Genomic DNA, 115343 nt, shown 5'->3' with positions numbered 1-115343 from the left:
GCTATATTATCCATTTATCTTTTTTTCTTTAAATTAAAATTTAACTACTACCAACGCTTTTTTAATCTCAGAGTACAAAATTTCTTTTTCCTCTTCCACATCTACTTTACCTTTCCCAATATCTTTCGGTTTTCGGTAACGAAGAATCAGTGTGATTTTTTCGTCGTTTACTTTAGCCAGCTCTCCTTCTATTGTTGTAGAATCTGCCAGCATCACTTCGATTTCTCTTCCTAAGTTTTTATTAAACTGTCTTGGCGTTGCCAAAGGCTCGCTTAGTCCTGCTGACATTACCTGAAGGCTGAAATCATGCTCATCACGATCTGCATTAAACTCTATGGCGCGGCTTGCATCAAGACAATCTTGTAAAGTCACCCCATTATCACCGTCTAAAATCACAGTGACATCATCTGCTGCAGAAATCTTTAAATCAATAAGAAATAAATCCTCTCTAGTCTCGAGGAAAGTATTTAATAATGTTTCAATATTTTTTCTAAACTCCATATCTATATAATCATGGTCTATCTGTACGAAAAAAGGCTTTCTTGCGAAGCCTTCCCATTTTTCCCGTAAATCTTATGCAAATATAATACATTTTTATAAAATAAACAAATACTGTTCATAATCAATTAAATAAGAATTTAAAATTCAAGCAATTAAAAGATTAAAATTGATATAAAAACAGCTGTATTATTTACGAATCTATCAATCATCAGCGATAACTTATTACTAAATTAAAAAACCATGAAAGTATTTTTAGTATTTTTGTCGAGAATTTTTTAAAAACATATATTTTGAATATAACGATAGTAGGAACAGGCTATGTAGGATTGGTGACAGGAACTACCCTTGCAGAACTTGGAAATTCTGTATACTGTGTTGATATCGATGAAAAGAAAGTAACGGACATGAAAAACGGCATTGTGCCTATTTATGAGCCGAATCTTGAAGAAATGTTCCTCAGAAACATACAGGCGGAAAGACTTTTTTTTACAACTAATTTAAAAGAAGCTTTAGATAAAAGTGAAGTGATCTATCTTGCATTGCCGACGCCTCCTGGAGAAGACGGTTCTGCAGATCTCTCTTACGTTTTGAAAGTTGCCAATGACATTGGTGAAATGATGACTGAATATAAAGTTATCGTTAATAAAAGTACCGTACCTGTAGGAACCGCAGACCGAGTATCTGAGGTCATTGCTTCAAAAACCCAAATTTCTTTCGACGTAGTTTCAAATCCTGAATTTCTGCGTGAAGGCTTTGCTGTGGAAGATTCTATGAATCCTGCGAGAGTGGTTGTAGGATCTAGCTCAGACAAAGCGAAAGACATAATGGCTCAAATTTACCAGCCATTTACCAATACAGGAATTCCTATTATATTTATGGATGAGAAATCATCTGAATTGACTAAATATGCTTCCAACTCATTTTTAGCGGTTAAAATTACTTTTATGAATGAAATTGCCAACTATTGCGAAAAAGTAGGTGCTGACGTTGATAAAGTAAGACTTGGGATGGGAAGCGATGACAGAATCGGGAACAGATTTTTATTCCCCGGAATCGGATATGGCGGAAGCTGTTTTCCGAAAGACGTGAAAGCTTTGATCAGATCCGGAAAAGATGAAGATTTTAATTTCCAGATTTTAGAAGCGACAGAAAATGTCAATATTTCTCAAAAAGTAATTCTGGTTTCAGAAATTGAAAAATACTTTAACGGAAATCTTGAAGGAAAAACAATTGCAGTTTGGGGACTTGCTTTTAAAGCGAATACAGACGACATCAGAGAAGCCTCTTCTTTAGATAATATTGATTTATTACTAAAAAAAGGAGCAAAAGTTGTAGCTTACGATACCATTGCTGAGAAAAATGTACAAAAAATTCTTGGTGACAAAATACAGTATGCAAAAACCATGTATGAAGCCTTGGAAAACGCAGATGCTTTATTTATTGCTACAGAATGGCCGGAATTTAAAAATCCAAACTTTAAACTGATGGCAGAAAAAATGAATAATAAAGTTATTTTTGACGGAAGAAATATGTATCCGTTAGAAACTCCTCAACAGAACGGGTTTTACTACAAATCGATAGGGAGAAAAACTGTTCAGCAAGAGCCAAGTAATAAGTAAAAGGAACCAAGGTGAAATCTTAAGTATTCTAGAGGATTTCCTAAGATAAAGGGTAGAACTTTAGGAACTTTGAAGTGGTTCAACAAAAATAATCACAGTTGAAATCTGTGGAAACCAATAGTAAAAAAGCCAAAAGCCAAAAGCCTGAGGCCAAAAGCATAAAATATGAAAAACATTATCATCACAGGCGGAGCAGGATTTATAGGCTCGCACGTTGTAAGAGAATTTGTTAAAAATAATCCTGATTCAACAATCATCAATCTTGATGCTTTGACGTACGCCGGAAACCTTGAGAATTTAAAAGATATCGAAAACGAACCTAATTACGTTTTCGAAAAAGCAGACATTACAAAACCTGAAGAATTAAGAAAGGTTTTTGAAAAATACAACCCAGACGCTATTGTTCATTTGGCAGCAGAAAGTCATGTTGACAGAAGCATCACAGATCCCAATGCTTTCATTAACACGAATGTAAACGGAACTGCAAATCTTTTGAATCTTTGTATCGAATTCTGGACATTAAATCCAGATCACACTCACGGAAGATTTCCAAATGAGCCAAGACAAAACTTATTTTACCATGTTTCAACCGATGAAGTTTACGGAAGTTTAGGCGAAACAGGTTTTTTTCTTGAAACAACTCCTTACGACCCGCAATCTCCGTATTCTGCAAGTAAAGCAGCTTCTGACCACTTGGTAAGAGCTTACGGAAATACATATGGAATGCCATTCATTCTGTCAAATTGCTCTAACAATTACGGCCCGAATCACTTCCCTGAGAAATTGATCCCGCTTTGTATTTCTAACATCATCAATGAAAAACCATTGCCAATTTATGGTGACGGAAAATATACAAGAGATTGGTTATTTGTCATAGATCATGCAAAAGCGATTCATCAGATTTTTAATGAATCAAAAACCGGAGAAACATATAACATCGGAGGCTTCAATGAGTGGCAGAATATTGATTTAGTGAAAGAGTTAATTAAGCAGATGGATGAAAAGCTTGGTAATCCGGCAGGACATTCAGAAAAATTAATTACTTATGTAAAAGACAGACCGGGTCACGATAAGCGTTACGCAATTGATGCTACAAAACTGAATAAAGATCTTGGCTGGAAACCGTCTGTTACTTTTGAGCAAGGTTTAGGAAAAACTATTGATTGGTTTTTAGAAAATAAAGAATGGCTGGAGAATGTAACGAGCGGAGATTATCAGAAATATTATGCTTCGCAGTATACGAATGACTCGAATTAAAAATGAATTTCACTAATTGACAAGATTGAAAATTTATAAAAAATATTGAAATTACCTAATGAAAAAAAAAATATTTCTTTTACTTACATTCCTAACAATTAATTTAAACGCTCAGGTAACAGATGTGTTAACTACTGGTTTGACTGACCCTGCGGGTCTTGCAATTTCCGGAAATACATTATTTATTGCAGAATCTTTTGGGGCAGATAAAATTTCCAAAATAGATATTTCTTCTGCTTCCCCCACAAAAATTGATGTTGTTTCTGGGCTATCAGGTCCAGATGGTTTGGCTATTAACGGAAATACTTTATATATTGCAGAAACGAATGCTGATAGAATTTCAAAGATCGACATTTCTTCTGCAACACCTATTGTAGAAACTGTCATCACAAACGTACTAGAACCCACAGGCATTGTAATTGATGGTAACTATTTATACATTGCTGAATACAATGCTAATAAGATTTCTAAATTAAACCTAACAACTTTAGTAAAGACAGATTATTTAACAGGTATATCTGGACCAACAGGATTAGTAATCAGCAATAATATTCTTTATTTTTCTGATTTTGACACAAACGTTATTTCAAAAGTTGACTTAACTGCAGCCATGCCTGTAATTACTCAATTGAGTAGCGGATTTGATGAACCCGCATCTTTGAATTTAGTAGGTTCAGAATTATACATTGCTAATTATGGATCCGGAAAATTGTCTAAAATGAATATTACAAATCAAGTAGTGAGTGATGTCGCTCCTAATTTAGGTGGTGTTTATGGTTTAGTGAACAACGGAGCATTTCTTTTTCTATCACAGCGAGACACAAATAAAATATCAAAAATAAGCCTTCCAAATTTATCAACTGTAAATTTTGACATTGAAAATCAAGCTTCAGTTTATCCCAATCCTGTTTCAAATTATTTAACTCTGAAAAATGTTTTGGTAAATAGCAATATCACAATTTCAGATTTTAATGGTAGAATTATTAAACAATTTATATATCAAAAACCTACGATTGACTTACAAAGTCTAGAAAAAGGAATTTACTTTTTGACCATAAATAAAAATAAAACGATAAAATTTATAAAGAACTAAATCTACTTTTGCCAATAAAGTTTTGGCAAAATATTGGATAAAACACAAAAGAGAATTAATTTATAACCAAACGAAAATTCGTATAATTTGTAACCATATGAAAGGAATAATATTAGCCGGAGGATCTGGAACAAGACTCTACCCTCTTACAATTGCAGTAAGCAAGCAGCTAATGCCGGTTTACGACAAGCCAATGATTTATTATCCGCTATCAACTCTATTGCTTGCAGGGATTAAAGATATTTTGATCATCACCACACCACATGATCAAGCTGGCTTTATCAAGCTTTTGGGTGACGGTTCTCAAATTGGGTGTAACATCGAGTATATAGTTCAACCAAGTCCGGATGGCCTTGCTCAGGCTTTTATTCTGGGAGATCAATTCATCGGTAACGATTCTGCAGCATTGGTTTTAGGAGATAATATTTTCTATGGTTCGGAAATGGGGACTTTACTGAAAAACAAAACCAATCCTGATGGAGGTGTTGTTTTTGCCTACCACGTTGCCGATCCTGAGAGATATGGTGTTGTGGAATTTGATAAAAATCTGAAGGCCGTTTCTATTGAAGAAAAACCTATTCATCCAAAATCAAATTATGCTGTCCCGGGACTGTATTTTTACGATAATGAAGTGGTAGAAATCGCTAAAAACATTCAGCCGTCCCCAAGAGGCGAACTGGAAATCACCGACATCAACAATGTCTATTTACAGAAAGGCAAACTGGAAGTTGGAGTTCTTGACAGAGGAACTGCCTGGTTAGACACAGGAACATTCGATTCTCTGAACGACGCTTCAGAATTCGTAAGGGTCATTGAAAAAAGACAGGATTTCAAAATAGGATGTATTGAGGAAATTGCTTTCAGAAACGGGTTCATCAATGAAGAAAAACTGCTTGAAACTGCTCTAAAATATGGCAAAAGCGGATACGGTGAATATTTGAAAAAACTGGTTTTGTAAAACATAAGCAAAAGCACACTGCTATATTATAACGATTCATCGCTAACAAATGATTATCAATAATTTATTTTAAATTTGTAAAAAATTCCCACAAATGAACGAACCACAACAAAAGTGGACAGAAACTATTGAAGACAGTCATTCATTATTTGATCTAAAACTCAAAGAAGTATGGCGATACAAAGACCTTGTTTACATGTTTGTAAAAAGAGATTTTGTAGCAGGTTTCAAGCAAACCATTCTAGGACCGCTTTGGTTTTTTATCAACCCAATTCTTACAACAATTGTATTCCTTATTGTTTTCAGTAAAATAGCCAATCTTTCTACCGACGGGGCACCGCCACTGCTCTTTTATCTTGCAGGTGTCACGCTGTGGAACTATTTTTCAAGTTCGCTTACCGGAACCTCTTATACCTTTTCAGGAAATGCCGGGATCTTTGGAAAAGTGTACTTCCCGAGGCTGGTCACTCCCATTTCCATTGTAATTTCAAATCTGATGCGTTTTGGTGTCCAGATGCTTTTATTTATCATCATCTGGGCTTATTATCTGGCAAAAGGAGAAGTAAATCCTAACTGGTGGATTCTAGCAACACCTTTTCTTATTGTTCTGATGGCACTGTTTGCCCTAGGTGTAGGAATGATTTTCTCGGCATTGACCACCAAGTATAAAGATCTCAATATGCTTTTAGGATTTGGGGTAAGTTTGTATATGTACGCTACACCTGTTATTTATCCGTCGTCATCACTTACAGGGATATTCAAAACACTGTCTTATTATAACCCGCTGACCGGAGTTTTTGAATGTTTTAAATATGCCTGGATGGGCGTGGGAAGCTTTTCAGCAACGATGCTTGGGATAAGCACTGTCATTATCTTAACTCTCTTAGCCATCGGCACTGTGATCTTCAACAAGGTGGAGAAAACATTTATGGACACAGTTTAATAAGGGTAATGAGTAATAGGCAATTGCTCTGAATTATTATCATATTAAATGGTTAATCATCAGTTACCCTGAATTTTAAATTTTAAATTAAAAACACATGCTTGCATTAAAGGCAGAAAATATATCAAAACAATACAGGCTCGGGCAGGTGGGAACGGGAACAATCTCCCATGACCTCAACCGTTTCTGGCATAAGGTACGTGGCAAAGAAGATCCTTATTTACAAATAGGTGAGGCCAATGACAGAGCTACAAAAGGTGATTCTGAATACGTATGGTCACTCCGTGACATCAATTTTGAAATTGAGCAGGGTGATGCCGTAGGTATTATCGGCAGAAACGGAGCCGGAAAATCTACCCTTCTGAAGCTCCTCAGTAAAGTAACCAAACCTACTACAGGAAAAATCTATACCAATGGCCGTATCGCTTCTCTCTTGGAAGTAGGAACAGGATTTCACCCTGAAATGACAGGCCGTGAAAACGTCTTTCTTAATGGTGCTATTCTTGGCATGACCCGAAAAGAAATTAAAAGAAAATTTGATGAGATTGTTGATTTTTCAGGGGTAGAAAGGTATATAGACACTCCAGTAAAAAGATACTCTTCGGGAATGTATGTACGTTTAGCATTTGCTGTTGCCGCTCACTTAGAATCCGAAATTCTTATCGTGGATGAAGTTCTGGCAGTAGGTGATGCTGAGTTTCAGAAGAAATGTCTTGGGAAAATGGGCGATGTTACTAAAGGAGAGGGAAGAACGATTTTGTTTGTAAGTCATAATTTGGCGGCCGTAAATACTCTTTGTAATAAAGGGATGGTATTAGAGCAAGGTAAACTTATCTACAACGGAATGATAAAAGGCGCTATGGATTCTTATGTTTCATCTGGAAATAGCTCCACCAACATTTATATTTCAGATTCTCAGGATGAAAATGATATAAAAGAAATAAAAATTGTAAACGAACAGAACCAACTTTCCAGCAATTTTTATTTCAATGAAACTATTACTGTACGTATATTATTTCTAATTGATGATGAATATGTAGATGATACCGAGATCGGAATAAGAGTCACAGACCAGAAAGAAAGAGTTGTCTTTACTACTCAAAAGAAAGTTTCATTATTTGAAAAAAAAGATGATGGATTGTATGATGTAGAATGTATCATTCCTAAAAGTATATTAGTACCAAATTCTTATAAACTCCTAGTAGCTCTTCATGTTCCAAATAAAAAACTATTGTCCATTAAGGAAGATATTGTTACTTTTTCTATCGAGGAAACAGGTACAGATTTTCATTTATATAATGGTGCGGATTATGGTTGCGTATTTGTAAATTGTTCGTGGAAATAAATCAAAAAAATATGTTTAATATATTTAAAAAAAAAACAGAAGTGGTTCCTAGTCAAAAAACTACGGACGAGAAAATAGCGCAATATTTAAAATCAGGTAAAAATGCTTGGTCTGAAGGTTATGTAGAGTATAAAGAAAAATCGATCATTAGTGCTTTAGATAATATTACATTAAAAACCGAATTGATATCACTCAAACTATCTGACAATTTTGGAGAAGGTTTAGACGAAAGAATAATTGAATACCCATGGATTTTTGCGAATCTTAAGCAATTGGAAGGTAAAGAAATTCTTGATGCAGGATCAACATTTAATTTTGATTTTATTTTGAAGCAGGAAATTTTAATGAAGAATAAAATTACAATAGCAACATATGCTCCTGAATCTCCAAATTATAATCACTTAGGAATTTCTTATGTATACACTGATTTGAGAGAAACTCCATTTAAGGATATGTTTTTTGACACTGTTGTTTCTCATTCTACAATAGAACATATTGATATGGACAATTCAATTTATGGTTATGACATTACACATATTGAAGAAGAAAAAAAATCTTACGAATATTTATTAGCAATCAAAGAGTATTTACGAATACTCAAATCAGGCGGTCAGTTACTTCTCACATTTCCATTTGGAAAATTTGAAAACCATGGTTTTTTTCAACAATTTGATTCGGAGATGTTGGAAAGAATTATTGAAATTTTAAATCCATACGGTGAAATAGATTCTACTTTTTTTCAATACAAAAATAAAGGCTGGAAATTTACAACGGAAAATGATTGTGCAAATGTCGTTTCGTTCAATCCTCATACTGGAAAAGGTAAGGGAGATGATGGTGCAGCTCACTGCAGAAGTGTTTGTTGTATAAATTTTATTAAGAAATAAATATTGCAAACAATTTACCTAATCATGACACGATGAAAGATAAAATGACTTGGGAAGAAACTATACGATATATCAGAACTCAGCCGGAATTTCAATTCTTGGTGGAGAAAGCTTATTTTGAAGAAGATCTTCCAATCAATGTAGTGCGTTATAGACAAGAAGCCGAATACAAGGAGACCTTAAATAAAATTAGGAAATATGCTCCCAATGCAAAAAAAATATTAGACATCGGTAGCGGAAATGGTATCACATGTGTTTCTTTTGCATTAGAAGGATATGAAGTCACTACTGTAGAACCCGATCCTAGCGACACTGTTGGTGCAGGTGCCATAAGAAAACTTAAGCTACATTATGGTCTAGAAAACCTTACTGTGCATGAAGCATTTGCAGAAGAAATTAAATTTAATGATGAAGAATTTGATATCGTATTTGCTAGACAATGTATGCATCACGCTTATGATTTGCAAAAATTTGTAGGTGAAATGAGCAGAGTTGTAAAGAAAGGAGGAATGTTTTTCACAGTAAGAGACCATGTTATCTTTAATGAAAATGATAAGCAATGGTTTTTAGAAAATCATCCATTACAAAAATATTATGGCGGTGAAAATGCATTTACTCCAGAAGAATACAAAAATGCAATTAAGAAATCTAACTTAGAAATTATAGAAGAATTGAACTTTTTTGATTCGGAGATAAATTTTTTTCCGCAAACTCAAGAAGAGATAGATAGAAAAAAACAGCTGATAGTAAAGTCGATAAAAGGATATCGATTTTTAAAATTTTTTCCTGAAATCATCAGGGAGAGAGTCAAGAAAAAATTATCTGAATTTGAAACTCAAATTCCGGGAAGAATGTATTCTTATATCGCAATTAAAAAATGAAAATATTAATAATTGGTTCTAAAGGCTTTATAGGAAGCCATGCATATCACTATTTTTCTCGGAAACACCCAGAAACTTTTGGTGCAGATGTTTCTGTGGATTATGCAGATAATAATTATTTTAATATTGACAGTACCAATAGTGATTATAATGATATTTTCGAAAACCACCAATTTGATGTCTGCATCAATTGTAGTGGCGCAGCAAGTGTTCCAGATTCTTTAGTTCATCGTCTAAGAGATTTTACACTAAATGCACAGAATGTTTTTAAAATTTTAGATGCTATAAAAAAAAACAATCCACTGTGCAAATTTATTAATCTTTCTAGTGCTGCGGTTTATGGCAACCCAACAAACCTTCCTATTAAAGAATGTGATGCCATTTCACCAGTTTCACCTTATGGCTTTCACAAAAAAATAGCAGAAGAAATTTTAGAAGAATTTCATCAGTTATTTCAGATAAGCTGTTGCTCCCTAAGAATATTTTCTGCTTATGGTGTTGGCTTACAAAAACAACTTTTATGGGATATTTCGCAAAAGGTAAAATTTCAGAAAGATATAGAACTCTATGGAACAGGCAGAGAAACTCGAGACTTTATCAATGTAGAAGACATTTTACAATCTATTGAATTGGTAATACACAATGGAGATTTTAATGCTGATGTTTATAATATTGCGAATGGTGTACAAGTAAAAATAAAGGATATTGCAGAACTTATCCTCAAAGAATTAGACTTTAAAGGAAACCTCTCGTTTTCTGGTCATGAAAGAGAAGGCGATCCCTTGTATTGGGTCGCTGATATTACTAAGTTAAAAACTTTAGGATATACTCAACAGATAAGTATTAAAGAAGGTATTACAAAATATGTACAATGGGCAAAAGATATAATGTAGTTCTAAATTATCAGTATGATGAAAATTGGATTGGAGGAACTTACTACATACAAAATCTAATTCATGCGCTTCAAACTTTAAAAGATGAAGACAAACCCTTTTTGCATATAAAATCTACACCCCACGCTGTTGAAAATCTTCAAGAATTAACCTCTTATCCTTATTTAAAAGCATTTAACCCCTATTCAAATATTGGTAAAATAAAACGTGCCATTAATATTATTTCAAAAAAAATAGCTAAAAAAAATATCTATAGTCTTTACAAGAATTTTGATGCCGTATTTCCTGCAGGTTTTTCAGAAAGCAATAATATTAAAAGTAAAATCTTTTGGATTCCCGATTTTCAGGAAAAATATTTACCTCATTTTTTTTCTGAAGAAGAAATAAAAAACAGAGAGAATGCTTGTCAATTGATTCGACAAACAGATGAATACTTGATATTCAGCAGTGAAGATGCAAAAAAAGATTTCAACACTTTTTATCCTCAAGGAAAGCCTGAACAATTTGTTCTAAATTTTGCGACTTATCATCGTAATGTAAATCTACCATCAAAAGAATTTGTTTTAGAAAAATTTGACATAACAACAGAGTATTTTCTTTGTAGTAACCAATTTTGGGTTCATAAAAACCATCTTATAATTCTTAAAGCCATCGCTTTATTAAAAAACGAAGGATTAAACATCAATGTAATATTTACTGGTAAAGAAAATGATTACAGAAATCCTGACTACTTTTCAGATTTGAAAAGGCAGATAAGCACTCTTGAAATTGAAGAGAATGTAAAGTTTTTAGGTTTTATTGATAGGGATGAGCAAATCGTTTTACTGAAAAACTGTAAAGCAATCATTCAGCCTTCATTATTTGAAGGATGGAGTACTGTAAATGAAGATGCAAAGGCAGAAAATGTTTTTATACTTGCATCAAGTCTTAATGTAAATATTGAGCAAACTAAAAACTATCCTAACTACAGAATTTTTGACCCTTATGATGAGAATAGCCTAGCGAATGAAATTAAAAAAGATAATTTTGTAAATGTTAATATTGATTATACAAAAGACATTACAAAATTCGGTGAGAAATTTATAGAAATTTTAAAAACCGTTATTTCAAAAAAATGAATCTAACCTCCAAAATATACATTGTAGACCATTGTAAAATGGTAGAAAGTGCCATTTCTACAAAGCTCTCAAAGAAAGGTTCTGGCAATTTGGTTTCCAAATCCTCATATGAATATATCAGTATGATGATTCAAATCTTTGTGATTCACAGCAGGACAATCTCCGTTCAATACTAAAAGAAATCTAAAACTTTCATAATATGCATCCAAAAATTTCCGTTATCACGATAAGCTATAATAATAAAGAGGGTTTAGAAAAAACTTTAAAAAGCGTCATCTCTCAAGATTATAAAGATTTTGAGTACATCGTTATTGATGGTGGTTCTAATGACGGAAGTAAAGAAGTATTGGAGAAGTATTCAGGAGAACTTTCTCATTGGGTAAGTGAACCCGACAAAGGAGTTTATCATGCGATGAACAAAGGTATAAAAGCTTCAAAAGGAGAATATATCGTTTTTGTAAATAGTGGTGATACTTATACTGCCTCTCATATTCTTAATGAGACTGCAAAACATATTGATTTTACATCTGAAATCATTTATTTTGAACTCAACTATATATTTCCCGATAATGAGTGTAAGATAGTTTCATATCCTGAAAAATTAGATTTCTTATTCTTTGTTCATCAATCTTTACCACATCCTGGTACACTTATTCGTAAAAAATTATTTGACCAATTTGGATATTATAATGAAAATATGAAGATTTGTTCAGATTGGGCTTTTTTCGCTAAAACAATATGTAAGTTTGAGGTATCTTATAAATTTGTAAAAATTCCAGTTGTAAACTATTCCTATGATGGCCTGAGCTCAAATCCTCAAAGCTTACCCATAATACTATCCGAAAAGAAGACATTTCTACGCAGTGAGTTTCCGCAATATATTTCTATATTAGAAAAAATTAACTTAGCTGAAGAAAAAATTAAAAAAATTAATAATTCTCGTACTCTTAAAATATTAAGAAAATTGGGTTTAACAAAATTGTAAATACTATGTTTTCTAACTTCAAAAATCTTATTGCCGAAAAAATCATTTCGTTAGTAGAAAATTCTCATAAAAAAAATAAAAACAAACTTTGGGAAAATTTCATAAGTAATCCTAATATTAAAATTCACGAATCTTTCATTAAAAAAGAAACAAATATATTTAAGGGAAACGGAGTCTTATATGGGGACATTTCAATCGGTGAAGGATTTTCGTTACGAGACTATTGTAATATTTTGGTTTATCCAAAAGCAAAACTTACAATAGGTAAAAGAGTTTTTTTTAATAATTTCTGTTCGGTTAATTGTTTAGAAAATATAGAAATAGGTGATGATACCCTTTTTGGAGAAGGCGTGAAATTGTATGACCACAATCACTTAATCATTAAAGACACCAACATTAATGTCTCTAAAGATCAATTTTCTACTGCACCCATTATTATTGGCAAAAACTGCTGGCTAGGAAGCAATGTTGTTGTGCTAAAAGGTGTTACGATTGGTAATAATTGTATTGTTGGTGCGAACTGTATTATTCACAAATCTATTCCTGATAATACTATTGTTAAAAATAATCAGAATCTTATATTAGAGACTTTAGTATGAGAAAAAAAATACTCTTTGTACTGCATGAAGCCACAAGATCTGGCGCACCAATCCTACTTTTAGAATTACTAAAAGAAATTCAGAGTGCGCAGAAGTATGAGGTAGATTTACTTATTCTGTTAAATGGAACAATGGCAAAAGATTTCACAGATCTTGTACCAACTGCTGTAAATATAAAACATTTTCAACCTCGCCCTAATATTATAACAAGAATACTAAGACGTTTCATTGTTTTAAAAAATGACGTATTGAGTCAGGAAGATTTGTATAATGCTGCCGTCGAGAAATTATCTTCAAAAAACTATGACTGCGTTTTTGGGATGACTGTTGCTACATTAAGTATTTTAGAAAAATTTAAAGCAAAAGGTCTAAAAACAATATTGTACACTCACGAACTTCAGTTTGCATTAGAAAGTTTCTACGACGCCCATGATCTGTCTCGCAAAATATCTTCGTTAGACTCTATCTTAGCAGGTTCTCAATCTGTAAAGGATTTTCTTACTCAAAGATATAAAATCTCTGCAAGCAAAATCTCAGTTGCATATTCTTTCATATCAAAAGACAACGAGATAAAGACAAAAGCACCTGAACTAAAACAACAGTATAATATTTCAGATAATACATTTATCTTAGGAACCTTAAGCACTCAAGAATTAAGAAAAGGTAGCGAGCTAATACCTTTGTTAGCAAAAAAAATAAAGCAAAAAACTCCAAATCTTAAATTTAAGATTTTTAATATCGGTGGAAATGATCAAAATCCTTTTGTGAGATTTGCAAAAATAGATACACAAAAATTAGGTGTTGAAGAACAAGTTATTTTTGTCGAAAACACTAAAAATCCGAATGATTACATTAACATTTTCGACTGTTTTTTACTCCCTTCAAGAGAAGATCCTTTTCCATTAGTAATGCATTTAGCTGCAGAGTTTAACAAGCCAATTGTTGGTTTTAAAGACTCTGGGGGTGTAGAAGAATTTTTGAATGGCACTAACTTGCTTGCAGATTATTTAGATATTGATCAATTTGCAGATATAATAATAAAAACCCACGATGATAAAATATTTCGTGAAAAATCGTTATTAAAAATTAAAGACAATGTTCATAAATTTTCAAAGGAAAATTCTATGACAATAATCTATAAAGCAATTGACAATATATAATGCTCTCCATCATCATCTCATCATACCAGCCCCACTATTACACTGCACTTGAACAAAACATTGCAGCCACCTGTGGCGTGGAATATGAGCTGATCAAAATAGACAATCCCGGTTTGATGGGGCTCTGCCAAGCTTATAATAAAGGTGCAGAGAAAGCAAAATATGAGTATCTATTGTTTTTGCATGAAGATGTGAATCTACTTACAGTGAATTGGGGAAAATTAATTATCTCACAACTTTCTGAATCTGATGACATAGGCCTGATAGGTGTTGCCGGAGGAACTTACGTTCCTGCTGTACCATATGGCTGGTTTACTACTCTTAAAAATGCAAGAATCAATATTCTTCAACATAAAAAAGACGGAACCAAAACGTTAGAAAAAACTTTTGATGCTTCAAAAGAAAAAGTAATTCCTGTAGATGGTGTTTTTTTAGGTATGAGGAAATCAATATTCAATAAATTCAAATTTGATGAAAATCTTAAAGGATACCATGGCTACGACACAGAAATAAGCCTTCGTGTCTCAACACAATATCAAAACTATGTGACATCAGAAATTCTTTTAGAACATTATTCTAAAGGAAACCCTGACCAAAAATGGCTAGAAAGCAACATTTACATTAGAAAGAAGCTTGGCAGTAGTTTTAATGTTAAAATAAATAGAGATCTCGAATATCAGATGTACGAAAGATTCGTTCGTGATTATTTCAAATCCTATCCTAAAAATTTTTTAACGGTCATTAAAGTTTTAAAGTTTTTTCCATTTTTTAAAATAGGCCGCAGAAAATATTTACCACTTCTTAAATTTACTATTTCACAATAATGAATCGTCTCGCCATTGTCATCCCCTACTACAAAATAGATTTCTTTGAAGAAACACTACAATCTGTTGCCGCACAAAGCAACAGAGATTTTGTGCTGTATATTGGCAATGATGCAAGCCCCGACAATCCGTTACCTCTTATCGAAAAATATTTGAGTGATTTTTCTTATTTATATTTTGATTACAATGATAATTTAGGTGGGAAAAACCTTGCTTTGCAGTGGGAAAGAATCTTAGCTCATGTAAAGGAAGACTGGTTTCAAATATTAGGTGATGATGATATTATTTCTGAAAACTTTGTTGAAGAATTTTACAAGAATTTACCCGAAATACAGGCTGCTAAAATCTCTGCCATTAAGTTTTCGCACGATATTGTAGATGAAAATAAAACTATTTTACATGCCATTACAACTGATGAAACTATAATTCCTGCACCAGAATTATTTAAAAGAAAATATAAAGGTTTAATGCCAAGCAGCCTGTCTGAAAACATTTTTGCACTTTCGGCTTATAAAAAACATCATTTTCTAAAAATCCCTTTTGCATGGGGAGCGGATGATTATGCTATTCTGACTTTTTCAGGATTAAATAGAGTCTTTTATATCTCAAGTGCAAAAGTTACAGTAAGGATGTCAACATCAAGCATATCAGGTGATTTATCATTACAAAGTAAAAAAGATTTAGGTTACCATATTATGCGTGAAACAGTGCTGAATAAGTACTCACAACATTTCGACAAAAGCTTCCTGATCAGAATGCTGAATGACCACCTTAGATTCTGTGAGAAAAATCTGGTAAAACCTCATCTTAGACTGTTCGGCATCCTTCTGAAAAGAGGTTATCCGAAAAGATTTTTAGATATGACCAAAGTTGTTTGGTCAATCAACAAGAAAATAAAACATTCCAAAGGATGATTACAAAACGTAGACTCATGCTGCATTTAGATACGCTTTATCTCAGATTTCTGATGAGGTTTGATGGTACAGTCCGTCACCAGATGCAGGATCACAAAAGCATTCCGGTTATCATCATCAATTTTAATCAGCTCTTCTATCTAAGACAACTTATTGATTTTCTGATTAAAAGAGAATTCAAAAACATCGTTATTATTGATAACGCATCTACCTATCAACCACTACTAAAGTATTATACAGAAATTCAGGAAGCAGTAACCGTTGAAAAACTGAATACTAACTTTGGGCATGATGTGTTTTTTAAAAACAAAGACCTCCAACGCAAATACGGAAAAGGATTTTATTTTCTTACCGACTCAGATATTGTTCCCAATGAGAATTTGCCGCAAGATTTCGAGACTATTATGCTCAATTATCTGTTTAAATATTATAAGAAAATCAATAAGATAGGATTTGCGATTGATACTCAGGATATTCCTGATTATTATCCGTTAAAGGAAAAAGTGCAGGCTTGGGAAAAACGTTTTTGGCAGGACGAACTTGAAAAAAACATTTATTTTGCATTCATAGACACTACTTTCGCGCTGTATAAACCCAAATATCCTAAAACCATTTTTAATTTATTTAAATTTATGACGGCAATCAGAATGGCGGGAGATTTCACCTGTAAGCATGGAGGCTGGTATCTCAATCCTAATGCACTTACAGATGAAAATCTGTTTTATATAAAAACAGCCAATCAATCTTCTTCATGGAAAATTGATGAGAAAGGCAACCACGCATCTGACGAATATGATCACTTGCTAAAATAACCGTATGCTCTCAATCATTATTTCATCATATCAACCCCTTTATTATCATCAGCTGGTAAAAAACATCAGCGAGACTATTGGTGATGGCTTTTCATATGAGATTATCCAGATATGGAATCCTAATTTGATGAGCATCACAAAAGCATATAATGACGGAGCAGAAAAATCACAGTACAATCACCTCTTATTTTTGCATGAAGATTTAATTTTTCATACACAAAATTGGGGAAACGTTTTAGCACAACATCTTTCTGACGATAAAACAGGAATCATCGGTGTGGCAGGATCATCGTATGTACCTCACGCACCGAGCAGCTGGACGGTATCTGAAAAATATAATTTCTTCCATCTTTTGCAGGGCAACAAAAACAATAATGAATATGTAAGTCAGTTGAAAACTCCACAAAAAAGAAATCCTGTCTTTGCAGTCGACGGAGTTTTTTTGGCCATTAAAAAAGAAAATTATACCCCATTTAAATTTAATCAAAATCTCACAGGTTTTCATGGCTATGATTTAGATTTCAGCTTGAGAGTCTCAGAGAAATTTCAAAATTTTGTCGTTGATGATATTCTTATTCAACACTTCTCAAAAGGAAATCAAGATCAAAATTGGCTCGATGCTACCACTAAAGTAAGAGAAAACCTGAATATCAAATTTAATCAGACAATCGATTCTGAAACAGAAACCAGTGTATTTGACGGGTTTTTATATCAATATTTTAAATTTTATCCGGTTAATTTAAAGAATATTTTATTTTCACTTCAATTTTATCCTTTTAAACATCTTAAATTTGCACAACACTTATTTTTGATGAAAAAATATTATCAACTGATAAGGTATTCAAAAGACATTAATAAAAAACACAGATGATCATAGGAAACGGACTTATCGCCAAAGCTCTCAAAAGCATAGATTCGGAAGGCATTTTGTTTTTCGCATCAGGTGTTTCTAATTCTTTGGAGACAAGAGATTCAGAATTTGAGAGGGAACATAATCTCTTAAAAAACACGATTGATGATAATCCGGAAAAAACCTTTGTTTATTTTTCTACATGCAGTATTTACGATTCCTCAAAAAATAACAGTCAGTATGTTCTCCACAAGCTTAAAATGGAACAGATCATCGCAGACTCGTGTGATCAATATTATATTTTAAGGGTGAGTAATGCCGTGGGAAAAGGTGGAAACCCCAACCTTCTTGTGAACTATCTTGTACGGGCTATAGAAAGTGAAACAAAAATTACGGTTCACACTAAAGCGACAAGGAATCTGATCGATGTAAGAGATGTATGTAAGATTACACAAGAAATCATAGAGAATTTCAAATCAAATCACATCATCAATTTGGCTTATCTTCAAAACTTCTCTATTATTGAAATTACTGAAACCATTTCTAATGTTTTGCAGACCGAACCACTTTTGCATTTGCAGAATGAGGGTTCAGGATATGAAATTGAAGTATCAAAAATTGAAGATTACTTTAAGAAAAATAATCTTACCGATAAAGAGCAGTATCTCAGAAACTTAATATCAGAATATTACCAAAAATAAAATGCCGAAAATCACTGTCATTATTGTCACTTACAATGCCATGAAATGGGCTGAAAGATGTTTCAACAGCTTGAGACAGTCTTCTGTTCCGCTTGATTGTATAGTGATTGACAATGGCTCTACAGATGGCAGTCAGGAATTTATTAAAAACAGGTTTCCCGAAGTTGATTTTATACAGTCAACGGAAAATTTAGGTTTTGGAAGAGCCAACAATATCGGAATTGAAAAAGCCTATAAAAACGGAGCTGATTTTTTTTATCTGATGAATCAGGATGCATGGTTGTACGAAGATAGTATTCAGAAACTTTTAGAGGTATTTGAGAACCATTCAAAACAAGAAGAAATTGGCATTCTCAGCCCGATGCATTTGGACGGAAGCGAAAAACTGCTTGATATTTTTCTCGACAAATATATCGCCACTAACTTTGAGAAGACCCGCTTGATTTCTGATCTTTATTTTCAAAATATGAAGCCATATTACGAATTAAGCTTCATCAATGCAGCACATTGGCTTTTGCCAAGAAATACCATAGAAACCATTGGCGGATTCAACCCTTATTTTTTCCATTACGGTGAAGATGTAGAGTATGCCAACCGAGTACATTTCCATAAGAAAAAAGTATTGCTGGTGCCAGAAAGCAGGGTTGTACATGATGGTAAACAAATATTAAGCAAAGTAGATCCTGCAAAATATCCAGATCTTGGTATAGAAACCAAAATGATGAACCCCAATCTTCCAAATGCCATACTTCTTGAGAAAAAGTCTCTGCGACAAAGCATGCTAAAAAATATGTTTACAGGAAACCGGAGCCGATACAAGATACTTCAGGAAAAATACCGTAAGATTGTGAAAGATGAAAAAAAACTAACTGAATTGCGAAACCAAGTAAAAGAAGTTGGATTAACCTTTCTGAATGTGTAAATTTGGATCTTCAAAAAGTCCCTGAAAAAAAATAAAAACTCAATATGTCACTGATGAAAAATCGAAATAGCACAATGCGACAGTCCCAGGCTGGAACTCAGCATCCTTATACTTCTGGAAGATGATATTCAGAAAGTCCAAAAAAAGACAATTTCTTTTGTGAAAAGGCATCTCTTTAATATTTTTCAATTATTAAAAATTAAACTCCAATGATTAGTATTGTAAGTCCTGTATATAGAGCTGAAAAAATTCTTCCCAATCTGGTAGAAGAGATAGAGGCTGTTATGAAAAAGATGCATCAGGATTATGAAATTATTTTAGTTGATGACAGAAGCCCTGATCATTCTTGGGAAATGATGAGATCTTTAGCCAAAAGCCATAACAATCTAAAAATATACAGATTAAGCAGGAATTTTGGACAGCACGCAACAATCATGGCAGGTTTGGCTAAAAGTAAAGGAGATTGGATAGTTGTCATGGACTGTGACCTCCAAGATCAGCCCAAAGAAATTGAAAAACTGTATACTAAAACACTTGAAGGATATGATATCGTTCAGGCTAGCAGAGTTGAAAGAAAAGATGGCCGATTAAAAAAACTAAGTTCAAAAACATTTTATAAAGTTTTCAATTATTTAGCCGGAATTAAAATTAACAACGAGGTTGCTAATTTTGGAATTTATAATCGAAAGGTCATAAATAATGTGCTACAAGTTGGCGATTACATAAAATTTTTTCCGCTTTTTATCAATTGGGTGGGCTATAGAGCAACCACAGTTGCTGTGGAGCATCAGGAAAGAGATGAAGGAGAATCGTCTTATTCCTTAGGAAAGCTTATATCTCTGGCTTTTAATGTAATTGTTTCCTTTTCAGACAAACCATTAAAGTTATTTATCGGTTTCGGGGCAATAATTTCTCTATCTTCTTTTGTTGGAGGTTTATGGGTATTAATAAAAACTTTTCTGGGGCAAATAAAAGAACCCGGCTATAGCTCACTTATTTTGTCTATATGGTTTTTGTTTGGAGTAACCTTCATGTGTCTTGGGGTTATAGGCATTTATCTTGGGAAAACATTTAATCAGACTAAAAACAGACCTGTCTATATTATTGATGAAGAATAATCTAACTAAACTAAAATGGGACAGCAATTTTTTTTCTAAAAATATTGCAGAATTACATATCACAAATGGTGATGAGTTGGAAAATCCTGAGTTCCAAAGCAATCATTATGATTTAATTGTAACTAAACAACATCAGGATTTACACATCGAAACACAAGGTTTTGAGGAAACATTCAAGGAGACTAAAGTTATTTTCTCAAAATATTTAAATGAAATAGCCCACGAAATTTCTCATGAAATTTTTGACACTGATTGTTTCCCGAAGGAAGATAAATATTTTTTTCAGCTCGCCTATGAAAGTGGAAAATACAGCAGATTTTTGCTTGATCCGGGCTTTGGTGAAACGAAATTTAAAGAACTATATAACCTTTGGGTGATTAACAGCCTCAATAAAACATTTGCGGTTAAAACTTTTTTCACAATGGATGAGAATTTGGGAGCAACAGGTTTTGTAACGGTTCAGAAAAGTGGAAAAACAGCAAAGATAGGTCTCATCGCAACACACCCTTTGCTGCAGGGAAAAGGAATCGGCACATGTTTGCTACAGAGAGCTGAAAATTACTGTATAGAAAATGGAATAGGCACAATGGATATTCCAACACAGGAACAAAATGTGGGTGCGTGTAATTTTTATCAAAAAATGGGGTATGCTGTGCAGGAGCGTATCATCTTAAAACATTTCTGGAAAAAATAACATGAGAAACAAGCTGATTATCGGAAGTGGACTGGCACTCATTCTTCTTCTATACATTCCTTTTTTTATTTTCGGTGAGAATTCGTACTTAGGTTCTCCGGCAGACTACTTGGATTCTAATGCTGTCTGGTTAAAAATTCTTTCAGAAAGCGGATTATCATTTTCAGCCAACGAAACATTACTACCCAACATCGAAAATCAATATAGAGTCAGCTACGGAAATGAATTGGATTTCATTTATGTTTTATACAAAATTTTCACTCCTTTTTATGCTCTTGTAATAAACAGTTTGCTAATTTCTATTACCGCATATCTTTCTCTTATTTTATTGGGAAAATATATAAGTCCAAAAATCAACAACGTTCTTTTAATAATTGTATCTATAACTTTTGCGCTTCTTAATTTTTGGCAGTTTGGTGGTATCAGTACCGCTGCCGCACCGATAATTATACTAATCTTCCTAAAAACTCTAAAAGGCGAACGTATTCATTTTCTCTATTATCTGTTTGCAGCTTTTTACATTTTCTATTCAAGCTTTATCGTTTACGGGATGTTTCTCATTTTTCTTTTATTGATCTGTACTTTATGTAACAGTATTAGCACTAAGAAAATACAATTTTCGGCTTTTATTTTTGTTTTGCTTTTGGGCGTAGGCTATCTGGTAACCAATTATCGCTTTATCCTTGAAACCCTCCATCCAACTTTCGTTTCCAATAGAAATATCGGTATTACTGGTGAATTGATTTGGAAAACAGGCCTGAAAACAGTTTTCGAAAGATTCTGGACAGAAAACGCCTCTCATGCTCCGGCAAGACATCAGTTTATGATCATTGCATTTGTTATCTATTGTATAATTGCTTTTTTTATACCTTTAAAAAATATCAGGAAAGCCATTACCCTTTTTTGTTTAATTGTATTTACCTGTTTCTTTTCCTACTTCAATATCAATATGTTTCCTGAAATTGTAAAAGCTTTAAAACTTGATTTTTTATTTGGTCTTACGCTATATAGATTTTATTTTTTTAACGGTCTGCTTTGGTATATAATATTGATTTTTATTCTTGAAGATTTTAGCAAAATGAATAAAAAAACAATTAACATTGCGCTAATATTTTTTCTTCTTGTCAATCTTTATACTGTGCTAAGAATTAATATACCTTATCAAAATATAAGACATTCTTTCAGACAGTACTATTTTTCATTTAAAGACTATTATATGAATGAAGAATTTGAAAAAATTTCTAAGTTATTACCAAAGGACAAATCGAAATATCGAGTCATCAGTTACGGATTTGATCCTGCGGCAGCTCAATACCATGGCTACTACACCGCAGATGGTTATTTTCCTTATTACGAAAAATCCTATAAACAGAAATTCAGAAAACTTATTACACCCATATTAAACAAAAACACAGATCTTCAAATTAAGTATGACGCTTATATGAGTCAGAATTTTGTTTTTACAGATGGTTTCAGAATTGGTGAACAGGTTTTACAAAAATATTCAAAAAAGCCGAAAGAATTAGAAATTGATAAAGCGGCAGCCGATGATTTGGAAATAAAATATATTCTTTCAACAATCCCTCTGACCAACTCCTACCTCGAATTGCATAATGAAATATCTTCCAAATATTGGGGAAAAATATACATTTACAACTTTAAATAAAAACATCCTTCTGAATATTTAAACCACTTTAGAAACTCATAACTATATGATTCCATTTAATAAACCATTTTTAACAGGAAAAGAAACCCAATATATAGAAGAAGCCGTACAATCCGGAAAGATCTCAGGTAATGGAATTTTCACGCAGAAATGCCAGCATTTTTTTGAGGATCAATATAAATTTGGAAAAGTACTATTAACAACCTCCTGTACAGATGCACTTGAGATGGCAGCTATACTTGCCAATATTGAAGCTGGTGACGAAGTTATTATTCCCAGTTATACTTTTGTTTCCACTGCTTTGGCTTTTGTGAGACAAGGAGCCAAAATAATATTTGCAGATTCATACAATGATAATCCCAATATTGATGCTGATCAAATTGAGAGCTTAATAACATTAAAAACTAAGGCTATTGTGGTTGTTCATTATGCAGGAATAGCCTGTGACATGGAAAAAATAATGCATATAGCTGAGCGTCATCAACTGATTGTGATCGAAGATGCTGCACAAGCTATCGACAGCTTTTACACTTTTTCTGACGGCACAAAAAAAGCACTAGGCAGCATCGGACATCTTGGAGCATTTTCTTTTCATGAAACCAAAAATATAATTTCAGGCGAAGGAGGTATGCTAACCATAAATGACGAACAATATATTGACCGTGCAGAAGTCATTTGGGAGAAAGGAACAAACAGAAGTCAGTTTTTCAGAGGGGAAATCAATAAATACGGATGGGTAGATACCGGCTCATCTTTTTTACCTAGTGAAATAATTTCAGCATTTCTCTGGGCGCAGCTAGAAAATTTAAAAAAAATTCAGCAAAAAAGATTGCAAATATGGAATCAGTACTATAAAAATTTGAAAGATGTTTCTTTTGTACAATTACCTCACATCCCTGAATATGCGACTAATAATGCGCACATGTTTTATTTAATTTTTGAGAACATTGAACAGAGGTCTAAAATGATTAAATATCTTAAAGATAACAATGTTTTATCTGTTTTCCATTATCTATCGCTTCATAAGAGCGATTATTATACTGATAAACATGATGGAAGAAGTTTGCAAAATTCAGACAATTTTGAAAATACTCTATTGAGACTTCCATTATATTATGATCTATCAGAACCAGAAATCAACAAGGTGGTAAGTTTGATTAAAAACTTTTTTAAATAACAAATTATGTGCGGAATAGCAGGAATCATATCAGCAAATGCTAAAAACTACAGTCATGAACTGCGGAATATGACCGATGCCATTGCGCACCGCGGTCCTGATTCTGGGCATCATGAATATTATGAAAATGCTGCATTAGGCCATCGCCGTCTTTCCATCATTGATCTTTCAGAAAACGGAAAACAACCCATGTTTTCGAATACCAATAACGAATGTATTGTTCTCAATGGGGAGATTTATGGTTATCAAACTATAAAAACCCTCCATTCAGACTATCCTTACCGTGGTGGCTCAGATACAGAAGTGATTCTTGCCATGTATCAAAAAAAGAAAGAAAAACTGATTCATGACCTTCCCGGAATGTTTGCATTTGCCATCTGGGATGAAGAAAAACAACAACTTTTCTGCGCCAGAGATCGTTTCGGAGAGAAACCTTTTTATTATGCTATTGGTACCAATAATGAATTTATCTTTGCATCTGAAATTAATGCAATTCTTGCATCCGGATTATTACAGCCTAAAGTTAATCAGGAAGCTCTTTCCCATTATCTGCAGTATGGCTATGTGAATACCTACCAATGTATCTATGAGAATATTCAAACCTTACCACCTGCTCATCAGCTGGTTTATAAAGATGGCAAAATATCTGTAACAAGATATTACAGTTTACCATCAAAAGACAGAGAAATAAGCTTATCTGAAGCAAGAGAAGAATTTGTTTATCTTCTGAAGAATGCTGTTCAAAAACAATTGATTGCCGATGTAGAAGTAGGAAGCTTTTTAAGTGGCGGGCTAGATTCTTCCTCAATTGTGGCATTAGTTCATGAATTTCTACCTCATCAGACAACCATTAGTTTTGGTTACGATCATGAAGACAGCGAACTGAAGTATGCCAAAGAAATCGCAGAAAGGTATCAAACCAAACATATTGAAATTCACGAAAAAAAGAAAGACCTCGCCACTTCATTGTTAAACATCACCCCTTATTTTGACGAACCATTTGCAGACCGTTCCTTTCTTGCGCATTTTGAAATCTGTAAAAATGCCAGACAAAACTTAACTGTAGTATTATCAGGAGACGCAGGAGACGAATTATTTGGTGGCTATAATTTTTACAGAACAGAAAATGAATTAAAAAACCACTTCAGTTACAATAATATCGCCGCCAAATTCGGGATGAAATTGTATCAAAATCTGAGACAGATATCTTATGTCTCTCAAAAAAACTTAGAACACAAAAACATCTTAGATTTTCATCAAAATTCTGTAAGAAACTCTTTTGATCAATCAGAAAGAAGCTCATTGGGTATAACGGCTAACTATCATCAGGATTATAGTTTTGAAGCTAATCCCAATTCTTTAAACGACATCATGAGGGTTGATCTTGAAAAATATGTCCCTGGAAATATGATGGTGAAATCTGATAGAATGGCTATGGCAAATTCTTTAGAAGTGAGAACACCATTTTTGGATATTGACTTTGCAGAATTCTGTATTCAGCTTCCCGAACAACTCAAACTAAATACTGAGCATGATAAAATTATCCTTCGTGAATCAATGAATTCTTATTGGACGGAAACCATAAAAACCAGAAAAAAACAAGGCTTTGGAATGCACGTGGAAGACTGGTTTAAAGAAGAAAACCTAATCAACCTTTCCAATGATTTGCTTAAAAATAAAAATCAAAAAGTGTTTGATTTTATAAATTTTGATGCTACACAGAAGTTTCTAGACAAAGGGCAAAAGCATTGGAATCTTTTACAACTGGCATTGTGGGCAAACAATAATAAATCTTTCTTATGAAATTAAATATTTCTGTCATCATTCCAGTTTACAATGCCTCTTTATATCTGCGTAAAGCGGTGAATTCTGCATTACAACTAGATGACGTAAAGGAAGTCATCTTAGCAGAAGATCATTCTACGGATGATTCTTTATCACTTTGTGAACAATTAGTTTCCGAAAACTCAAAAATAAAGCTTTACCAACATCCTGACAAGGGAAATCATGGAGCAGGAGCAACAAGAAATCTGGGGATAGAAAATGCAAGCTCAGAATATATTGCATTTCTAGATGCAGATGATTATTATCTTCCCAACCGTTTTGATACAGAAAAAGAAATTTTCAAAGATTCTAAAGTTGAAGGAGTTTTTGGTGCACTTGGGGTAGAGTATTTATCCGAAAAAGGGAAAGCCGAATTTCAGGAAAAATTTAAAAACAATGATTTAACGACGGTACAATATCAGGCAGAAGGAAACGATATTTTTGATGGACTTCTCGGACTTTCAACTAAGATTTTCGGTTCTTTTTTTCATTTGAATACACTTACAGTAAGACGGTCTTCGCTTATCAAATACAATTTATTTTTCAATAAAGATCTTCGGGTACATCAGGATTCTGATTTTATTATAAAACTCGCTTACCATTGTCATCTGAAAACCGGAATTATTGATAAAGCAATTGCTATTCGTGGCGTACATGACGACAATCGCATTACAAAAATTAAGCTGTATTCTAAAAAATATAATGAAAGACAGTTTCTCCTTTGGAAATCACTGTTTGAATGGTCTAAAACTCAAAAACTGGATTCTGATGCGAAGGAAAGAATCTATCTTCAACATAAAGCATTTGATCTCTCACAGAGAGATAATTTTAATAAAATATTGGCATTATTGATTACAGTTTTCAAAAACCCCGCTATTTTAAAAACAAAATATCGTTTTACCTATTTGAATAAGTATGAAGCTTCATAATCTCCAGATTTTACGTGGAATTTCCGCACTATTTGTTTGCTGCTTTCACTTACGTGAAGGACTTATTTTGGGTGATGTTAAACTTGGCGAAATTCTTTTCGGAAGAGGAAGTATCGGAGTACCTATATTCTTTGTCATAAGTGGATTCATCATGGTTTTCACGACTAAAAAAATCAAATTTGCAGAAAATACAACCAAAGAAATAATTTCATTTTTCAAAAAAAGAATCATCAGAATTATTCCATTATATTACCTGCTCACATTTGCGTGGATTATCTTGGGAGGAAGTATTTTATACTATTCTGAAGGAGTCGGGTTAAAAAGACTGATGTATTCTTTACTTTTTTTGCCGCTTGAAGATCAATTACCAGTACTGTATTTGGGGTGGTCTCTCAACCACGAAATTTTTTTCTATCTGATTTTCGGCCTTTCATTTTTCTTTAAAACTGAAAGATATTTTTTCATCATTAGTTTTTTTGTAACCTCTTACGTTTTAGGAGTGATTTTTAAATTTGAGACAGCCTATCTTAAGATGATTACAAGCGAACTCAACCTCTATTTCATCTCAGGAATTCTTTTAGGGCTTTATTTTAATAAATTTTCAGTTTCTAAACAAGTTGCTCTCCCTATTTCTCTTTTTGGCATTTTTTTATTTATTTTAATGTTTTTTAATATTATTCAAATAAAGAATGAGATGATTTTGCTCGTGATTGTTTCACTATTTGTTTTAGCTTTTTTACTGTTCGATTATACTTTTAAAAGTAAGGGAAATAAATTTCTGATTTTTTTGGGAGACATTTCTTACTCATTATATCTATCCCACTCATTTGTTGAAATTTTTTCAAGAAGAATTATCCCAAATGAAACCTTTATCATCCCTTATTTTATTTTAAAGATTATACTTGTTATTGTTTTATCATCAGTTCTTTATCTTTTTATAGAAAAGAAGCTAACAGAGTACTTAAAATTAAAAATCAAAGTTTAAAATCATCATCATGAAAATCTCCGTTATCACTCCTGTTTACAATGCCGAAAAATATATCAGGCAAGCTGTAGAATCTGCTCTTCAGTTTGAGGAAGTGTACGAAATAATTTTGGTTGAAGACCAATCCCCGGACAATGCTCTCGAAGCTTGTGAAAAATTGGCAGAGCAATATGAAAGAGTAAAATTGTATCAGCATCCCGACAAAAAAAACCACGGTGCCGGAGCAAGCCGAAACTTAGGAATCGAAAAATCTACGGGAGATTTCATTGCTTTTCTGGATGCAGATGACTACTATCTTCCGAACCGTTTTGATGCTGAAAGAGAATTGTTCAAAAATGATGAAGTTGATGCTGTTTACGGTGCTTTGGGTGTGCATTATTATTCAGAAAAAGCAAAGGATCAATATTATTCATTGTTTGGCGACCGTTTAACAACCGTTTATAAAAAACATGCACCTGAAGATGTTTTCCCGGGTCAGCTAAATATGCTCGGAAGTTTTGGCCTTTTCAGTATCGATGCTTTAACAATCAGAAAAAAACCTTTGCTTGAAAAGGTACAGCCGTTATTTAAAACACATTTAAGGTTACATCAGGATACTGAGCTCCTATTTCGAAGTTCATATTACCTCAACTTTTATCCCGGAATCCTGGACAATGCCGTTGCCATGAGAGGTGTGCATGAGAGCAACAGAATTACACAAGTTGATGCAAAAAAAGTAAAACCTTCAAACACCAGAGTACTATTGTGGAGGGCTGTAAATGAATGGGCTCAAAGCGAGAAAATGATGTCTGAAGACATACAGCTTCACATCAAAAGAACCCACAGAAGCTGGGAAATTGCACAGGCTCCTCTTTTAAAAAAATGGGGAATGATTGCGAAATATTTACTTACAGATTTCCAGAGTATAAAATCAGGATTATATAATATTAATTTCAGGAATGAGCTATTTTGAATTCTTGAAACTTATTCTAAGAATTTATAGTCTTTAAATTTTTTATCAAAACAAAGTTCAAATTCTTTTTTTCTGAAATCTGAAGTGAAAAAATCTAAAAATCGAGGATTCAGACTATCCAGATTATCATTAAACTGAACTAAAGACGGGTGAAGCATCACTTCAATTGTTTTTCCTTCCTGTGCTTGCAAATAAGTGAAAAGGTTTTGAGAGTTGATCTCACAAGTATTTAAAATTGTGTAAAACTCAATTTCATTTTTATTAGAATTAAAACTATTCAAAAACTTTAGGAGGAAGAGTTTGATAACATTAGAAAAACTCGCTGTTCTAAGATTGTACTTAAAAGTCGTTGAAAATCTTTCATTAATCTCTCTCACTCTTTCAATATTATATTTTTTTGCCAGCCTCCGCACAATTTTGTTGATGGAAGGAATAATATGAACATGTTCATTACCGTCAATATGAGAAATATGGATGTTATATTCTATTAATTTTTTTATCTGTAGCTCAATTTCATTTTCTATCTTTTCAAGAGCATTTTTCGATTTTCGCAGAAAGAATAATTTTAAAAAAGTATTGTTTAGAAAACCTTCTTTATCTGTGATTAAACTCTTTCCGGATAGTGCTTTACTGCAAGTTAAATTTACATGCAATCCAACTTTGAGCTTAGGAGCATTAGGAATGACCTCATTTATAGCATGAGTAAAATCTTCTGTATTTGCCATGAGGCTTGCATGTGAAAGATATCCTTCATTGCTTGCAAGAAGAATTGCCTGATTCACACCTTTTGACCATCCAAAATCGTCTGCATTTGTTATTAGCTTGTTGGTATTCAATCTTTGAAAGGTTTTTAATTTAAAATAAAAAATGTTTTCTTAATATTCATTCTACTTCCTTATCTATAAATTCTATAAATTTTAAAGAGGTCTGTGAAAATACCAAAATAATGTTTCGGTTTAATGCTAGATACACCAATATCAGTCCAAACTTCAAGAGGTATTTCTTTTGCATAAATATTGATATCACTTCCTTTCTTAAACTGTAAAATTCTAAAAAATATTTCTACATCAAATACCCAGTTTGTATCAAATTTTCGAACAAATACTTCTTCAGAAAGTTCTTTAGATATAATTTTCGCACCGCATTGAGTATCATAAACCGGAATACGCAATAATAAACTGTTAATAGTTGCAAAAAAACGTCCTATCAGGTGACGATACAGCTTTCTTTTAATATTACTTCCTATTCTGTTGACTCTCGACCCAAATACAAACTCTACCTGATTATCGAGGTAATCTGACATTCTGATGATTTCTTCTATTGGCGTAGCTAAATCTGCATCTAAGTATGCAAAATGAGTAAAATCATGATTTTTTACAGACTGATATCCATATTGTAAAGCATTTGACTTTCCTAAATTTATTTTGCTGTCAACAACAATCACTTTATCAGGAAATTTGGTTTTAAGTTGAGTTAAAACATCAATGGTTCTGTCTGTACTACCATCATTTATAAAGCAAAATACTTGTTCGTTATTGCATATATAATCAACAAAATCTTGTAATGGTAAACGTTTTTCTTCGTTAAAGCAGGGAACGGCTATTAAAATATTTTTATTTTTCATCATTTACTTTTCAGACTTTATCGTATTAATTTTAAAAAAATAAATAATGTTTTTCTCTACAGGAGTATTGCTTTTATTGTCTGTATCGATATAGCTTTCGCCGGTATCAAGTAAAACTTTTCTATTCAATTTACCAAAAATACTCATTTGATAATCAAACGATTTTTCAATAATGACATTCTTTGAAGATTTTGCTTTGTTTTCAATCTCGGTCATTACTTTACAGTAATTTTCATTAGCATTCTTAGAAATCATAAAAGCTGAAATAAAATATGTTCCTACAAATAACCCAACTAATATAGTTGCTAAATTAGTTTTTGTTGAACTCGTAAAAAACGAATGATTATTTCTAAACAGAATAATAAATCCTGACAATATAAATAAAACATTGCTAAAAAAAAGTAATCGCGTACCGATAATAGGAGAATAAGCTGTTATAAAAATACATACTAAAGCTAAGAATATGTAAGAAAGCAATTCAAAAATTAAGCTTTTCTCAATTTTTCTTCGAACAAATAAAAGAATTACGACAGTGGATATTATGCCTAGAAAAATCAACAATTCGAAGTTATAATAATAATAAATTTTTGAAATTAGCTTTAAATTTCCAAAGTAATCTGCGATATTAAACCCAAACTCTTGTTTCCCTTCTTTTTTGAATCTCACTCTATTTGCAGGCGCAAAAAACAAAATAAAATATCCAATTATAACACTTATGAAAGCAAAACTTATCTTTTTCGAAGGGAGCAAAATCTTTTTGTTTTTAATAATAAAACTTAAAAATAACAATCCTGTAAGTAACAGTAAAGCGGGAGGCACATGCTCATTTCCCATTCCTGTAAAAATTCCGAATACGATAATTAGCCACACGGGAATTTTATATAAACTAAAAAGGTCTCTATTGTAAATAAAATATTCTATTATGACAAAAATATACAATAAGTAAAAAACATTTGTTAAAGTATAATTGGTACTATAAGGCACATAAAAGAACATTTCACCGAAGTAGTTTATTAAAAAAATAAACAATCCGGATATTATTATGCTTTTTTTTAGATTAAGGCTATTTGCTGTGGGGAAAGTTCTGAAAACTGTCAAAAAACTTAAATAAAAAAAATTCACAAACATAAGTCCACTTGTAATAAGGTTTGCTAGCATACTTCTTCCCGACAAATTAGAAAAAAACTGTCCTATTCTTGCATTCACATTAAAGTAAGAGTTCGAAAATTCAGCTATTACTGTAGAGTGATCGTTTACAAGATAGTAGAATTCATCTCTTGTTTTGGGATAAAAGTAAATACATAAAAGATATAAGACGAATATCAGAATGCAGAACAGAATCAAGAATTTTTTCTGTAAATTTATTTTCATACTTTATATGTGTTTCTTTCTGATATTTTACTTTTAAATCTTTAAAAATTTACTTCACAAAAACTCCTACAAATTTCCCTTCAAATTCCACCACGGTAGGAGCGATTTTTTCCTGCTCACAAAAATCTTGGAAAGCCGAGTTGTCATTAATGTCATCAGAAATGAAGACACCTCCTTTTCTTAATCGTGGATAAAGCGTGTCGTAAGCCCATCTCATTCCTTCATAAGATTTGTCAGAATCATAATGCACAACATCTATTTCGCCGCTTTCTTTTAAAATTTTCGGTAAAGATTCGCGGTCGGCATGACGGAAGAGTTTCCAGTTTATTCTTAAGTTTTCCGGCACTACACAACCTACATATTGGTCACCATTTTGACCTAAATACGGCATATCTGAACTGTACAGAGTTCCGTTTCTTTTTTGCAGAGATGTAAGTGTAGCAAAAGAACTCCATCCATAAGCAACACCGGTTTCTATCACGGTTTTTGCCTGAGTGAATTCGCAAGCACTGTATAAAAGTTCTAAAGCACCTGCACCTCCCATTTTTATCGGACAGGCATTTTGTATGTCTAAAGCTTTTTTAAATTCCTGAGGATATTTTTCTGAAAAAGGCTGAAATTCAACGTCAAACAGTTTATTAATAGCATCTTTTTGGGTGATCGCAATTTGTGAAGCCCAAAGGTTAGTTTTTTCTTTTCCTTTGAAGGCGCTGTTTCTGTTAAAAGTATTTTTGATAATTTTTCTACCCAGCTCAGGATAAAGATCCGGACGTTTCAGATAGCCTATAAAAGTTTTGAGAACTCTAGTTATTTCGCTCACAGTGTTTGTTTTAATGTTGCAAAAATAAAGATTTTTATCTTATTAATAATTTTTAAGAATAATTATCTTTGTGAAAATTTATTAATACAAAATCCTCTCACACTGATGAAGTTCTCGATACTCATTGCCAACTACAATAATGGAAAGTTTTTCAGGAACTGCTACGATTCTATTATTGCTCAAAGTAATGACAATTGGGAGGCTGTAATCCTTGACGATTCTTCTACAGACGATTCTTTAGAAGTCATCAAGTCAATTATTGGGGATGATCACCGTTTTAAAATTTTTAAAAACGAAAACAACAGCGGCGTAGGCATTACCAAAAGTAAACTGATAGAATTGGCGACAGGAGAAATTTGTGGTTTCGTAGATCCTGATGATGCTATTACCCCCAATGCCTTAAAGTCGAGTATCGAAATTTTTAAAAACCAGAAAGAGGTTGTACTCACCTATTCCAAATATGTAAGATGTGATGAAAATCTTAAGCAGATTGACATTCCAAAGAATCCAATGCCGGTTCCCAATAATGATCCTTATTTTTTCAACTGCCCGGTTCATATTGTCCATTTTGTGTGTTTCAGAAAAGACATTTATGAAACGACAGATAAGATAAATACCGAAATGAAGATTGCCGAAGATCAGGATTTATACTTAAAAATGTACGAAAAGGGAAAAGTGAAATTCATTGACGAAGCCAATTATTTGTACAGAACACATCCCGGAGGCATTTCACAGAACGACAACAGACCCAAGTCACGGGAATATTTTTCTAAAGTCATTTTTACTGCAATGCAAAGGAGAAATTTAAAAATAATTAACGGAAAAACAGTTCCTTCCCAATTCAATGATCCCAAACAGATTTACGATCTGCTTGAATATCAAAATTCTATCCCGTACAGAATTCAAAAAAAGTTGAGAATATTAGTTCAACAATTATTTAGCTAATGATGAAAAAAGATAAAATAAAAGTTCTTTTCAGACACCGTTCTATGGAAATGGGTGGTGTTGAAAAAGTAATTCTAAGCATGCTCAATCATCTTGATAAAGAAAAATTTGAGATGACAGTCTGTTTAAATATCAATCAGGGCGAGCTTAGAGATGAATTCCCGAAACATGTAAGAAAAGTTTTTATCGCAAACGGAAAAGAAGATTTTTCTAAAAATTCTGTCATTCAAAAATTACAGCTGGCTAAAAGAAAACTGAAACTTCAAAAAGCTCAGAAGAACCCCAAAATTGCCGGAAAATTACTCAATGAAAATTTTGAAGTTGAGATAGCGCCTACTTATGCTGCATTTTCATCGGTTTTAAATTCCACTAATAAAAATTCAAAAAAAATAGGCTGGTTTCATTCAGACATCACACTTCCGAAATTACAGCCGTTGGTTCCTGCCATTTTAAAGCAGATTCCACAGTTTGATTATTTCATTTTTGGATCTCAGCAGACTAAAGATATTTTAATTGAAACATATCCCAATTTAAACATTCCTGAAAATCAGGTTATTTTAAATGCAATTCCGATTGAAGAATTAAAAACTAAGGCTACAGCTTTTCAACCTGAATTTCCAGACAAGCCAATATTCGTTTCTGTAGCAAGACTTCATAGTCGCAAAGGTTTTCACAAATTGATGGAAGCACATGCTCAATTGCTGAAAGACGGCTTTGATCATCACATTACCGTCATCGGTGATGGTGATGAGAAGGAAAATTTAAAAAAACAGGCAGAAAGTTTAGGTGTAACTCAAAGTTTTGAGTTTTTAGGATCATTGCTGAATCCTTATCCTTACGTGAAAAATGCAGATTTCTTCATTCTCCCTTCTGAGTCTGAAAGCTGGCCGCTGATCATTGCTGATTCTTTGATTCTTCAGAAACCGATTATCTCAACCAATGTAGGTGGAATTCCGGAAATGATCAGTCATGAAAAAACAGGCTACCTCATCAATTACGAAACCAGCGAAATGTACGATGCGATGAAGAAATTTATTTCTGAACCTGAATTTGTTTCGAAAATTAAAGAAAATCTCACGGATATTGAAAAACAGTTTGATAATCAGAAAATTTTTGATGCCGTTGAAAATATCATCACTAAATTAGTTGAAAAATAATTCCCGTTTCAATTTAAAACATTAATTGATGAATTTATTTTACAGAATCATACTAAAAATCCATGCCATCTGGCAAAATATACATGACACCGCTTATATAGAAATATGTAAAGCACGAGGCATGAAGGTGGGCAAAGATGTCATTTTTATAGAAGCTCCGGCCTTCGGTTCAGAACCCTACCTCATCGAAATCGGTGACCGTACCAAAATTACTGCAGGCTGCACTTTCATCAATCATGACGGCGCAATGTACGTCATCCGAACCATGGAAAAATATGAAGATGCAAGAAATTTTGGAAGAATAAAACTCGGAAGCAATTGTTTCGTGGGCAACAACTGTACATTTTTACCAGGCTCTCAGATGGGAAACAATTGTATTTTGGGAGCAGGTTCTGTCTTAAATTCTTCCATGCCCGACAACTCGGTGTATGCAGGAGTTCCGGCAAAATTCATTTGTACAATCGAAGAATATGGCGATAAGGCTTTAGCAAACAATGTAATGTACCCGAGAGAACTCGAGCCCTTCCGACCAAAATTAGATGCTTACATCAGGGAGCATCTTCCCTACACCTATAAACACATAAAAAAATAAATGACCGAAAAGAAAAAAATCCTTATTCGTATTGGCTCTCTGCGACATGGCGGAGCTGAAAAAGTACTGGTGACCTTCCTCAAAAATCTTCCGGAAGACAAGTACGAAATTGATTTATTGCTAAATTTATATTCCGGTAAATACCTACCCGAAGTTCCGAAATGGATTAATGTCATCTACCTAAACAAAGGTGAAATGATTACCACCAACCGTCTTCAGGATATTCCTGAGAAAGCGGCGAGGGTTATCTTCCAAAGGGTTCTGAAAGAATTTCCAGACCTTTTGTATACCTTAATCTTAAAAGATAAAAAATACGATATCGAGTTTGCAGCAATTCACGGTATGCGTGATGAAATTCTTCACTCAAGCCACCATTCTTCAAAAAAAATCATTTGGATTCATAATGACCTTTCGCAGGTGAAAGAATACACCAATGAGGAAATCAGAAAGTTTTTCGGGTTTGATTCGATTATGGTGATTTCAAAAAAAATCGAGCAATTATTCCATGATTTAGCCAAAAACGAAGCAGAAAAACAGAAAATTGTCAAGATTTACAATCCATTAGATACCAAAGAAATTTTAACGAAAGCTGAACAACCGGTTATCAATTATCAATTTGATGAAAATATTCCGACATTTATTTCCGTAGGAACAGTTTTTCCTCAAAAAGGGTTTGACAGACTGTTGAAAGTTCATAAAAGACTTCTGGACGAAGGCTTAAAACACAAAGTTTTAATTGTTGGCGACGGCTATGATTTTGAAAACATCAAAAATTTAAAAACCGAATTGGGAGTTGATGAAACCGCAACGATGCTGGGTTTCACAGACAATCCTTATCCTTATTTTAAACATTCTGATTTTTATATTTTAAGTTCGAGGTATGAAGGTTTTCCGACGGTTTTGTTTGAAGCCATCACTTTAAATAAGAAAATTATCGCAACAGAAGTTTCGGGAGTAAACGAAATGCTGAATAACGGTGAATTGGGCTTAATTGTAGAAAACTCAGAAGAGGGAATTTATCAGGGAATGAAAAAAGCATTGACCGAGCCCGAATCTTTCTCAGAATTTACCGAAAAACTTCAGAATTATACGATGCCCTTCAATCTTGATCATTCTGTTGCGAGAATCGTTTCGGTTTTAGATGAGCTTTAATTTCGTTGTTGGCATTTTGCTATTGGTTTTCATATTGTCATTATTTACAAATCCGTATCTAAAAGAAATAAGTATATGTACTAAACAAGGAAGTTAATTTTACATAAAATTGAAATCGGCTTTAAATAAAAACAAAAGAGAATCCTTAAATTTGCTGCATGCCCAAGAATTATTCAATTATACAAAAAGATTTTTACCGAGAAAGCGGAGAGTGGCTTTCGCCCATTCAGATTTTGATGAAATGCATCAATCCAAATCTTCACTTCATCTATCTTCTGAGAAAGGCACAAAAATTTGACAAAACTCCTGTTTTAGGATTGTATTGGAAGATTGTTTTGAGACATTTTCAGATTAAATATGGTTTTCAAATCTACCCTGAAACACAGATCGGCGAAGGTTTGTATCTTGGACATTGGGGAAGTCTGGTGGTGAATCCAAAAGCCGTAATCGGTAAAAACTGCAATATTGCACAAGGCGTAACCATAGGACAGCAAAACAGAGGTAAAAACGAAGGCTTTCCCGTTATCGGAAACGATGTCTGGATTGGGCCGAACGCTGTAATTGTGGGAAGCATCACCATTGGAAACAATGTTTTGATTGCACCCAATTCTTATGTTAACACCGATGTACCAGATAACTCCATCGTTGCTGGGAATAAGGCAAAAATATATCCTAAAAGTGACGCTACTGAAGGATATATCAACAATAGGGTTGAATAATCATTTTATTATAATTTAATCTATATTAAATTGTGTTAAAATTGATTGTAAATTCATCAAAAATTATATTTTTGTATAATTATTGATTTAGTCTATTGAATTTGGAAATAATTTAAACGAAATAAATAACTATCAATTAAATCTTATTTATGTCACAATCGTACAAAGTTATTTTTGAAAACAACAGAAAATGGGTAGAGTCTAAAATCTCAAAAAACCCATCGTTCTTTGAAAATTTAGCTAAAACTCAGAATCCTGATTATTTATACATCGGATGTTCAGACAGCAGGGTAACTGCAGAAGAATTGATGGGCACAGAGCCGGGTGAAGTTTTTGTAACGAGAAACATCGCCAATGTTGTCAATACTTTAGATATGAGTTCCACAGCTGTTATTCAATATGCGGTAGAACATTTAAAGGTAAAACACATTATCGTATGCGGGCACTACAATTGCGGTGGCGTAAAAGCTGCGATGACGCCTCAGGATTTAGGATTATTAAATCCCTGGTTGAGAAATATTCGTGATGTTTACAGATTACACCAAGCTGAGCTGGATTCTATAGATGATGAAGGAAAACGCTATGACAGATTGGTAGAACTAAACGTTCAGGAGCAATGCATCAACGTTATCAAAATGGCTTGCGTGCAGGAAAGATATATCATTGATGAGTTTCCAGTAGTACATGGCTGGGTATTTGACCTTAGAACGGGAAAAATTATTGATCTGGAAATTGACTTTGAGAAAATCTTAAAAGACATTCAAAAAATATACAATCTTACCAGTTCAGACTGGGTGATGAGCCGAAAAAAATAATCTTTCAAAAAAATAAAAAGAGTAAATGAAATTCTGGAGTATTATTACATTAATGATCGTCCTCAACTTCACAGCATTGCCCAGCATTGCTGCGGTTGCTGATTGGGATATCATGACAACCAATGTAATAGTGAACGAAGAAGAAACTCATTCTCATTACTCATCTCTGTTTTCTGTTTACGAAAAAACACTTCCAAAAACTTTAGATGTTTACGATTATCTTAAGTTTTTTGAACTTAATATTGAAGGAAAATCCTTCACTTTGATAGATGATGACTTTCATCTATCTCCTTTACTGAGCATATTTTCTCCTCCTCCGGAAGCTTAGTAATTCTCCATTTTATTATTCAAATCGTCATCGATCTTGAATATCTCTACATTACATTAATATCCATCATTCCAGATTGACGTTAATTATCTTATTAATTTACATCAACGTATTTTTCAATTGTCATGAAAAAATCAAAATCTTTCTTTGGAGAAATCCAAGAGAACTTTCCTTCGGGTCTAGTAGTCTTCTTAGTTGCTCTTCCCTTATGTTTAGGAATTGCCTTAGCATCCGGCGCACCACCCTTGTCCGGAGTAATTGCCGGTATTGTAGGCGGTCTGGTTATCGGAGCCATCAGTAATTCAAATATATCTGTTTCCGGCCCTGCTGCAGGGCTTACAGCTATAGTTTTAACAGCAATTACAGATCTTGGCGCCTTTGAACTTTTCCTGTGTGCAGGTATTATTGCAGGACTTATTCAGCTGGTTTTAGGATTTATACGAGCGGGTAGTATTTCCAATTATTTCCCTAATAATGTTATCGAGGGAATGCTTGCTGCAATCGGTATCATTATTATTTTAAAACAAATTCCGCATGCCTTGGGATTTGATAAAGACTACGAAGGGCATGAATCTATCTTTGATAAAGGATTGAATTTCGGTTATTTTGATGAATTACTCGGAGCCATTCATCCGGGTGCTATCATTGTGACGTTAGTATCCATCGGGATTCTTTTAGCTTGGGATAAAATTCCTTTTTTAAAAAGGATGAAAATGCTTCCAGGTGCATTAGTTGCTGTGGTAGTTGGTATTTTGCTAAACGAGGTGTTCAAATTGACAGGAAGTTCTTTAGCAATTACGACCAATCACTTAGTTTCGCTTCCGGTACCTCAAAGTCTTGCTGATTTTAAAAACCTTATCATAATGCCAGACTTCAACGGATTTACAAATTTAAAGGTATGGATTGCCGGTGCAACGATTGCCATTGTAGCTTCTATTGAAACACTGCTTTGTATAGAAGCATCAGACCGACTAGATGTTCAGAGAAGAACAACAGATACTAATCTCGAACTGAAAGCTCAGGGAATAGGAAACTTAGTAAGTTCATTAATTGGAGGACTTCCAATGACATCAGTTGTTGTAAGAAGTTCTGCAAATGCTAATGCGGGTGCAACTTCTAAGGCTTCAGCAATGATTCATGGCTTTTTATTATTAGTCTGCGTACTTACAATTCCGTTTTTATTAAATTTAATTCCATTGGCGACACTGGCTGCGGTATTACTTTTAGTAGGATATAAATTGGCAAAACCGGCGACATTTAAGCATTTTTGGGATCTTGGAAAATTCCAGTTTATTCCCTTTGTGGCAACTGTGGTTGCGATTGTGGCAACTGATCTTTTAAAAGGTGTAGGAATTGGTTTGGCAATATCAGTTTTCTATATCCTTCAGGGAAATATGAAGCGTGCCTATTATCTAAGCAGAGAAAAACTAAATGACGCAGACGGAATCACAATCAAATTGGCAGAGGAAGTTTCTTTCTTAAACAAGGCTGCGATTAAAAAAACGTTGAAAAATATTAAACCAAATTCTACCGTAATCATTGATGCAACAACGACTTCGTATATTGCAACCGATGTTTTGGAAATGATTCAGGATTTTGCCAATATCAGAGCAAAAGAAGAAGATATTACTGTAGAATTGATGGGTTTCAAAACTTCATACAAAGATTATGAGACTGATGAAGATTCTCACATTGTCATTACTCACAAGAGAGCAATGTAAAAAATAAATAGACAAATCAATTTTAAATTTAAATATAATTCAAAAAAATATATAGTTATATGAAAGCACATACATCTGAAACACAATCGACTATTACCCCTGAAAAAGCATTAGAATTTTTAAAGGAAGGAAATCAGAGATTTGTGGGAAACCTTAAAGCAAACAGAGATCTTTTAGAACAAGTAAACGCTACACGTGAAGGTCAGTGGCCGTTTGCGGTAGTTTTAAGCTGTATCGACAGCCGTACTTCTGCGGAACTGATTTTTGACCAAGGGCTTGGCGATGTTTTCAGCATCAGAATTGCAGGTAATTTTGTAAATCAGGATATTTTAGGTTCAATGGAATTTGGCTGTAATGTTGCCGGTTCTAAACTAGTAGTAGTTTTAGGACACACTAAATGTGGAGCATTGAAAGGCGGATTAGACGCTGCTAAAATCGAAGGAATGGGAATGGATAACCTCAACCATCTGATTGATCACTTCGACCCTATCATCAAAACAATTATCAACGATGGTGAAGAGCGTTCTTCAGCAAACTTAGAACTTCTTGAAAGATTGAATCAGCATAACGTTAAAAATGCGATTGACGACATCCGTAAACAAAGCTCTACATTGAGAAGACTTGAGGAAGAAGGAAAAATCAAAATCGTAGGAGCGAATTATGATGTAGAAACCGGTGTTGTAACTTGGTTATAATCTTACAGCGTAAATAATATGAACGCCGGGAGCTTTGCTCCCGGCGTTTTTTTTCGGATTATTCCGAATCAATTCTTACTTAGATAAAATCATTTACCGTTGAATGCCGACATCGTATTCCCAATTCCTGCAAAAACGAATGACAGACAAGCCTTAGAAAACTTTTCAATTCTCTCTCCCAGTTTTGCAGATTCTTCTTCATTCCAGGTTCCCAATACGTAATCTACCTGTCTTCCTTCAGAAAACTCGGCAGAAATTCCGAAACGAAGTCTTGCGTAATTCTGTGTCTGTAAACTTTCATGAATACTTTTCAGACCATTATGTCCGGCATCAGAACCTTTCATTTTCATTCTTAAAGTTCCGAATGGCAAAGCCAAATCATCAGTAACAATCATCACATTCTCTAACGGAATATTTTCTTTCTGCATCCAGAATTTCACCGCATTTCCTGATAGATTCATGTAGGTATCAGGCTTAAGTACAAAAACTTTTCTGCCCTTATATTTCCCTTCAGCCATCCAGCCAAAATTTGTGGTATTAAAAGAGACATCCAGAGTTTCTGCAATTTTTTCAGCTACTTTAAAACCAATATTATGACGTGTATTTTCATATTCCGGACCTTTGTTGCCAAGACCGACAATTAAATATTTCATGAGAAATTTTTTGCAAAATTAAGAGATATTAAATAAAAAACTCAATCCTGTGAAGAATTGAGTTTAAATATTTTTTTTAAAGATATTCTTTATAAAGGCTTGTAGATATAATTAACACTGAATCCCTGTGTCATATATGTTTGAGCATCATATCTGTAAGCTGTTGAAAAGATTACAGGAGTCGGAATCGGCATCATCAAATCTGTGATAGAAATTCTTTTCGGACTGTTCGGTGAAAGTATAAATGCTTCAACATCACCTGCCTCTTCTGAAATAATTCTAGATACTTTATAAGCAAAAGGAAGTAATGTAAAAGGACTGATTTGAGTATCGTAGTTTAAAAACTCATATCCGTACTTTTCAGTAACCGGACCTTCTACTCCAGCATTAATTGCACCACTGCTCACTTCTGATTTTGAAACATTATCCCCAAAATAAGTATACGCTGTTTTGCTGTAATTTTGATCTACGTAAGGAACTCCCGGCATATCTTCACCACTTTTCATTGTAATTCCGGCAAATTTTCCAGTAGTAGAACTATACGTTAAATTATAAATTGATTTTATTCTTTTATCTACTAAATAAGGACCAGGCGTAGTTGACGGCGGAACAGGAGGTGTTCTTTTATAAGAAACTCTGTTTTCTGAGATAATCGTCAGTCTTCCTAAATTTCCATATGTAAACAACTGAGTGTAGACAATACTATCATCATCAATCGTTCCATCGTTATCAAGATCTAAATGTCCGTTGAAAGTTATCTGGCTGATTTTATCACCACTCCACATCACATTGGTTATAGAGTTTTTTTCTGTGATCACATTAGATAAAAGGAGACCATTGTAACGGTATTCTGCCAATGTATCTGAGTCTGTAACTTCTCTGAACAAAGCTCTAGGACCATTAAAACCACTATTCTGATTCAAGTCAATTAAAGGGTTACCTTCTTCATCAGTCAGGTCTTTACAAGAATGAACAGACGAGATGCCAGCTACAAGTAAAATAAAATAGAAAAGTTGTTTCATTTCCGAAGGGATTATTTATTTTTCCACAAATATAATTTTTTTTTGAATAAAAATTGCGTTTTACTTTATATTATCGCAAAATAATAGTGAAAACTTAAAAAAATTGGTACTCAAATATTGATTCCAATATAATCCTGAAAAATACTCTGTCATTTTTCAATATGTTGTAGTAGAAGATTGTTTTCTAATCTTTTATTACTAAAATCTATCTGACTTAAACATCAATATTAGAAAATATCATGATGGTGATGTCCTCCCCCACTACTGTTTCCGTCACTTTCCTCAGCAGGATAAATAATTTCATTTAAACTATTTGGAGAAACCTTTTCACTATTTTTTGGTAACTCAATTGATACTTGATTATTAGAACTTATATCATTTAAATGTATTTTTTTGTCGGTCTTCACAAGAACCTTATTGACTTTATCAAAAACTTTATCTAAAGTATTTTTTTCACCGGAAGATTTTGGTGAAAAATATTCTACCTGAAGTGCCAAAGTTTTGATTGTTTTCGGCTGATTATGCTCAATAATTTCTAAAATCTCAGGACGAATTTTTATCGCATCACTGTACCAGACATTACAAGATTTATCGTCTGGAACTAAAAAAGTCTGACATTTTACAGCAGAATAATTTTTGAGAGGCGAACTCGTAATTGTAGAAACGACATTTTTTCCGGAACTGTCGAAGTATTGAAATATAATCCCAAACGGGGGTTGCGCCGCAAGACTTGTACTCCCTATATTTTCAGGATCAACAATTGGTTTTTCCAATTCCTGAACCCATTTCTGGAAATCTTTTTTTGCAATCGAAGCATGCCAGGATTTTTGATCTTTTGTATAGAAATAATCCACAGAATCTTGCCCGTTTCTGTAAATCATTCCATAAGAAATATTTTTAAAAAGTTTTTCTGTCACTTCTCTTTTCACATCATTGCCATTGAACGTTAAGACGATATCAGAGTGCGTTCCAAGCACATCTTTCTCTTCTAGCCTAATGATTCCTTTGAAATATCCTTCAGAATCATTGAGGGGTTCTTTTAGATCTCCAATCGTACTCTGTTCTGTCTTTTTACAAGAAATCATCATTGCTGATACGAATACCAGCAATGATAATTTTAAAAATTTAAATTGAATTATTTTTTGAATCAAAAGCTTATTTTTATTTAAATCCCTATTAAAGTATCATTCACAGCTAGTTTACAAAGCCTTGTAAACATACTTTTGAGCTTGGGTTTGATCTGAAGTAGGGTAATTCATAGAATCATAAAGATAAGTATAATCGCCTGGTATTACCTGAGCGGGTATACCGGAACCGGGAGGAGATGGAAAGACAATATTGAAACTCTTCAAATTATTAGCAGATAGCGAAGGGAAGTTAATAGGATGCACCAAACTCCACATCACAAAGAAAGTTCTTGGTAGTGTAATATAAGGATTGATCTTAACATCATAATTTGTGTAATTATAAGTGGTAGTTAAAACTACAGCAGATAAATCTGGAGTACCCGCCGCATTTGTAATTCCAGCTTCTGTGACCATTTTTGTTATATTATCACCTGTATTGGTAAAATTATAATTGGTAAAATGAGTGTAAGTAGTTCCAGATTTTTTCTTCTCAACAATTTTGGTCATTTTTCCGGAGCCATCGTATGTATAGGTATACTCACTGTTGAAAGTAGGCATAGTTCCTAAGCTTGTATTACAAGTCGTATAATTGATTTTACCGCTTGAATCGTAAGTGATATTAAATTCATAGTTTAAAGTATTTGCAGGAGCGCCATTGACTTCCTGCCCGAATTTCACTTTTGTAATTTTTCCTGAAGTATACGTTACATTTCCTACAAGAAATGAAGTAGGCCCACTTGCTTCTTTAAAGATTGCTTTTTCTAAAACATTTCCTGTGGTTACAAATTCCTGATTGGTTTCGTTATTGACAATAATTTTATGCAAAATTCTTGGACCTGTAATTGTGGGACCCGTAGTTCCACCACCACTCCCGCCTGGAGTGTTATTAGGATTATTTTGATTGATAGGATCTGCGGTTGTATTGTCGCATGAGAACATAAAGAAGAGAAGTAGAGCTGCTACGACTTTAAAAAAGTTGTTTTTGATCATAAAGTTTAGTTTTTTAGTTCACAAATATAATTATTTTTCAACACGACTTGATTTAATTTAAACATTTAACAAAAAAAATCTAAAAACTTTCGCTTTTAGACTTATATTTTAAATAAAATTTAAGAATTTTATTTTTACAATTTTTTTTTAAAGAGACAAAATCGACTTCAACAATAAATTCACCTCATCTACATTTTGCACCCCATCTTTTCTCATCATCAGCTGATTACCTTCTTTTCCAATCTTCTCTTTCAATTGCGCCTGCGATGGATTTTGCGTTAAATAACTGATAATATGTCTGAATTTATCAGTCTGGTAAAATTTATCCTGAGGATTATTCGGGAAATATCCTAAGAAAATTCCGTTTTTCATGACGATTTTTTCGAAACCAATATCTGCCGCAAGCCATTTTAAGGCAACACTTTTCAATAAGTTAACAGCTTCAGAAGGTAATGTTCCAAAACGGTCTGTCAATTCAGATTCAAATTTCTGAAGGTCAATTTCATTATCAATTTCAGCCAGTTTTTGGTAAAGCAATAATCTTTCTTCTGTGGTTGAGATGTAAGAATCCGGCAGCATCAGTTCAAGATCAGTATCAATATTGACTTCTTTTACAGATTTAAATAATTTTTGTCGGTCTGCTTCATTTTCAAACAGATTTTCAAAATCTTTATCGTCTTTTAGTTCTTCAAGAGCTTCCTGCATCATCTTTTGATAGGTTTCAAAGCCCATTTCATTAATGAACCCGCTTTGTTCACCGCCTAACAAATCTCCCGCACCACGAATTTCCAAATCCTTCATCGCTATCTGAAAACCACTTCCCAAATCTGAAAACTGTTCAATCGCTTCCAGCCTTTTTCTTGCATCAGAAGTTACCATATCCAAAGGCGGCGTAATCAGATAACAGAAAGCTTTTCGGTTACTTCGCCCGACACGACCTCTCATCTGGTGAAGATCTGCCATCCCGAAACGTTGCGCATCATTGATGAACATGGTATTCGCATTCGGAACGTCTACCCCACTTTCTACAATAGTTGTGGCAACCAAAACATCATATTTCCCTTCCATAAAGTCAAGAACATTTCTTTCAAGCTGTTTCCCTTCCATTTGTCCGTGACCGGTTATTACTCTCGCATCAGGAACCAATCTTTGAATCAACCCCGCAATATCTTTAAGATTTTCAACTCTGTTGTTAATAAAATAAACCTGTCCGTCACGCTGCAATTCATAAGAAACTGCATCTCGGATTATTTCTTCACTAAAACCAACCATATGCGTTTCCACAGGCTGTCTGTTTGGCGGTGGTGTTTTAATTACAGATAGATCTCTTGCAGCCATCAACGAAAACTGTAAAGTTCTCGGAATCGGCGTTGCAGTCAAGGTCAGCGTATCAATATTTGATTTTAAAGTTTTTAATTTATCTTTTACAGAAACTCCGAATTTATGTTCTTCATCGATAATTAATAAACCTAAATCTTTAAATTTCACTTTTTCGGAAGCCAGTTGGTGCGTTCCGATGACAATGTCTATTTTTCCATCTTTTAAGCCCGCTATGGTTTCAGATTTTTGCTTTGCCGTTCTGAATCTGTTTAAATAAGAAACATTAACCGGGAAATCTTTCAATCTTTCCTTAAAACTTCGGTAATGCTGAAATGCCAAAATAGTGGTTGGAACCAAGATTGCCACCTGTTTTCCATCAGTAGCCGCTTTAAACGCAGCACGAATCGCAACCTCTGTTTTACCAAAACCAACGTCGCCACAAACCAAACGATCCATCACAGTATCCGCTTCCATATCATTTTTTACATCAATGGTTGCTTTTTCCTGATCTGGTGTATCTTCGTAGATGAAACTTGCTTCCAGCTCATTCTGCAGATAAGAATCTGGTGTGTAGGCAAAACCTTTTGCTGTTTTTCTTTCGGCATATAATTTAATTAAATCAAAAGCGATCTGCTTGACTTTGGCTTTTGTTTTCTGCTTCAATGATTTCCAAGCGGGTGAACCAAGCTTGCTCAAAACAACTTCTTTTCCGTCCGGACCGTTGTATTTTGAAATTTTATGAAGAGAATGAATACTTACATATAATAAGTCTCCATTTTTATATGTTAATTTAAAACATTCCTGAATTTTTCCGTCGTTGTTTACCTTTACCAATCCCATGAATTTCCCGATTCCGTGGTCGATGTGAGCGATATAATCTCCTACTTTCAAGGACATCAGATCTTTCAGCGTCAGCTGTTCAGATTTGGCAAATGTGTTTTTAGCTTTATATCTCTGATAACGGTCAAAAATCTGATGATCGGTATACACAAGAAGTTTGTGATCGGTATCTACAAAACCTTCGTGAAGTTCAGATTTAAAACTTTTAAATGAGATTTTCGAAACCCCTGAATCACCAAAATTGATGTCCTCAAAAATAGATTCTAGTCTTTCCTTTTGTTTATCGGTAGAAAAAGAAATCCACGTCTCAAAACCCTGCTGCTGCTTTTCTTCTAAATCTTCAATTAGTAATTCGAAATTTTTGTGAAAAGAAGGTTGTTGCGTTTGTTTGATTTCGACCTGTTCTATATTTGGTATTTCAATTGATTGTGGACTGAAATCTATGGTTTTAAATTTTTTGTAATCAAATAAAAATTCTTCATCAGAAATAAATAGTTCCTGCGGAGTTCTGTGAGAAATATCTTTGCTTAATGTTTCATATTTTTCCTGAGATTTTTCATAGAAACTTCTGACTTTCTGTAAACCAACTACGGCATTTTTAGAAATCACAAAACTATCTTTCGGCAAAAGTTCAAGCAAGGAAACTCGACTTCCGGAAACTGAAAAATTCATATTAGAAACCAACTGAAAATCTTTCACTTTATCGACAGAAAGCTGAGTTTCGATGTCAAAAGTTTTAATGTTTTCTACTTCATTCCCAAAGAAAGTAATTCGGTAAGGTTTCTCGTTTGAATAAGAAAAAACGTCTACAATTCCTCCACGTACAGAAAATTCTCCCGGCTCGGAAACAAAATCGGTCTGCTGAAACTGATAATGCGAAAGCAATTCATCTACAAAATCAAAATCAAGCTGATCACCCACTTTAATATGATGCGAAATGGCTTTAAAATCTTCTTTCTTCAAAACCTTTTCAGACAGAGCACCCATGTAGGCAACAATGATTTTCGGAGATTTTTCGGAATTTATTTTATTTAAAACATCGGTTCTTAAAACCAAATTGGCATTCTGAGTTTTCTCCACCTGATAAGGCTCCAGATGCGTTGCCGGAAAATACAAAACCTTTTCTTTACCCAGCAAATCTTCCATTTCGGTGTTTACATACAAGGCGTCTTCTTTATCATCAACGAGATAAAGAATTGTTTTTTTATGAGTAAGAAAAAGTTCGGCAGTAAAAATCGAAACCGAAGAACCAGCACTTCCTTTTATTGAAAGATGCTGATGATTTTCAAGCTGAATAAAAATTTCTCTTCCGAATTCTTTTTTAAGAAGATCAGGAAGAAAGCTTTCTTTTATGGTTTTTAAATGCATAAAAATAATATAGATATAAACGACAAAAGCGATTTCGGAAGAATTCCGAAACCGTTTTAGCATTACAAAGATAATGCTATTTTCCTTAAGTGTTGAATGCGTTGCCTTTATACAGAAATATCAATAATAAATAAATATAAATCACAATTTTTCATTAAAAATTAAAAAATACGTTAAAAATATTCACATAATTAATTACGGCACAATGTTTGGAAAGTCTACTTCAGTAAACCAAAAAAATAATTTTATGAAAAATGTAATCAAAATTTTAGGAGTTTTTATGCTGGTCATGTTCACGGCAATCTCATTCACATCATGCAGCAACGATGACGATCCGGCAGACAACGATTTCTTTGCAGGAACGTACAAAGGAAGTATTTCTTATAATGATGGCTCAACTACAAACTCTACAGACAACGGAGAAGTTTTTGTGACCAAAATAGCATCAGCTACAAAGTATAACTTTAGATTTTCAAACGGAATTCCTGATCTTAACGGATTGGAGTTTGAAAAACAAGGAGACAATTCTTTGGTAATGGTAGGCTCAAACGCTTTAGTTTACGTTAGAATTGACAATAACGAATTGAAAATGTTCTACACAGCAGATGGTAAAACATGGACAGCAAACGCTACAAGATAATAACTATTCATACATATCTGAAGCCTGTTTCTCTTTTGAGAAGCAGGCTTTTTTATTTTTAAAATGCATTTAATCTTTTTTTAATCTGTACTAAACTTTAGTTAAGTCTCTGAAAATTGATTTTTGTATAAAGATTTTATCTAAATTTACTTCAACAAAAAAATATAAATATATACACATGAAAAAATTTCTTACCGCAATGTCAATCGTATTAGGATTGGGACTCGCAACTGCTCAACAGGCTGTTCCGGCTACCAAAACAACTGTAAAGCAAACAACTAAAACAGTAAAAGCAGCAAAACCAGAAACCGCAAAACCTGCTGTAAAGCTTAAAAAAGACGGAACTCCTGACAAAAGATTTAAGGAAAATCAAAAGTTAAAAAAGGATGGCACTCCTGATAAAAGATACAAAGCAAACAAATAATCAACATTAAAAAATGTTGTCTTTTCATAATCAAATTTCGAAGAACCGATGAATATTATTCGTCGGTTTTTTTGTGTTTAAATTTTAAAATATTTGACAGAATTCTCTACTTATTTATAAATTTGAAGCATGTTAAACTTCTTCAAGAAAAATGCAGCACTGATTTGGGCAAAAAAACATGTTCAAAAGACAAATGATTTTAAGCAAAATGCAGAAAAAAATCAGGAAAAACTGCTTTTGTCACTTGTGAAAACTGCCGAGAAAACACTTTACGGGAGAGAACATCAATTTGAAAACATCCATTCCGTAGAAGATTTTCAGAAAAACGTGCAAATTGCAGACTATGAAGATCTTAAACCTTATATAGAAAAAGTAAAAAAAGGTCAACGCAATATTCTCTGGACAGAAACTCCGGAATATTTTGCAAAAACATCAGGAACAACGTCAGGTTCAAAATATATTCCGATCTCAAAAGAAGGAATGCCCTATCAGGTTGCAGGCGCTCAAAGTGCGCTATTTCATTATATTTCAAAAAAAGGAAACGCCGATTTCGTTAACGGAAAAATGATTTTTTTACAGGGAAGTCCTGAATTGGAAGAAGTTTTTGGAATAAAAACAGGCAGACTCTCCGGAATTGTAGCGCATCATATCCCGAATTATCTTCAAAAAAACCGTCTGCCAAGCTGGGAAACCAATCTGATGGAAGATTGGGAAGCAAAAGTCGACAAAATTGTAGAAGAAACGGAAAAGGAAAACATGACGTTGATTTCCGGAATTCCGCCTTGGTTGATCATGTATTTTGAAAAACTGATTGAGAAAAACGGTAAAAAAATCAAACAGCTTTTCCCCAATCTTCAATTGATTGTTACAGGCGGTGTCAATTATGAACCTTATCGTGAGAAGATGGAAGAATTATTAGGTGGAAAAGTTGACATTGTTCAGACATTTCCTGCTTCTGAAGGATTTTTTGCTTTTCAGGACGATTATACTAAAGAAGGACTTTTACTTTTAACCAATCATGGGATTTTCTATGAATTTATTCCTTTAGAACAATATGGAAAGCCGAATGCTCAACGACTGACTTTAAAAGAAATCGAACTCAATAAGGATTACGCATTAATTTTAACGACAAATTCAGGTTTGTGGGCATATTCTATCGGTGACGTTGTAAGATTTATTAATAAAAAACCGCACCGAGTATTGGTGAGTGGAAGAACCAAACATTTTACTTCAGCTTTTGGTGAGCATGTTATTGCATTTGAAGTAGAGGAAGCGATGAAAGCTACGGTTGAAAAATTTCCTGCACAGATTACAGAATTTCATCTCGCTCCGGAAGTGAATCCGGAAGAAGGGTTACCTTATCATGAATGGTTTATTGAGTTTGAAAAAGAGCCGGAAAATTTAGACTTATTTAAAAATGAATTGGATGATCAGCTGAGAAAACGCAATACGTATTATGACGATTTGATTTCGGGCAATATTCTTCAGAAATTAAAAATCAGCAAACTTTCTAAAAACGCATTTCAGGAATATGCAAAATCTGAAGGTAAACTTGGCGGTCAAAATAAAATCCCGAGATTAGCAAATGACAGAAAAATTGCGGATTTATTGAAAATTTATAAAATTTAAACACATTTTCTTGATTATGAAAACATATATTCAAAAAAAATGATAAATTTGGAAAACTAAAATTTAATAATGAAAGCATCTGTACTTTTAAAATCATCTTTACTAACGGGTTTATTTGTCATCTCATCTTGTGCTACCACAAAGTACAGCGAAAACATTTCAACAAATAACTACTCTAATCTTGAAGCAGGAAAAATGTATGTTGTAACACCAAGAGACGGTTCTAAAAAGCAGACCATACTTTTCAGAAACATCAGTGGCGACAACATTATAGGAACTGCAGGTAAAAAAGACAGTACAGAAGTGGTGATTCCTAAATCTAATGTAGCATCTGTAAAAGACAGATCTCAAGGAAGAGTGGTTGCCGGTGCTGCCGTAATCGGAGCTGCAGGAGTTGCTGCAATTGTTATCAGTTCTTTGAGAGCTGACTAAGATAGACGTTATCTTTCAAGAGAAATAACCAAATTCTTTTGAAAACCCCATATACTAATAGCCCTGAATGAATTTTTAGGGCTATTTTTGCGGAATGATTTCGCTTTCCCCGCTCAAGACTTTAGAAAATATAGAATTCAGAAATCTTCTTACCGGGAGATTTTTTATTGTTTTAGCATTCAGGATGCTTGCCACACTTTTAGGCTGGTGGGTGTATCAATTAACAAAAGATCCTTTTTCTATAGGTTTAATTGGGCTTTCGGAAGTAATTCCAGCGGTAAGTTGCGCCTTATACGCCGGCCATGTTATTGATATGAACGAAAAGAAGAAACTGCTATTAATCTGCACCTACCTTTATGTTTTTCTAATTGGCCTGTTACTAATTCCTGCGTTTTATAATGTTGAACTTCATTTTACAGGACATGAAATCACTTACTTCATCTACGGAGTGATATTCTTCACAGGAATTGTGCGAGCGTTTATCGGCCCGATTGTTCCTTCGATGATTCCGAAAATTGTACAGAAAGTTAACTTACCTAGTGCAATCACATTAAATCAGGGAACATTTTTGATTTCTTCCGTTTGTGGCCACGCTGCCGGAGGATTTCTGATTGGTTTAGTCGGGGTGAAATGGACTTTGATTGCTATAATCTCTTTAATTTCAATTGCTTCTATCTTTTTCTGGCAACTGAATAAGCAGTTTTCTGAACATGAAAAGGATAAAATAAAAGTGATGGAAAGTATGCGTGAAGGTATTTCTTATATTTTTAAAACTAAAGAAATACTCGGAGCACTTTGTCTTGATATGTTTGCTGTACTTTTTGGCGGTGCCGTTGCGATGATTCCTGTTTTTGCGACAGATATTTTAAAATCGGGCGCCGAAGGTTTTGGGTTATTAAATGCTGCTTCAGATATTGGTTCGATGATTATCATTACCACACTTTCTATAATTCCTTTGCGTAAAAATCAAGGTAAAGTGTTACTTGGTGTCGTTGCCGGGTTCGGACTTTGCATCATTGGTTTCGGGCTTTCACATTATTATTGGCTTTCATTTATGTTTCTGGTTTTGAGCGGAATGCTTGATGGTATTTCTGTTGTTATTCGTGGAACAATCGTACAATTGAAAACTCCTGATCATATAAGAGGAAGGGTTTTAAGTGTGAATTCTATTTTCATTATGTCAAGTAATGAAATGGGACAATTTGAGAGCGGATTAGCAGCAAAGCTTTTGGGTGTGGTAAGGTCTGTCGTATTTGGTGGTAGCATGACTTTATTGATTGCATTAATTGTTGCAGGCACGAATCCAAAATTAAGAAAAATGCAATATTAAGTGTGATTTATTATTATAATTCATTTAGAAGAATCTCTTTTTTAATAAATTTAAAAAAATCAACAACAAAAACATTGCGCACTATCAACTATTTACATAAATTTGTTTTAGTTTTTATATCAATTTTATGAAAAAAATTTATCTACTTTTATTGCTTATCTTAATATCAAGTGGTGCTAATAGCCAAACATTTACAGATAAAGATTTACAAAAAAATGTATTAAAGATTAATACAACTATCTCTTCTTCAGATTATGATGCCTTGTTTAAAAAATTTGCAACGGCAAATACATCAGAAAAATGGCAGGCATATTATTATGCGGCAGTAACACAATACATGAAAGCCGAAACAGTAAAATCGGCATCTCTTGCAGAGTCGAACGCACTTGCACTAAAATATGCAATGAGCATCGTAAATTCACAACCTGACAATATTGAAATATCAATACTTATAGGTCTTGCCAAACTTCAGAGAATCAGGATTAATACATCTCCAGATGCGAAAAAAGACGCAGAAACGATTTTACAACTTATTTCTAAAGCAGAGTCTGTTTCTCCAAATAACCCAAGACTGACTTTATTAAAAGCTGGAATGGCAAAACAATTCCCTGACAAAAAATTTGATCAGATGAATGCATCCCAATTACAGCAAAAAGCCGTAAAAGATTTTGACACAAGTAATTCTACTGATGTCACTTGGGGCAAACAATTGCTTTCACTGAATAAATAATCCTAAGATTAACAAAACCCAAAGTTGATTAAAATGAAAAAATATTTACTCGCTTTTGCTTTAACGATAGTACAAATAATCTCCGCACAGCAGGACTGCACTACCGCAATACCTATATGTAGTGATTCTGACATTTCTTTGACCCCTGGTGGTTTTGGAAATGTTCATGAAGGTGAAGTAGGCTGTTTAACTCCTAGTCCGGGATCAACCACCCAAGGAGAAACGAATTCAATATGGTTGACCTTTAGTATCGAAACTGCTGGTACATTAACATTCTTAATAACACCCACAGGACCAGGCGCAAACAATATCGATTATGACTGGGCACTTTATGGCCCTAATCATAACTGCTCAAATTTAACCGCAGTTCCTTTAAGATGTTCTTATGCAGGTTTAGGCTCACCATTAGCACCGCTTACAGGACTCAACATGACTGCTACAGATACAACAGAAGATGGCGGTGGAGACGGTTTCGTAAAGTATATTGACGTTGTTCCGGGTCAAATTTACCACTTGCTTCTAAATAACTTCTCACCCACAATTGCACCTTTTACACTATCATTCGGAGGAACGGCAACATTGCTGACACCTTTTGATAACAATTCCGGGCAAGTTTATCAGCCAAACCCGTTTTTAGAACCAGGAATTAATCATGATGGAGAAATCATCATCTGTAGCAACCCTGCTTCTTTTGATTTTTCAACATTATCAGCCGAAATATTAAATTCAAACCCGAATTTTGTAGTTAAATATTACAAAAGTGCTGGAGATGCGGCGGATGGAATTGGTGAGATCACACTTCCTATTATAGTAAACACAGCAAACACTTATCATTATACCATTTCTTATGTAGATCCTACCAGACCTACGAGTTTCTTAAACCAGTGTAGGCAATTCGGAACGATTACTTTTGTCGATAAATCTTTTCAGCTGACTCCTGTAACATTGACTTCTTGTAGCAACAATAATACAGGAACAGCTTTGTATGACCTGACGTCTGCAGCGATTGGTGCAACACCCAATCTAACGTTACAATATTATCCGTCGATGACATCTCTAAATACGGGTACAAATGAGATTACAACACCATACGCCTATACAGCACCTGTAGGATCTGCCTTTGTAAAAGCAACCAATGAATTTGGATGTGTGACCATAGTTGAAATAAAACTTGCCTTCCACCCTATAGTTACTGTAATAGAAGCAACTTTGAGAGCATGTTTTATTGAAAATAATCCTTCTACTGGCGAGTTTAATTTACCAAACGCTCCAGTAACCTTAGATGCCGGAACCACTAAAAAGTTCTACCCATCAGAAACGGATGCCATTAATCAAACCAATGAGATTTTAAATGCTGCAAATTACATAGCTCCAAATGGTGTCGTGTATGTAAGAGTAATGAATGCAACTGGGTGCTATACAGTTGCAAAGATTAACTTAGTGGTTATTCCGCCAGTGTACTCTACAGTTTTGGTTGATAAAGTGATCTGTATTGAAGATAAAACAACTTTAGATGCAGGACCAGGATTCTCTGCATACGAATGGAGCACAGGTGAAACTACACAAATCATCTCTAACGTAGGTGTAGGAACTTATTGGGTAAAACTTACAACAGGAGATTGTACTGCAATTCAAAAAGTGAAAGTTTATGCAACAGAACAGCCGGTTATTTCAAATGTTGAAATTACAAACACTTCAATAGCTGTTAATGTTACAGGTGGAACTCCGGCATATCAATACTCTTTAGACAATGTCAACTGGCAGGAGTCTAATGTGTTCTCGGGTCTTACCAGAGGAGATTACACAGTCTATGTAAAAGACTCTTATGATTGTATACCTATGGAAATCGTAATTGTAGTTCCTAATATCATCAACGTAATCACACCAAATGGTGATGGCGTAAATGATGTCATTAATTATTCTGCTCTTTCAGGAAAAGGCAATTTAATTTTAAACATTTATGACAGATATGGAACAAAAATCCACCAAGCAGACAAATCAAATAACTATACTTGGGACGGAAAAATTGGCGGCAAAAATGTGCCAACCGGAAATTACTGGTACTCTGTAACCTGGAACGAAAACAATAAAAACAAAACCCCTATCAAATTCACAGGATGGGTAATGGTTAAAAACAGAGAATAATCATCTTTATAAAATCTGTAAATAAATCGCTCCTTGAGAGCGATTTATTTACTTTAAACATATTTGTATTATTTTGTTTAAATTTGCTTTAAATTCATTTCACATGAAAAAATTACTACTCTTTTTTATTTTAATAACCTCACAGTTATTTTATTCACAATCTGACTGCGTATCAGCAATTCCTGTTTGTGGGAATTCAAACGTCTTTTTCACCCCATCGGGTCCAGGAGCTGTTTTGGAGGATCTTGGAGGATGTTTAACTGATGATGAAAACTTCTCAGTATGGTACACTTTTACAGTAGCTACATCGGGTACATTAGCTTTCACAATTGATGCAAATATAAATACAACTGATTATGACTTCGCAGTATATGCTCCTAATGCTACCTGCTCATCATTAGGGGCACCTATAAGATGTAATTTTGCAGGAGTAAGTCCTACAGGTAATACAGGTCTTGAATTAGTACCCTCGGGCTCAGCCTACTTTGAGGCTTACCTTGACGTAGTTGCAGGACAAACTTATTATTTGGTAATTGACAATTACAGTAATGCGCAAAATGCTGGATTTTCCTTGATCTGGGAGGGTACTGCATCGTTAACTTCACCTTTTAACGACCCCGCGTTAACTCCAAACCCTTTTATCACACCAGGTGTCCCTAATGCTACGGATCCTACACAACCTAATGAAATCCTGAAGTGTGCACTGCCTATGCAGTTTGATTTTACTACACTTTCTTCTGGTATTATCAATGGGAACACGAATTTTACTGTTACTTATCATAATTTACAAAATGATGCCATCACAGGAAATTCTCCACTTACTACAGCATTAGTTGATGGAACTACGATTTATTATTACAGATTAAAATATACTGACCCTGCAAACCCAACCAATCCTATCAATGGATGCTTTGTGACTGGAAAGTTTAAGTTTAAACAAGGAAATATTGTTGCAGATAACGCAACACTTACAGAATGTAACAACAACGGAGCTGGAACAGGAACTTTTAACCTTACAACTGCAGCTGTTTTTGGAGATCCTACTGCAACCAAAAAGTACTATCTTACATTAGCCGATCTTAATGCTGACACCAATGCTATTACAAACCCTACAGCATATGTCTCTGCACCAAAAACAATCTATGTAAAAGTTACTTCTGTAGAAGGATGTACTGATGATTCAACAATCACGTTAAACTTCCATCCTGTGGTCGTTTTAACACCTGCCACTTTAGAGTCTTGTTTTATTGAAAATGCAATTACAACTGCAACTTTTGATTTGACAACAGCCGCCGTTACTTCTCAAACAGGTATTACAAAAAGATTCTTTAAAACTCAGGCAACTGCTTTATCGGGCACTAACGAAATTCTAAATCCTACGAATTATATTGCTGAAAACAGTGAAGTATATGTGAGAGTAACCAATACAAATGGATGTTATGCAATAACAAAAATCACATTAAAAGTTCTTCCTCCTGTAAAATCTACAGTATTAAAAGACAAAACAATCTGTCTGGAAGACAGAACAACCTTAGATGCTGGTCCAGGGTTCACAGGTTACGAATGGAGTACCGGAGCTACTACCCAAAGTATTCAAGGAGTAGGCATTGGAACTTACTGGGTAAAACTGAAAACCGGTAAATGCTTTACACTACAACAAGTTAAAGTATTACCTGCGTCGCAACCGGTAATCGCTAGTTTAGATATCAACAACAATACGATTACAGTAAATGCTTCAGGAGGAACTGCACCTTACCAATATTCTATTGACGGTACAAATTGGCAGAATTCTAATATATTTAATAACCTTCCGAGAGGGGAAAATAAAATCTATTTAAAAGATTCTTTTGATTGTACTCCTATTATAGTTCAGGTAACTGTTCCTAATTTAGTTAACGCAATTACTCCAAACGGAGATAATGTAAACGACGAATTAGATTATTCTGCATTAGCTTATAAGAAAAATCTTGTTTTCACAATCTACAACAGATACGGAAATAAAATCTACGAATCTGATAAGCTAAGAAATTACAAGTGGAACGGTACATCAGGCGGTAAGAAAATCGTAACAGGAACTTACTGGTACACCATCACTTGGGACGAAACTGACATCAACAACACCCATACAGTTTACAACGGATGGATATTGGTAAAAAATAGAGAATAAGTAAAATCTCATATCATTAAAATCACCTCAGCAATGGGGTGATTTTTTTATTAACATCATTCAACGCCTTTGGATATTGACATTTTAGAAGTTATCAACAATAAATATGAATTACTCAATTCAAATTATTTTCTAAATAAACTATCTTTGCAATATGGCGCAGAAAGAAACTTTATCTTCTCTTACTCAAGGAAACTTTGCTAGAGAATTATCGATTGCAGATGGAAAAATGCCTCCCAATGCTGTAGATTTTGAACGTTTGGTGGTCGGTACTTTTTTAATTGATAAAAAAGGACTCGATCATTCTATTGACCTTTTGACTCCCGAAGTTTTTTACGACCCAAGACACTCGGTGATTTTTGAGGTGATTCTAAAACTATACGAAGGAAATCAGCCCGTAGATTTGATGACCGTTATTCAAGAGTTGAAAAAAACCGACAGGCTAGCATCCGCAGGTGGAGATCATTATATTATTGAATTAACGATGGGTGTAAGTTCATCTGCCCATATCGAATATCACGTACGTGTAATTCTCGAAAAATATATTCTGAGAAGTTTAATTAATGTTTCTGCCAATGTTATTGATACTTCTTACAAAGAATCAACAGATGTTTTTGAGCTGTTAGATAAAGCTGAACAATCATTTTTTGAAATTACCAACGGAACCATCAAAAAAGGTTTTGACACCGCAAATACATTAGTAAAGCAAGCAATTGATACCATAAAATCTCTTAAAGACAAAGAAGGAATTTCTGGAGTTCCTTCGGGATTTACAGGAGTTGATAAAGAAACCGGTGGCTGGCAAAATTCAGATTTAATTATCATTGCAGCACGTCCGGCGATGGGGAAAACAGCATTTCTTCTTTCGATGGCAAGAAATATCGCTGTGGGACACAAAATTCCAATGGCACTTTTCTCTCTCGAGATGGCATCTGTACAGTTGATCACCAGGATGATTGCTTCAGAAACTAAAATTTCATCAGAAAAACTAAGAAAAGGACAAATGAGCGATGAAGAATGGCAAAGACTATTCTCAAACGTATCTGAACTTGAAAATGCTCCTTTATATATTGATGAGACGCCTTCCCTATCCATTTTCGACTTCAGGGCAAAATGTCGAAGATTGGTAATGCAACATGGCGTGAGAATCATCATGGTCGATTATCTTCAGCTGATGACCGCAAGCAGCGGAGGAAAAGGAGGCGGAAACCGTGAACAGGAAATTGCAATGATTTCTCGTTCATTAAAAGCAATTGCTAAAGAATTAAATGTTCCAGTAATTGCACTTTCCCAGCTGTCAAGAACCGTAGAAACCCGTCCGGGAAAAAGACCTCAGCTGTCAGATTTGAGGGAATCGGGAGCAATTGAGCAGGATGCTGATATTGTATCATTTATCTTCAGACCAGAATATTATAAAATTGCCGTTTGGGATAATGATGAAGAAGGACAAGAATCTTCGACAGAAAACCAAGCTGAGCTGATTATCGCAAAACACAGAAACGGTGCAACTGCCGACGTAAGACTTTCTTTTATGAAGCATTTTGCGAAATTTGGGGACATTGGCGAAACAGATAGCAGTTATCCATCAGGAGGCTCACACTCTCCGGAACCAAGTGGTTTTGAAAAGATAAAAACAACCATTCAGCCAGGAGCTGCATTTGATTTACCTGATAATTCTAAAGTTTCGGGCTCTTCAATGAATGATCTGGATGATGAAGATGATTTTCCATTTTAATTTCTAAAATTAAGGTCAAGGCTTAGGCTTATTTAACCTTGAAATAATTTAATTTTTATTTAACTAAACCTCAAACTTAATCTCAACCTAAAAATTTTGAGAATAGAAATCTATACAGACGGCGCATGCAGCGGAAATCCCGGAAAAGGAGGATTCGGAATCGTCATGAAAGTTCCGGAGAAAAATTACCAAAAAACATTCTCAAAAGGTTTTCGCAAAACCACCAATAATCGAATGGAATTACTGGCAGTAATTACTGCTTTAGAAAAACTAAAATCTACAGAAAACGACATCCATGTTTTCACAGACAGCAAATATGTATCTGACGCTATCAATCAAAACTGGCTTGCAGGCTGGATTAAAAGAGGCTGGAAAAACGTAAAAAATCCCGATTTGTGGAAACGTTTTGCGGTGCTTTTCAAAGAACATCATCCAAAGATGCATTGGGTAAAAGGCCATGCTGGTCATTTTGAAAATGAGCTGTGTGATAAGCTTGCAGTAGCTGCAGCAAGTTCGGCAAATCTTGAGATCGATACTTATTTTGAAAATTTAGACGGCAATTCTTTATTTTAGCACTAATAAATTTTGAATCATTCTAATCTTGGATTAATTATTTTCATTATTCCTTTACAAATCATAAGATATTTTACCATATAACCATATTTTTTTACAAAATTAACATTGCATACATATTTATTACTTGGGATTTAATATCTTTACACGTCTAATTATAAAATCCTAATAGATGAATAAAAATTTACTGTTTTATTTTACCATATTTCTACTTTGCATTTCCGGAAAATACCATTCCCAAACTTATCAGCTTGCCGGAACTCCTTTCACAACCGCTGGCTGGACGATGGTGGCACCTACAGTGGCAAGCACAGATTTTATTCAGCTTACTCCAGACACAAACAATCAATCGGGATCTGTAAGGCTGAATGATCCTATCAACTTGAAATTTTGTGATAAATGGAGAGTGGAATTTGATTTCAGAATGGATTCTAACCAAACTGCCAATGGTGATGGTCTTGCATTTTGGTATCTGGCAAACCCGCCGGTAGCAAGTGTATTGGGATCAGGGCTTGGTGTTTCGCAAAATGCAGTAGGTCTTATTGCGGGTTTTGACACCTACAACAATACAACCACAGCAGTAATGAGTAAAGTACATGTTGCATACGGTCAGGTAGTCAACACAACCGATACCAACAACGTAGAATTTTTTAATGTAGCCGGAAGCTCTTTTCATTCTCCTGATATGAATACTACTTTACCTTTTCAGGGAGCTACGTATAAACATGTTGAAGTAACAGCGGAAGTAGATCCTGCAATACCAACCAATTGGATCATACAGATAAAAATTGACGGTACTGTGATTTGTAATCAATCTTTTGCCCCTTCAGGAGCTGCAGCTGCGATGACCGTTGGATATTTTGGATTCTCGGCCTCTACAGGAGGAAACAGATCAAGACATTCTATTAAAAACGTAAAAATATACACAGATAAAGTAAGCATCTTACAACCATCTGTAACACAATCTTATTGCCCTAGTCCTTCAACAGGATTCGCAACAGTAAACCTTACATCATTTAACTCTCAATTTGTTGCAACCCCTGCAAATTATACATTTTCGTATTCTGTAGGAGGAACACCAATTACCAATCCTACAGCTTATCAGTTTAATGCAAATACAACTGTGAGTGTTTTTGTAAAAGATAACTCTGGAGTATTGTGCGATAATCCGGATGGTCAAATTCTCCTTACGCTTTCACCGTTTACCGCAAACAACAGGACTATTTCAGAATGTAACAATAACAATGATACCACAGCTACATTTAATCTTACCACAGCAAATGTAAGCGGTGTACCCGGAATCGTTAAGAAATACTACAGAACACTAGCTGATCTGAACGCAGGAACAAATGAAATTACGAATCCTACCGCATTTATTTCTGAACCTACTATTATTTATGTAAAAGTAACAACACCGCAAGGATGTACTGGCACAGCGCAAATCACGTTAAACTTTCTACCGTTACCGGTAGTGACAGACGCAGCATTACAATCTTGTTCTATTCCTACAAATATTACAACAGGGCTTTTCAATTTAACTTCAGCAAACGTTACAGCGGAAACAGGTATAACAAAAACATTTTACACCTCCTTAGCAAACGCTTTAGCAGGAACAAATTCAATAGTAAATCCTATCGCCCATGTTTCTTCCAATTCAGATGTATTTGTAAAGGTAACCTCTACTGTCAGCAATTGTTTTATCATTAAAAAAATTACCCTAAAAGTAATTCCGCCTGTAAAATCAACGGTTTTAAAAGACAAGATAATTTGTATCTACGACAGAACAAATTTAGATGCAGGACCAGGTTTTGACGAATACCTATGGAATACTGGTGCAACGACATCATCAATTCAAGGGGTACCTGTAGGAACATATTGGGTAAGATTGAAAACCGGAAGCTGCTACACTACTCAGATTGTCGATGTAAAAGCAGCCTCAAACCCTGTTATTGCAAGTATAGATATCAGCAACAACACAATTACAGTGAATGCTACCGGAGGAACAGCACCTTATCAATATTCTTTAAACGGAACAACCTGGCAGGATTCTAATATTTTCAAAGGGCTGCCAAGAGGAGAAAATAAAATTTTCCTGAAAGACTCTTACAATTGTGAGCCAGTACAAATACAAATTACAGTTCCGAATTTGCTCAATGCAATCACACCAAACGGAGATAATGTAAATGATGTTATTGATTACACAGCTTTAGCATATAAGAAAAACTTAGTATTTATCGTATATGACAGATACGGAAACAAAAAATACGAAGCAGACAAGCTGAGAAATTTCAAATGGGACGGAACTTCAGCAGGAAAGAAAATCCCAACAGGAACTTACTGGTACACTATCTCTTGGAACGAAAATGACGCAAACAACACCCGCACTCAATACAATGGCTGGGTACTTGTAAAAAATAGAGAATAAACTTCTCAAATAAAAATCACTCCTAAATGGGAGTGATTTTTTGTAATAGTAAAATTGAATAAAAAAAATAAGCTAAATGATGTTTTTTGATGAATTTTATACAAAAACAAATCAATAACTCAAAATAACATAAACTTTTACTCTTGTTTTAAATTTATTCACACATATAAACAAATTTTCATAATTATTTTATAAAAATAATCCATAGTATTAATACAACCATAATCAATCTAATAAAATGAAGAAAACACTACTATTTTACCTTTCAGTAATTCTTTTATTCTTCTCTCAAAACATATCTGCCCAAACGTATCAGCTTACAGGAAATCCGGTTGTTACAACAGGATGGGATATTGTTCCTTCAGCAACTGCTCCCAATGATTTCGTACAGCTTACAGCAGATCAGACGGGTCAGTTTGGAGCCATAAAACTTTCCGACCCCATCAACTTAAAATATTGTGATAAATGGAAAGTTGAATTCGACTTCAGAATCGACGGAAACGGAACTACAGCTTACGGAAGAGGTGACGGATTAACATTTTGGTATCTTTCAAACCCACCAACAGCCTTCACGACCGGAGGAGGATTGGGAATTCCGGCAAACGCAAACGGATTGATGGTTGCTTTTGACATCTTCAACAATTCTACGGAAGGGCAAATGAGCAAGGTGCATCTCTTATATGGAACCAATAATACTCCAGCAGGAAATCCAAATATTGAATACAATATGGCGGCAGGAAGTACATTTCACTCACCAGATTTGCAGGCCACACAGCCTTTTGTAGGAGCAAATTATAAACACGTTGAAGTAAATGGTCAGGTTGATCCGGCCAATATCAACAATTGGATTATTCAAATCAGAATAGATGGCGTTGTAATTACAAACCAATCTTTTGCTCCATCAGGAGGAGCCATCGGTATGACAACCGGATACTTCGGATTTTCAGCAGGAACAGGAGCAGCGAGCGCAAGGCATTCTATCAAAAATGCAAAAATTTTCATTGACAAAGTTCCTATTTTACAGAGTACAGTGACACCGTTTGTATGTACTAATCCTTCTACAGGAAATGGTTTTGTTGATTTAACTTCTTACGCAACACAATTTGTCAATGTTCCCAGCAACTATATTATTACCTATTATGTTTTAGGAAGTTCCACACCAATTGTGACACCTAATAACTTTCAGTACACAGGAAACACCACAATATCTGTAGTCATCAAAGATCCGTCTTCCACACTATGTGATAATGGTGATGCGAGAATTATTTTAAATCCAAGTCCGTTCGAAGCCGTTGATGCATCTATGACAGAATGTAATAATAATGGCTCAGGCGTTGGGATATTTAATTTAAATAATGCGGCAGTAACCACACTAGCCGGGGTTACTAAACAATATTATCCAACTTTAGCAGATTTGATTGCAGGAACAAATCAAATTATGAACTTTGCAGCATATCCAGCGGCACAGGGAACTACAATTCATGTAAAAGTAACGACTGCTCAAGGCTGTGTAGACAATGCAATTATAACGCTAAACACGTCTCCATTAGTCGTTGTAAACGATGCTACACTGAGAAGTTGCTTTGAACCAAACAATCCTTCACTCGGAATATTTAATTTACCAAATGCTCCCGTAACTACAGAACCGGGAACCACGAAAAAATACTTTCCATCTTTAACGGATGCAGTAAATGGAACTAATGAAATCAGCACACCTGCAACTTACACGGCTCCAAACGGAGTTGTATATGTAAAAGTAAGCAACGGAACCGGATGTTATTCAGTGGCAAAAGTAACCTTAGTGGTAATTCCCCCTATATATTCTACCGTTTTGGTTGATAAAGTAATTTGTATTGAAGACAAAACTACTTTAGACGCAGGATCAGGATTTAGCGGATATGAGTGGAGCACTGGCGAAACAACACAAATAATCTCAAATGTCGGTGTAGGAACTTATTGGGTAAAATTGAAAAGCGGTGACTGTATTGCCACACAAACGGTAAAAGTTTACGCTTCAGAGCAACCTGTCGTAACTTCTATTGACATTTCAAATACCACAATTACCGTAAACGTTGATGGTGGAACTCCTGCTTATCAATATTCTTTAGACAATGTCAACTGGCAAGATTCTAATGTGTTTACAGGAATCTCAAGAGGAATGCATAAAATTTATGTAAGAGACGTTTATAACTGTGTGCCTATTGAAATAAATGTAACCGTACCGAATTTAATCAATGTAATCACTCCAAACGGAGACGGACAAAATGACTATATCGATTACTCAGCTTTAGCAGGGAAAATAGATTTAACATTCAATGTTTTCGACAGATACGGATCAAAACTCCACCAGGGAGACAAAACCAACCGATACATTTGGGACGGAACCGCCAACGGCAGAAAAGTTCCTACAGGAAGCTATTGGTATTCTGTAACATGGAATGAAAACAACAAAAACAAAACCCCAATCAAGTTCTCAGGTTGGATCATGGTAAAAAACAGAGACTAATTTTTTTTCATATTTTAATTATATTGCGATCACTCCCCTCAAAAGGAGTGATTTTTTATTTAGAAAATTTAAAAATAGAATTTTGGCACAAAACTGTCTTTATTCATATTCAATTCTTAAATTTGTCTTTATGAATTATTTGGAAGCTTTAAGCAGAAGATATTCTGTGAAAAAATTTAATCCCGAAATGATCATTCCGCAGGAAACACTTCTCAACATTCTTGAGGCAGGAAAACTGGCGGCAAGTTCTCAAGGGCTTCAGCCTTATAAAATATTCGTTGTTGAAAGTACAGAAATGAAGGAGAAACTGATACCTTCTTTTTATAATCCTTCACAAATTTCTACCTGTTCACACCTTATTGTTTTAGTTTCCAAAAAAGATATGGAAGAAACGTATCTTGACGGATATTTCAATCACATCTCTGAAGTGCGTGAACATCCTGTTGAAGATTTAAATTTATTTAAAAAAAGTATAACAAGCCATTTCAGCAGACAAGAGCACGATGACATTTTGAACTGGGCAGAGAAACAAGCTTATATAGTGTTAGCCAATTTAATGTATGCTGCAGCAATAGAAAACGTAGATACCTGCCCTATGGAAGGTTTCAGACAAGAATTGATCGAAGAAATTTTAGATATCAATCCTGAAAAAGAAAAAGTCACTGTAACATTGGCACTTGGCTACCGATCGGAAGAAGATCAGTTTCAGCACATGAAAAAAGTAAGGAAACCAAACGAAAAATTGTTTAAATTTATTTAATTATTTAGACGATTGTCTTAAAGCAAGAATATGATAAAAGCGGATGTATTAGTGATTGGTTCCGGGATTTCGGGGCTTTCTTATGCCATAAAAGTTTCAGAACAACTTCCCGATGCCAAAATAATCATTGTAACAAAATCTGACGAAGACGAAAGCAACACAAAGTACGCTCAGGGCGGTTTGGCTGTGGTTACAGATTCTAAAAATGATAATTTCGAAAAACATATCGAAGACACCATGCGTGCCGGAGATGGCGAAAACAAACGTGATGTTGTAGAAATGGTTGTGAGAGAAGCACCCGCTAGATTCAACGAAATTGTAGAATGGGGAGCAAATTTTGATATGAAAAACGGTGAATTTGCTTTAGGAAGAGAAGGCGGTCACACCGAAAACAGAATTGTACACCATAAAGACATTACCGGTTTTGAAATAGAAAGAGCTTTATTAGAAACCGCTAAAAGCAGTCCGAATATTGAAATCCTTGATCACCACTACGTTATCGACATCATCACTCAGCATCACGTTCCGGGAAAAGAACTGAATGAGGGTGAAATTAATTGTTATGGCGCTTATATTTTAGATGAAAAATCTAAATCTATCAAAAAAATCACCTCAAAAATCACGTTAGTTGCGACTGGCGGAGCTGGTCACGTTTATAAAAACACCACAAATCCGGTGATTGCAACAGGAGACGGAATTGCTTTCGTTGCCCGTGCAAAAGGCAGAGTGACCAATATGCAATATTATCAGTTTCATCCAACTGCTTTGTACAGCAAGCTTGATGGAATGTTATTTCTAATTTCCGAAGCTGTACGTGGAGACGGCGCAAAGCTGAGAACCAAAAAAGGTGAAAAATTCATGCACAAATATGATGAGCGTGAAGAATTAGCATCCAGAGACATCGTTGCAAGAGCCATTGACGCAGAAATGAAAGTTACGGGAGACGAATTTGTAGGACTTGACTGCAGAGATATGAGCCAAGAGAAATTCCTGGAACATTTTCCTAATATTTATAAGAAATGTAAAGACGAAGGAATTGATCCTTTCACACAATTAATTCCCGTAGTTCCGGCTTGTCACTATCTAATGGGCGGAATTGAAGTTGATAAAGACGGACAATCTTCTCTCAATAATTTATTCGCCGTCGGAGAATGCACCAACTCTGGACTTCATGGAGCTAACAGATTAGCATCCAACTCTTTACTGGAAGGCTTAGTCTTCGGACACAATGCAGCTATGAAAACCATGGAATTATTAAATGAAAATAATTTTAATTTTGATGATCTAAAAGCAGTCCCGGAATGGAACGAAGAAGGCATGAAAATTATCGACGAAATGGTGATTGTCTCCTACCTCAGAAAGCAGCTTCAGGAAATGATGAGCGATCTGGTAGGAATTGTGCGAAGCAACAGCCGTCTAAAAATGGCTCTCCAAAAGCATCAGGAAATTGCAGCTGCAGTTGACGAGATTTATCACTACTCTATTCTATCACCTCAACTTTCAGAATTAAGAAATTTAACAACAGTTGCTCATCTCATCATCACCCAATCGATGGAAATGACACAAAATAAAGGCGCATTTTACAATAAAGATTTAGTGCAAGCATAATTGATTATTAAAGAAAATAATGAAAAGACCAAACTACGCAACCGATAAAGTTTTAAAACAATTCATCAAAAACGCTTTGGAAGAAGACATTCAGGATGGAGACCACTCTACTCTATCTACAATTCCTAAAGATTTAGTGCAAAGCGCAAAACTTTTAGTGAAAGAAAACTGCATCCTTGCCGGAGTTGAACTGGCTGAAATTATTTTTAAAACCTTTGATAAAAATTTAAAGATTGAAAGATTCATCAAGGATGGTGAAACTGCAAAAGTGGGCGATGTCGCATTTATCGTCACCGGAAGCGCAAGATCAATACTATCCACAGAAAGATTAGTCTTAAACTGCATGCAGCGAATGAGCGGTATTGCCACGCTTACTCAGGATTGGGATTCGAGATTAATCGGTTCGAAAACAAAACTTTTAGATACGAGAAAAACCACTCCAAACTTCAGAGTTTGTGAAAAATGGGCAGTTGCTATCGGTGGAGGAACCAATCACAGATACGGTTTATATGATATGATCATGCTAAAAGACAACCATATTGATTATAATGGAAGCATCACCAACGCTGTAAAAATGGCAAAAGATTACGTGAAAAAATCAAAGAAAAAACTTAAAATAGAAGTTGAAACCCGTAATCTTGAAGAAGTACAAGAAGCTATCAATGCCAAAGTCGACAGAATCATGCTCGATAATATGGATGTTGCCACTATGAAAAAGGCAGTAAAATTAATCAATGGATCTTGTGAAAGTGAAGCATCAGGAGGAATCTCAAGAGATCAATTGAAAGAAATCGCTGCCACCGGAGTAACTTTTATTTCTGCTGGAGCCCTTACCCATTCAGCTAAAAACATCGATTTAAGCTTAAAAGCTGCTATGTAAAACATTGTATTTTTAATAAAAACAAGTACCTTTTATTAAAAATAAAATAATATGATTTTTTTCACGTTAAAATTCAATTTTTATTTAAAATATTGACAATCAAACAATTATTCATTATTAAGACTGATTAAAAATTAACATTAAGTTAATAATAGTTAAAGTTATTTTACCGAATTTTGCAAAAAAATTAATTCTAACTATTACTTAAGATTATGAAATTAATCAACAAATCGATGCTAACTGTGATTATCTCACTTTCTACAGCTAGCGTTTATTATGCACAGCAGACTCAAGATACGGCTACAAAGTCGAAAGAGATTGAGGAAGTTATTTTGCAAGGTGTTACTGACATTGCAAAAGACAGAAAAACACCAGTTGCTGCTTCAACTATTAAGGCTGCACAAATCATCGAGAGATTAGGTAACCAAGAACTTACTGAAATTTTAAACACTACTCCATCAGTTTATGCAACAAAATCCGGTGGTGGTTTTGGAGATGGAGGTATTACTATGAGAGGTTTCGAATCAAGAAACATCGCAGTTATGGTAAACGGTATGCCGGTAAACGATATGGAAGGAGGTTCTGTATACTATTCTAACTGGACAGGCCTAGCTGATGTTACAAGTTTTGTACAAACACAAAGAGGTTTAGGATCTTCAAAGTTAGGAATTGCATCTGTAGGTGGAACAATTAACTTCATTACACGTTCAGCCGATATGAAAAAAGGCGGAGTGGTAAGACTTGGTGTTGGTAATGATGATTATTTGAAAACTTCATTTGCTTATAATACCGGAAAAACGGATAATGGATGGTCTTCATCATTCTTAATGAGCAGAACTGCCGGAGGTACATATATTGAGAATACAGACTTTGAAGCTTATGCGTACTATTTTGCTTTAGGATGGGAACCCAACAAAAAGCATAACTTCCAGTTTACTTTGACTTCTTCTCCACAGTGGCATGATCAAAGAACATTTGCTCCTACAATTGCCAACTACATAAAATTCAACCCTGATAATGACGGCACACCATTCAGACAATACAATTCTGACTTTGGATATAAAACGGGTGCGAATGGTGACAGATATGCTATCGCAAACAGATCAAACTATTACGCTAAGCCAGTGATGATGGTAAACTGGGATTTCACAATGAGTGAAAAATCTAAGTTGAGTACTGTTTTGTATATGTCTAATGGTAGAGGTGGTGGAACTGGTGATTTAGGAAGGGTAGCTAATAAAGGAATGACTGGTTTCTATGATACTACAGGACATTTTGATTATGATGCAGTTTTTGCCGCTAACCAAGCAGTTAACCTTAATAGCCCAACAGCACCAAACAGAAGTACTTTGATTCGTAGAGCTAGTATTAACTCTCACAATTGGTATGGAATCTTAGCTAACTTTCAGCATAAGGTGAATGATAATTGGAGTTTCTCAGTTGGTACTGATGATAGATATTATTATGGATACCATTATCAAGTAGTTTCCGATCTTTATGGTGCAAGTGGTTATAAAGAGCCAGGAAATGCAAATGTTGCCCCTTATGTGGCGAGCAATGTCTATGATTATAAAAAACTTTCATGGAATCCTTTCGGAGGAAGTACAGCTCCTATTACAGATCAAATAGGTTATAGCAATGACGGAGAAGTCTTATGGTACAGCGGTTTCGCTCAGGTAGAATATTCTAAAGACAACCTATCTGCTTTCGTACAAGGGTCAGTCTCTAACCAATCTTACCAAAGAATCGATAATTTTGTAAAAGACGGTGTTACAAAGCAGCAGAACCAAACTGTTTACACCAAAACAGGATTCAAAGATTTATTTGGATATAATGTAAAAGGGGGTGCTAACTATAACATTAATGACTATCACAACGTATTTGCAAATATAGGTTACTATAGCAAACAGCCTTTCATGAACTCAGTTTACCCAAGTAATCTTCAAGTAGTTAATCCAACTTTAACTAATGAGAAAATTTTCTCTGCCGAAATCGGTTATGGTTTCAGATCTCCTAAATTAACTGCAAATGTTAACTTATACAGAACAGAATGGAAAGACAGATGGTTAAGAAGAGGTAGCCAAGTATTCGATGTGGCAGATCCAACAGCACCTGGTGGAATCGCACAAGTAAACGGATATTCTGAAATCAGTGGAATTACTCAACTTCACATGGGCGTAGAATTTGATGCGGTTTATAAGCCATTCCAATTCTTAGAATTCCAGGGAATGTTATCTTATGGTGATTACCAATACAAAGGCAACGCTACAGGAACTAATTTTGATGACAACAACAACCCAGTAACTGTTGTAGGTACAAAAACTACGAACACTCTTTACTTAGATGGAGTAAAAGTAGGAGGAAGCAGCAGTAACAGTATTCCTCAAGTAACTGCATCATTAGGAACTACTGTAAGACCTGTAAAAGATTTAAGTATCTATGGTACTTGGAGATATGTTGGTAAATTATATTCTTCTATAGACGCTGCAACTTTTACGACTGTTGCAAATCAAGAGAGAGGAGCTCTTCAATTGCCAGACTTCAACTTGCTTGACATTGGGGCATCATTTAAGATTAGACTAAAAAACACAGCTCAATACTTCACTGTAGGAGCTAACGTTTATAATTTATTTGATACAACTTACATTGCTGACGGAGCAACAAACAATTTCGTCAAAAATGTTGGAGACTTCAAAACAAACAGCAATACCGATGCACAAGCACAGGCATTGTATAACACTTACATTAACAATCCAGCGAATTTCTATAAAGGAATTGATACTTCAAACAGAGTATTCTTTGGATTCGGAAGAACTTGGGCAGCCAATTTATCTTTCAACTTCTAATAAATTCACTTTTATTAAATACCAAATCCCAGCTTTATAGCTGGGATTTTTTTATATTTGTACACATAAAAAAATAGAAAAAATAGAAGTATGGATTTTTACAAAATTTTACTAAGTGCCCATAAAGGATTTGCCTATTTGGAACTTGGATTAACAGCGCTATTTATCATCGCTTTATTAACAGTAATGTTCGGATATAGCGGGAAAGTAAATAAGTTATTGAAGAAAGTTACTTTATTTACAATGATCTTTTTCCATGTTCAGTTTTTGATTGGCATTGTAATGCTGATCATGAATTTCACAAAAGGTTTAGACATGGGATCAGTGATGAAAAATGCTGATTTAAGATTTCAATATGTAGAACACCCATTTTCTATGTTGATCGCTGCGGTTTTGATGACCATCATCAACAAAAAAGTAAAATCTAATGACACCATTTCTTTAGGAATTGTGATTATGGGATTGATCGCAGTAGGTTTATTTGCATTTGCATTTCCATGGACTAGAGTCTTTGGAGCTTAATTATATATTAACTTAATTTTTTTAAACAACAATGAAAGTAGCTGTAGTTGGTTCAACAGGAATGGTTGGACAAGTGATGCTTAAAGTTCTCGAAGAGAGAAATTTCCCTGTAACAGAATTAATTCCGGTAGCTTCGGAAAGATCTATTGGTAAACAGGTGAAGTATAAACAGGTAGATTATACTATCGTAAGCATCGACGACGCTATAGCTGCCAAACCTGATATCGCAATTTTCTCTGCGGGAGGTTCTACTTCTTTAGAATATGCACCAAAGTTTGCTGAAGCTGGAATTACTGTTATTGATAATTCTTCAGCATGGAGAATGGATCCTACTAAGAAATTAGTCGTTCCGGAAATCAATGCAGACGTTTTGACAAAAGAAGACAAGATTATTGCAAACCCAAACTGTTCTACCATTCAGTTGGTGATGGTTTTAGGTCCGTTGAATAAAAAATATGATTTAAAAAGAGTCATTGTTTCTACTTACCAGTCTGTAACAGGTACAGGAAAAGCAGCAGTGGATCAGCTGAATGCTGAAATCTTAGGTGACGACTCAGTCGCTAAAGTGTACCCTTATCAAATCTTCAAAAATGCATTGCCACACTGTGATGTGTTTTCTGATGACGATTACACGAAAGAAGAAATTAAGTTAATGAAAGAGCCTAAGAAAATTTTAGGTGATGATACATTCAATTTAACAGCAACTGCAGTAAGAGTTCCCGTTCAAGGAGGTCATTCTGAAAGCGTAAATATCGAATTTGAAAATGAATTTGAATTGGACGAAGTAAGAAAGATTTTATCTGAAACTCCAGGCGTTATCGTAATGGATAACGTAAAAAACAACGAATATCCAATGCCACTCTACTCAGAAGGAAAAGATGAAGTTTTCGTAGGAAGAATCAGACGAGATCTCTCCCAACCGAAAACACTCAACCTCTGGATTGTAGCAGACAATCTGCGAAAGGGAGCTGCAACCAACGCAGTACAGATTGCAGAATACTTAGTAGCAAACAACTTAGTATAAACTAACAAAAAAGAAAAGAGTCTCCAAAAGAGATTCTTTTTTTTATCGAAGAAAGAAGCTTCTAGCAACTGGCTTTTGGTCTTTAGCTTTAGTGACGATTTAACAAAGGATAGGATAAAATCCTATCAAGAAAGCATCATAAAAGATGTATAAACTGATAAAAAAATGACAACAAAAAATACGAATCAAGATAAAATAGGTTTCCAAAGGTTAATAGCCGTTTTTGGGATTATTTTATTCGTCGGAAAAATTATCGCATGGAAACTCACAAATTCTGATGCCGTATTTTCTGATGCCATGGAAAGTATAGTGAATGTCATCAGCGCTTTTATGGGATTGTACTCTCTGCATCTCGCCTCAAAACCCAAAGACGAAGACCATCCCTACGGTCACGGTAAAGTAGAATTTGTCACCGCCGGAATAGAAGGTGCGTTGATTGCCATTGCAGGAATTATGATTATCTACGAAGGCATCAACAGTTTGGTTACAGGAAGAGTTTTGAAAGGTCTCGATTGGGGAATTGCAATCATCGCAGTTACTGCACTCGTTAATTATTTATTAGGATATATCTCCATTAAAAAGGGCAAAAAAGAAAACTCATTGGTTCTTATCGCCTCCGGAAAACACTTACAATCTGATACATTTACTACTTTAGGCGTGGTGGTAAGTTTGATTATTGTATATTTCACCAAAATCTACTGGATAGACTCTGTCGTTGCCCTTATTTTTGGCTTCTACATCATATTTGTAGGTTACAAAATCGTCCGCAAATCATTAAGCGGAATTATGGATGAGCAAAATCCAGAACTTCTCAACAGCATCATCGATCTATTAGAAAAAAACAGACATACAGAATGGATCGACATTCACAACATGAAAATCCAGCAATTTGGCGCCTCTCTCCACATCGATGCCCACATCACTCTGCCTTGGTATTACAGCCTTCGGGATGCTCATAACGAAATGGAAAAAGTCATTCTCCTTTTAGCCAAAAACACAAAAAGAACGGTTGAATTTAATTTCCACATGGATGACTGCAGACCGATTTCCTGCCCCGTTTGTCAGATTATGGACTGCCCCGTTCGTGAAAAACCTTTTACTAAAAAAGTAAAATGGACTGCAGAAAATGTGACTAGAGTTGAAAAGCATACAATTAACTAGTTTTTTGACTTCAAGTAATAGTATTTTTAGGAGCTATTTCCGGCTCTCCGCTCATACTCCTCACACTGCCGCTTACCTATAGCTACTCTAATCTGCCAACGCTTGCTGTGGGGTAACCGCTGCGATCCAGGCTATCACAACGTTTCCTCAATATGATTAAAGAAAGGTGTACAGGTTCAAATCTTCGATGCACCGTTATTTAGAAATCAATTCCTTATAATTCAACTTAGGAATTTAGCTTTTATAAACTTTGGTCGCTTCTAAGTAACATCTGCTTCCTGTAATAAAACAGCGGAACAATCAAAAGCAAAATCAAAGGCTGTATCACAAATCTTCTCATATAAAAAGAAAAAAGATATCCTATTTGAAACTTATCATGAATACAATATATGTAAATAGGGAAAGTTATGACAAAAATAATTGAGATTAAAAGGGCTCCTTGTATCGTCCAATGTTTATTTTTAAACAAAAAATGAATGATAAGACATGAGAAAAAAAGGTTTAAAATAAATCTGAAAACATGACTGAAAATCAATTTCAACCATTCAAATTCAGGAAGAGGAATATTTTTATTCGCTATGTGAAAATAATCGAGAAAGGGATCATAAAAAATACGGTCTTCAAGTATTCTTACACCGAAAAGCCCACAAACTCCGACAGCAATTAAGAACCAATTAAGAATTTTCATTTTTTAAGGCAAAAAATTTAATCCATACAAGCCAAAGAATTACTACACTCCCATAAATAACTGCAGGAAAAAAATAATCATGCGCTATTTTATTATATTCTGGATAATCTCGGGTTACAATATTTAGTACAACAATTCTCAAAACATTCATAATGTAAAGCGCAACAAGCCCAGCCAAAACAAACACGAATGTTTTAGTTCCTTTATAAAAAGCAAAAACAAAAGCTATAAAAAGAATTATTACAGAAACAGCATTACAACCTTCCACCATTCTCGTTACCGTCTTATTTTTAACGTAAAAATACATCTGCTCATTAGGAATATCATCATACAGTCGTGAAGGATAATTTAATGCATTCTGCAGAAGTACAACATGATCAGCAATCAACCGGGAAAAAGGATCTAGCCCTTGTGCTTTAAAGCTGTTCAGATAAAACTGATACCCAAAAAGCAGCACCAAATAAATGATGATGAATCGCAACAGAATTCCCAAAACAGGCTTAAAGTCCTTTAGCATAATGCAAAGATAAAAATTCAACTGTAAATTAGTATATTTGTTTCATATTATGACTTCTGAAAACGCAAAAAGATTTTTTGAAAACCATTTTGGCGAAAAATCAACTGAATTTGTCACATTAGCTCAAAGCGGTTCTGCAAGAGTCAATTTTCTGGCTCAAAATCAAACCGGAAAATATATCATTACCTACAACGAAAACATTCCGGAGAATGAGAGTTTTCTTTACTTTTCAAAAATCTTTTCAGATTTAAATCTCAATACTCCGCAAATATTTACAGTTTCTAATGACAGGAAAATCTACATCCAGGAGTTTTTGGGAAGTCAAACTTTTTCAGATATCATTGCGAAAGAAAGTTTATCAGAAAATGTACAATTTTTGGTAAGACAGACTTTAGAAAAACTTTTTAATCTGCAAATTCTCACACAGGACAAAATAGATTTTACCCAGACTTTCGAATATGAAAGTTATGATGAATTACCTGTCATGCACGATTTATACTATTTCAAAAATTTTATTGCTGATGTTTTGGAGTTGGAATATCATAAATCTACTTTATTAAAAGAATTCAAAAAACTCGTCAACCTCATCGAAAATCTTGAGCCAAAAGGTTTAATGATTCGTGATTTCCAAGCAAGGAATATTATGGTGAATGACAAGAATGAAGTTTCATTTATTGATTATCAATCGGCAATGAAAGGCCCTTTGATGTACGATGTGATTTCTTTTCTGTTTCAGGCAAAAGCGAATTTTTCTGAAGATTTTAAAAACGAAATGCTCGAATTTTACATTGAACAGTTTGAAAATAAAGAAATTCAATCTCAACTAAAGAATTCGGTTAAACCAATTCAATTAATGAGATTTTTACAGGTTTTGGGAGCTTATGGTTTCCGTGGTCTGATCCAGAAAAAGCAACATTTCATTGCAAGCATCGGCAAAGGAATCGAAAATATTACAGCATTTTCAAACAATTGGGAAGAAATGAAAAATTATCCTGAGTTGAAAAAAGTAATCAATCAATTGAGTTTAAATAAAACAAAATCTAAAATTGAAGAGATACTGAACCATTAAGATTGATTTAAGAAGTTAAGATTATTAAGAATGATAACAAAAAAGGATGTTACTCAATTATCATATGAAATCACTGGACTTGCAATAAAAGTCCATAAAACATTAGGACCTGGTTTATTGGAAAGCATGTATGAAGAATGTTTGAAAATTGAATTATTAAAAAATGGTTACGATGTAAAACAGCAACTTTACACTACCATTAATTATGAAGGAGTGACCATTGAAACAAAGTTAGTAGTTGATTTACTAGTTAACGATTTGATTATTTTAGAACTTAAAGCGGTGGAAGAAATATTACCAATTCATGAGGCTCAACTTTTAACTTACATGAAAGTTCTAAAAAAACCACAAGGACTATTAATTAATTTTTTCACCGATAATATCACAAAATCATTGCGACCTTTTGTCAATGAATATTTCAAAGAACTCCCCAACTAAATCTTTTGATTTATCAAAAAGCTTAATTAAACTTAACTCCTTAATAGAATCTTAATGGTTCAAATAATAAGTTATAGTAATCAATTATAAAAAAATAAAATATGCTACACATAGACATCCACAGTTTTTCATACAAAAAAGGAGGCATTCCCAAAGACGATTCAGGTAACGGAGGCGGTTTTACCTTCGATTGCCGCGGAATTTTAAACCCTGGAAGAGTAGAAGAATATAAAATCCAGACAGGAAACGACATCGGTGTTCAGGAATATCTTGAAACGAAAACCGACATGCCCAAATTTTTAGAGTTGGTGAAAAGCATGGTTTCCATTAATATCGACAATTATTTGGGAAGAGGTTTTGAAAACTTACAAATCAACTTCGGATGCACTGGCGGACAACACAGATCGGTTTATTCTGCCATCAAAATTGCTCATTTTATTGAAGAAAAATATGGTCATCAGGTAGAAGTAAGTCTGCACCACGATGAACAGCACCAACTAAATAATAAATGATGATTGATAATTTATAAATGATTATTTAAAAACTATTTATTTCTATCAATTATTATTCATCTATTATCAATAATAAAAATGAAGACATTAATTTTTGCAGCAGGAAAAGGAACCCGACTGAAACCCTTTACAGATCATCATCCGAAAGCTTTGGCTAAAGTAAACGGCATTCCGCTTTTGGAAAGAAATATTATCTATCTGAAAGGTTTTGGAATTACCGATTTTGTGATTAACGTACATCATTTTGGTGAGCAAATCGTAGATTTTCTAAAGAAAAACAATAATTTCAATTGTAAAATTGAAGTTTCAGATGAGTCTGAAGAACTTTTGGAAACTGGCGGTGGTTTGGTTTTTGCTAAAAAATTCCTTGATCATGGTGAAGATTTTATCATCATGAATGCAGATATTCTTACCGACATTAACATAAATAATTTAGTAGAATACCACAAGAAGATTAAAGATTTTGCTACTTTAGCAGTATCAGACAGAGAAAGTTCGCGAAAATTGTTGTTCAATGACGATTTGGTTTTAAGGGGTTGGCTTAATGTGCAAACAGGCGAACAACGATTGGCAGAGTTTAACAAGGGATTTAAGCCATACGCATTCAGTGGTGTACACTGCATTAACCCGATTATTTTTGACAAAATAAAACGAACAGGGAAATTTTCTGTGATGGAAGAATATCTGGATCTGATGCAGACCGAAAAAATTCATGGGTTTCTGCACGACAGTATTCTTATCGATGTAGGAAGACCGGCATCTGTAATAGAAGCCGAAAAATATTTTAAATAAAAGACAATGGGAATTGAAGGAAGCAGGGATGAAAGTTTACAAAATCCTGAATTAGACATCAACGAATCAATATTACACAATAGTTTCAGACAAAAAACATGGGACGAGATCGTAACCAAAGACAGCTGGATGGTTTTCAAAATCATGGCAGAATTTGTGGATGGCTATGAAAGAATGGCAAAAATTGGACCCTGTGTTTCTATTTTCGGATCAGCAAGATTAAAGCCTGAAAGTAAATATTATCAGATGGCAGCTGAAATTGCCGAGAAAATCACCAAAATAGGTTTTGGAATCATCACCGGGGGCGGTCCGGGAATTATGGAAGCCGGTAACAAAGGTGCTTTCAATGCGCAGGGAAAATCTATAGGCCTCAATATTGATTTACCCTTTGAACAGCATTTCAATCCCTACATCAATAAGATGTACTCGCTTAATTTCGATTATTTCTTCGTAAGAAAAGTGATGTTTGTAAAGTATTCTCAGGGATTCATTGTGATGCCGGGAGGTTTTGGAACTTTGGATGAACTGACGGAGGCGATTACTTTAATTCAAACCAATAAAATCGGAAAGTTCCCTATCGTTTTGGTGGGATCAGAGTTTTGGGGCGGTTTGCTTGGTTGGTTTAAAGATACTTTGCTAAAAGAAGGAATGATTTCGGCAGATGATCTTGAGCTTTACCGTGTGGTAGATACAGCAGACGAAGCTGTGGAACACATCAAAGCTTTTTATGAGAAGTATGCAGTGAATGTTAACTTTTAATTGGCATTATATTTGAGCAACCTACATTTACTAAGATGATTAACAATCAATAAATTAAGATGAAAAAATTTTTATACATATCGGGTGTTCTATCACTATTTGTACTCATGAGTTTCATGGCGGCAGATTTCTTCTCATCAATGACGAAAGTCGATTATATTGACGGCAGCAAAACGCTGAAGTTTACAACAAAGATGAATACCAGTCATATTTCGGATGCCATCAAAATCAACCGCAGCACGGCAGGTTTTGAAGCCGAAGTCAAGAAATATGTAAACAACAATTTTGATGTTTATGTAAATGGTTCTCCCAAAACCCTTACTTTCACAGGAAGTCAGGTAAGCGGAGAAACTGTATGGGTCTATTTTGAAACAAGTGGTGTTTCGGAGGTGAGTAATTTGAAGATTAAAAATACAATTCTTTTAAGTGCCTTCCCAAAACAAATTAACCTTGTAAATATTGCCTACAAAGGATCTCAAAAAACGATGAATTTCCAAAGAGGAAAAGAGGTGAATGAGGTTTCTTTTTAATAAGAATTTTTAGTTTAAACTATATGACCACTGCTTTTTGCTGTGGTTTTTTTTATTATCTACATTAAATTTATGTTATTGGAAATCGAATTCAGTACACAGCATTACTTTGATAAATCATAATAGGTTACTGATAAATAAATCTATGAACAAAAAAAGGGAACCACATCAATGCAGTTCCTTTTTCTTTTTAAATTTTCTAATATTACAATGCCTGAATATTATCTAATTGCAGTGTAGTTGTCACACCACCTGCAGTACCTGTATATTCAAAAAGAATATATCCATTACCAGTTAAGGTTGCAGGAATATTGTAGGTACCTGCAGGAGTTAATGTTCCATACCCAGTAGCCGGAGCCTGAGGAATTGTAAATTCTGAAGTAATATCAGTTTTCGTAACTGTAGAGATGTCACTCAATGCAGTGTAATTGGTAGTATAATAAACTTTCAAAGCATTACCATTAAAGAAACCTACGTTTACATCAAATTTAAACTGACTTGCAGCTGTAAAATCGATCGGCACTGCAAAATATGTTACATAGCTACCAGATCCTGCATTTGCAGAAAGCTGAATGTATTTATTGCTGCTGAATGTTTTTAATTGCCAATAACGGTTTCCGATTAATGGGTCGTTCACATATTTTGGATAAACCTCTAAATTAGTAGGGTTTGTAGCATAACTTTCAAAGTTTTCAAGGAAGCTTCCTGAGAACGCAATAGTAGTACCTCCTTTTGGTGGTGCAGAATCTAGCCTTGTTCCTGCAAAATTAAGATCACTGGTTTTTCTGATCAGCATTTGCCATGTTGAAATATAACGGCTCACTACGAATGTGGCATTACCATTTCCTTTAGGCAATAGTTTTGAACCTTCTGAGAAAAACCCAGAGTTTCTCACTGTTACAGTGTTTCCTGTTGCATCTTCCAATGTTCTGTCTGTATCAACACCTGCTCCTGCAAGATAATCAATAAACGTTTTATTTACCGGGATAATGTCTCCGGTAGCAAACTGTACATTAGGAACCGTTACCAACATATTGATATACTGCGCATCTTTAGCTGCAGCCAAACTAGCAAGTTCTACTGGTTTTAGAGGCAAAACTTCAAGTCCGTTACCATTACAAACTCCGGAAATATATCTGCTTACCAAAACTCCCGGAATTCTTCCGATGTCGAAAGAAGGATCTACAGAACCTATTTTTACAACACCTCTATCTGTACCTAATCTCAAACCATTAGCATTGATTCTGATATGAGCTCCCACCGGAAAGTCTGCATAGTTACTTGCCTTATCAACTTCAATTTGTAATGCTGCCGTTGGGTTTTCAGCTTTATCTTGGAAAGAAATTGTTTTATAAAAGTTACCGTTTTCATCAGAAGAGGTTACGTAACCGTCAAAAATTTGGTCTGTAGTAATTAGCACATAACCTGTAGCTGGTGCTTGTGCTTTAAAAGCAGCCAATGTTGTCGTAGTATTAGCAAATTTGTTGTTACAGTTGATAGGTGGCGTTTCCCACTCGTCTTTCTGTACACAAGAAGTAAGAGAAATTGCAGCAAACGCAGCTCCTGTTACAATACTTAAGTATTTTTTTATATTCATCTTAATTATTTTTAATTGTAATTTTTAAAATCTAAATTGTAGGTTTACGAAGTAAGATCTTCCTTGAGTGTACCAATATTTCGGAGCAAACAATGTCATTTCTCTGTCATTATCTTGTCTGAAATCTGGGAATTTAGCATTTCTTGTTTGTTCAAATCCTCCTGTAATATATCTTGTATTATCAAATACATTATTTACGGTTGCAGAAATCAACACATAATATTTACCAATTACCCAAGATTTACCCGCATTTACATTAAAGAAAAATGCTGAAGGCAATTTATTTGGTTCTAAAACTCTTCTTAGTTCAGATTCAGAAAGATCATAATAAGGAGTTCCTGAATTATTATTCTGAATAAAAGATTCAGTTCTGATTAACGCTGAAGGATCTAAGTAGTTATCATCTAAATAATTCCAGTTTGCACCTGCCCACCAATATTTTGGAGAATTATACCTTAAACCTAATGAATACGCTTGCTGAGGAGTTCCGCCCTGACGGTAATTTTTGATGTATGCTTTTCCTAAGTTTACATAAGAAAGCCCGTTTGAGAAAGTTCCCGTTGCATCAGAAGCAAAGTAAGTTACAGGATCATTTTGATAAGTAAATTGTCCTACACTCGCTAAACCTTGTACAGATAAAGTAGGAATAACTTTCACATCAATACCTAATTCTGCGCCCAGATTTCTTCTTTTCACATCAGTCATTACCTGAGTTACAAAAGCACTCTGTACCATTGTCTGATTACCTTCAGAATCAGAATTATTAAGCTGAATTCCGTCTGCAAAGAATCTCTGTACCGTAGTTTCGTTGCTTGAGTTAATCAAATACCCTGTCAATCTTAACTTTAAGAATGGTGAAGAAATCACGTAGCTTAAATCATTCGCACTGATTACCATATTCTGAACATTCGGCGCAACAGAACCATTTACTCTAGGATTGATAAACAAATCTTCTAAATAAGGACTTTGCGAAAAGTAAGCTCCATTATAAACAAAGAAATTTCTTCCGTCTATTCTGTAAATTGCCTGCCCCTTCAAACCGTAATTCCAGAAGTTATAATCTTTACCTTTTCCGAATGAATCTTTGTATAAATAATGATTAAACAAACCTTCTCTGCTTGAAGATGAATATCCTGCCATTGCAGAAACAAAAACATCAAATTTACCTGTAGAAAGTTTAATCCCCGGATTTATTTTAAATTCTTGTCTTCTGAAAATGTAGTCGTAAGTCATTTTATCACCTACCTTTTTCGTTACATTTTCTTCACCTTCGTTGAACAACCCTGATTTCCCAGGCTGGTTTGTAGCAGCAAAAGGATCACGGTTTAAAACAAAATCTGCCCCTAAAAGATCATTTACTTCTCTATATTGCTCAGAGCGGTAGTTTTGATAAGAAAGGTTTAATAAAAATTTGGTAGTATCATTAAAGTTGTGAGTAAAATGAGTTGCAGCATTGAAGATTTTATCATCGCTTACATCATTTACAAGATAATATAAAGCTCTTCTGCCAGTCTGTCCGTAGTAACTTCCTGCTGGTTGTTGCATATTTCTTCTGTACAGATTATCCCAATTAAGCTGAGTAATATTTGGGTCGGCGTTTTGCCAAGCTGCTAAAGAAGTTTGATAAGCATCCTGAGCTGTTGTCTGTGACACACCTTGAGGAGGTGTAACGGATGCATTAGGATCCAAAGAATCATAATAACTTGGTAAATTTCTGTAGTAAGTTGGCGAAGGATTCTGTACATTCTGCCAATCTAAACGAGAACCTTTATCTTTCCCGAATTGATAAGAAACTGATGTCCAAAGACTTGATTTTGGAGTAATCTTCCAGAAATCCTGAAGCTGGAAAATAGGCTGAAAACCTTTTCTCACTCTTTCACTTCTCTGTTTTCCATCCTGATATCCCCAATATGAATTATAGTGAACACCTCTGTAGTCATAAACCTCCTGCGTACTCGGACTTGAAGTAGATCTTCTGTAAGGAGCAGCAATAAAGTTGAATGTCATGCTGTGCTTGTCGTTGAATTTTTTCTCAATTCCTAAATACGCACCATATGCATCATAGAATGTACCTTCCTGAATCCCTTCTTCAGCCCATCTTCTTGCACCCATTACCGTAAATGCCCAACCTTTACTGTTCATTCCAGAACTGTATCTTAAAGATGTTCTATTTCTGTAGTTTCTGTTGGTAAGCGATTGTGTAAACTGGAATCCTTTTCTGTATTCGCTGGCTTTCGTGTTTTTGTAGATTACCGAACTGTTACCCCCGAAAGCATACTCTGACGGTGTATGGTTCTGAGAAATTTCAGGATATCTTGTAATCTCGTTAAGGCCTCCCCAGTTTCCAAAATCTACATTTCCGTTATCAGATTTGATCATAGAGACACCATTCAGCATAGTTTCTCCCATTCTTCCATCAATTCCTCTAGGTCTGAACCAATAAAAACCTAAATCAAAAGCTGCAATTCTACTGAAAACATCCATAGAAGACTGCAGTAAACCTACCGTAGAAGCCTGGCTGCTGTTGTCTTCATCATCATCACTTTCGATAATCGCCAATCCTTGATCGGCGCTTGTAAGACTAGAATTTAAAGTGAGAACTCCCAAATCCTTTCTTTTCTCATCACTGGTTACATCAAACTCCATTACTTTTGTTTCGTAATTGGGTTTTGTAATCACCAACTGGTAATGCCCCGGCATCAAATCTACAAGCTGAAAATAACCAATCTTGTCTGCCGTCACATCATTTTCCGTTCCTTTTACATCTACTTCAGCCTGTTCGATAGGCTTTCCTTGAGCATCTTTCAAATATGCAAAAACGGTGGTCTGTGCAAAATAAAAAGAAGCAGGAAGTAAAGTAAATAAAGAGACTAATGATAATTTTTTAATCATGCGTATATATACTTAGTTTTAATACTTTTAAGGTTAGTTTTCAACAAGTTAAAAACTTTTGGGGCACAAATTTAATAAAAATTTATATTTAATAATTTTTTTAACGTTATTATTTGTTAACATTGTTAATTTTCTATAATGTATCACAAATGTGTTTAATATTTAGATGATAAATTTATATTTAATTAAAATAGTATGAATTAAAAAAAAGTAAATTTGCAGATTAAATACTTGTAATATTCTAAGATGAAAAATTTTTTAAGCTTTGTGGCATTCATTTTTTCGATGATGATATTTGCACAACAAGGAAAAGTAAAAAGAGTTGCAGCCGTAGGTTTCTTAAATGTTGAAAACCTTTGGGACACCATTCGTTCTGCAGATTATATAGATGGAACTAAAGATAAAACCAATCCTGCATTTCATAGAAGCATACCATTAGATTCCATTAAGTTTTTGGAGGCAGAAAAGTATGAAGGACAGTGGAGCGACGGTTTGTTGGTAGGTAAAAAAGCGGTAAGATACCAAAGCGGTGCAGAAGAATTCACACCAGCCAGCGGAAAAAACTACAATACCAAAATCTACAAGAAAAAGCTCGAAAATTCAGCAAAAGTAATTGCTGAATTAGGTTCTCAATACACAAAAACAGCTCCTGCGGTGGTAGGGCTTATAGAAGTAGAAAACAGACAGGTCATTCTGGATCTTGTAAAGCAACCCGCTTTGTCAAAGTACGATTATGGTATCATACATTACAATTCGTACGATTACAGAGGAATTGATGTTGCTTTAATCTATCAAAAGAGAAGATTTACGGTTACCAATTCTCTAAAAAAAGAGTTGAAAGTATATGGTCCTGATGGAAAAAGAGAATATACGAGAGATATTTTGGTAGTTTCCGGAATTTTAGACAACGAAAAAGTAGCTTTCTTTATGAATCACTGGCCATCAAGAAGAGGTGGCGAGGCTGTTTCTTTACCTAAAAGAAATGCAGCAGCAGCATTATTGAAACAACAAATGGACAGCATCAGAACTGAAGATCCTGCAACAAAACTTTTTGCCATGGGAGATTTTAACGATGACCCAGTAAGTGCAAGTTTAAAAAATCATTTGAAAGCAGCTGCAAGTGAAAAAGATTTAAGTGACGAAAAACCTTATCTTAATCTAATGTATCCTTTGTATAAGAAAGGAATCGCTTCATTGGCTTATCAGGATGCACCCAATTTATTTGATCAGATTATTGTATCTAAAAATTTAGTCTTAGATAAAAATCCAAAAGAATATTCTGTTTATAAAGCTGAAGTTTATGCTCCTGCATATTTAGTAAACAAAGAAGGAAATTACAAAGGCTACCCTTTCCGATCTTGGAATGGCGACCAGTTTACAGGCGGCTACAGTGACCACTTCCCGGCGTTTGTTATTTTACAGAAAGAACCATAAAACATAAAGCACTCATAAACGAGTGCTTTTTTTGTGTAACTTTATGATTATGAAAAATTTAATCTTAATTATAATCTTTCTCATTATTCCGTTGAAGTTTACTGCACAATCTTTACCTAAAAATGAAAAAGAAGAATCTGCAATGAAACCTGAGAAAAATAATGACGGCGAATGGGAACTCACTGTGATTGATACTCAGTTTGATTATTTTTTGAACGCCATCGCTCAACCCATCAATCAATATTCTGAATCTACATTAAAAAACAGAAACAGAACGCTTGTTATAGAATGGAATTCTTACTACACTTCTGGAAGATACAGAAACGTGATAGAATCTGCAATTGATTATGACCCGAGAGAAAACTACGGAATTAAGTTCGAATATAAACTGTATCAGGTTTTCGCCTACGTCAACTGGAAATATAAACTCAGAATGAACGGTCTTGCAGCATCAGATGCCACAAGATTTTAAACAAAAAAGGTTCAGAAAATTCTGAACCTTTTTATACCTCAATTAAAGATAATTATTTATTAAATAACTCTTCAACTTTATCCCAGTTAACTACATCAAAGAATGCAGCTACATAATCAGGTCTTCTGTTTTGGTAATTTAAATAATAAGCATGTTCCCAAACGTCTAATCCTAAAACCGGAGTTCCTTTAGCATCAGCTGTTGGCATCAACGGGTTATCCTGATTTGGAGTAGAAGTTACAGATACAGATCCGTCTTCGTTCTTAACTAACCAAGCCCATCCAGAACCGAATCTTGTTTTTGCAGCTTCAGAAAAATCAGTTTTGAATTTCTCAAGACCACCATAGTTTTCGATAGCAGCTTTTACGCTTCCTACTGGTTCTTTGCTTCCGCCAGGAGTTAAAATCTCCCAGAACAATGAGTGATTGAAGTGACCTCCGCCATTATTTCTAACAGCAGGTTTTTCAACACCGTTTCTGCAGATATCTTCGATAGACAATCCTGCAAGATCAGTACCTTCAATCGCTTTATTTAAATTATCGATGTAAGCCTGGTGGTGCTTTGTATGGTGAATCTCCATAGTTTTTGCATCAATTGTAGGCTCAAGAGCATCGTACGAATATCCTAATTTTGGTAATTCAAATGACATAAGTTTAATTTTTAATGTTAATATGTAAATTTAGCCAATATTTAAGCCAATATCAACAATTGCAGATTATTTTAATAAATCTTTAACATTGATACTTTAATTTAAAATTTTGAACTGTATTCAAATAAAAAAAGCACAGACCTCAATCTGTGCTTCGTATAAACAATATTAACGTATGTCTATCTATTCATAGACATTAAAAATTCTTCGTTGTTCAGAGTTCCTCTGATATTTTTGTTGACAAATTCCATCGCTTCGATAGGATTCATTTCTGAAAGATATTTTCTGAAAATCCACATTCTCTGTGAAGTTACCTCATCCAGCAATAGATCATCTCTTCTTGTACTTGAAGAAACCAAATCAATAGCAGGATAAATTCTTCTGTTGGCAATTTTTCTGTCTAACTGAAGCTCCATGTTTCCGGTACCTTTGAATTCTTCAAAAATAACCTCATCCATTTTAGAACCAGTATCAATCAATGCCGTTGCAATAATCGTCAATGATCCTCCGTTTTCGATTTTTCTTGCTGCACCAAAGAATCTTTTGGGTTTATGTAGAGCGTTAGCATCTACACCACCTGAAAGCACTTTTCCTGATGCCGGAGTTACCGTATTGTAAGCTCTTGCTAATCTTGTAATTGAATCTAATAAAATAACCACATCGTGACCACATTCTACCATTCTCTGAGCTTTCGCAAGAACTAGGTTAGCCACTTTTACGTGTTTATCGGCAGCCTCATCAAATGTAGACGCAATTACTTCAGCATTTACACTTCTTTCCATGTCGGTAACTTCTTCAGGACGTTCGTCGATCAAAAGCACCATCATATAAACTTCCGGGTGATTGGCTGCGATAGAATTAGCAATATCTTTCAGCAACATTGTTTTACCGGTTTTTGGCTGGGCAACAATCATCGCTCTCTGACCCTTTCCAATCGGTGCAAATAAATCGACGATTCTTGTAGACATCGTAGAATTATCTCCTGAAAGATTAAATTTCTCTTCCGGGAAAAGCGGAGTTAAATATTCAAAAGCAACACGATCCTTGATAAATGCAAGATCGCGTCCGTTAACTTCTGTTGGTTTTAATAAAGAAAAATATTTTTCACCTTCTTTTGGCAAACGTACAATACCTCTTACAGTATCTCCTGTTTTTAACCCAAAATTTCTGATCTGTGCAGTAGAAACATACACGTCATCTGGTGAAGAGATATAACTGAAATCTGATGAACGTAAAAATCCGTAGTTATCAGGCAGAATCTCTAAAACACCTTCAATGCTTACCATTCCGTCGAAATTGAACTCTTTTCTGGATTCATTTTCTTCCTGTCTGTCAGAATTTCTGTTCTGATTTTGATTAGGATTTTGGTTTTGATTAGGGTTGTTTTGGTTAGAATTCTGATTTTGATTATTGTTCTGATTTCTGTTTTGAGGATTTCCACCGTTTTGCTGTGGATGGTTTGGACCTTTTTGGTTCGGATTCTGACCTTGTTGTTGTTGAGGTCTTTTAGGTCTTTCTTCTCTCGTCTGTGCTTGTGCAGGAGCTGCGGCAGCTACTTGAGAATCTGTATTTGTCGGAGTTTCTTCTTTTTCCTGAGTTTGTTCTTCAGAAGTATTGGTAGGAGCTACTCTTTTTCTTTTTTGTTTTGAAGCATTATTTGCAGGTCTTTCTTCTACAGCACCTTTTGCAGGTTCTTTTATGATTGCCTCTGCAATAACTTCTTTCTCGTCTGTTGCTTCCTCAGTTTTGGCAGGTTCTGCTTCTTCTTTAGGAGTTTCTGTGGCAACTTTTGGTCTTGCCGGTTTTTTGGGTGCTGGTTTTTTAGGAGCAGTTTTCACCACTTTTTCTGCTGCAGCAGGTTTTTCTTCAGTTTCAGTGTTGCTTTCTGTAGTATTGAAGTAATCTTTTGCAACTTTAGGGTTGGAAGCCTGAAAATCAAGAACTGCGAAGATTTTATCATTATCTGTGCTGTTTCTTGCAACCTTAACGCCCAAATCTTTGAGGATTTTAGTCAATTCCGTTACGGATTTTGACCTTAACGTTTCTATGTTAAACATATATAAAGTAAAAATGTAATTAGTTGTGAGTAAGAAAAGTAAGTCCGGTGACTTTTGTTTTCAAGTACATTGTATAATGCAAATCTACACTTATTTTTGAATTGTGCAAAATTTATGTTATTTTTGCTGAGAATTTAAAATTCTATGTTACAGAGAATACAAACTATTTGGATTTTGCTATCCGTTCTGGCGGCGGCATTCCTATATATTACAGGGCAGGATGTAGAAGTTTTCGGAAATGTTCCGATTATCAGCATCGCATCTATTGTTTTGGTTTTGATAGGCGCATTCAGTTTGTTTAGCTTTAAAAACAGAAAAAGACAAATCATGCTGAATAACATCAGCATCATTATAAACGCTTTGTTGATTGGTATATTGGTGTATTGGGTACAAAACTTATCCGGAGGAATAGATTTTCCTGAGAAGGGTATTGAGCCGGTTTTCCCATTGATTGCGGTAATTTGTTTTTTTATAGCAAATGTTTTTATCAAAAAAGATGAGAGGCTCGTAAAATCTGTAGACAGACTCCGATAACCTAACAATGATTTTTTTTGAGTAAGAACAGCTTCTTTTGGAGCTGTTTTTTTATTGGTTTAATAGTCAAAAATAGTTGGTAAAATTCTTTGTATTGCCGATTGTTACTGATGATTTAGAAAGTTTATTGAACTTTGTTTCAATAAACTTTTTTTATGGCTGGAAATTCAAAAAAAATCGTTGTTGGAGTTGCGAAAGTCTGGATGTGATTTCTTGGGGAAAGCAAAATGGTAAGCGTCGTTTTAAATGTAAAAATTGCGGCATTTGTTTTACTTCAGAAAATAAATCTGTGAGCCTAAAAAACAAAGAAATTTGGTTTAGAAAATGGATTGTCGGTAAACAGACTTATGAGCAGATTTCCGCAGAATCAGGGTATTCGGTAAGTACTCTTCAGCGGTATTTTAATGTGATGCTTAGCAAAGCGCCAAAACTCAATTACAGCCAGAACAAGGAGGCTTATTTGCTGATTGACGGCACTTATTTCTCAAATGATCTGTCTGGTGGTTTATAGAGACAATGTTTTTAAGCAAACCCAACTTTACAGAATTACTGACGGAGAGCATTATGAAGAATTGAAAGAGGATTTGGAAAACATTCTGAATTTAAGAATAAAAATAGGCGGGATAACCTGCGATGGCGACAAATCTCTACTGAAAGCCATCCGAAAAGTCTGCCCGAAAGTTCCTGTTCAGAGATGTTTGGTGCATATTCAGAGAATGTGCAAAATATGGCTTTCAGCTTATCCAAAGTCTGCAGCGGGTTTTGAGTTACGTGAAATAGTCTGCAAGATTCATTTTATTGACAATGAAGCTAAAAAGCAGTATTTGATCAAAGAATTTTTGGATTGGTCTGAGAAAGATAAAGATTTTTTGAATGAAAAATCATACAGCCAGGAAACCGGAAGATATTGGTACACGCACAAGATGGTAAGAAGATGTTTTTCGGTTATCAGAAAGGCTTTACCCAATATGTTTACGTTCCTGCAAAATTCTAAAATTCCGAAAACAACAAACGGCATAGAGTCTTTTTTCGGTCATCTGAAAGGTCATCTCAATATTCATCGGGGACTTACCAAAAGTCGAAGAAAAAAGTTTATCCAATAGTATCTTTTTTATAAAAATCTAAAGTCGTAAAGGTTTTTTAAGCCATAGAGCTGTTCCAATAATTTGCAAAAAAAGGATGGCAAAAGCCATCCTCTAAACTATTGTTTACAGCGTTGATTGTATTGCTGATGAGTTGCTCCTCAGCATTGCTCATTTCCTCTTCCAATCAACCGTCAAATATTACGAATTATTTTTGTGAAAAACACCAACTATCTTTGACCACATTACCTTTTTATTTCTTATTTAAAGTGAAGACTCATAAATTTTCTGAGATGTATCAGTTTTGTTTTAAATTTGTCTCAGATTCAATTTTAAATATATTTTCCATTAATCTTAATGCAACATTTCACATAAAATTGCGACAGATTCAATTAAAATAAATATTCAATATGAAAAAACTAACCTACCTTATTCTATCTTTATTCTCTGCAACAACTTTTGCACAGGAAGTATCTACAGAAAGAATTAAAACGGTGATCTCTACTTTGGCTTCAGACGAAATGAAAGGCAGAGAAATAGGAACTCCTGAAAATGATAATGCAGCGAATTATATTGCAACACTTTTTAAAGAAAACAATTTAGAATACTGTACCGGAAATTCGTATCTCGTTCCTTTTGATTACAAAGGAAAAACCGCATACAACGTTTGTGGAATCAAAAAAGGGAAATCTGAGAAAACTTTAGGCTTTTCAGGTCACTTTGATCATATCGGAGTGAGTAAAAAAGGAGGTGAAGATATCATCTACAATGGTGCTGATGACGATGCCAGCGGAATTACAACTTTGGTAGGAATAGCTGATTACTTTAAAGATAAAAAACCTGAGTTCTCTATGGTTTTCATGGCATTTAATGGCGAAGAAAAAGGTATGCTTGGCTCGACAGCGATTGCTGAGGATAAAGGTTTAGATAAAATTTATAAAAATCTTGCTGCCCTTTTTAATTTTGAAATGGTTGCCACAGAATCTGAATTTGGAAAGAATGCAGTATTCATCACAGGTGACGAATTTTCTGACCTTGATGAATTGTTTAATCAAAATGCTGTAAATGAGTTAAAAATATACCCTGATCCTTATGCATCAGAGCAATTATTCTACAGATCAGACAATGTGAGTTTTGTGAAGAAAAAAATCATTGCGCATTCTATCTCTACGGCAGATATGAGCAAAATTAAGCATTATCATCAACTGAATGATGACATTAATGTTGTAGACTTTGATAATCTTACCCAGTTGATTAATAATTTCGGGAAGACTTTAGAAAAATTAAACACAAAAAACTTCAATCCGAAGTATAATGATAAAGTAAAATTCAATTAAAAACGTCTTATCATTATATTTTAATTAATTTTGCTATCCAATTTTATTGAATGAACGAATATAAAAAAATACTAAAATTCGCAAGACCCCACCGTAAGTACATTTATGGAAGTTTGTTTTTCAACTTACTGTATTCTGCATTTCAAATTGCTTCTTTAGGTACTATCCTGCCAGTTTTGGGAATGCTTTTCGGAACTATCAAACCAGAGAAATATGAATCTGCGCCCGTTTACTCCGGAGACATTATAGACTTTTTTACTTTTTTAAAGGAATACTCCAATTATTATGTTCAAAGTTTAGTTACGGAGTATGGCTCTTTGAAGGTACTGGCATGGCTTTGCGTTATCACCGCAGTTATGTTTCTGCTACGAAATATTTTCCGTTATTTAGGTTCATTCCTTTTGATTAATTACCGGGTAGGAGTTACCAAAGACCTTCGTGGAGCGATGTACAGAAAAATTCTTTCTCTTCCTGTTTCTTTTTTTACAGAAAGCAGAAAGGGAGATATGATGTCTCGTATGTCAAATGATGTAGGTGACGTTGAGGGCAGTATATTGGGAAGCTTAGTAGATCTTATCAACGCTCCTTTTATGTTAATCAGCACATTGGTTACTTTGTTTTTCTTGAGTCCGGAAATGACTCTTTTTTCCCTCCTTGTGCTTCCTATAATGGGAACGATGATTGCCCTTATTGGAAAAAGCCTTAAAAAGGATTCTCATGAAGCTCAAAACGAGATGGGAAATATTTTCTCAATCGTTGATGAAACATTAAAATCTAATAAGGTAATAAAGATTTTCAACGCTGAAAAAATTATGAACAACCGTTTTATGCAGTCGATGCAAAAATGGATCAACAGCTCAATAAGCCTCGGAAGAAAAAAAGAATTAGCATCGCCTATGAGCGAATTTTTAGGTTCAGTAACTTTCTTAATTATCGCATGGTATGGTGGAAAACAAATCATCGTAGATCAAAGCATTTCACCAGCTGATTTTCTTGTTTTCTTAGGTATTTTCTTTCAGATTTTACCACCTATGAAAAGTTTGTCAACCTCTATTTCGAACGTTCAGAAAGGAGAAGCTTCTCTAACAAGAGTTTTGGAAATCCTTGATGCTGACATTAAAATTGAAGAAGTTGCAGAACCTGTTTCAATTTCTAACCTTGATGCTCATATTGAGTTCAAAAATATTGGTTTCTACTATGATAAGTCTAATTTAATTCTGAAAAATTTTAATTTAAAAATACCTAAAGGAAAAACTGTAGCACTTGTAGGACAAAGCGGAAGTGGTAAAACAACTATCGCTAATCTTTTGGCAAGATTTTACGATGTTTCTGAAGGTGAAATTTTAATCGACGAAACCAACATTAAAAATTTAAAACTTACTGAGTACAGAAAGCTGTTGGGAATGGTAACTCAGGAATCTGTTCTCTTTAATGATACAGTTTATAACAATATTTTGATGGGGAAACCTGAAGCTTCCAGAGATGAAGTGATTGCTGCAGCTAAAATTGCCAATGCAGACTTATTTATCACTCAGCTTCCAAATGGTTACGATACCAACATCGGAGACGACGGAGGGAAGTTATCTGGCGGACAAAAACAAAGAGTTTCTATCGCAAGAGCGGTTCTCAAAAATCCACCAATCATGATTTTGGACGAAGCAACCTCTGCTTTGGATACAGAATCTGAAAAATTTGTACAGGATGCTCTTGAGAAGATGATGGAAAACAGAACATCATTAGTAATTGCTCACCGACTTTCAACTATCCAAAAAGCAGACTGGATCGTTGTAATGGAGAAAGGCGATATTATGGAGCAAGGAACTCACCAGGAACTTATGGCAAAACGAGGAACCTATCACAAGCTCGTAGAGCTGCAAAATTTTGACTAATTAAATCTTTTTAAATTTATTTAAAATGAACCCCATACAAGAGTACTTCTTCAGAATCAACGAACCTGAGCGAAGTACTCTTTTGTTTTTAAGAAAGAAGATTCTAGAATCTGATCCTGAAAACATTACTGAAACTTTAAGCTTCGGACTTCCATTTTTTAAGTTTAAAAAGAAAATGCTGTGTTTTCTGTATTACAGCAAAAAGCATCAGAAACATTACATCAGCTTTTATCATGGTGACCGATTAGATTACCCCGAATTGATTTCAGAAGGCAGAAAGAAGTTTAAAATCCTTTTGATTGATATGGATGAGGATTTGCCTGTAGAATTAATATTGGAGTTAATCAATGAGGTTAAAAAGCAAATCAAATAACAATCAAAAATATCAATGTAGATCAAACTAAAAGACCACCTCTTTCGAGACGGTCTTTATCTATTTTTTGTAATTGCTAAATACTAATCTTTCATTCTGGCAATCACATCTATTCCTCCTTTGGTCTTATCACCAATTTTGCAGATGATCTCAGTATCCAATGGCAAGAAAATATCCATTCTTGAACCAAATTTAATGAAACCAAACTCATGTCCTGCTTTTGCTGCATCGCCTTCATTACAATAAAAAACAATTCTTCTCGCTACATATCCTGCAATCTGTCTGAAAACAACTTTATGATTCGTCATACTTTCTACAGCCACCGTTGTTCTTTCGTTTTCTGTAGAAGATTTCTCGTGCCAGGCTACCAGATATTTTCCGGGATGATATTTTTTATAAATTACATTTCCTGAAACAGGGTATCTACAAATATGAACATTCAACGGAGACATAAAGATAGAAACCTGAATTGCTTTTTCCTTTAAAAATTCAGTTTCTTCAACTTCTTTAATCATGACTACTTTACCATCAACAGGTGCTATGACATTTTCCGTATGATCTAAAATATCACGATTCGGAACTCTGAAAAACCAAAATACCAAAGCATAAATAACTAATATTGGTATGATGATTACAAGCGACCACATTTCCAGGAAATAGATAGCTACCGACGCAATTATTGCAAACAATACACTGGCAACTACGATGGTGCCTTTCGATTCTTTATGTAACTTCATGAGTTTATATAAATTTTTCTAAAATAAAATACAAATATACGACAGGAACGCAGATTAAAAAACTATCCAGCCTATCTAATACACCACCATGCCCAGGAATAATGTTTCCGCTGTCTTTTACCCCGAAAGTTCTTTTCAGCTGGCTTTCTACCAGATCTCCCAAAGGCGCAAATGCTGCAATCAGAAAACCAACAACCATCCAGTTTCCGCGAAGCTGTGGCTGATACATTTCAACAAAATAAGAAAAAAATAATGTAAGTACTACTCCACCGGCATACCCTTCCCAGGTTTTTTTAGGCGAAATCTTAGGTGCCATTTTATGTTTTCCAAAAAACTTTCCAACCAGATAAGCAAACGTATCACTGCTCCAAATTAAAATAAAAAGGAAAATGACTTCCAAAGAAAAATTGCTATCGTAAGAAGAATATTTAGGCAAACCTAAGGCAAATGAGAATGGTAAGGCTACATAAATTACTGTGAAAATGAGCTTCCCACTATCAAAATACAGTTCACTTGTGAATTTAAATAAAGTAACTACCGCAATCACAACTAGTGCCAACGCAAGGATTTCCGTTAACCTGAAATTGAAATAAAAGTCGTGATAGAAATACCGTTTAGAGAACATATAGAAAATAAGCAGGACAATGGGCAGAACTACCCACTTTTCGTAACCATTGCCAAATTTCATGATCTTGATGCACTCCCACGTTCCTACCAGCAAAAGAAAAGTGATCAATCCGTAATACAAATATTGCTGCTTTACAAGACCCGGCGAAATTTGATCGAGAAGCTGAGCTCCCAATGGCGTAGTACAGAGAATAATGACTGCAATGTAAACAATCCCCGAAATGGTTCTCTGAATAAGATTTTTGTCCAAAATTTAAAATTTAGATTGTTTCTAGTCTTCTAATAACAGCAGAAACAGCTTGGTATTATTGTTTGTTGCGGTATCTAGCTTAGAATGATTTCCGCTTATTGAAGTAAGATTTTTGATGTTTCCGCTACGCTTTATTTTCCCCATTGCATCATTCAGATTATTAACGATCTGAGAAACGTTTGCCATCACAACAATTTTTGACGGAAGCCTTGAAGAGTGATAATGCAGAATATTATTATGAGAAAGCATTATTCTGCCGTCATACGCAATAAGATATTCGCAAGTGATAAATGCAGCATCGTTGACCGTTTCAAGTTGTTGTGTATGAGAAGCTTTTACAACATTCAAAAAATTTTGTAAATCTTTGTCACAACAAAACACAGAATTTATACCCTCAATCTTTAAGATCTGGTTTAATGTCTGCAAAGCTTCAGCTTCATCAGCACAATAATTAAAAAAACCTCCGGAATGGGTAAACAATTGGGCGAACTTATAATCAAGATCAGCGTTTTTCAGCGAATCTCCTAGCTTCTCCAGACTTTGCTTGTCATCTTCCTCAGGCTGATTAGTTAGTTTGCTTACAATTCTCTTAAATAAACTCAACTTAATGTATTTTTAGTCAACTTACTACAAAAATAGAAAATTAATTAGAATTGCTTCTAATAATATTGCTTTAAAATGAAAAAACCCGGCAATTTTACAATTACCGGGCTGTATTCAATTGAATATAAATATTTTAAAGCTGAGCAGGACTTTCTGGTGCCTGAATCTCACTTTCTTCTACTTTTTCATGGATTGGAATAGTATTCGTCACCGGTCTCTCTGTCAATTCAGGATCCCAAGCTCTTTTACCGAATATATCCTCAAGATCTTCACGGAAAATCACTTCTTTTTCTAAAAGTTTATTCGCCAAGGCATTCAGTTTATCTTTGTTTTCACTCAAGATTCTAACTGCTCTTTCGTATTGATGTTCAATAATCGCCTTGATTTCTGTATCAATTTTAGAAGCAGTAGCCTCAGAATAAGGTTTCCCAAAATTGTACTCTGACTGCCCCGAACTGTCATAGTAAGAAATATTACCAATATTAGGACTCAATCCGTAGATGGTAACCATTGCCTGAGCTCTCTTAGTTACTGTTTCCAGATCTGAAAGTGCACCTGTAGAAATATTATTAAATATAACTTGCTCAGCCGCTCTACCTCCCAATGTAGCACACATCTCGTCCAGCATTTGTTCTGTAGTGGTCAACTGTCTTTCTTCAGGAAGATACCAAGCTGCACCCAATGAACGCCCTCTCGGAACAATCGTCACCTTCAATAATGGAGAAGCATGTTCTACCAACCAAGAAATTGTTGCGTGACCAGCCTCATGGAATGCCACTCTTTTCTTTTCAGAAGGCTTGATGGCCATATTTTTCTTCTCAAGGCCACCGATAATTCTGTCTACAGCATCTAAGAAATCTTGTTTGTTAACAAATTCATGACTGTTTCTTGCTGCAATCAATGCTGCCTCATTACAAACATTAGCGATATCCGCTCCACTGAAACCTGGAGTTTGCTTTGCCAGGAACTCCCTGTCTATAGTCTCATCCAATTTGATCTTCTGTAAATGAACATCAAAAATCTCTCTTCTTTCGTGCAATTCCGGAAGATCAACATAAACCGAACGGTCAAAACGACCAGCTCTCATTAATGCCTTATCCAGAATATCAGCTCTGTTGGTTGCTGCCATTACGATTACGTTCACGTCGGTTCCGAAACCGTCCATTTCAGTAAGCAATTGGTTCAATGTATTTTCTCTCTCGTCGTTTCCGCCAGAGAAATTGTTTTTTCCTCTTGCACGTCCGATCGCATCAATCTCATCAATAAAGATAATTGCTGGAGATTTTGCCTTTGCCTGAGCAAACAAATCTCTTACTCTTGAAGCTCCTACCCCCACAAACATTTCCACAAAATCTGAACCTGACAGTGAGAAGAAAGGAACTTTAGCTTCACCTGCTACAGCTTTCGCCAATAAGGTTTTACCTGTTCCCGGAGGGCCTACCAAAAGTACCCCTTTAGGAATTTTACCTCCCAATTTCGTGTATTTTTCAGAGTTTTTCAAGAAATCTACAACTTCCTGCACCTCTTCTTTAGCTCCTTCTAATCCTGCAACATCCTTAAATGTTGTCTGAATTTTTTCTTTTTCGTCAAATAATTTGGCTTTAGATTTACCGATAGAGAAAATCTGTCCTCCCGGACCTCCGCCACTTCCCATTTTTCTGAAAAGGATGAAGTAGAACAATCCTAAAATCGTAATCCAGATAAGAGCCTGAATAAGAGCACCCATTAATGCACTCTCACCTTCTGCATAATCTTTAGACGTTTTGATTGCCGGATTTTGGCTTTTTATAGATTCAAATTTCTCTAAGAACAGCTGTAAATCTCCATACTTCAGGCTATAATCAGCCTTTGCAGTAGACATACCTAAATTCGAAAAAGGATTTGCCTTGTCATCTTTCGTCACTGTAGCTGTTTTGGCAGCTTTTGTTAAAAATACTTCAGCTTTTTGAGCTTGTTTATCAATCAATACATTCTGAACTTTCCCCGCCTGCATTTCTCTAAAGAAAGCATCTTCATCAATAGATTTTGCATTGTTGCCACCTAAAAAGTTTGAGGCAAAAAATAACAAAAGGGCTATTATAGCGATTGGGAAAAACCAGTTAAATCCTTTATTATTCATTTAATACTTTTAAAATTTATACTTCACTTTCTATTTTGGTGATTTTTGCATCACCCCAAAGTTCTTCAATATCGTAATACTGACGAGTTTCTTTCTGGAAGATATGCACCACCACGGTTACATAATCTACCAAGACCCACATTGAGTTTTCTGTACCCTCTACGTGCCAAGGTCTGTCCTGAAGATCATTTCTCACCTTTTTTTCTACACTTCCTGCTAATGCCGAGACTTGTGTATTTGAGTTACCACTACAAATTATAAATGTTTCTGCTACCGAGTTTTCAATTTTTGAAAGGTCGAAAATCATAATATCTTCCCCCTTTACATCCTGGATAGCTTCTACAATTTTATCTATTAGCGCTTGCTTTTCTACTGTTTTGTTCATTAAAATATACTATAATCTGCAAATTTATTGTTTTTCTTTTACTTTAACCTTACTTTTAGGGCTTTAATGTCTTAAAGTTTTCATAAATGACCGATCTGTTTTACCAAAAAGAGTGTTCTTCTACTAATGACGAAATATCTCAGGTTTTACTTTATCCACATTCAAATTTTGTTGGTCTGTATACTTTTAATCAAACAAAAGGAAGAGGACAGTATGGAAATATTTGGGCTTCCCATCCTGAGCAGAATCTTGCATACACCATTGCTGTAAAAACTCAGGACATCAAACTCAGTGATTTCTTGTTCAATTATTATACCGCAACAGCAATACGCCAGCTTCTTGCCAAACTGACCGAAAAAACAGTGAAGATAAAATGGCCAAACGATATTATTTTAGCCAACAAAAAACTAGTCGGAATTCTGATCGAAAAGAAAAAATTCAATGGAGAAAATTATTTTATTATTGGAGCAGGAATTAATGTTCTTCAGGAAAAATTTGATGAAATTTCTAATGCAGGCTCAATCTTAACCCAAACCGGTAAACGATTAGAATTACAAAGTTTCACTAAAGATTTGCATGAATTTTTAGTTGAAAAATTTAAAAATATAGATTCTGAAGAAGATGTTTTAGAAGAATTTAATCTAAATCTATTCAGAAAAGATGAAATTTCAGTGTTCGAAATTGACGGAAAGCGACAAAATGGCATCATCAGAAAAGCCGATGAAAAAGGTAAAATCTGGATTGAATTTGAAGATGAAACAAAATCGTTTTATCATAAAGAAGTAAAACTTCTTTACTGATTGGCTCTTCTGATATACAAGATTAAAGTCAGTGGAAAAAAGATAATATTCGGCATCCACATCGCTAATGATGGAGACAAAATTTTATTCTCTGAAACCACTTTTAGAGCCTCAAACGAGAATACAAATACGAACGCTAGAGAAATCCCTATTGCTAAGTTAATTCCCAAACCGCCTCTTTTCTTTTGAGAAGAAAGTGAAAGTGCTAAAAATGTCAGTAAGATAATTGACACAGGCATTGAGGTTCTTTGATGAAACTCATTCAAGTGCGCATTCAGATTGCTGTTTCCTTTTTCTCTTTCTCTATCGATGAATTTTATAAGCTCAGGAGTTGTTTTATTTTGACCTAAAAGTTCATTCGGAAATAACTCTTCTGGTGCCTGACCATAACTTTTTCTCAACTCAAAACCCTGACCCAGCTTTTCTGAATCATCTTTATTAATGGTTTTTTCGAGAAAACTATTCAGTACAAATTGCTTTTTAGCAGGATCCCAGTAAGCATCATTTGCCTTCAGTTCGTAAGTCAGTTTACGGTTTTTATCAAATTTTTGGTAGACAAAGCCGTAGCCACGATATTCTTTTTTATTCCACGAATTGATGAAGATATATTCCGTTTTGCTTAATTGCGCAGAAACCGGAGCCGTACCCAGAATTTTATCTTTATTCGTCTGATTATAAGTATATGCTTCGAGTGCATTTTTCTTAATATTTGCCCACGGCAATACGAAGTGATTGACGACCAGAGAAAGTAAAGCAATGAAAAGAGAAGTCAGCAAATAAGGTTTTGCAAATCTGTGAAAACTCGCACCGCTACTGATAATCGCAACAATTTCCGTATTATTTGCCATTCTGGAGGTGAAATAAATCACAGAAATAAATACCAAAATCGCCAAAAATGTAACGACCAGATTGATAATCCAGAACGGATAAAAATGGATAAGGAAATAGGTTAAATTTAATTTTGGATCAAGAGCAGTCGCATTCTCAATTCTCGGAATTTTTTGCTGAACGTCAATTACCAAAACAACCGTAGACAGCAATATCAGCATAAAACCAAAGGTTCCAAGGTATTTTCTTACGATATATCTGTCTACAATCTTAAACATGAAATAATTTTAAAGTCTTTGTCTTAAAACAGGAACTACAGAATTTTTCCATTCGTAGAAATCTCCCGCTAAAATATGTTCTCTCGCAACTTTTACCAAATCTAAGTAAAAAGCCAGATTATGAATAGAAGCAATTTGTTTTCCTAAATATTCTTTCGAAACGAATAAATGACGCACATACGCTTTAGAATATTCTCTATCTACAAAACTTGTCCCGAACTCATCTAACGGCGAAAAATCTTTCTTCCATCTTTCGTTTTTAAGATTCATGACGCCTTGCCAAGTGAAAAGCATTCCGTTTCTGGCATTTCTTGTAGGCATCACACAATCCATCATGTCAATTCCCAAACCAATAGATTCCAAAATATTCCAAGGGGTTCCAACTCCCATCAGGTATCTTGGTTTGTCTTTAGGTAAAATATCGGTCACCTCATCGGTGATTCTGTATAATTCATCTTCCGGCTCGCCAACAGAAAGTCCGCCGATGGCATTTCCTTCCGCACCAGCTTCTGCAATAACTTCTGCCGAAATTTTTCTTAAATCTGAATAGGTAGAACCTTGAACGATTGGGAAGAATCTTTGTTTGTATCCGTATAATTCAGGATTTTTTTCATTCCAATCCATGCATCTTTTTAACCAGCGATGGGTCATATCCATAGATTTTTTCACCTGATTGTAGTGTGCCGGATAGGCAACACACTCGTCAAAAGCCATGAAAATATCAGCTCCAATCTGTCTCTGGATTTCCATAGATTTTTCCGGAGTAAACAAGTGAACGCTTCCGTCAATATGAGATTTAAATTTCACACCTTCTTCAGACATTTTTCTCGTTCCTGAAAGTGAAAAAACCTGAAAACCACCAGAATCGGTAAGAATCGGAAGATCCCAATTCATAAATTTATGCAAACCACCAGCTTCCTCCATCACTTCCATACCCGGACGAAGATAAAGATGATAAGTATTTCCCAAAATAATCTGAGCTTTAATATCATCTCTTAATTCTCTCTGATGTACGGTTTTCACACTTGCAACAGTTCCTACCGGCATAAAAATCGGAGTCTGTACGACACCGTGGTCGGTAACCAATTCTCCTGCTCTTGCCTTTCCTTGCGAAGTTTTTTCTATCTTAAAAAATTGCTGCATATTTTATCTTACTAATTTGGGAAGATTTGTGTCGGGTTTAGATTTTTTCTCCACAAAACCTTTTGCTTTCGGGTCTTTCTCTAAAAGAATGACTTGTGCATTATCCACAATTTTATTCATTTTTCCTATTGCTACATAATATTTATAGCTTTCAACAAAATCGTCAGCTTTTACATTATGCGTTTTAAGGATAAATCTCGTTCCGCTTTCTAAATTTTTACCTTGAAATGTATTGGTCACCTGATCATTGATTGCCAAATCTGCCATAATCTCAGACATTGTACTTTTATCCAAAAGATTTTTAGGCTTGTCAACATATTCGCTGCAAGAAACCACAAACACAAACATCAAAAGCGCGCTTAGTCTTTTCATAATTTATTGATTAATGATTTCCACTTTAAATTTAAAACACCAAATACCGCTTCATGAATGATGCCACCGTTCATTTTACTTTCACCCAATTCTCTGTTGGTAAAAATAATCGGGACTTCTACGATTTTAAAACCTTTTTTGAAAGTTCTGAATTTCATTTCAATCTGAAAACCATAGCCTTTTAATTTCACATTATCTAAACCTATTTCTTCTAAAACTTTTCTTGAAAAGCAAACAAAACCAGCTGTAGTATCGTGAATGGAAAGTCCGAGAATAAACCTCACATATTTCGAAGCAAAATACGACAGCAAAACCCTTCCCATAGGCCAGTTGACCACATTCACACCTTTTGAGTAACGAGATCCAACTGCCATATCAGCATTTAGGCAAGCATCAAAAAGTTTGGGTAAATCATTGGGATTGTGCGAAAAATCGGCATCCATCTCAAAAATATAGTCGTAATTGTTTTGCAGCGCCCATTTAAAACCATGAATGTAAGCTTTCCCTAATCCATCTTTAATATGTCTTATCGACAAATGAAGAGTATGCGGGAATTTTCTCTGTAATTCTTTAACGATGTCCGCCGTTTTGTCGGGCGAAGAATCGTCTACAACCAAAACATGAAACCCCTGTTCCAATGCAAAAACAGCAGAAATTATCTTTTCGATATTCTCCTTTTCGTTGTATGTTGGAATGATGACGAGTTTTTTCATTTCAATTGGCAAAGATAAGTTATTTAAGCTTTTTATTTTATACAAAATAATCTATAATTTTGCAAAAAATTATCCGTTGCCACAATCTCAAGATTTTACCAACCAAATAAGAATACCCGAAAATAACGATTGGGTAGTTTTTATACTTATAGGATGCCTTTTCCTGTATATTTTTATGATGAATGTCATAGAACGGGAAGCCAATCTCAAAGATTTTCTTCTGCAAAAGTACTTTGACTCGAGCAACAACCTGCCAAGCTGGATGATCACTTCTTGTGTGATTACATTAAGTTTAGCCGTTTTAATCTCGCAGTATGTTCCGGTAGTCCCAGAATATGCAGCAAAATTGAAGATTTTCGGATATCAGATGAATAAATTTGGATATTGTCTGGCCGCCGTTTCATTATTTTATTTCCTCCGAACAGCATTAGGTTTTTTATTTTACCAAAGCATCGGTGACGGAAAAAAATGGACTATTTTTTATTTTACCTCCACTAAATTTCACTTTATTCTGTCAATTTTAGTAATAATCTTATGTATAACCCACTATTATTTCCCAATCGATAGAAATGAAGCGTTTTTATACTACTTTTTCTTTTTTATGTTTGTCTTTGTGTTTAAAGTATTTTTCTATTTATTTCACAGGAACAACATATTACCTCAAAAATGGTATTATAAATTTTTGTATATTTGCACGCTTCAAATAGCACCTTTATTGTTGCTTTGGAAGTTATTATTTATTTAATAGATACAAGATGAGAATAAAGTCTATATTGGTTTCTCAACCATCACCTAGTGAATCTTCTCCATATTTGGAGATTGCAAAGAAGGAAAAAATAAAGATTGATTTCCGTCCTTTCATCCATGTTGCGGGGGTTGACAACAAAGAACTTAGAACACAGAAAATAGATTTAACGCAGTATACCGGTATTATTTTTACCAGTAAAAATGCGATCGATCATTATTTTAGGCTAGCAGAAGAATTGAGATTTTCCGTTCCTGATACCATGAGATATATCTGTCAGTCTGAGGCGATTGCCAATTATCTTCAGAAACACATCGTTTACAGAAAGAGAAAAATCAGCTTTGGCGAGAAAAATTTCACAGATCTTTTGCCTTTGTTTAAAAAGTTTCCATCCGAAAAATATTTGTTACCATCATCTGATGTTTTGAGTGCGGATATTCCTAAAACTCTGGATGCAGCAAATATTCAATGGACGAGAGCGATTATGTACAGAACAGTTTGCAGCGATTTGACAGACATCAACATTAATGACTACGACATGTTGATTTTCTTCAGTCCGCAAGGAATCAAATCTTTACAGCAAAACTTCCCGGATTTCAAACAAGAAGACACAAAAATCGGAGTTTTCGGCCCTACTACTTCAGCAGCTGCCGAAGAAGCAGGCTTAAAAATAGATTTGATGGCTCCCACAAAGGAAACACCGTCGATGACCATGGCACTTGAAAAATACATCAAAAGCTTACATAAATAGTTTTTAAAACTTTATACCATACAGCCGTCTTTTCGATTAAAGAAAAGATGGCTTTTTTTTAATTAAATTTGAACAAAAATTAACATTGAACAAAATTTCGTTTTTAAAGCACATTTTAGCCTAAAAGTTTAACGAAAACAGATTCAATTAAAATAAGGAAATATTCGAATGAAAGCTCCACAAGCAAAAAAAAAAGAAAATATACTCGAAATTCACGGAGATAAAAGAATTGACAATTATTTTTGGATGAACAATCGTGAAAATCCTGAAGTCATCAAATATCTCGAAGAAGAAAATGCTTACGAAGAGGCGATGATGAAAGAGACGGAAGCTTTTCAGGAAGAACTTTACGAGGAAATGAAAGCCCGTTATAAAAAAGATGATGAGTCTTTACCCTATTTCTTCAACGAATATTGGTACATAGTGCGTTATGAGGAAGGAAAAGAATACCCTATTTTCTGCAGAAGATTCCAAACTATGGAGAATCCTGAAGAAATCATCCTCGATGTCAATATTCTAGCGGAAGGTCAAGAGTTTTTTGAAGTTGCCAATGTTGCGGTAAGCCCGAATAACGAATTGGTTTCTTTTTCAGAAGATAATGTGGGAAGAAGAATCTACAGTTTAAATTTTAAAAACTTAAAGACTGGTGAAATTCTTTCAGACAAAATAGAAAACACAACAGGAAAAGCGGTTTGGGCAAATGATAACAAGCACGTTTTTTACATCAGAAAAGATGAAAGCCTTCGTGCGTATAAAGTTTACCGACATGAATTGGGAACAAATCCTTCTGAAGACGTTTTAATTTTCCATGAAGAAGATGAAACTTTTGACGTTAATGTTTTTAAAACCAAATCTTTAGAATATATTTTCTTGGCGAGTTCAAGTACAATTTCAGATGAGCATCATTTTATTCCTTCAGACAACGTTTTTGCAGAATGGAACGTAATTCAGCCAAGAATCGATGATTTGGAATACTCTGTTGAGCATTACGAAGATGAATTTTACATCATCACCAATGCAGACGACGCTACCAATTTCAAAATCGTAAAAACCAAAATCGACAATTGCAGAATGGAAAACTGGGTAGATGTAATCCCGCACCGTCCCGAAGTTTTGCTTGAAGGTTTTGAGATTTTCAAAGATTATCTCGTTTTGGAAGAAAGAGAAGAAGGGCTTTTACAGATAAAAATCATTAACGAGAAAAATGGAGAGACGTATGACTTACCTTTCTCAGACCCGACTTACACGGCTTACATTGGTTTAAATTTAGAATTTAATACTGACGTTTTACGTTACGGATACACTTCGCTTACAGTTCCGAGTTCAACTTTCGAATATAATATGAAAGATAAAACCACCAAACTCTTGAAGCAACAGGAAGTTTTGGGTGGAAAATTTGTTGCTGAAAATTATATTTCAGAAAGAATCTGGGCAGAATCCAGAGATGGCGAAGTGAAAATTCCAATTTCTTTGGTTTATCACAAAGACACCAAGAGAACGGCAGAAACACCGGTTCTTTTATATGGATACGGAAGTTACGGACATACGGTTGATGCGAGTTTTTCTAATGTGAGACTTTCTATTCTGGATCGAGGTTTTATATATGCAATCGCTCACATTCGTGGCGGTGAATATCTAGGAAGAGAATGGTATGAAGACGGAAAAATGTTGTTTAAAAAGAATACTTTTTTTGATTTCATCGATGCCGGAAAATATTTAATAAAAGAAAATTACACTTCTTCAAAACACTTATACGCAATGGGAGGAAGTGCAGGAGGTTTATTGGTAGGAGCTGTTGTAAACTACGAACCACAATTATTTAACGGGATTGTCGCACAAGTTCCTTTCGTAGATGTTGTAACAACCATGTTGGATGAAACTATACCTTTGACGACCGGAGAATATGATGAATGGGGAAATCCGAATGATGAAGAATATTATCATTATATGAAAGATTATTCGCCATATGATAATGTAGAAGCAAAAGACTATCCGCATATGCTGATTACGACTGGTTTTCACGATTCTCAAGTGCAGTATTGGGAACCTGCAAAATGGGTTGCAAAATTACGTGAATTGAAAACTGATGACAATCTTTTATTGTTTAAAACCGATATGAGTTCTGGTCACGGCGGTGCAAGCGGAAGATTTGAATCCTTAAAAGAAGACGCATTGGAATATGCGTTTTTGATGAAACTTGAAAATAAAATTTAATTAATATCAAACATAAAATCCTTGATTTAATACAATAAAACAAATTCTTAAAATATGACAGAAGCAGAATTATGGGCCAAGGTTGAAGAATTTTTTCAAATCAATTTCGACACAGAAAAACATCCGCAGATAGACACCATCTTATTTTTAATTGGTGTACAGGAATTAGGAAGCGGACAACAAAAATACACAAAGGACGACAAGCTCAACATCCTTCACATTGCAGTTTGTCGACTTCTTGAACCTTTCGGATATTTTAAATTTAGCCATTACGATAAAGACGGTTATCCGCATTTTGATGAGCTGGAAAAACTTCCGGAACTGAAACCTAACGAGCAGCAACTTTTGATGAAGAAAGCAATTATTCATTATTTTCAGGAAGAGGAATTAATTTGAAAATAAAACAATTTGAAAATTTTCAATTACATAACAAGAAAAATGGAACGTAAAATTATGTTCCATTTTTTTATCACAAACGTTTTTAAACCAATTTAATATTTGAAATTTTCAAAATAATACATTCTCAAATTTTCAAATTACCAAGAATTTCTTCGAGCTGATTCAAACCCATTTTAAAACCTTCTTCAAAGCCCATTTCTAGTTGCTTTTTCATGTCATCCTCAGTTTGAAAATGCATGTTGACGGACAATTTTGTCCCTTCCTCAACTCCTGTAAAACCTAGAAGCCATTTGGTTTGCGGGGAATTCTCATCAATTTTTCCGTTTTCATCACAGAATGCGTCGATTCCGTCAAAACTCCTTCCATTATTAATCTCACCGTACTTCACTTGTGAATAAATTTTCTCACCCTCCGGGCCATTCATGGAGTAGAACCAAACACCTCCCTCTTCAAAGTTAAGATTTTCAGTTTCGCATTTCCATGGATTCGGAGCCCACCATTGGTCAAGTAGTTCAGCCTGTGTAAAATAATCCCAAACTTTAGAAACTTCAGCATCATACACTTTCATGACGTAGATGCTTTTTGAATCAAAATCTTTATTAAAAACAATTTCAGTATTCATTTACTATATTTTATTTAAAATTAAAAATTTTAGACTTAGAAACAATTAAATATTTCCCAATAAAAAAGAATGTATTCGTAAAAAAATGTTAAAAAACTCGATTTTAAGAAATTGAACACAATTTTTTGGCGCATTTTTTGTTTATCTCGTGGTAAAATATTTAATTTTAACATTTGTAATTACAAATTATTATATTCAATGAATAACAAGTTCATCCCGATAATCTCAGTCTTCATGACAATTTCTTTAATTGTTTTTGTGACTTTGCAGTTTTATTGGCTTAAAGGATATTATGGAGCACTGGAACAAGAGTTTTCCAACAAAGTCTATACCGCTCTGGAAAATACCACAAAAACGGTTTCTGAATTAGAAGCAGAAAAATTATTTAATGAAAATTATGAAAACTTTCGGGACAATGTAAAAGCAAATAGTAAGCAACCTTCATTAACGACAATTCAACAGACTATAGATTCTGGAACACAGAGATCAATTATCTATTCTAAAAATCTGATCGAACAAAGGCAACTTCCTCTCAACAAAAGTGGAGATTCTTTGCGTTTGACAAAAATGTATACTGATGGTGCCGCTTATACGATAAAAAAAGATACTACAAAAAGAGAAATACTAACCAACGAAATCAATCAGAATATAGAAAGTGGCGATTATAGTTTCAAAGAATTCATTGATGTAAGAGGTAATAATCTTCCTCTCACAAAACGTGTTGAGGCAAAAGTTTTAGACTCTATTATAACGAAAGAACTCAGTATGAAAGGAATTTCTTCTGATTTTGGGTATGGAGTTACCGATAAAAATAATAAACTTACTACTGTAGTTAATAAAGTTTTTCAGGAAAAAAAGGAAGGAAATACTTATTCTTATCCTCTATTTACAGACACAAAAGACCGTACCTTATACACCTTGGCTTTAGTTTTTCCTAAAAAAGAATACTCTTTGGCGATGAATAACTGGCCAATGCTTTTGGGGACATTTCTTTCTCTACTGACAATTTTGGGAATTTATATCATTTCTATCAACTATATGATGAGGCAAAAAAAGATTGCCGAAATCAAAACAGACTTTATCAACAATATGTCTCATGAGTTTAAAACTCCTTTGGCGACCATTTCTGTTGCAACAGATTCTTTAGCGAATGATAAAATTGCGACTAATCCTGAAAAAGTAAGATATTACTCAAGTCTTATTAAGCAAGAAAACCTGAGGATGAAAAAACAGGTAGAAAATGTTCTGAATATGTCTAAGCTGGAAAGAAATGAGGTGAAATTATTCCTAAAGGAAACCAACGTAAGAGAATTAATTAAAAGAACTACAGAATCATTCGGACTCATTGTTACTCAAAGAAATGGTACATTGAGGCAGGAATTCAATGCCGATAAATACACTTTTAAAATTGACGAATTTCACATCTCAAATATGCTGGTCAACCTTTTGGATAACGCCAACAAATATTCTCCCGAAGCACCGGAAATTGATGTAAAAACAAGAAATGAAGGTAATTGGTACGTAATCGAAATTTCCGATAAAGGAATGGGAATGGAAACAGAAAACAAAACTCGGATTTTTGAGAAATTCTTCCGCGAAGAAACAGGAAACATTCACAATGTAAAAGGACAAGGGCTTGGGCTTTCTTACGTAAAGAAAATCGTTGAACTTCATAAAGGTCAGGTAATTGTGGATTCAGAAAAAGACAAAGGAAGTAAGTTTATCATTAAACTTCCAATGGCTTAAACTGAAAATAATAATTGATAAGTAATAATTAAACAAATAAACAAGATATGAGCAACAGAATATTATTAGTAGAAGACGACCAGAGTTTCGGAGCGGTTTTGAAAGATTACCTTTCTATCAACAATTTTGAAGTGACTTTAGCAGTCGATGGCGAGCAAGGTCTGAAAGAATTTACAGAAAACGAATTTGACATCTGTATATTCGACGTTATGATGCCTAAAAAAGACGGTTTTTCTTTAGCGGAAGACGTTAAGAAAATCGATAAAAACACTCCTATTATCTTTCTTACTGCAAGAAATATGAGAGAAGATATATTGAAAGGATATCAACTGGGAGCTGATGATTACATTACAAAACCTTTTGATACTGAATTACTTTTATATAAAATCAAAGCGATTCTTCAGAGAAGCTCTACTTTAGAAAATGAAGAGCAGGAGCAGTTTAAAATCAGCAATATTTTCTTTGATTCTATGTTGAGACAATTGAGAGTTGGTGATAATGAATACAAACTTTCGCCGAAGGAAAATGAGCTTTTAAAATTACTTTGTCTTCACAGAAACGACTTTATGCCGAGAGATCTTGCATTAAGAAAAATCTGGAAAAAAGAAAATTACTTTACGGCAAGAAGTATGGATGTTTATATTGCTAAATTGAGAAAACTCCTGAAAGACGATGACGGTTTAGAAATCATCAACGTTCACGGTGAAGGTTTCAGACTTTTGGTAAAGAACTAAGCGAAACGTTAAAATAACAATATAGTATAGAAATTAGCAAAGCATTTAGAAATGTTTTGCTAATTTTGTTTTTTATGCTTATTTGTTACGTAGTCGCCATAAGTAAACTCAGGAAAACAGCTTCCAAAGATTAAGCGATAACATAAGACTTAAAAAAACAATAAAAATTACTTATGAAAAATATATTTTTAGGGATTTTAACCGCAGGAATTTTAGTTATTTCCTGCAAGAAAGACGAAAAACCTACTTACATAAAAGACGAATCGGGAGTTAAACAACCAATCGCAGCGGTCAACAACACCCCACAACCTTCATTATTGAATCAGGCAGGAATTCAGACAGCTGCACCCAATTCTCCGGCTGGAGCCACCGCTCCAGGGATGAATCCTCCTCACGGACAACCTGGTCACAGATGCGAAATTCCTGTAGGACAACCTTTAAATGGCAGCGGAACACCCGCACAGGCAGCTAATCCTTCCACACAAAACATTACGGTAAACGGAAATAGCCAAGTTCAGATTGATCCCAATGCAGTAAGTCCGGGAAAAATAATGATGGATCAAAATGGGAAACAAGTGAAAACTGCTCCGGGAATGAATCCTCCACATGGTCAGCCAGGCCACAGATGTGATATTCCGGTTGGTCAGCCTTTAAACAGCAAACCTGCACCTACCTCTCAACCGACTGCACAGACAACTCAAGTACAAGCTCCACAACCGATGCCGGCACCTAAGGCTGTAGCAAATAATACAGGTCCAAAACCAAAAATGAATCCAGCACATGGTGAGCCTTGGCATGATTGTGCTAAAAAAGTAGGTGAGGCACTTTAATTTTTTTGTAAATTTGCGTCGTGAAGTATATACAGGTTTTATTAATTATCTTTTGTTTAGGAATTTTCTTGATTCCTAAAGATAATTTTTATGCCCAGACTTCACAAGAAAACTGTTGCAACACAGAATCAAAAACTCATAGCTGTTGCGACAAAGAACATGATAGCCAAGACAAAAAAGACGAAAAATCTTCATGCAACGACGATTGTTGTTCGTTTTGTGTGACCTGCCATACTGTCGTAGAAAATCTTTCTGCGAAAACCTTATTTTTCAATCACATCCCTTTTAAAACAAATAGAAGTTTAGAATTTCAATATTCTGCCCCTCATATTTCAGATAGTTTAAAAGATATTTGGCAACCGCCTAAACTAGGTTAATTACATCCAAATTATTCATTAAGATCTTAATGAATCGTTTTTTAATTAATCTAAATTTTAAACAATGAAATTATATACTACCAAGGTAATCCTTGGCCTATTCCTCTTATTTACACAATTTATCTTTGCTCAAAATCTTCATAAAAGCCAGTTTCAGGTAAAAGGAAACTGCGAAATGTGTAAAGAAAGAATAGAATCTACCGCTTTGAAGGCAGGAGCTACAGCAGCAAGGTATTCTATTGATTTACAAACACTCACTTTAGAAACGTCAGACAATATTACGTCTGAAGATATTCTTAAAAAAATAGCAGAAGCCGGACATGACAACGAAAAGTTCAAAGCCTCTGACGAAACTTATCAGAAACTTCCGGGATGTTGTCATTACGAAAGAGAAACTCAAACAGAAAAAAAGCTAACAGCAGAAAATCACAATCACTCAAAAGGTGAAAATGAGTTTTTCGTAAAGGGAAACTGCGAATCTTGCAAAGCCCGAATTGAAAAAGCAGCAAAATCAGCAGGAGCAAAATCAGCGGACTGGAATGCAGAAAAACAAACTATAACTTTAGATTTTGATTCCTCAAAAACCTCAGCAGACCAAATTTTGAAAAAAATCGCTGAAGTAGGTCATGATAACGAAAAATATAAAACGCCCGATGACGTTTACAAAAAACTTCCGGGATGTTGTTTGTACGACCGTGAGACAGCATTTGGAGAAGCCAACGCCAATGTACATTCTGATCAAAATGCTACAATACACGATTCAAAAAAACACACAGATTCCGATTCTGATCATCAACATGATAAGAACGCAAAAAACATTGAAGAAGTAAAGGTGTCAGCATCGAAAGCTGCAACTTCTATCAATAAAAAAGAAGCAGGCTTGGTTTTTAATATCGACAAAAAAGAATTATTAAAAGCAGCGTGTTGTAATTTATCTGAAAGCTTTGAAACCAACGCGACCGTTGATGTTTCGTTCAGTAATGCTGTTACAGGCACAAAACAGCTTAAAATGTTAGGTTTAGATCAAAAATACACAAGTTTGACTAAAGAACTTTTACCTGAAATCAGAGGTTTGGCATCTGCTTATGGATTAAATTTTATTCCCGGAAGATGGATTGAAAGTATTCAACTTACTAAAGGCGGAAGTACCGTAACGAGCGGTTACGAAAGTATCACAGGACAAATTAATACCGAACTCATCAAGCATTCTGAAAAATCTGAGACTTCTTTAAATTTATTTTCCGATTTCAATGGAAGAGCTGAAGCGAATATTACCCATGTTGAACCAATTAATGATCATTGGACGCAAACTTTTCTACTTCACGGAAACGGAACGTTTGGAGATACAGATATGAATGACGACGGTTTTCTTGACCGACCAAAAGGAACTCAGTTGAACGCAGCTTATTTACTGAATTTTAACGACTTAGAAAAATCAGGTTTCGGTTCGCACTTCGGAATTAATTTCGTGAAAGATGAAAGAACTGCAGGACAAATCGGTTTTGATAAAAAACTTCCACAAGACAAACAAACTGCATACGGCGTTGGAATTGACATTTCTAGATTTCAGGTTTGGAATAAGACAGGATATGTTTTTAAAGGAAAACCTTATCAAAGTTTGGGCTGGATGAATCAGTATGTTTATCACCAACAGGACAGCTTTTTCGGACTGAGAAATTATTCCGGACAGCAGCATACGTATTATTCGAATTTAATTTTTGAAAGCATTATCGGAAATACCAACCACAAGTATAAAACCGGAGCGAGTTTCATGTATGACAGATACAATGAAGACTATCTGACAAACAATTTCAGAAGAAACGAAGTCGTTCCCGGAATTTTTGCTGAATATACTTTAACAGGTTTAAAATATACTTTGGTTGCCGGTGCAAGAGCCGACTTTCATAATTTAGCCGGAACTCAGTTTACGCCGAGATTAAATTTTAAATATGATTTCACTCCGCAAACTATTTTACGATTATCTGCCGGACGAGGTTTCAGAACTACTTCAGTTTTTGCTGAAAACCAACAGTATTTTGCATCCAACAGAAACATTCAGATTCTTCAAAATGGTGGAGATATTTATGGTTTGAAACCGGAAATTGCCTGGAATTTTGGAGCAAGTCTGCAACAGGAATTCAAATTATTCGGAAGAAAATCTACTTTGATGGTTGATTTTTTCAGAACAGATTTCCAGGATCAGGTTTTGGTTGATCTCGACCGTTCCCCTCAACAGTTGACTTTCTATAATTTAGAAGGAAAATCTTTTGCAAATTCATTTCAGACACAATGGGATTTTACTCCTTTCAAAAATTTTGAAGTGAGACTGGCTTACAAATACTATGATGTGCAGGCTGATTATATGGATGGACGAAGAGAAATTCCTTTTATGGCGAAGCACAGAGGTTTTGTAAATTTAGCATACGCCACCAATAAAAATACAAAAGGCGGATTCTGGAGTTTTGACACCACATTAAATGTTGTCGGAAAACAAAGACTTCCCAATACAGCAAGCAATCCTGTAGAATTTCAAATTCCTGCATACTCACAATCTTATGCAGTTGTAAATGCGCAGATTTCAAGAAATTTCAACCAGAAAATCAGAGCGTATGTAGGCGGTGAAAACCTGACTTCTTACTACCAAAAAAATGCGATTGTAGATTTCAGAAACCCTTTCGGAAATTATTTTGATGGCGGAATGGTATATGCTCCAATTATGAAAGCTAATTTCTACGTAGGACTGGATGTGAGTTTCTAATTTGATTCAATTTATTTTTAAATAAATCTAAGGCATGATGTCAATAATTTAATCTTATCACATCATGCTTTTTTTGTACCTTTCACTTAAAGAAAATCTATGGGTTTGGAGAACTTAATTTTTGAAGACGCTTATAAAAAATTTGGTTTTGAACATTTCTCCCAAAACAATTTTGAAGGTGTGGAACGTATAAAATCACAACCATACATTAAAGTTTTGTATTTACCTGCAGGATATGAATTGACTGTAGATTTTAATCATTACAAAACAGAATCTCCAACTCTTTTTTTCATTACTTATCAACTTCTCGATATCAAAAAAGGAAGTACGGACGAGGCATCTCTTATTTATTATAACAGAGATTTTTATTGTATTCAAATTCATGATAAAGAAGTTGCGTGCGACGGATTGCTTTTTCACAACGTTTTTGAAAATCCAAAAGTTGAGCTCAGTGATTCTGAAAACGACATCATCAAGAACTTATTTGAAAACATTAAAGATGAGCTTCAGTCTAAAGATTCTTCTTCTGAAGAAATGATAAGAACGTACCTGAAACAAATTATCATTCGTGCCACCAGAAAATGGAAAGCTCAAAATATAGAACCCGAAAATCTAAAGATCAACCATCAGGAACTTGATGTTTTCAGGGACTTCAGCCGTTATCTGGAAATTCATTACAGAGAAAAGCATCAAGTCTCTGATTATGCAGAAATGCTTCATGTTGCACCCAAAACACTGAGCCATAAGTTTAAAAATTTAAATTTGGAGTCTCCCAATCAATACATCATCAACAGAATTCTGCTGGAAGCAAAAAGGCTTCTTTTCTATACAGACAAGACCGTAAAAGAGATTGGTTATGATTTGGGTTACGAAGATCCTGCCTATTTCAACAGACTTTTTACTCAAAAAGTAGGTAGCACACCTATCAATTTCAAGAAAAACTATTCGTCGGGAAAAAAGTACAATATTTAATGCTTTAAATCTATTTATTAAAGAACTTACACTCCATATCTTTGTATCATCAAAAAGCAATTAATATTTAACATTAAAAAATTCAAAACATTATGAAACGTAACGCAACAGCCGTTTGGAACGGAACCGTAAAAGAAGGAAAAGGTCATTTAACGACTCAAAGCACAACACTTAGCCAAACTCAATATTCTTTCAGCAGCCGTTTTGAAGATGGTGTAGGAACAAATCCTGAAGAATTATTAGCCGCAGCACACGCAGGATGCTTCACAATGAAGTTGAGCGCAGAACTTTCTCAAGCTGGCTTCACACCTGAAGAATTGACGACAAAATCTGTAATCACATTAGACCCAAGCATCGGAAAAATCACAAAGTCTGAATTGACTTTAACTGCAAAAGTTCCTGGAATTTCTGAAGAAGATTTTCAAAAATATGCGAAAATCGCAGAAGAAGGTTGCCCGGTAAGCGCAGCTTTCAATTTTGAAATTACTTTGAATGCAACTTTGGTTTAAGTTTTAGATAAAACTAACCCGATTAAAAATATGAAGTCTGAAGATAATTGAATCTCAGACTTTATTTTTAAAATAAAATATACCGATTGGTATATTTTTATTATATTTGCACATCATTTTGTATCAATGTCTAAAGCAGAAAAGACAAAACAGTTCATCATCGAGAAAACCGCAGCCCTGTTCAACAGCAAGGGCTACACAAGAACGTCGTTATCTGACATTTCTGAAGCAACAGGCTTGACTAAAGGCAGCATTTACGGAAATTTCGAAAACAGAGATGAATTGGCAATAGAGGTTTATAAATTTAATTCCGGGCTTCTTGGGAAAAATTTATTGAGATCTTTTGGCGATGAATTTCCTACTTTACTTGATAAACTCTATGCATTTGTTGCTTTTTACCGAAAAAACTGGCATTTTGTTTTCGCAAATGGAGGTTGCCCGATTATGAATGCGGCAACAGAATCTGATGATACTTTCCCAAATCTAAAAAAACAAGTTGCCATTTCTTTTGAAAACTGGAAGAAAACCGTATCAAAAATCATTTTAAAAGGACAGGAAAGCGGGGAATTTAGTAAAAAAATTAATTCAGAAGAATATGCATCACTCTTCATCATGCTGATTGAAGGCGGAATTCTGCTATCAAAAACTACAGACGATGAAAAATACCTCAATCTTGCGCTAGATAGAGTACTATCAATCATCGATCGGGAAATAAAACAAACTCCATTATAAATACTGTTATGGATAAACTTGCAAAACTACAAGCATTCATCGGGAAAGAATTTACAGAATCTCCTTCTCCGTTTA

General features: G+C 34.5%; 110 protein-coding genes (2 of these 110 only partly in view). 83 read left to right on the top strand and 27 right to left on the bottom strand.

Translation table 11 applies throughout. The features are described from left to right. Window positions 1-14 carry the start of a transcription termination factor NusA gene (nusA, locus tag LNP04_RS12955; RefSeq protein WP_229983378.1) on the bottom strand. The gene continues 1222 nt to the left of window position 1, outside the view, so the window shows 14 of its 1236 coding nt (coding positions 1-14); its start codon is at window positions 12-14; its stop codon lies off the left edge, out of view. 19 nt (window positions 15-33) lie between these two features. Then, complete coding sequence (rimP, locus tag LNP04_RS12950) at window positions 34-501, bottom strand: ribosome assembly cofactor RimP (protein ID WP_229983377.1); 468 nt, start codon at window positions 499-501, stop codon at window positions 34-36. A gap of 290 nt (window positions 502-791) precedes the next feature. Between rimP and LNP04_RS12945 the strand changes: the two genes are divergently transcribed. From LNP04_RS12945 to LNP04_RS12815, 27 genes are all read left to right on the top strand, one after another. Beyond that, complete coding sequence (locus tag LNP04_RS12945) at window positions 792-2120, top strand: UDP-glucose/GDP-mannose dehydrogenase family protein (protein WP_229983376.1); 1329 nt, start codon at window positions 792-794, stop codon at window positions 2118-2120. Between the two features lie 165 nt (window positions 2121-2285). Beyond that, a complete protein-coding gene (gene rfbB / locus LNP04_RS12940) occupies window positions 2286-3377 on the top strand; it encodes a dTDP-glucose 4,6-dehydratase (protein WP_229983375.1) in 1092 nt (363 codons plus the stop codon). A 58-nt stretch (window positions 3378-3435) separates the two neighbouring features. Further along, complete coding sequence (locus LNP04_RS12935; protein WP_229983374.1) at window positions 3436-4470, top strand: T9SS type A sorting domain-containing protein; 1035 nt, start codon at window positions 3436-3438, stop codon at window positions 4468-4470. A gap of 97 nt (window positions 4471-4567) precedes the next feature. Next, window positions 4568-5428 carry a glucose-1-phosphate thymidylyltransferase RfbA gene (gene rfbA, locus LNP04_RS12930; RefSeq protein ID WP_229983373.1) on the top strand — a complete coding sequence of 287 codons (861 nt, stop codon included), beginning with the start codon at window positions 4568-4570 and terminating at the stop codon, window positions 5426-5428. A 94-nt stretch (window positions 5429-5522) separates the two neighbouring features. Beyond that, window positions 5523-6371 (top strand): ABC transporter permease, encoded by an 849-nt coding sequence (locus tag LNP04_RS12925; protein ID WP_229983372.1) that lies wholly within the window; start codon window positions 5523-5525, stop codon window positions 6369-6371. Between the two features lie 97 nt (window positions 6372-6468). Further along, window positions 6469-7716, top strand: coding sequence for an ABC transporter ATP-binding protein (locus LNP04_RS12920; protein ID WP_229983371.1), 1248 nt, complete (start codon window positions 6469-6471; stop codon window positions 7714-7716). After that, window positions 7707-8603 (top strand): methyltransferase domain-containing protein, encoded by an 897-nt coding sequence (locus LNP04_RS12915; protein ID WP_229983370.1) that lies wholly within the window; start codon window positions 7707-7709, stop codon window positions 8601-8603. Before LNP04_RS12920 ends, LNP04_RS12915 begins: the two co-directional genes overlap by 10 nt. Before the next feature lie 32 nt (window positions 8604-8635). Further along, complete coding sequence (locus tag LNP04_RS12910; RefSeq protein WP_229983369.1) at window positions 8636-9484, top strand: bifunctional 2-polyprenyl-6-hydroxyphenol methylase/3-demethylubiquinol 3-O-methyltransferase UbiG; 849 nt, start codon at window positions 8636-8638, stop codon at window positions 9482-9484. Next, entirely contained in the window at window positions 9481-10377 is an 897-nt protein-coding gene (locus LNP04_RS12905; RefSeq protein WP_229983368.1) for an NAD(P)-dependent oxidoreductase, read from the top strand. The genes LNP04_RS12910 and LNP04_RS12905 overlap by 4 nt, the downstream gene beginning before the upstream one ends. Continuing rightward, window positions 10356-11495 carry a glycosyltransferase gene (locus LNP04_RS12900; RefSeq protein ID WP_229983367.1) on the top strand — a complete coding sequence of 380 codons (1140 nt, stop codon included), beginning with the start codon at window positions 10356-10358 and terminating at the stop codon, window positions 11493-11495. Before LNP04_RS12905 ends, LNP04_RS12900 begins: the two co-directional genes overlap by 22 nt. A 199-nt stretch (window positions 11496-11694) precedes the next feature. Next, complete coding sequence (locus LNP04_RS12895) at window positions 11695-12480, top strand: glycosyltransferase family 2 protein (protein WP_229983366.1); 786 nt, start codon at window positions 11695-11697, stop codon at window positions 12478-12480. A gap of 5 nt (window positions 12481-12485) precedes the next feature. Continuing rightward, on the top strand, window positions 12486-13079 hold the full coding sequence (locus LNP04_RS12890; protein ID WP_229983365.1) for a DapH/DapD/GlmU-related protein: 594 nt from the start codon (window positions 12486-12488) through the stop codon (window positions 13077-13079). Then, window positions 13076-14239, top strand: coding sequence for a glycosyltransferase (locus LNP04_RS12885; RefSeq protein ID WP_229983364.1), 1164 nt, complete (start codon window positions 13076-13078; stop codon window positions 14237-14239). Before LNP04_RS12890 ends, LNP04_RS12885 begins: the two co-directional genes overlap by 4 nt. Further along, entirely contained in the window at window positions 14239-15063 is an 825-nt protein-coding gene (locus LNP04_RS12880) for a glycosyltransferase (protein ID WP_229983363.1), read from the top strand. The genes LNP04_RS12885 and LNP04_RS12880 overlap by 1 nt, the downstream gene beginning before the upstream one ends. After that, a complete protein-coding gene (locus LNP04_RS12875) occupies window positions 15063-15977 on the top strand; it encodes a glycosyltransferase family A protein (RefSeq protein ID WP_229983362.1) in 915 nt (304 codons plus the stop codon). The genes LNP04_RS12880 and LNP04_RS12875 overlap by 1 nt, the downstream gene beginning before the upstream one ends. A gap of 17 nt (window positions 15978-15994) precedes the next feature. Further along, a complete protein-coding gene (locus LNP04_RS12870; RefSeq protein ID WP_229983361.1) occupies window positions 15995-16789 on the top strand; it encodes a glycosyltransferase family 2 protein in 795 nt (264 codons plus the stop codon). A 4-nt stretch (window positions 16790-16793) separates the two neighbouring features. Then, window positions 16794-17660 (top strand): glycosyltransferase, encoded by an 867-nt coding sequence (locus LNP04_RS12865; RefSeq protein WP_229983360.1) that lies wholly within the window; start codon window positions 16794-16796, stop codon window positions 17658-17660. Continuing rightward, window positions 17657-18340 carry an NAD(P)-dependent oxidoreductase gene (locus tag LNP04_RS12860; protein ID WP_229983359.1) on the top strand — a complete coding sequence of 228 codons (684 nt, stop codon included), beginning with the start codon at window positions 17657-17659 and terminating at the stop codon, window positions 18338-18340. Before LNP04_RS12865 ends, LNP04_RS12860 begins: the two co-directional genes overlap by 4 nt. A gap of 1 nt (window position 18341) precedes the next feature. After that, window positions 18342-19262 (top strand): glycosyltransferase family 2 protein, encoded by a 921-nt coding sequence (locus LNP04_RS12855; protein WP_229983358.1) that lies wholly within the window; start codon window positions 18342-18344, stop codon window positions 19260-19262. A 209-nt stretch (window positions 19263-19471) separates the two neighbouring features. Then, entirely contained in the window at window positions 19472-20380 is a 909-nt protein-coding gene (locus LNP04_RS12850) for a glycosyltransferase family 2 protein (RefSeq protein ID WP_229983357.1), read from the top strand. Further along, a complete protein-coding gene (locus LNP04_RS12845; RefSeq protein WP_229983356.1) occupies window positions 20370-21074 on the top strand; it encodes an N-acetyltransferase in 705 nt (234 codons plus the stop codon). Before LNP04_RS12850 ends, LNP04_RS12845 begins: the two co-directional genes overlap by 11 nt. 1 nt (window position 21075) lies before the next feature. Further along, complete coding sequence (locus tag LNP04_RS12840; protein WP_229983355.1) at window positions 21076-22740, top strand: DUF6044 family protein; 1665 nt, start codon at window positions 21076-21078, stop codon at window positions 22738-22740. A 46-nt stretch (window positions 22741-22786) separates the two neighbouring features. After that, window positions 22787-23917: a dTDP-4-amino-4,6-dideoxygalactose transaminase gene (gene rffA / locus LNP04_RS12835; protein ID WP_229983354.1), complete on the top strand. Its 1131-nt coding sequence runs from the start codon at window positions 22787-22789 to the stop codon at window positions 23915-23917. Between the two features lie 6 nt (window positions 23918-23923). Next, the gene (gene asnB / locus LNP04_RS12830; RefSeq protein ID WP_229983353.1) at window positions 23924-25720 is read left to right on the top strand and encodes an asparagine synthase (glutamine-hydrolyzing); all 1797 of its coding nucleotides are present in this window, start codon (window positions 23924-23926) and stop codon (window positions 25718-25720) included. Then, window positions 25717-26670, top strand: a complete 954-nt coding sequence (locus LNP04_RS12825; protein ID WP_229983352.1) for a glycosyltransferase family 2 protein — start codon at window positions 25717-25719, stop codon at window positions 26668-26670. The genes asnB and LNP04_RS12825 overlap by 4 nt, the downstream gene beginning before the upstream one ends. Continuing rightward, window positions 26657-27655, top strand: a complete 999-nt coding sequence (locus LNP04_RS12820) for an acyltransferase (RefSeq protein ID WP_229983351.1) — start codon at window positions 26657-26659, stop codon at window positions 27653-27655. The genes LNP04_RS12825 and LNP04_RS12820 overlap by 14 nt, the downstream gene beginning before the upstream one ends. A 10-nt stretch (window positions 27656-27665) precedes the next feature. Next, window positions 27666-28607 carry a glycosyltransferase family 2 protein gene (locus tag LNP04_RS12815; RefSeq protein WP_229983350.1) on the top strand — a complete coding sequence of 314 codons (942 nt, stop codon included), beginning with the start codon at window positions 27666-27668 and terminating at the stop codon, window positions 28605-28607. A gap of 11 nt (window positions 28608-28618) precedes the next feature. On the opposite strand, the gene LNP04_RS12810 is transcribed toward LNP04_RS12815, so the two are convergent. Genes LNP04_RS12810 through LNP04_RS12795 form a run of 4 tightly spaced genes read right to left on the bottom strand, consistent with a single transcriptional unit; the run spans window position 28619 to window position 32422 of the window. Further along, window positions 28619-29443: a ChbG/HpnK family deacetylase gene (locus LNP04_RS12810; protein WP_229983349.1), complete on the bottom strand. Its 825-nt coding sequence runs from the start codon at window positions 29441-29443 to the stop codon at window positions 28619-28621. Window positions 29444-29502: 59 nt separating this feature from the next. Beyond that, window positions 29503-30231 carry a glycosyltransferase gene (locus tag LNP04_RS12805; RefSeq protein ID WP_229983348.1) on the bottom strand — a complete coding sequence of 243 codons (729 nt, stop codon included), beginning with the start codon at window positions 30229-30231 and terminating at the stop codon, window positions 29503-29505. 3 nt (window positions 30232-30234) lie between these two features. Beyond that, a complete protein-coding gene (locus LNP04_RS12800; protein WP_229983347.1) occupies window positions 30235-31602 on the bottom strand; it encodes a DUF6056 family protein in 1368 nt (455 codons plus the stop codon). 49 nt (window positions 31603-31651) lie between these two features. Then, window positions 31652-32422, bottom strand: coding sequence for an O-methyltransferase (locus LNP04_RS12795; protein ID WP_229983346.1), 771 nt, complete (start codon window positions 32420-32422; stop codon window positions 31652-31654). A 105-nt stretch (window positions 32423-32527) separates the two neighbouring features. On the opposite strand from LNP04_RS12795, the gene LNP04_RS12790 reads away from it, so the two are divergent. The 9 genes from LNP04_RS12790 to LNP04_RS12750 all read left to right on the top strand — a co-directional run bounded on the left by LNP04_RS12790 (window position 32528) and on the right by LNP04_RS12750 (window position 40546). Then, entirely contained in the window at window positions 32528-33367 is an 840-nt protein-coding gene (locus LNP04_RS12790) for a glycosyltransferase (RefSeq protein ID WP_229983345.1), read from the top strand. Then, complete coding sequence (locus LNP04_RS12785; RefSeq protein WP_229983344.1) at window positions 33367-34524, top strand: glycosyltransferase; 1158 nt, start codon at window positions 33367-33369, stop codon at window positions 34522-34524. Before LNP04_RS12790 ends, LNP04_RS12785 begins: the two co-directional genes overlap by 1 nt. Before the next feature lie 28 nt (window positions 34525-34552). Further along, window positions 34553-35116, top strand: a complete 564-nt coding sequence (locus tag LNP04_RS12780; protein ID WP_229983343.1) for a DapH/DapD/GlmU-related protein — start codon at window positions 34553-34555, stop codon at window positions 35114-35116. After that, a complete protein-coding gene (locus LNP04_RS12775) occupies window positions 35117-36268 on the top strand; it encodes a glycosyltransferase (RefSeq protein WP_229983342.1) in 1152 nt (383 codons plus the stop codon). Between the two features lie 158 nt (window positions 36269-36426). Continuing rightward, the gene (locus tag LNP04_RS12770; RefSeq protein WP_229983341.1) at window positions 36427-36987 is read left to right on the top strand and encodes a serine O-acetyltransferase; all 561 of its coding nucleotides are present in this window, start codon (window positions 36427-36429) and stop codon (window positions 36985-36987) included. Window positions 36988-37136: 149 nt separating this feature from the next. Next, window positions 37137-37802, top strand: coding sequence for a carbonic anhydrase (locus tag LNP04_RS12765; protein ID WP_229983340.1), 666 nt, complete (start codon window positions 37137-37139; stop codon window positions 37800-37802). A gap of 25 nt (window positions 37803-37827) precedes the next feature. Beyond that, window positions 37828-38130 carry a hypothetical protein gene (locus LNP04_RS12760; protein ID WP_229983339.1) on the top strand — a complete coding sequence of 101 codons (303 nt, stop codon included), beginning with the start codon at window positions 37828-37830 and terminating at the stop codon, window positions 38128-38130. Between the two features lie 125 nt (window positions 38131-38255). Beyond that, window positions 38256-39851 carry a SulP family inorganic anion transporter gene (locus LNP04_RS12755; RefSeq protein WP_229983338.1) on the top strand — a complete coding sequence of 532 codons (1596 nt, stop codon included), beginning with the start codon at window positions 38256-38258 and terminating at the stop codon, window positions 39849-39851. Between the two features lie 59 nt (window positions 39852-39910). Further along, entirely contained in the window at window positions 39911-40546 is a 636-nt protein-coding gene (locus tag LNP04_RS12750; protein WP_229983337.1) for a carbonic anhydrase family protein, read from the top strand. An 89-nt stretch (window positions 40547-40635) separates the two neighbouring features. On the opposite strand, the gene pth is transcribed toward LNP04_RS12750, so the two are convergent. The 5 genes from pth to mfd form a co-directional block, all read right to left on the bottom strand. Next, window positions 40636-41199, bottom strand: coding sequence for an aminoacyl-tRNA hydrolase (pth, locus tag LNP04_RS12745; protein ID WP_129535215.1), 564 nt, complete (start codon window positions 41197-41199; stop codon window positions 40636-40638). An 89-nt stretch (window positions 41200-41288) separates the two neighbouring features. After that, on the bottom strand, window positions 41289-42221 hold the full coding sequence (locus LNP04_RS12740; RefSeq protein WP_229983336.1) for a hypothetical protein: 933 nt from the start codon (window positions 42219-42221) through the stop codon (window positions 41289-41291). Window positions 42222-42448: 227 nt separating this feature from the next. Further along, the gene (locus LNP04_RS12735; protein WP_229983335.1) at window positions 42449-43330 is read right to left on the bottom strand and encodes a hypothetical protein; all 882 of its coding nucleotides are present in this window, start codon (window positions 43328-43330) and stop codon (window positions 42449-42451) included. A 90-nt stretch (window positions 43331-43420) separates the two neighbouring features. Beyond that, window positions 43421-44338: a hypothetical protein gene (locus tag LNP04_RS12730; protein WP_229983334.1), complete on the bottom strand. Its 918-nt coding sequence runs from the start codon at window positions 44336-44338 to the stop codon at window positions 43421-43423. Window positions 44339-44485: 147 nt separating this feature from the next. Beyond that, window positions 44486-47866: a transcription-repair coupling factor gene (mfd, locus tag LNP04_RS12725; protein ID WP_229983333.1), complete on the bottom strand. Its 3381-nt coding sequence runs from the start codon at window positions 47864-47866 to the stop codon at window positions 44486-44488. Between the two features lie 247 nt (window positions 47867-48113). On the opposite strand from mfd, the gene LNP04_RS12720 reads away from it, so the two are divergent. The 19 genes from LNP04_RS12720 (at window position 48114) to LNP04_RS12630 (ending at window position 73403) form a co-directional block, all read left to right on the top strand. Then, a complete protein-coding gene (locus LNP04_RS12720; RefSeq protein ID WP_229983332.1) occupies window positions 48114-48506 on the top strand; it encodes a hypothetical protein in 393 nt (130 codons plus the stop codon). Window positions 48507-48684: 178 nt separating this feature from the next. Beyond that, window positions 48685-48930, top strand: a complete 246-nt coding sequence (locus LNP04_RS12715) for a hypothetical protein (protein WP_229983331.1) — start codon at window positions 48685-48687, stop codon at window positions 48928-48930. A gap of 129 nt (window positions 48931-49059) precedes the next feature. Next, a complete protein-coding gene (locus LNP04_RS12710) occupies window positions 49060-50559 on the top strand; it encodes a GH3 auxin-responsive promoter family protein (RefSeq protein WP_229983330.1) in 1500 nt (499 codons plus the stop codon). A 69-nt stretch (window positions 50560-50628) separates the two neighbouring features. Next, window positions 50629-50991 carry a hypothetical protein gene (locus LNP04_RS12705; RefSeq protein WP_129535223.1) on the top strand — a complete coding sequence of 121 codons (363 nt, stop codon included), beginning with the start codon at window positions 50629-50631 and terminating at the stop codon, window positions 50989-50991. Window positions 50992-51085: 94 nt separating this feature from the next. Continuing rightward, window positions 51086-52321 (top strand): MFS transporter, encoded by a 1236-nt coding sequence (locus tag LNP04_RS12700; RefSeq protein ID WP_229983329.1) that lies wholly within the window; start codon window positions 51086-51088, stop codon window positions 52319-52321. Window positions 52322-52448: 127 nt separating this feature from the next. Next, the gene (locus LNP04_RS12695) at window positions 52449-53051 is read left to right on the top strand and encodes a hypothetical protein (RefSeq protein ID WP_229983328.1); all 603 of its coding nucleotides are present in this window, start codon (window positions 52449-52451) and stop codon (window positions 53049-53051) included. Window positions 53052-53084: 33 nt separating this feature from the next. Beyond that, window positions 53085-55196 (top strand): T9SS type B sorting domain-containing protein, encoded by a 2112-nt coding sequence (locus tag LNP04_RS12690; protein ID WP_229983327.1) that lies wholly within the window; start codon window positions 53085-53087, stop codon window positions 55194-55196. 103 nt (window positions 55197-55299) lie between these two features. Further along, the gene (locus LNP04_RS12685) at window positions 55300-57363 is read left to right on the top strand and encodes a gliding motility-associated C-terminal domain-containing protein (protein WP_229983326.1); all 2064 of its coding nucleotides are present in this window, start codon (window positions 55300-55302) and stop codon (window positions 57361-57363) included. A gap of 154 nt (window positions 57364-57517) precedes the next feature. Continuing rightward, window positions 57518-59098, top strand: coding sequence for a replicative DNA helicase (gene dnaB / locus LNP04_RS12680; protein ID WP_229983325.1), 1581 nt, complete (start codon window positions 57518-57520; stop codon window positions 59096-59098). Between the two features lie 96 nt (window positions 59099-59194). Further along, a complete protein-coding gene (rnhA, locus tag LNP04_RS12675; RefSeq protein WP_229983324.1) occupies window positions 59195-59671 on the top strand; it encodes a ribonuclease HI in 477 nt (158 codons plus the stop codon). A 172-nt stretch (window positions 59672-59843) separates the two neighbouring features. Next, on the top strand, window positions 59844-62096 hold the full coding sequence (locus tag LNP04_RS12670) for a lectin-like domain-containing protein (protein WP_229983323.1): 2253 nt from the start codon (window positions 59844-59846) through the stop codon (window positions 62094-62096). A gap of 238 nt (window positions 62097-62334) precedes the next feature. Further along, the gene (locus LNP04_RS12665) at window positions 62335-64602 is read left to right on the top strand and encodes a T9SS type B sorting domain-containing protein (RefSeq protein WP_229983322.1); all 2268 of its coding nucleotides are present in this window, start codon (window positions 62335-62337) and stop codon (window positions 64600-64602) included. A gap of 130 nt (window positions 64603-64732) precedes the next feature. Continuing rightward, entirely contained in the window at window positions 64733-65362 is a 630-nt protein-coding gene (locus tag LNP04_RS12660; RefSeq protein ID WP_229983321.1) for an NAD(P)H-dependent oxidoreductase, read from the top strand. A gap of 30 nt (window positions 65363-65392) precedes the next feature. Next, complete coding sequence (gene nadB, locus LNP04_RS12655) at window positions 65393-66970, top strand: L-aspartate oxidase (protein ID WP_229983320.1); 1578 nt, start codon at window positions 65393-65395, stop codon at window positions 66968-66970. Between the two features lie 19 nt (window positions 66971-66989). After that, window positions 66990-67850, top strand: a complete 861-nt coding sequence (gene nadC / locus LNP04_RS12650; protein ID WP_229983319.1) for a carboxylating nicotinate-nucleotide diphosphorylase — start codon at window positions 66990-66992, stop codon at window positions 67848-67850. Window positions 67851-68062: 212 nt separating this feature from the next. Next, the gene (locus LNP04_RS12645; RefSeq protein WP_229983318.1) at window positions 68063-70696 is read left to right on the top strand and encodes a TonB-dependent receptor; all 2634 of its coding nucleotides are present in this window, start codon (window positions 68063-68065) and stop codon (window positions 70694-70696) included. Between the two features lie 90 nt (window positions 70697-70786). Then, complete coding sequence (locus tag LNP04_RS12640) at window positions 70787-71218, top strand: hypothetical protein (RefSeq protein ID WP_229983317.1); 432 nt, start codon at window positions 70787-70789, stop codon at window positions 71216-71218. A gap of 31 nt (window positions 71219-71249) precedes the next feature. Beyond that, window positions 71250-72242, top strand: coding sequence for an aspartate-semialdehyde dehydrogenase (locus LNP04_RS12635; RefSeq protein ID WP_229983316.1), 993 nt, complete (start codon window positions 71250-71252; stop codon window positions 72240-72242). Window positions 72243-72407: 165 nt separating this feature from the next. Beyond that, window positions 72408-73403, top strand: coding sequence for a cation diffusion facilitator family transporter (locus tag LNP04_RS12630; RefSeq protein WP_229983315.1), 996 nt, complete (start codon window positions 72408-72410; stop codon window positions 73401-73403). A 241-nt stretch (window positions 73404-73644) separates the two neighbouring features. Here LNP04_RS12630 and LNP04_RS12625 read toward each other — a convergent pair whose 3' ends face one another. Beyond that, window positions 73645-74091: an exosortase F system-associated membrane protein gene (locus tag LNP04_RS12625; RefSeq protein ID WP_229983314.1), complete on the bottom strand. Its 447-nt coding sequence runs from the start codon at window positions 74089-74091 to the stop codon at window positions 73645-73647. After that, entirely contained in the window at window positions 74078-74608 is a 531-nt protein-coding gene (gene xrtF / locus LNP04_RS12620) for an exosortase family protein XrtF (RefSeq protein WP_229983313.1), read from the bottom strand. Before xrtF ends, LNP04_RS12625 begins: the two co-directional genes overlap by 14 nt. A 49-nt stretch (window positions 74609-74657) precedes the next feature. Here xrtF and LNP04_RS12615 point away from each other — a divergent pair, with 49 nt between their 5' ends. The 6 genes from LNP04_RS12615 to LNP04_RS12590 all read left to right on the top strand — a co-directional run bounded on the left by LNP04_RS12615 (window position 74658) and on the right by LNP04_RS12590 (window position 78708). Next, a complete protein-coding gene (locus LNP04_RS12615) occupies window positions 74658-75677 on the top strand; it encodes an aminoglycoside phosphotransferase family protein (RefSeq protein ID WP_229983312.1) in 1020 nt (339 codons plus the stop codon). A gap of 33 nt (window positions 75678-75710) precedes the next feature. After that, the gene (locus tag LNP04_RS12610; RefSeq protein WP_229986303.1) at window positions 75711-76115 is read left to right on the top strand and encodes a GxxExxY protein; all 405 of its coding nucleotides are present in this window, start codon (window positions 75711-75713) and stop codon (window positions 76113-76115) included. A gap of 101 nt (window positions 76116-76216) precedes the next feature. After that, complete coding sequence (locus LNP04_RS12605; RefSeq protein ID WP_229983311.1) at window positions 76217-76627, top strand: RNase adapter RapZ; 411 nt, start codon at window positions 76217-76219, stop codon at window positions 76625-76627. A gap of 78 nt (window positions 76628-76705) precedes the next feature. Continuing rightward, window positions 76706-77419, top strand: a complete 714-nt coding sequence (locus LNP04_RS12600; RefSeq protein ID WP_229983310.1) for a nucleotidyltransferase family protein — start codon at window positions 76706-76708, stop codon at window positions 77417-77419. 6 nt (window positions 77420-77425) lie between these two features. Then, a complete protein-coding gene (locus LNP04_RS12595; protein WP_229983309.1) occupies window positions 77426-78178 on the top strand; it encodes a TIGR00730 family Rossman fold protein in 753 nt (250 codons plus the stop codon). 59 nt (window positions 78179-78237) lie between these two features. Then, window positions 78238-78708, top strand: coding sequence for a DUF6702 family protein (locus LNP04_RS12590; protein ID WP_229983308.1), 471 nt, complete (start codon window positions 78238-78240; stop codon window positions 78706-78708). Between the two features lie 205 nt (window positions 78709-78913). Here the strand turns inward: LNP04_RS12590 and LNP04_RS12585 are convergent, their stop codons facing one another. After that, entirely contained in the window at window positions 78914-80305 is a 1392-nt protein-coding gene (locus LNP04_RS12585) for a DUF5689 domain-containing protein (RefSeq protein WP_229983307.1), read from the bottom strand. Between the two features lie 24 nt (window positions 80306-80329). Next, window positions 80330-83197, bottom strand: a complete 2868-nt coding sequence (locus LNP04_RS12580) for a carboxypeptidase-like regulatory domain-containing protein (RefSeq protein WP_229983306.1) — start codon at window positions 83195-83197, stop codon at window positions 80330-80332. 246 nt (window positions 83198-83443) lie between these two features. On the opposite strand from LNP04_RS12580, the gene LNP04_RS12575 reads away from it, so the two are divergent. Together LNP04_RS12575 and LNP04_RS12570 are read left to right on the top strand one after the other, a co-directional pair. After that, window positions 83444-84631, top strand: coding sequence for an endonuclease (locus LNP04_RS12575; RefSeq protein WP_229983305.1), 1188 nt, complete (start codon window positions 83444-83446; stop codon window positions 84629-84631). A gap of 49 nt (window positions 84632-84680) precedes the next feature. Continuing rightward, a complete protein-coding gene (locus LNP04_RS12570; protein ID WP_229983304.1) occupies window positions 84681-85103 on the top strand; it encodes a DUF6146 family protein in 423 nt (140 codons plus the stop codon). A gap of 52 nt (window positions 85104-85155) precedes the next feature. On the opposite strand, the gene LNP04_RS12565 is transcribed toward LNP04_RS12570, so the two are convergent. Both LNP04_RS12565 and rho read right to left on the bottom strand, forming a co-directional pair. Beyond that, window positions 85156-85752: a superoxide dismutase gene (locus LNP04_RS12565; protein WP_229983303.1), complete on the bottom strand. Its 597-nt coding sequence runs from the start codon at window positions 85750-85752 to the stop codon at window positions 85156-85158. A 179-nt stretch (window positions 85753-85931) separates the two neighbouring features. Continuing rightward, window positions 85932-87809: a transcription termination factor Rho gene (rho, locus tag LNP04_RS12560; protein ID WP_229983302.1), complete on the bottom strand. Its 1878-nt coding sequence runs from the start codon at window positions 87807-87809 to the stop codon at window positions 85932-85934. Window positions 87810-87953: 144 nt separating this feature from the next. On the opposite strand from rho, the gene LNP04_RS12555 reads away from it, so the two are divergent. The 6 genes from LNP04_RS12555 to LNP04_RS12530 all read left to right on the top strand — a co-directional run bounded on the left by LNP04_RS12555 (window position 87954) and on the right by LNP04_RS12530 (window position 93024). Beyond that, window positions 87954-88343, top strand: a complete 390-nt coding sequence (locus LNP04_RS12555; protein WP_229983301.1) for a DUF4293 domain-containing protein — start codon at window positions 87954-87956, stop codon at window positions 88341-88343. A gap of 289 nt (window positions 88344-88632) precedes the next feature. Next, window positions 88633-88854 (top strand): hypothetical protein, encoded by a 222-nt coding sequence (locus LNP04_RS12550; RefSeq protein ID WP_229983300.1) that lies wholly within the window; start codon window positions 88633-88635, stop codon window positions 88852-88854. After that, window positions 88844-89446 carry a transposase gene (locus LNP04_RS12545; protein ID WP_229983299.1) on the top strand — a complete coding sequence of 201 codons (603 nt, stop codon included), beginning with the start codon at window positions 88844-88846 and terminating at the stop codon, window positions 89444-89446. The genes LNP04_RS12550 and LNP04_RS12545 overlap by 11 nt, the downstream gene beginning before the upstream one ends. A 389-nt stretch (window positions 89447-89835) precedes the next feature. After that, window positions 89836-90762 (top strand): M28 family peptidase, encoded by a 927-nt coding sequence (locus tag LNP04_RS12540; protein ID WP_229983298.1) that lies wholly within the window; start codon window positions 89836-89838, stop codon window positions 90760-90762. Between the two features lie 50 nt (window positions 90763-90812). After that, window positions 90813-92651 (top strand): ABC transporter ATP-binding protein, encoded by a 1839-nt coding sequence (locus LNP04_RS12535; protein ID WP_229983297.1) that lies wholly within the window; start codon window positions 90813-90815, stop codon window positions 92649-92651. Between the two features lie 25 nt (window positions 92652-92676). Next, window positions 92677-93024: a DUF1801 domain-containing protein gene (locus LNP04_RS12530; protein WP_229983296.1), complete on the top strand. Its 348-nt coding sequence runs from the start codon at window positions 92677-92679 to the stop codon at window positions 93022-93024. A gap of 83 nt (window positions 93025-93107) precedes the next feature. Here LNP04_RS12530 and LNP04_RS12525 read toward each other — a convergent pair whose 3' ends face one another. From LNP04_RS12525 to rsfS, 5 genes are all read right to left on the bottom strand, one after another. Beyond that, a complete protein-coding gene (locus LNP04_RS12525; protein ID WP_229983295.1) occupies window positions 93108-93761 on the bottom strand; it encodes a phosphatidylserine decarboxylase family protein in 654 nt (217 codons plus the stop codon). A 4-nt stretch (window positions 93762-93765) separates the two neighbouring features. After that, complete coding sequence (locus LNP04_RS12520; RefSeq protein ID WP_229983294.1) at window positions 93766-94638, bottom strand: phosphatidate cytidylyltransferase; 873 nt, start codon at window positions 94636-94638, stop codon at window positions 93766-93768. A gap of 21 nt (window positions 94639-94659) precedes the next feature. Next, window positions 94660-95241 (bottom strand): LUD domain-containing protein, encoded by a 582-nt coding sequence (locus LNP04_RS12515; RefSeq protein ID WP_229983293.1) that lies wholly within the window; start codon window positions 95239-95241, stop codon window positions 94660-94662. 133 nt (window positions 95242-95374) lie between these two features. Then, a complete protein-coding gene (gene ftsH / locus LNP04_RS12510) occupies window positions 95375-97360 on the bottom strand; it encodes an ATP-dependent zinc metalloprotease FtsH (protein WP_229983292.1) in 1986 nt (661 codons plus the stop codon). 16 nt (window positions 97361-97376) lie between these two features. After that, a complete protein-coding gene (rsfS, locus tag LNP04_RS12505) occupies window positions 97377-97745 on the bottom strand; it encodes a ribosome silencing factor (protein WP_129535260.1) in 369 nt (122 codons plus the stop codon). Window positions 97746-97831: 86 nt separating this feature from the next. Between rsfS and LNP04_RS12500 the strand changes: the two genes are divergently transcribed. Then, complete coding sequence (locus LNP04_RS12500) at window positions 97832-98545, top strand: biotin--[acetyl-CoA-carboxylase] ligase (RefSeq protein WP_229983291.1); 714 nt, start codon at window positions 97832-97834, stop codon at window positions 98543-98545. Here the strand turns inward: LNP04_RS12500 and LNP04_RS12495 are convergent. From LNP04_RS12495 to LNP04_RS12480, 4 genes are read right to left on the bottom strand one after another with little or no spacing between them, the layout of a single operon-like run. Then, window positions 98539-99651 carry an LptF/LptG family permease gene (locus LNP04_RS12495; protein WP_229983290.1) on the bottom strand — a complete coding sequence of 371 codons (1113 nt, stop codon included), beginning with the start codon at window positions 99649-99651 and terminating at the stop codon, window positions 98539-98541. The two genes, LNP04_RS12500 and LNP04_RS12495, sit on opposite strands and share 7 nt — an antisense overlap. A 9-nt stretch (window positions 99652-99660) precedes the next feature. Further along, the gene (gene tgt, locus LNP04_RS12490; protein ID WP_129535263.1) at window positions 99661-100794 is read right to left on the bottom strand and encodes a tRNA guanosine(34) transglycosylase Tgt; all 1134 of its coding nucleotides are present in this window, start codon (window positions 100792-100794) and stop codon (window positions 99661-99663) included. Window positions 100795-100797: 3 nt separating this feature from the next. Then, window positions 100798-101166: a DUF4296 domain-containing protein gene (locus LNP04_RS12485; RefSeq protein ID WP_229983289.1), complete on the bottom strand. Its 369-nt coding sequence runs from the start codon at window positions 101164-101166 to the stop codon at window positions 100798-100800. Beyond that, window positions 101163-101879, bottom strand: coding sequence for a polyprenol monophosphomannose synthase (locus LNP04_RS12480; protein WP_229983288.1), 717 nt, complete (start codon window positions 101877-101879; stop codon window positions 101163-101165). Before LNP04_RS12480 ends, LNP04_RS12485 begins: the two co-directional genes overlap by 4 nt. Between LNP04_RS12480 and LNP04_RS12475 the strand changes: the two genes are divergently transcribed. The 4 genes from LNP04_RS12475 to LNP04_RS12460 all read left to right on the top strand — a co-directional run bounded on the left by LNP04_RS12475 (window position 101860) and on the right by LNP04_RS12460 (window position 105985). After that, the gene (locus LNP04_RS12475) at window positions 101860-102624 is read left to right on the top strand and encodes a DUF4271 domain-containing protein (protein ID WP_324292093.1); all 765 of its coding nucleotides are present in this window, start codon (window positions 101860-101862) and stop codon (window positions 102622-102624) included. The two genes, LNP04_RS12480 and LNP04_RS12475, sit on opposite strands and share 20 nt — an antisense overlap. A 10-nt stretch (window positions 102625-102634) precedes the next feature. Next, complete coding sequence (locus LNP04_RS12470) at window positions 102635-103375, top strand: uroporphyrinogen-III synthase (protein ID WP_229983287.1); 741 nt, start codon at window positions 102635-102637, stop codon at window positions 103373-103375. Between the two features lie 168 nt (window positions 103376-103543). Continuing rightward, window positions 103544-105589, top strand: a complete 2046-nt coding sequence (locus tag LNP04_RS12465) for a S9 family peptidase (RefSeq protein WP_229983286.1) — start codon at window positions 103544-103546, stop codon at window positions 105587-105589. 54 nt (window positions 105590-105643) lie between these two features. Then, a complete protein-coding gene (locus tag LNP04_RS12460; protein WP_229983285.1) occupies window positions 105644-105985 on the top strand; it encodes a hypothetical protein in 342 nt (113 codons plus the stop codon). Between the two features lie 127 nt (window positions 105986-106112). On the opposite strand, the gene LNP04_RS12455 is transcribed toward LNP04_RS12460, so the two are convergent. Next, on the bottom strand, window positions 106113-106610 hold the full coding sequence (locus LNP04_RS12455; protein ID WP_229983284.1) for an SRPBCC domain-containing protein: 498 nt from the start codon (window positions 106608-106610) through the stop codon (window positions 106113-106115). A gap of 198 nt (window positions 106611-106808) precedes the next feature. Between LNP04_RS12455 and LNP04_RS12450 the strand changes: the two genes are divergently transcribed. The 9 genes from LNP04_RS12450 to LNP04_RS12410 all read left to right on the top strand — a co-directional run. Further along, window positions 106809-108356 carry a sensor histidine kinase KdpD gene (locus tag LNP04_RS12450; RefSeq protein ID WP_229983283.1) on the top strand — a complete coding sequence of 516 codons (1548 nt, stop codon included), beginning with the start codon at window positions 106809-106811 and terminating at the stop codon, window positions 108354-108356. A 47-nt stretch (window positions 108357-108403) separates the two neighbouring features. Then, a complete protein-coding gene (locus LNP04_RS12445) occupies window positions 108404-109090 on the top strand; it encodes a response regulator transcription factor (protein WP_047443171.1) in 687 nt (228 codons plus the stop codon). 173 nt (window positions 109091-109263) lie between these two features. Beyond that, on the top strand, window positions 109264-109920 hold the full coding sequence (locus tag LNP04_RS12440; RefSeq protein WP_229983282.1) for a hypothetical protein: 657 nt from the start codon (window positions 109264-109266) through the stop codon (window positions 109918-109920). Window positions 109921-109940: 20 nt separating this feature from the next. Beyond that, entirely contained in the window at window positions 109941-110297 is a 357-nt protein-coding gene (locus LNP04_RS12435; protein ID WP_229983281.1) for a hypothetical protein, read from the top strand. A 64-nt stretch (window positions 110298-110361) separates the two neighbouring features. Beyond that, a complete protein-coding gene (locus LNP04_RS12430; protein ID WP_229983280.1) occupies window positions 110362-113055 on the top strand; it encodes a TonB-dependent receptor domain-containing protein in 2694 nt (897 codons plus the stop codon). A gap of 105 nt (window positions 113056-113160) precedes the next feature. Then, entirely contained in the window at window positions 113161-114027 is an 867-nt protein-coding gene (locus LNP04_RS12425) for a helix-turn-helix domain-containing protein (RefSeq protein ID WP_407928599.1), read from the top strand. A 92-nt stretch (window positions 114028-114119) separates the two neighbouring features. Further along, the gene (locus tag LNP04_RS12420) at window positions 114120-114536 is read left to right on the top strand and encodes an OsmC family peroxiredoxin (RefSeq protein WP_229983278.1); all 417 of its coding nucleotides are present in this window, start codon (window positions 114120-114122) and stop codon (window positions 114534-114536) included. 126 nt (window positions 114537-114662) lie between these two features. Then, the gene (locus LNP04_RS12415; protein WP_229983277.1) at window positions 114663-115268 is read left to right on the top strand and encodes a TetR/AcrR family transcriptional regulator; all 606 of its coding nucleotides are present in this window, start codon (window positions 114663-114665) and stop codon (window positions 115266-115268) included. 8 nt (window positions 115269-115276) lie between these two features. Next, window positions 115277-115343, top strand: the 5' end (the start) of a protein-coding gene (locus LNP04_RS12410) for a PaaI family thioesterase (RefSeq protein WP_229983276.1). The gene runs 359 nt beyond the window's last position; only the first 67 of its 426 coding nucleotides appear in the window; the start codon lies at window positions 115277-115279; its stop codon lies off the right edge, out of view.

This window comes from Chryseobacterium sp. C-71, assembly GCF_020911865.1.
Lineage (GTDB): Bacteria > Bacteroidota > Bacteroidia > Flavobacteriales > Weeksellaceae > Chryseobacterium.
This window is presented reverse-complemented; position numbering and strand designations above follow the sequence as displayed.

Excerpts from the sequence above, each read along its gene's own strand:
- rimP (WP_229983377.1), bottom strand. The coding sequence starts at position 501 with ATGGAGTTTAGAAAAAATATTGAAACATTATTAAATACTTTCCTCGAG.
- rfbB (WP_229983375.1), top strand. The coding sequence starts at position 2,286 with ATGAAAAACATTATCATCACAGGCGGAGCAGGATTTATAGGCTCGCAC.
- LNP04_RS12935 (WP_229983374.1), top strand. The coding sequence starts at position 3,436 with ATGAAAAAAAAAATATTTCTTTTACTTACATTCCTAACAATTAATTTA.
- rfbA (WP_229983373.1), top strand. The coding sequence starts at position 4,568 with ATGAAAGGAATAATATTAGCCGGAGGATCTGGAACAAGACTCTACCCT.
- LNP04_RS12925 (WP_229983372.1), top strand. The coding sequence starts at position 5,523 with ATGAACGAACCACAACAAAAGTGGACAGAAACTATTGAAGACAGTCAT.
- LNP04_RS12920 (WP_229983371.1), top strand. The coding sequence starts at position 6,469 with ATGCTTGCATTAAAGGCAGAAAATATATCAAAACAATACAGGCTCGGG.
- LNP04_RS12910 (WP_229983369.1), top strand. The coding sequence starts at position 8,636 with ATGAAAGATAAAATGACTTGGGAAGAAACTATACGATATATCAGAACT.
- LNP04_RS12905 (WP_229983368.1), top strand. The coding sequence starts at position 9,481 with ATGAAAATATTAATAATTGGTTCTAAAGGCTTTATAGGAAGCCATGCA.
- LNP04_RS12900 (WP_229983367.1), top strand. The coding sequence starts at position 10,356 with ATGGGCAAAAGATATAATGTAGTTCTAAATTATCAGTATGATGAAAAT.
- LNP04_RS12895 (WP_229983366.1), top strand. The coding sequence starts at position 11,695 with ATGCATCCAAAAATTTCCGTTATCACGATAAGCTATAATAATAAAGAG.
- LNP04_RS12890 (WP_229983365.1), top strand. The coding sequence starts at position 12,486 with ATGTTTTCTAACTTCAAAAATCTTATTGCCGAAAAAATCATTTCGTTA.
- LNP04_RS12885 (WP_229983364.1), top strand. The coding sequence starts at position 13,076 with ATGAGAAAAAAAATACTCTTTGTACTGCATGAAGCCACAAGATCTGGC.
- LNP04_RS12880 (WP_229983363.1), top strand. The coding sequence starts at position 14,239 with ATGCTCTCCATCATCATCTCATCATACCAGCCCCACTATTACACTGCA.
- LNP04_RS12875 (WP_229983362.1), top strand. The coding sequence starts at position 15,063 with ATGAATCGTCTCGCCATTGTCATCCCCTACTACAAAATAGATTTCTTT.
- LNP04_RS12870 (WP_229983361.1), top strand. The coding sequence starts at position 15,995 with ATGCTGCATTTAGATACGCTTTATCTCAGATTTCTGATGAGGTTTGAT.
- LNP04_RS12865 (WP_229983360.1), top strand. The coding sequence starts at position 16,794 with ATGCTCTCAATCATTATTTCATCATATCAACCCCTTTATTATCATCAG.
- LNP04_RS12860 (WP_229983359.1), top strand. The coding sequence starts at position 17,657 with ATGATCATAGGAAACGGACTTATCGCCAAAGCTCTCAAAAGCATAGAT.
- LNP04_RS12855 (WP_229983358.1), top strand. The coding sequence starts at position 18,342 with ATGCCGAAAATCACTGTCATTATTGTCACTTACAATGCCATGAAATGG.
- LNP04_RS12850 (WP_229983357.1), top strand. The coding sequence starts at position 19,472 with ATGATTAGTATTGTAAGTCCTGTATATAGAGCTGAAAAAATTCTTCCC.
- LNP04_RS12845 (WP_229983356.1), top strand. The coding sequence starts at position 20,370 with ATGAAGAATAATCTAACTAAACTAAAATGGGACAGCAATTTTTTTTCT.
- LNP04_RS12840 (WP_229983355.1), top strand. The coding sequence starts at position 21,076 with ATGAGAAACAAGCTGATTATCGGAAGTGGACTGGCACTCATTCTTCTT.
- rffA (WP_229983354.1), top strand. The coding sequence starts at position 22,787 with ATGATTCCATTTAATAAACCATTTTTAACAGGAAAAGAAACCCAATAT.
- asnB (WP_229983353.1), top strand. The coding sequence starts at position 23,924 with ATGTGCGGAATAGCAGGAATCATATCAGCAAATGCTAAAAACTACAGT.
- LNP04_RS12825 (WP_229983352.1), top strand. The coding sequence starts at position 25,717 with ATGAAATTAAATATTTCTGTCATCATTCCAGTTTACAATGCCTCTTTA.
- LNP04_RS12820 (WP_229983351.1), top strand. The coding sequence starts at position 26,657 with ATGAAGCTTCATAATCTCCAGATTTTACGTGGAATTTCCGCACTATTT.
- LNP04_RS12815 (WP_229983350.1), top strand. The coding sequence starts at position 27,666 with ATGAAAATCTCCGTTATCACTCCTGTTTACAATGCCGAAAAATATATC.
- LNP04_RS12805 (WP_229983348.1), bottom strand. The coding sequence starts at position 30,231 with ATGAAAAATAAAAATATTTTAATAGCCGTTCCCTGCTTTAACGAAGAA.
- LNP04_RS12800 (WP_229983347.1), bottom strand. The coding sequence starts at position 31,602 with ATGAAAATAAATTTACAGAAAAAATTCTTGATTCTGTTCTGCATTCTG.
- LNP04_RS12790 (WP_229983345.1), top strand. The coding sequence starts at position 32,528 with ATGAAGTTCTCGATACTCATTGCCAACTACAATAATGGAAAGTTTTTC.
- LNP04_RS12785 (WP_229983344.1), top strand. The coding sequence starts at position 33,367 with ATGATGAAAAAAGATAAAATAAAAGTTCTTTTCAGACACCGTTCTATG.
- LNP04_RS12780 (WP_229983343.1), top strand. The coding sequence starts at position 34,553 with ATGAATTTATTTTACAGAATCATACTAAAAATCCATGCCATCTGGCAA.
- LNP04_RS12775 (WP_229983342.1), top strand. The coding sequence starts at position 35,117 with ATGACCGAAAAGAAAAAAATCCTTATTCGTATTGGCTCTCTGCGACAT.
- LNP04_RS12770 (WP_229983341.1), top strand. The coding sequence starts at position 36,427 with ATGCCCAAGAATTATTCAATTATACAAAAAGATTTTTACCGAGAAAGC.
- LNP04_RS12765 (WP_229983340.1), top strand. The coding sequence starts at position 37,137 with ATGTCACAATCGTACAAAGTTATTTTTGAAAACAACAGAAAATGGGTA.
- LNP04_RS12760 (WP_229983339.1), top strand. The coding sequence starts at position 37,828 with ATGAAATTCTGGAGTATTATTACATTAATGATCGTCCTCAACTTCACA.
- LNP04_RS12755 (WP_229983338.1), top strand. The coding sequence starts at position 38,256 with ATGAAAAAATCAAAATCTTTCTTTGGAGAAATCCAAGAGAACTTTCCT.
- LNP04_RS12750 (WP_229983337.1), top strand. The coding sequence starts at position 39,911 with ATGAAAGCACATACATCTGAAACACAATCGACTATTACCCCTGAAAAA.
- pth (WP_129535215.1), bottom strand. The coding sequence starts at position 41,199 with ATGAAATATTTAATTGTCGGTCTTGGCAACAAAGGTCCGGAATATGAA.
- LNP04_RS12740 (WP_229983336.1), bottom strand. The coding sequence starts at position 42,221 with ATGAAACAACTTTTCTATTTTATTTTACTTGTAGCTGGCATCTCGTCT.
- LNP04_RS12730 (WP_229983334.1), bottom strand. The coding sequence starts at position 44,338 with ATGATCAAAAACAACTTTTTTAAAGTCGTAGCAGCTCTACTTCTCTTC.
- mfd (WP_229983333.1), bottom strand. The coding sequence starts at position 47,866 with ATGCATTTAAAAACCATAAAAGAAAGCTTTCTTCCTGATCTTCTTAAA.
- LNP04_RS12720 (WP_229983332.1), top strand. The coding sequence starts at position 48,114 with ATGAAAAATGTAATCAAAATTTTAGGAGTTTTTATGCTGGTCATGTTC.
- LNP04_RS12715 (WP_229983331.1), top strand. The coding sequence starts at position 48,685 with ATGAAAAAATTTCTTACCGCAATGTCAATCGTATTAGGATTGGGACTC.
- LNP04_RS12710 (WP_229983330.1), top strand. The coding sequence starts at position 49,060 with ATGTTAAACTTCTTCAAGAAAAATGCAGCACTGATTTGGGCAAAAAAA.
- LNP04_RS12705 (WP_129535223.1), top strand. The coding sequence starts at position 50,629 with ATGAAAGCATCTGTACTTTTAAAATCATCTTTACTAACGGGTTTATTT.
- LNP04_RS12700 (WP_229983329.1), top strand. The coding sequence starts at position 51,086 with ATGATTTCGCTTTCCCCGCTCAAGACTTTAGAAAATATAGAATTCAGA.
- LNP04_RS12695 (WP_229983328.1), top strand. The coding sequence starts at position 52,449 with ATGAAAAAAATTTATCTACTTTTATTGCTTATCTTAATATCAAGTGGT.
- LNP04_RS12690 (WP_229983327.1), top strand. The coding sequence starts at position 53,085 with ATGAAAAAATATTTACTCGCTTTTGCTTTAACGATAGTACAAATAATC.
- LNP04_RS12685 (WP_229983326.1), top strand. The coding sequence starts at position 55,300 with ATGAAAAAATTACTACTCTTTTTTATTTTAATAACCTCACAGTTATTT.
- dnaB (WP_229983325.1), top strand. The coding sequence starts at position 57,518 with ATGGCGCAGAAAGAAACTTTATCTTCTCTTACTCAAGGAAACTTTGCT.
- LNP04_RS12670 (WP_229983323.1), top strand. The coding sequence starts at position 59,844 with ATGAATAAAAATTTACTGTTTTATTTTACCATATTTCTACTTTGCATT.
- LNP04_RS12665 (WP_229983322.1), top strand. The coding sequence starts at position 62,335 with ATGAAGAAAACACTACTATTTTACCTTTCAGTAATTCTTTTATTCTTC.
- LNP04_RS12660 (WP_229983321.1), top strand. The coding sequence starts at position 64,733 with ATGAATTATTTGGAAGCTTTAAGCAGAAGATATTCTGTGAAAAAATTT.
- nadB (WP_229983320.1), top strand. The coding sequence starts at position 65,393 with ATGATAAAAGCGGATGTATTAGTGATTGGTTCCGGGATTTCGGGGCTT.
- nadC (WP_229983319.1), top strand. The coding sequence starts at position 66,990 with ATGAAAAGACCAAACTACGCAACCGATAAAGTTTTAAAACAATTCATC.
- LNP04_RS12645 (WP_229983318.1), top strand. The coding sequence starts at position 68,063 with ATGAAATTAATCAACAAATCGATGCTAACTGTGATTATCTCACTTTCT.
- LNP04_RS12640 (WP_229983317.1), top strand. The coding sequence starts at position 70,787 with ATGGATTTTTACAAAATTTTACTAAGTGCCCATAAAGGATTTGCCTAT.
- LNP04_RS12635 (WP_229983316.1), top strand. The coding sequence starts at position 71,250 with ATGAAAGTAGCTGTAGTTGGTTCAACAGGAATGGTTGGACAAGTGATG.
- LNP04_RS12630 (WP_229983315.1), top strand. The coding sequence starts at position 72,408 with ATGACAACAAAAAATACGAATCAAGATAAAATAGGTTTCCAAAGGTTA.
- LNP04_RS12625 (WP_229983314.1), bottom strand. The coding sequence starts at position 74,091 with ATGAAAATTCTTAATTGGTTCTTAATTGCTGTCGGAGTTTGTGGGCTT.
- xrtF (WP_229983313.1), bottom strand. The coding sequence starts at position 74,608 with ATGCTAAAGGACTTTAAGCCTGTTTTGGGAATTCTGTTGCGATTCATC.
- LNP04_RS12615 (WP_229983312.1), top strand. The coding sequence starts at position 74,658 with ATGACTTCTGAAAACGCAAAAAGATTTTTTGAAAACCATTTTGGCGAA.
- LNP04_RS12605 (WP_229983311.1), top strand. The coding sequence starts at position 76,217 with ATGCTACACATAGACATCCACAGTTTTTCATACAAAAAAGGAGGCATT.
- LNP04_RS12600 (WP_229983310.1), top strand. The coding sequence starts at position 76,706 with ATGAAGACATTAATTTTTGCAGCAGGAAAAGGAACCCGACTGAAACCC.
- LNP04_RS12595 (WP_229983309.1), top strand. The coding sequence starts at position 77,426 with ATGGGAATTGAAGGAAGCAGGGATGAAAGTTTACAAAATCCTGAATTA.
- LNP04_RS12590 (WP_229983308.1), top strand. The coding sequence starts at position 78,238 with ATGAAAAAATTTTTATACATATCGGGTGTTCTATCACTATTTGTACTC.
- LNP04_RS12585 (WP_229983307.1), bottom strand. The coding sequence starts at position 80,305 with ATGAATATAAAAAAATACTTAAGTATTGTAACAGGAGCTGCGTTTGCT.
- LNP04_RS12580 (WP_229983306.1), bottom strand. The coding sequence starts at position 83,197 with ATGATTAAAAAATTATCATTAGTCTCTTTATTTACTTTACTTCCTGCT.
- LNP04_RS12575 (WP_229983305.1), top strand. The coding sequence starts at position 83,444 with ATGAAAAATTTTTTAAGCTTTGTGGCATTCATTTTTTCGATGATGATA.
- LNP04_RS12570 (WP_229983304.1), top strand. The coding sequence starts at position 84,681 with ATGAAAAATTTAATCTTAATTATAATCTTTCTCATTATTCCGTTGAAG.
- LNP04_RS12565 (WP_229983303.1), bottom strand. The coding sequence starts at position 85,752 with ATGTCATTTGAATTACCAAAATTAGGATATTCGTACGATGCTCTTGAG.
- rho (WP_229983302.1), bottom strand. The coding sequence starts at position 87,809 with ATGTTTAACATAGAAACGTTAAGGTCAAAATCCGTAACGGAATTGACT.
- LNP04_RS12555 (WP_229983301.1), top strand. The coding sequence starts at position 87,954 with ATGTTACAGAGAATACAAACTATTTGGATTTTGCTATCCGTTCTGGCG.
- LNP04_RS12540 (WP_229983298.1), top strand. The coding sequence starts at position 89,836 with ATGAAAAAACTAACCTACCTTATTCTATCTTTATTCTCTGCAACAACT.
- LNP04_RS12535 (WP_229983297.1), top strand. The coding sequence starts at position 90,813 with ATGAACGAATATAAAAAAATACTAAAATTCGCAAGACCCCACCGTAAG.
- LNP04_RS12530 (WP_229983296.1), top strand. The coding sequence starts at position 92,677 with ATGAACCCCATACAAGAGTACTTCTTCAGAATCAACGAACCTGAGCGA.
- LNP04_RS12525 (WP_229983295.1), bottom strand. The coding sequence starts at position 93,761 with ATGAAGTTACATAAAGAATCGAAAGGCACCATCGTAGTTGCCAGTGTA.
- ftsH (WP_229983292.1), bottom strand. The coding sequence starts at position 97,360 with ATGAATAATAAAGGATTTAACTGGTTTTTCCCAATCGCTATAATAGCC.
- rsfS (WP_129535260.1), bottom strand. The coding sequence starts at position 97,745 with ATGAACAAAACAGTAGAAAAGCAAGCGCTAATAGATAAAATTGTAGAA.
- LNP04_RS12500 (WP_229983291.1), top strand. The coding sequence starts at position 97,832 with ATGACCGATCTGTTTTACCAAAAAGAGTGTTCTTCTACTAATGACGAA.
- LNP04_RS12495 (WP_229983290.1), bottom strand. The coding sequence starts at position 99,651 with ATGTTTAAGATTGTAGACAGATATATCGTAAGAAAATACCTTGGAACC.
- tgt (WP_129535263.1), bottom strand. The coding sequence starts at position 100,794 with ATGCAGCAATTTTTTAAGATAGAAAAAACTTCGCAAGGAAAGGCAAGA.
- LNP04_RS12485 (WP_229983289.1), bottom strand. The coding sequence starts at position 101,166 with ATGAAAAGACTAAGCGCGCTTTTGATGTTTGTGTTTGTGGTTTCTTGC.
- LNP04_RS12475 (WP_324292093.1), top strand. The coding sequence starts at position 101,860 with ATGATGACGAGTTTTTTCATTTCAATTGGCAAAGATAAGTTATTTAAG.
- LNP04_RS12480 (WP_229983288.1), bottom strand. The coding sequence starts at position 101,879 with ATGAAAAAACTCGTCATCATTCCAACATACAACGAAAAGGAGAATATC.
- LNP04_RS12470 (WP_229983287.1), top strand. The coding sequence starts at position 102,635 with ATGAGAATAAAGTCTATATTGGTTTCTCAACCATCACCTAGTGAATCT.
- LNP04_RS12465 (WP_229983286.1), top strand. The coding sequence starts at position 103,544 with ATGAAAGCTCCACAAGCAAAAAAAAAAGAAAATATACTCGAAATTCAC.
- LNP04_RS12460 (WP_229983285.1), top strand. The coding sequence starts at position 105,644 with ATGACAGAAGCAGAATTATGGGCCAAGGTTGAAGAATTTTTTCAAATC.
- LNP04_RS12455 (WP_229983284.1), bottom strand. The coding sequence starts at position 106,610 with ATGAATACTGAAATTGTTTTTAATAAAGATTTTGATTCAAAAAGCATC.
- LNP04_RS12450 (WP_229983283.1), top strand. The coding sequence starts at position 106,809 with ATGAATAACAAGTTCATCCCGATAATCTCAGTCTTCATGACAATTTCT.
- LNP04_RS12445 (WP_047443171.1), top strand. The coding sequence starts at position 108,404 with ATGAGCAACAGAATATTATTAGTAGAAGACGACCAGAGTTTCGGAGCG.
- LNP04_RS12440 (WP_229983282.1), top strand. The coding sequence starts at position 109,264 with ATGAAAAATATATTTTTAGGGATTTTAACCGCAGGAATTTTAGTTATT.
- LNP04_RS12430 (WP_229983280.1), top strand. The coding sequence starts at position 110,362 with ATGAAATTATATACTACCAAGGTAATCCTTGGCCTATTCCTCTTATTT.
- LNP04_RS12420 (WP_229983278.1), top strand. The coding sequence starts at position 114,120 with ATGAAACGTAACGCAACAGCCGTTTGGAACGGAACCGTAAAAGAAGGA.
- LNP04_RS12415 (WP_229983277.1), top strand. The coding sequence starts at position 114,663 with ATGTCTAAAGCAGAAAAGACAAAACAGTTCATCATCGAGAAAACCGCA.